The organism is Bradyrhizobium sp. SZCCT0153, assembly GCF_018129995.1.
Classification (GTDB): domain Bacteria; phylum Pseudomonadota; class Alphaproteobacteria; order Rhizobiales; family Xanthobacteraceae; genus Bradyrhizobium; species Bradyrhizobium japonicum_G.
In genome coordinates this window covers 914535-1028335 of the sequence record NZ_JAFCKS010000003.1, presented here as the reverse complement: position 1 = coordinate 1028335, position 113801 = coordinate 914535, and the positions used below count along the sequence as shown (strand labels likewise).

103 protein-coding genes, 1 tRNA gene and 1 pseudogene (2 of these 105 cut by a window edge) are annotated in these 113801 nt (G+C 64.8%); 55 read left to right on the top strand and 50 right to left on the bottom strand.

Going from position 1 to position 113801, the window contains the following annotated elements; all coding sequences use genetic code 11:
• The 7 genes from JQ572_RS18430 to rpsT form a co-directional block, all read right to left on the bottom strand.
• Positions 1-117 carry the beginning of a hypothetical protein gene (locus tag JQ572_RS18430; protein WP_211383937.1) on the bottom strand. 2067 nt of this gene lie to the left of the window's left edge, so the window shows 117 of its 2184 coding nt (coding positions 1-117); its start codon is at positions 115-117; its stop codon lies off the left edge, out of view.
• A 107-nt stretch (positions 118-224) separates the two neighbouring features.
• The gene (locus JQ572_RS18425; RefSeq protein ID WP_211383938.1) at positions 225-968 is read right to left on the bottom strand and encodes a hypothetical protein; all 744 of its coding nucleotides are present in this window, start codon (positions 966-968) and stop codon (positions 225-227) included.
• Between the two features lie 121 nt (positions 969-1089).
• Positions 1090-2226 (bottom strand): DNA replication/repair protein RecF, encoded by a 1137-nt coding sequence (gene recF, locus JQ572_RS18420; protein WP_211383939.1) that lies wholly within the window; start codon positions 2224-2226, stop codon positions 1090-1092.
• 87 nt (positions 2227-2313) lie between these two features.
• On the bottom strand, positions 2314-2679 hold the full coding sequence (locus JQ572_RS18415; protein ID WP_211383940.1) for an endonuclease domain-containing protein: 366 nt from the start codon (positions 2677-2679) through the stop codon (positions 2314-2316).
• Between the two features lie 130 nt (positions 2680-2809).
• The gene (dnaN, locus tag JQ572_RS18410) at positions 2810-3928 is read right to left on the bottom strand and encodes a DNA polymerase III subunit beta (protein ID WP_211383941.1); all 1119 of its coding nucleotides are present in this window, start codon (positions 3926-3928) and stop codon (positions 2810-2812) included.
• Between the two features lie 285 nt (positions 3929-4213).
• A complete protein-coding gene (gene dnaA / locus JQ572_RS18405; RefSeq protein ID WP_249129102.1) occupies positions 4214-5626 on the bottom strand; it encodes a chromosomal replication initiator protein DnaA in 1413 nt (470 codons plus the stop codon).
• Positions 5627-6885: 1259 nt separating this feature from the next.
• A complete protein-coding gene (rpsT, locus tag JQ572_RS18400; protein ID WP_211383943.1) occupies positions 6886-7152 on the bottom strand; it encodes a 30S ribosomal protein S20 in 267 nt (88 codons plus the stop codon).
• 402 nt (positions 7153-7554) lie between these two features.
• Here rpsT and JQ572_RS18395 point away from each other — a divergent pair, with 402 nt between their 5' ends.
• From JQ572_RS18395 to JQ572_RS18385, 3 genes are all read left to right on the top strand, one after another.
• Positions 7555-7872, top strand: a complete 318-nt coding sequence (locus tag JQ572_RS18395) for a hypothetical protein (RefSeq protein ID WP_211383944.1) — start codon at positions 7555-7557, stop codon at positions 7870-7872.
• Between the two features lie 188 nt (positions 7873-8060).
• Positions 8061-8717, top strand: a complete 657-nt coding sequence (msrA, locus tag JQ572_RS18390) for a peptide-methionine (S)-S-oxide reductase MsrA (RefSeq protein WP_211383945.1) — start codon at positions 8061-8063, stop codon at positions 8715-8717.
• A 262-nt stretch (positions 8718-8979) separates the two neighbouring features.
• Positions 8980-9726 carry a polysaccharide biosynthesis/export family protein gene (locus tag JQ572_RS18385; RefSeq protein WP_211383946.1) on the top strand — a complete coding sequence of 249 codons (747 nt, stop codon included), beginning with the start codon at positions 8980-8982 and terminating at the stop codon, positions 9724-9726.
• Position 9727: 1 nt separating this feature from the next.
• On the opposite strand, the gene JQ572_RS18380 is transcribed toward JQ572_RS18385, so the two are convergent.
• The 4 genes from JQ572_RS18380 to JQ572_RS18365 all read right to left on the bottom strand — a co-directional run bounded on the left by JQ572_RS18380 (position 9728) and on the right by JQ572_RS18365 (position 12388).
• Positions 9728-10210: a hypothetical protein gene (locus JQ572_RS18380; protein WP_211383947.1), complete on the bottom strand. Its 483-nt coding sequence runs from the start codon at positions 10208-10210 to the stop codon at positions 9728-9730.
• Positions 10211-10387: 177 nt separating this feature from the next.
• A complete protein-coding gene (locus tag JQ572_RS18375) occupies positions 10388-11059 on the bottom strand; it encodes a dienelactone hydrolase family protein (RefSeq protein ID WP_211383948.1) in 672 nt (223 codons plus the stop codon).
• Positions 11060-11236: 177 nt separating this feature from the next.
• On the bottom strand, positions 11237-11572 hold the full coding sequence (locus JQ572_RS18370) for a hypothetical protein (RefSeq protein ID WP_211383949.1): 336 nt from the start codon (positions 11570-11572) through the stop codon (positions 11237-11239).
• 42 nt (positions 11573-11614) lie between these two features.
• Positions 11615-12388 carry an alpha/beta fold hydrolase gene (locus tag JQ572_RS18365; protein ID WP_211383950.1) on the bottom strand — a complete coding sequence of 258 codons (774 nt, stop codon included), beginning with the start codon at positions 12386-12388 and terminating at the stop codon, positions 11615-11617.
• Between the two features lie 381 nt (positions 12389-12769).
• Between JQ572_RS18365 and JQ572_RS18360 the strand changes: the two genes are divergently transcribed.
• The 3 genes from JQ572_RS18360 to JQ572_RS18350 all read left to right on the top strand — a co-directional run bounded on the left by JQ572_RS18360 (position 12770) and on the right by JQ572_RS18350 (position 16904).
• Complete coding sequence (locus tag JQ572_RS18360) at positions 12770-13261, top strand: (2Fe-2S)-binding protein (protein WP_027514647.1); 492 nt, start codon at positions 12770-12772, stop codon at positions 13259-13261.
• Positions 13258-15540: a xanthine dehydrogenase family protein molybdopterin-binding subunit gene (locus tag JQ572_RS18355; RefSeq protein WP_211383951.1), complete on the top strand. Its 2283-nt coding sequence runs from the start codon at positions 13258-13260 to the stop codon at positions 15538-15540. Before JQ572_RS18360 ends, JQ572_RS18355 begins: the two co-directional genes overlap by 4 nt.
• A 269-nt stretch (positions 15541-15809) precedes the next feature.
• Positions 15810-16904, top strand: coding sequence for an HD-GYP domain-containing protein (locus JQ572_RS18350; protein ID WP_211383952.1), 1095 nt, complete (start codon positions 15810-15812; stop codon positions 16902-16904).
• A 54-nt stretch (positions 16905-16958) separates the two neighbouring features.
• Here JQ572_RS18350 and JQ572_RS18345 read toward each other — a convergent pair whose 3' ends face one another.
• Both JQ572_RS18345 and JQ572_RS18340 read right to left on the bottom strand, forming a co-directional pair.
• Complete coding sequence (locus JQ572_RS18345; protein ID WP_211383953.1) at positions 16959-18539, bottom strand: ATP-dependent acyl-CoA ligase; 1581 nt, start codon at positions 18537-18539, stop codon at positions 16959-16961.
• A 224-nt stretch (positions 18540-18763) separates the two neighbouring features.
• On the bottom strand, positions 18764-19174 hold the full coding sequence (locus JQ572_RS18340; RefSeq protein ID WP_211383954.1) for a VOC family protein: 411 nt from the start codon (positions 19172-19174) through the stop codon (positions 18764-18766).
• Between the two features lie 125 nt (positions 19175-19299).
• On the opposite strand from JQ572_RS18340, the gene JQ572_RS18335 reads away from it, so the two are divergent.
• Positions 19300-20274, top strand: a complete 975-nt coding sequence (locus JQ572_RS18335; RefSeq protein ID WP_211383955.1) for a Bug family tripartite tricarboxylate transporter substrate binding protein — start codon at positions 19300-19302, stop codon at positions 20272-20274.
• A 130-nt stretch (positions 20275-20404) separates the two neighbouring features.
• Here the strand turns inward: JQ572_RS18335 and JQ572_RS18330 are convergent, their stop codons facing one another.
• Positions 20405-21652: a S1C family serine protease gene (locus JQ572_RS18330; RefSeq protein WP_211384215.1), complete on the bottom strand. Its 1248-nt coding sequence runs from the start codon at positions 21650-21652 to the stop codon at positions 20405-20407.
• Between the two features lie 202 nt (positions 21653-21854).
• Between JQ572_RS18330 and JQ572_RS18325 the strand changes: the two genes are divergently transcribed.
• The 5 genes from JQ572_RS18325 to JQ572_RS18305 all read left to right on the top strand — a co-directional run bounded on the left by JQ572_RS18325 (position 21855) and on the right by JQ572_RS18305 (position 24879).
• Positions 21855-22472 (top strand): hypothetical protein, encoded by a 618-nt coding sequence (locus JQ572_RS18325; RefSeq protein WP_211383956.1) that lies wholly within the window; start codon positions 21855-21857, stop codon positions 22470-22472.
• Positions 22459-22833 (top strand): winged helix-turn-helix domain-containing protein, encoded by a 375-nt coding sequence (locus JQ572_RS18320; RefSeq protein WP_211383957.1) that lies wholly within the window; start codon positions 22459-22461, stop codon positions 22831-22833. Before JQ572_RS18325 ends, JQ572_RS18320 begins: the two co-directional genes overlap by 14 nt.
• Positions 22834-22862: 29 nt before the next feature.
• Positions 22863-23603, top strand: a complete 741-nt coding sequence (locus tag JQ572_RS18315; RefSeq protein ID WP_211383958.1) for a di-trans,poly-cis-decaprenylcistransferase — start codon at positions 22863-22865, stop codon at positions 23601-23603.
• 165 nt (positions 23604-23768) lie between these two features.
• Positions 23769-24302: a GNAT family N-acetyltransferase gene (locus JQ572_RS18310; protein WP_211383959.1), complete on the top strand. Its 534-nt coding sequence runs from the start codon at positions 23769-23771 to the stop codon at positions 24300-24302.
• A gap of 88 nt (positions 24303-24390) precedes the next feature.
• Positions 24391-24879 (top strand): Crp/Fnr family transcriptional regulator, encoded by a 489-nt coding sequence (locus JQ572_RS18305; RefSeq protein WP_211383960.1) that lies wholly within the window; start codon positions 24391-24393, stop codon positions 24877-24879.
• Here JQ572_RS18305 and JQ572_RS18300 read toward each other — a convergent pair.
• Entirely contained in the window at positions 24818-25645 is an 828-nt protein-coding gene (locus JQ572_RS18300; RefSeq protein ID WP_211383961.1) for a metallophosphoesterase family protein, read from the bottom strand. The genes JQ572_RS18305 and JQ572_RS18300 overlap by 62 nt on opposite strands.
• Positions 25646-25813: 168 nt before the next feature.
• Between JQ572_RS18300 and JQ572_RS18295 the strand changes: the two genes are divergently transcribed.
• The 4 genes from JQ572_RS18295 (at position 25814) to JQ572_RS18280 (ending at position 27785) form a co-directional block, all read left to right on the top strand.
• Complete coding sequence (locus tag JQ572_RS18295; protein WP_211383962.1) at positions 25814-26500, top strand: DNA-3-methyladenine glycosylase I; 687 nt, start codon at positions 25814-25816, stop codon at positions 26498-26500.
• Between the two features lie 28 nt (positions 26501-26528).
• The gene (locus JQ572_RS18290; RefSeq protein WP_211383963.1) at positions 26529-26822 is read left to right on the top strand and encodes a DUF1330 domain-containing protein; all 294 of its coding nucleotides are present in this window, start codon (positions 26529-26531) and stop codon (positions 26820-26822) included.
• A 206-nt stretch (positions 26823-27028) separates the two neighbouring features.
• Positions 27029-27322, top strand: a complete 294-nt coding sequence (locus JQ572_RS18285; protein ID WP_211383964.1) for a hypothetical protein — start codon at positions 27029-27031, stop codon at positions 27320-27322.
• A gap of 253 nt (positions 27323-27575) precedes the next feature.
• A complete protein-coding gene (locus tag JQ572_RS18280) occupies positions 27576-27785 on the top strand; it encodes a hypothetical protein (protein WP_211383965.1) in 210 nt (69 codons plus the stop codon).
• A 92-nt stretch (positions 27786-27877) separates the two neighbouring features.
• Here the strand turns inward: JQ572_RS18280 and JQ572_RS18275 are convergent.
• From JQ572_RS18275 to JQ572_RS18255, 5 genes are all read right to left on the bottom strand, one after another.
• Positions 27878-27954: transfer RNA gene (locus JQ572_RS18275), tRNA-Arg, on the bottom strand.
• A gap of 59 nt (positions 27955-28013) precedes the next feature.
• Positions 28014-29069 carry a sensor domain-containing diguanylate cyclase gene (locus JQ572_RS18270; protein ID WP_211383966.1) on the bottom strand — a complete coding sequence of 352 codons (1056 nt, stop codon included), beginning with the start codon at positions 29067-29069 and terminating at the stop codon, positions 28014-28016.
• A 1-nt stretch (position 29070) separates the two neighbouring features.
• On the bottom strand, positions 29071-32184 hold the full coding sequence (locus JQ572_RS18265; protein ID WP_211383967.1) for a bifunctional diguanylate cyclase/phosphodiesterase: 3114 nt from the start codon (positions 32182-32184) through the stop codon (positions 29071-29073).
• A gap of 191 nt (positions 32185-32375) precedes the next feature.
• A complete protein-coding gene (locus JQ572_RS18260) occupies positions 32376-34112 on the bottom strand; it encodes a putative bifunctional diguanylate cyclase/phosphodiesterase (protein WP_211383968.1) in 1737 nt (578 codons plus the stop codon).
• Between the two features lie 208 nt (positions 34113-34320).
• Positions 34321-35286, bottom strand: coding sequence for a sensor histidine kinase (locus JQ572_RS18255; RefSeq protein ID WP_211383969.1), 966 nt, complete (start codon positions 35284-35286; stop codon positions 34321-34323).
• A gap of 194 nt (positions 35287-35480) precedes the next feature.
• On the opposite strand from JQ572_RS18255, the gene JQ572_RS18250 reads away from it, so the two are divergent.
• Positions 35481-36323, top strand: coding sequence for an SDR family NAD(P)-dependent oxidoreductase (locus JQ572_RS18250; protein WP_211383970.1), 843 nt, complete (start codon positions 35481-35483; stop codon positions 36321-36323).
• Between the two features lie 150 nt (positions 36324-36473).
• On the opposite strand, the gene JQ572_RS18245 is transcribed toward JQ572_RS18250, so the two are convergent.
• The 3 genes from JQ572_RS18245 to sthA form a co-directional block, all read right to left on the bottom strand.
• The gene (locus JQ572_RS18245) at positions 36474-37850 is read right to left on the bottom strand and encodes a cytochrome P450 (protein WP_211383971.1); all 1377 of its coding nucleotides are present in this window, start codon (positions 37848-37850) and stop codon (positions 36474-36476) included.
• A gap of 138 nt (positions 37851-37988) precedes the next feature.
• The gene (locus JQ572_RS18240; RefSeq protein ID WP_211383972.1) at positions 37989-39224 is read right to left on the bottom strand and encodes an LLM class flavin-dependent oxidoreductase; all 1236 of its coding nucleotides are present in this window, start codon (positions 39222-39224) and stop codon (positions 37989-37991) included.
• A 280-nt stretch (positions 39225-39504) separates the two neighbouring features.
• The gene (sthA, locus tag JQ572_RS18235; protein WP_211383973.1) at positions 39505-40896 is read right to left on the bottom strand and encodes a Si-specific NAD(P)(+) transhydrogenase; all 1392 of its coding nucleotides are present in this window, start codon (positions 40894-40896) and stop codon (positions 39505-39507) included.
• Between the two features lie 170 nt (positions 40897-41066).
• Here sthA and JQ572_RS18230 point away from each other — a divergent pair, with 170 nt between their 5' ends.
• Both JQ572_RS18230 and JQ572_RS18225 read left to right on the top strand, forming a co-directional pair.
• Positions 41067-42479, top strand: coding sequence for an MFS transporter (locus tag JQ572_RS18230; RefSeq protein ID WP_211383974.1), 1413 nt, complete (start codon positions 41067-41069; stop codon positions 42477-42479).
• Between the two features lie 149 nt (positions 42480-42628).
• On the top strand, positions 42629-43798 hold the full coding sequence (locus JQ572_RS18225; protein ID WP_211383975.1) for an extracellular catalytic domain type 1 short-chain-length polyhydroxyalkanoate depolymerase: 1170 nt from the start codon (positions 42629-42631) through the stop codon (positions 43796-43798).
• A gap of 1 nt (position 43799) precedes the next feature.
• Here the strand turns inward: JQ572_RS18225 and JQ572_RS18220 are convergent, their stop codons facing one another.
• Positions 43800-44102, bottom strand: a complete 303-nt coding sequence (locus tag JQ572_RS18220; protein WP_249129072.1) for a hypothetical protein — start codon at positions 44100-44102, stop codon at positions 43800-43802.
• Positions 44103-44269: 167 nt separating this feature from the next.
• Here JQ572_RS18220 and JQ572_RS18215 point away from each other — a divergent pair, with 167 nt between their 5' ends.
• Positions 44270-44644, top strand: coding sequence for a winged helix-turn-helix transcriptional regulator (locus tag JQ572_RS18215; protein WP_211383977.1), 375 nt, complete (start codon positions 44270-44272; stop codon positions 44642-44644).
• A 3-nt stretch (positions 44645-44647) separates the two neighbouring features.
• Here the strand turns inward: JQ572_RS18215 and JQ572_RS18210 are convergent, their stop codons facing one another.
• Complete coding sequence (locus JQ572_RS18210) at positions 44648-45340, bottom strand: MBL fold metallo-hydrolase (RefSeq protein WP_211383978.1); 693 nt, start codon at positions 45338-45340, stop codon at positions 44648-44650.
• Positions 45341-45525: 185 nt separating this feature from the next.
• Between JQ572_RS18210 and JQ572_RS18205 the strand changes: the two genes are divergently transcribed.
• On the top strand, positions 45526-47124 hold the full coding sequence (locus tag JQ572_RS18205) for an alpha-amylase family glycosyl hydrolase (protein WP_211383979.1): 1599 nt from the start codon (positions 45526-45528) through the stop codon (positions 47122-47124).
• Between the two features lie 111 nt (positions 47125-47235).
• On the opposite strand, the gene JQ572_RS18200 is transcribed toward JQ572_RS18205, so the two are convergent.
• Positions 47236-48933: an alpha-amylase family protein gene (locus JQ572_RS18200; protein ID WP_211383980.1), complete on the bottom strand. Its 1698-nt coding sequence runs from the start codon at positions 48931-48933 to the stop codon at positions 47236-47238.
• A 126-nt stretch (positions 48934-49059) separates the two neighbouring features.
• Between JQ572_RS18200 and JQ572_RS18195 the strand changes: the two genes are divergently transcribed.
• Positions 49060-49551 carry an MmcB family DNA repair protein gene (locus JQ572_RS18195; protein WP_211383981.1) on the top strand — a complete coding sequence of 164 codons (492 nt, stop codon included), beginning with the start codon at positions 49060-49062 and terminating at the stop codon, positions 49549-49551.
• A gap of 108 nt (positions 49552-49659) precedes the next feature.
• Here the strand turns inward: JQ572_RS18195 and JQ572_RS18190 are convergent, their stop codons facing one another.
• Positions 49660-50214, bottom strand: a complete 555-nt coding sequence (locus JQ572_RS18190; RefSeq protein ID WP_008141807.1) for an ActR/PrrA/RegA family redox response regulator transcription factor — start codon at positions 50212-50214, stop codon at positions 49660-49662.
• A gap of 103 nt (positions 50215-50317) precedes the next feature.
• Positions 50318-51640 carry an ActS/PrrB/RegB family redox-sensitive histidine kinase gene (locus tag JQ572_RS18185; RefSeq protein WP_211383983.1) on the bottom strand — a complete coding sequence of 441 codons (1323 nt, stop codon included), beginning with the start codon at positions 51638-51640 and terminating at the stop codon, positions 50318-50320.
• A gap of 106 nt (positions 51641-51746) precedes the next feature.
• Here JQ572_RS18185 and JQ572_RS18180 point away from each other — a divergent pair, with 106 nt between their 5' ends.
• The 4 genes from JQ572_RS18180 to JQ572_RS18165 all read left to right on the top strand — a co-directional run bounded on the left by JQ572_RS18180 (position 51747) and on the right by JQ572_RS18165 (position 55965).
• Complete coding sequence (locus JQ572_RS18180; protein ID WP_211383984.1) at positions 51747-52550, top strand: ABC transporter ATP-binding protein; 804 nt, start codon at positions 51747-51749, stop codon at positions 52548-52550.
• A complete protein-coding gene (locus tag JQ572_RS18175) occupies positions 52547-53365 on the top strand; it encodes an ABC transporter permease (RefSeq protein WP_211383985.1) in 819 nt (272 codons plus the stop codon). The genes JQ572_RS18180 and JQ572_RS18175 overlap by 4 nt, the downstream gene beginning before the upstream one ends.
• A 121-nt stretch (positions 53366-53486) precedes the next feature.
• Entirely contained in the window at positions 53487-54815 is a 1329-nt protein-coding gene (locus JQ572_RS18170; RefSeq protein ID WP_211383986.1) for a polyhydroxyalkanoate depolymerase, read from the top strand.
• A gap of 310 nt (positions 54816-55125) precedes the next feature.
• Positions 55126-55965 (top strand): M48 family metallopeptidase, encoded by an 840-nt coding sequence (locus JQ572_RS18165; protein ID WP_211383987.1) that lies wholly within the window; start codon positions 55126-55128, stop codon positions 55963-55965.
• A 197-nt stretch (positions 55966-56162) separates the two neighbouring features.
• Here JQ572_RS18165 and JQ572_RS18160 read toward each other — a convergent pair whose 3' ends face one another.
• Positions 56163-58361: a transglycosylase domain-containing protein gene (locus tag JQ572_RS18160; RefSeq protein WP_211383988.1), complete on the bottom strand. Its 2199-nt coding sequence runs from the start codon at positions 58359-58361 to the stop codon at positions 56163-56165.
• A 169-nt stretch (positions 58362-58530) separates the two neighbouring features.
• Between JQ572_RS18160 and JQ572_RS18155 the strand changes: the two genes are divergently transcribed.
• A complete protein-coding gene (locus JQ572_RS18155) occupies positions 58531-58956 on the top strand; it encodes a DUF1330 domain-containing protein (protein ID WP_211383989.1) in 426 nt (141 codons plus the stop codon).
• A gap of 211 nt (positions 58957-59167) precedes the next feature.
• Here the strand turns inward: JQ572_RS18155 and JQ572_RS18150 are convergent, their stop codons facing one another.
• The 3 genes from JQ572_RS18150 to JQ572_RS18140 all read right to left on the bottom strand — a co-directional run bounded on the left by JQ572_RS18150 (position 59168) and on the right by JQ572_RS18140 (position 62383).
• Positions 59168-60394, bottom strand: a complete 1227-nt coding sequence (locus tag JQ572_RS18150; protein WP_211383990.1) for an ABC transporter substrate-binding protein — start codon at positions 60392-60394, stop codon at positions 59168-59170.
• 195 nt (positions 60395-60589) lie between these two features.
• Positions 60590-61831: an ABC transporter substrate-binding protein gene (locus JQ572_RS18145; RefSeq protein ID WP_211383991.1), complete on the bottom strand. Its 1242-nt coding sequence runs from the start codon at positions 61829-61831 to the stop codon at positions 60590-60592.
• A gap of 135 nt (positions 61832-61966) precedes the next feature.
• Positions 61967-62383: a DUF1304 domain-containing protein gene (locus tag JQ572_RS18140; protein ID WP_249129073.1), complete on the bottom strand. Its 417-nt coding sequence runs from the start codon at positions 62381-62383 to the stop codon at positions 61967-61969.
• A 39-nt stretch (positions 62384-62422) separates the two neighbouring features.
• Here JQ572_RS18140 and JQ572_RS18135 point away from each other — a divergent pair, with 39 nt between their 5' ends.
• On the top strand, positions 62423-62953 hold the full coding sequence (locus JQ572_RS18135; RefSeq protein ID WP_211383993.1) for a methylated-DNA--[protein]-cysteine S-methyltransferase: 531 nt from the start codon (positions 62423-62425) through the stop codon (positions 62951-62953).
• Between the two features lie 12 nt (positions 62954-62965).
• Here the strand turns inward: JQ572_RS18135 and JQ572_RS18130 are convergent, their stop codons facing one another.
• Positions 62966-65755, bottom strand: a complete 2790-nt coding sequence (locus JQ572_RS18130) for a [protein-PII] uridylyltransferase (RefSeq protein WP_211383994.1) — start codon at positions 65753-65755, stop codon at positions 62966-62968.
• Positions 65756-66198: 443 nt separating this feature from the next.
• Between JQ572_RS18130 and JQ572_RS35540 the strand changes: the two are divergent.
• The 3 genes and pseudogenes from JQ572_RS35540 to JQ572_RS18110 all read left to right on the top strand — a co-directional run.
• Positions 66199-66426 (top strand): annotated as a pseudogene (locus JQ572_RS35540) (ABC transporter ATP-binding protein); the annotation flags it as partial.
• Positions 66427-66496: 70 nt separating this feature from the next.
• Positions 66497-67006 (top strand): OsmC family protein, encoded by a 510-nt coding sequence (locus JQ572_RS18115; RefSeq protein ID WP_211383995.1) that lies wholly within the window; start codon positions 66497-66499, stop codon positions 67004-67006.
• Between the two features lie 43 nt (positions 67007-67049).
• Positions 67050-67844 (top strand): hypothetical protein, encoded by a 795-nt coding sequence (locus tag JQ572_RS18110; RefSeq protein WP_211383996.1) that lies wholly within the window; start codon positions 67050-67052, stop codon positions 67842-67844.
• A gap of 44 nt (positions 67845-67888) precedes the next feature.
• Here the strand turns inward: JQ572_RS18110 and mutS are convergent, their stop codons facing one another.
• Positions 67889-70627 (bottom strand): DNA mismatch repair protein MutS, encoded by a 2739-nt coding sequence (mutS, locus tag JQ572_RS18105; protein ID WP_211383997.1) that lies wholly within the window; start codon positions 70625-70627, stop codon positions 67889-67891.
• A gap of 216 nt (positions 70628-70843) precedes the next feature.
• Here mutS and pcaF point away from each other — a divergent pair, with 216 nt between their 5' ends.
• The 4 genes from pcaF to pcaG all read left to right on the top strand — a co-directional run bounded on the left by pcaF (position 70844) and on the right by pcaG (position 74429).
• The gene (pcaF, locus tag JQ572_RS18100; protein ID WP_211383998.1) at positions 70844-72052 is read left to right on the top strand and encodes a 3-oxoadipyl-CoA thiolase; all 1209 of its coding nucleotides are present in this window, start codon (positions 70844-70846) and stop codon (positions 72050-72052) included.
• Positions 72053-72104: 52 nt separating this feature from the next.
• A complete protein-coding gene (locus JQ572_RS18095; RefSeq protein ID WP_211383999.1) occupies positions 72105-72998 on the top strand; it encodes a dioxygenase family protein in 894 nt (297 codons plus the stop codon).
• 126 nt (positions 72999-73124) lie between these two features.
• A complete protein-coding gene (gene pcaH, locus JQ572_RS18090) occupies positions 73125-73826 on the top strand; it encodes a protocatechuate 3,4-dioxygenase subunit beta (protein ID WP_211384000.1) in 702 nt (233 codons plus the stop codon).
• Positions 73827-74429: a protocatechuate 3,4-dioxygenase subunit alpha gene (gene pcaG / locus JQ572_RS18085; RefSeq protein ID WP_211384001.1), complete on the top strand. Its 603-nt coding sequence runs from the start codon at positions 73827-73829 to the stop codon at positions 74427-74429. It begins immediately after the preceding gene.
• A 246-nt stretch (positions 74430-74675) separates the two neighbouring features.
• Here the strand turns inward: pcaG and JQ572_RS35075 are convergent, their stop codons facing one another.
• Positions 74676-74900, bottom strand: a complete 225-nt coding sequence (locus tag JQ572_RS35075; protein WP_249129074.1) for a hypothetical protein — start codon at positions 74898-74900, stop codon at positions 74676-74678.
• Here JQ572_RS35075 and JQ572_RS18080 point away from each other — a divergent pair.
• From JQ572_RS18080 to JQ572_RS18070, 3 genes are all read left to right on the top strand, one after another.
• On the top strand, positions 74871-76646 hold the full coding sequence (locus tag JQ572_RS18080; protein WP_249129075.1) for a methyl-accepting chemotaxis protein: 1776 nt from the start codon (positions 74871-74873) through the stop codon (positions 76644-76646). The two genes, JQ572_RS35075 and JQ572_RS18080, sit on opposite strands and share 30 nt — an antisense overlap.
• A gap of 341 nt (positions 76647-76987) precedes the next feature.
• Positions 76988-78679, top strand: a complete 1692-nt coding sequence (locus JQ572_RS18075; protein ID WP_211384003.1) for a methyl-accepting chemotaxis protein — start codon at positions 76988-76990, stop codon at positions 78677-78679.
• 75 nt (positions 78680-78754) lie between these two features.
• Positions 78755-79819 carry a phosphotransferase gene (locus JQ572_RS18070; protein ID WP_211384004.1) on the top strand — a complete coding sequence of 355 codons (1065 nt, stop codon included), beginning with the start codon at positions 78755-78757 and terminating at the stop codon, positions 79817-79819.
• A 56-nt stretch (positions 79820-79875) separates the two neighbouring features.
• On the opposite strand, the gene JQ572_RS18065 is transcribed toward JQ572_RS18070, so the two are convergent.
• From JQ572_RS18065 to JQ572_RS18055, 3 genes are read right to left on the bottom strand one after another with little or no spacing between them, the layout of a single operon-like run.
• Positions 79876-81432, bottom strand: a complete 1557-nt coding sequence (locus JQ572_RS18065) for an MDR family MFS transporter (RefSeq protein WP_211384005.1) — start codon at positions 81430-81432, stop codon at positions 79876-79878.
• Positions 81433-81436: 4 nt separating this feature from the next.
• Positions 81437-82600: an HlyD family secretion protein gene (locus tag JQ572_RS18060; RefSeq protein ID WP_211384006.1), complete on the bottom strand. Its 1164-nt coding sequence runs from the start codon at positions 82598-82600 to the stop codon at positions 81437-81439.
• Positions 82593-83075 carry a MarR family winged helix-turn-helix transcriptional regulator gene (locus JQ572_RS18055; protein ID WP_211384007.1) on the bottom strand — a complete coding sequence of 161 codons (483 nt, stop codon included), beginning with the start codon at positions 83073-83075 and terminating at the stop codon, positions 82593-82595. Before JQ572_RS18055 ends, JQ572_RS18060 begins: the two co-directional genes overlap by 8 nt.
• Before the next feature lie 157 nt (positions 83076-83232).
• Between JQ572_RS18055 and JQ572_RS18050 the strand changes: the two genes are divergently transcribed.
• The 6 genes from JQ572_RS18050 to JQ572_RS18025 all read left to right on the top strand — a co-directional run bounded on the left by JQ572_RS18050 (position 83233) and on the right by JQ572_RS18025 (position 89380).
• Positions 83233-83727, top strand: coding sequence for a Fur family transcriptional regulator (locus JQ572_RS18050; protein ID WP_211384008.1), 495 nt, complete (start codon positions 83233-83235; stop codon positions 83725-83727).
• Between the two features lie 35 nt (positions 83728-83762).
• Positions 83763-84716 (top strand): DMT family transporter, encoded by a 954-nt coding sequence (locus JQ572_RS18045; protein WP_211384009.1) that lies wholly within the window; start codon positions 83763-83765, stop codon positions 84714-84716.
• Between the two features lie 12 nt (positions 84717-84728).
• Positions 84729-86012: a flavodoxin-dependent (E)-4-hydroxy-3-methylbut-2-enyl-diphosphate synthase gene (gene ispG, locus JQ572_RS18040; protein ID WP_211384010.1), complete on the top strand. Its 1284-nt coding sequence runs from the start codon at positions 84729-84731 to the stop codon at positions 86010-86012.
• A gap of 245 nt (positions 86013-86257) precedes the next feature.
• Positions 86258-87154, top strand: coding sequence for a TauD/TfdA dioxygenase family protein (locus tag JQ572_RS18035; protein WP_211384011.1), 897 nt, complete (start codon positions 86258-86260; stop codon positions 87152-87154).
• 72 nt (positions 87155-87226) lie between these two features.
• Positions 87227-88564 (top strand): Rieske 2Fe-2S domain-containing protein, encoded by a 1338-nt coding sequence (locus JQ572_RS18030; protein WP_211384012.1) that lies wholly within the window; start codon positions 87227-87229, stop codon positions 88562-88564.
• A 3-nt stretch (positions 88565-88567) separates the two neighbouring features.
• On the top strand, positions 88568-89380 hold the full coding sequence (locus JQ572_RS18025) for an N-acetylmuramoyl-L-alanine amidase (RefSeq protein WP_211384013.1): 813 nt from the start codon (positions 88568-88570) through the stop codon (positions 89378-89380).
• Between the two features lie 25 nt (positions 89381-89405).
• Here the strand turns inward: JQ572_RS18025 and JQ572_RS18020 are convergent, their stop codons facing one another.
• The 3 genes from JQ572_RS18020 to JQ572_RS18010 all read right to left on the bottom strand — a co-directional run bounded on the left by JQ572_RS18020 (position 89406) and on the right by JQ572_RS18010 (position 92392).
• Positions 89406-91016: a Na+/H+ antiporter gene (locus tag JQ572_RS18020; protein WP_249129076.1), complete on the bottom strand. Its 1611-nt coding sequence runs from the start codon at positions 91014-91016 to the stop codon at positions 89406-89408.
• A gap of 45 nt (positions 91017-91061) precedes the next feature.
• Entirely contained in the window at positions 91062-91919 is an 858-nt protein-coding gene (gene bla, locus JQ572_RS18015) for a class A beta-lactamase (protein WP_211384014.1), read from the bottom strand.
• Between the two features lie 98 nt (positions 91920-92017).
• On the bottom strand, positions 92018-92392 hold the full coding sequence (locus tag JQ572_RS18010; RefSeq protein WP_211384015.1) for a nuclear transport factor 2 family protein: 375 nt from the start codon (positions 92390-92392) through the stop codon (positions 92018-92020).
• Between the two features lie 93 nt (positions 92393-92485).
• On the opposite strand from JQ572_RS18010, the gene JQ572_RS18005 reads away from it, so the two are divergent.
• Both JQ572_RS18005 and JQ572_RS18000 read left to right on the top strand, forming a co-directional pair.
• Positions 92486-92914 carry a GFA family protein gene (locus JQ572_RS18005; protein WP_211384016.1) on the top strand — a complete coding sequence of 143 codons (429 nt, stop codon included), beginning with the start codon at positions 92486-92488 and terminating at the stop codon, positions 92912-92914.
• A gap of 184 nt (positions 92915-93098) precedes the next feature.
• A complete protein-coding gene (locus JQ572_RS18000) occupies positions 93099-94910 on the top strand; it encodes a caspase family protein (RefSeq protein ID WP_211384017.1) in 1812 nt (603 codons plus the stop codon).
• Positions 94911-94963: 53 nt separating this feature from the next.
• Here the strand turns inward: JQ572_RS18000 and JQ572_RS17995 are convergent, their stop codons facing one another.
• Both JQ572_RS17995 and JQ572_RS17990 read right to left on the bottom strand, forming a co-directional pair.
• Entirely contained in the window at positions 94964-95653 is a 690-nt protein-coding gene (locus tag JQ572_RS17995) for a DUF1345 domain-containing protein (protein ID WP_211384018.1), read from the bottom strand.
• Between the two features lie 7 nt (positions 95654-95660).
• The gene (locus JQ572_RS17990; protein WP_211384019.1) at positions 95661-96584 is read right to left on the bottom strand and encodes a polyprenyl synthetase family protein; all 924 of its coding nucleotides are present in this window, start codon (positions 96582-96584) and stop codon (positions 95661-95663) included.
• Positions 96585-96745: 161 nt separating this feature from the next.
• Between JQ572_RS17990 and mtgA the strand changes: the two genes are divergently transcribed.
• From mtgA to JQ572_RS17975, 3 genes are all read left to right on the top strand, one after another.
• Positions 96746-97420: a monofunctional biosynthetic peptidoglycan transglycosylase gene (gene mtgA, locus JQ572_RS17985; protein ID WP_211384020.1), complete on the top strand. Its 675-nt coding sequence runs from the start codon at positions 96746-96748 to the stop codon at positions 97418-97420.
• A 163-nt stretch (positions 97421-97583) separates the two neighbouring features.
• Positions 97584-97766: a 50S ribosomal protein L32 gene (gene rpmF, locus JQ572_RS17980; protein WP_007598106.1), complete on the top strand. Its 183-nt coding sequence runs from the start codon at positions 97584-97586 to the stop codon at positions 97764-97766.
• Between the two features lie 143 nt (positions 97767-97909).
• Positions 97910-98548 carry a hypothetical protein gene (locus tag JQ572_RS17975; RefSeq protein WP_211384021.1) on the top strand — a complete coding sequence of 213 codons (639 nt, stop codon included), beginning with the start codon at positions 97910-97912 and terminating at the stop codon, positions 98546-98548.
• Positions 98549-98554: 6 nt separating this feature from the next.
• On the opposite strand, the gene JQ572_RS17970 is transcribed toward JQ572_RS17975, so the two are convergent.
• Entirely contained in the window at positions 98555-98815 is a 261-nt protein-coding gene (locus tag JQ572_RS17970) for a hypothetical protein (protein ID WP_211384022.1), read from the bottom strand.
• Positions 98816-99035: 220 nt separating this feature from the next.
• Here JQ572_RS17970 and JQ572_RS17965 point away from each other — a divergent pair, with 220 nt between their 5' ends.
• Entirely contained in the window at positions 99036-100730 is a 1695-nt protein-coding gene (locus JQ572_RS17965) for a GGDEF domain-containing phosphodiesterase (RefSeq protein WP_211384023.1), read from the top strand.
• 47 nt (positions 100731-100777) lie between these two features.
• Here JQ572_RS17965 and JQ572_RS17960 read toward each other — a convergent pair whose 3' ends face one another.
• The 4 genes from JQ572_RS17960 to JQ572_RS17945 all read right to left on the bottom strand — a co-directional run bounded on the left by JQ572_RS17960 (position 100778) and on the right by JQ572_RS17945 (position 107014).
• Positions 100778-103645 carry a PAS-domain containing protein gene (locus JQ572_RS17960; protein ID WP_211384024.1) on the bottom strand — a complete coding sequence of 956 codons (2868 nt, stop codon included), beginning with the start codon at positions 103643-103645 and terminating at the stop codon, positions 100778-100780.
• A 174-nt stretch (positions 103646-103819) separates the two neighbouring features.
• On the bottom strand, positions 103820-104695 hold the full coding sequence (locus JQ572_RS17955; RefSeq protein ID WP_211384025.1) for an acyl-CoA acyltransferase: 876 nt from the start codon (positions 104693-104695) through the stop codon (positions 103820-103822).
• A gap of 37 nt (positions 104696-104732) precedes the next feature.
• A complete protein-coding gene (locus JQ572_RS17950; RefSeq protein WP_211384026.1) occupies positions 104733-105713 on the bottom strand; it encodes an amino acid--[acyl-carrier-protein] ligase in 981 nt (326 codons plus the stop codon).
• An 83-nt stretch (positions 105714-105796) separates the two neighbouring features.
• The gene (locus tag JQ572_RS17945) at positions 105797-107014 is read right to left on the bottom strand and encodes an acyl-CoA dehydrogenase family protein (protein ID WP_211384027.1); all 1218 of its coding nucleotides are present in this window, start codon (positions 107012-107014) and stop codon (positions 105797-105799) included.
• Between the two features lie 360 nt (positions 107015-107374).
• On the opposite strand from JQ572_RS17945, the gene JQ572_RS17940 reads away from it, so the two are divergent.
• The 3 genes from JQ572_RS17940 (at position 107375) to mtnA (ending at position 109759) form a co-directional block, all read left to right on the top strand.
• Positions 107375-107647, top strand: coding sequence for a phosphopantetheine-binding protein (locus tag JQ572_RS17940; RefSeq protein WP_211384028.1), 273 nt, complete (start codon positions 107375-107377; stop codon positions 107645-107647).
• A 111-nt stretch (positions 107648-107758) separates the two neighbouring features.
• Entirely contained in the window at positions 107759-108634 is an 876-nt protein-coding gene (locus tag JQ572_RS17935; protein WP_211384029.1) for an S-methyl-5'-thioadenosine phosphorylase, read from the top strand.
• 18 nt (positions 108635-108652) lie between these two features.
• Complete coding sequence (gene mtnA / locus JQ572_RS17930) at positions 108653-109759, top strand: S-methyl-5-thioribose-1-phosphate isomerase (protein ID WP_211384030.1); 1107 nt, start codon at positions 108653-108655, stop codon at positions 109757-109759.
• Positions 109760-109880: 121 nt separating this feature from the next.
• On the opposite strand, the gene JQ572_RS17925 is transcribed toward mtnA, so the two are convergent.
• Entirely contained in the window at positions 109881-110516 is a 636-nt protein-coding gene (locus tag JQ572_RS17925) for an HAD-IA family hydrolase (protein WP_211384031.1), read from the bottom strand.
• A gap of 110 nt (positions 110517-110626) precedes the next feature.
• On the opposite strand from JQ572_RS17925, the gene JQ572_RS17920 reads away from it, so the two are divergent.
• Together JQ572_RS17920 and JQ572_RS17915 are read left to right on the top strand one after the other, a co-directional pair.
• Entirely contained in the window at positions 110627-111385 is a 759-nt protein-coding gene (locus tag JQ572_RS17920; protein WP_211384032.1) for a S1 family peptidase, read from the top strand.
• Positions 111386-111510: 125 nt separating this feature from the next.
• Entirely contained in the window at positions 111511-113013 is a 1503-nt protein-coding gene (locus tag JQ572_RS17915) for a flavin-containing monooxygenase (RefSeq protein WP_211384033.1), read from the top strand.
• A gap of 242 nt (positions 113014-113255) precedes the next feature.
• On the opposite strand, the gene JQ572_RS17910 is transcribed toward JQ572_RS17915, so the two are convergent.
• Positions 113256-113801, bottom strand: partial view of a response regulator gene (locus tag JQ572_RS17910; RefSeq protein WP_211384034.1) — the 3' portion only. 381 nt of this gene lie beyond the right edge of the window; only the last 546 of its 927 coding nucleotides appear in the window; its start codon lies off the right edge, out of view; its stop codon occupies positions 113256-113258.

The following is a 113801-nucleotide window of genomic DNA, read 5'->3' as shown; positions in this document are numbered from 1 at the left end:
GTCGACGATACCTGCATCGGCGGCGGCCGCGATCGAGCAACTCGCCATCAGGAAGAGGCCGCACGCAAGCAGCCGCCAGCGTACCGGGACTTGCGTCCCGCGCGGGATCGTCGACATTGTCAAGACTCCTGGATTTCGCGCGGTCTTCATCCCTCGCGCAATTGCAGGCTGCGACACCGTCGGCGCGGCCTCAGACGACTAGTCGCGGCAGGAACCCGTGAGGTTCAATACAGCAGGAGCGGCGACCATGCCTCTCCGTCGCGCCCGACCGTGAGCTCCCAGGTATCGCCGGCCGTGAAGCTGAGGATCTGCGTGGTGGCTGGATGGCCCGGCACGTTCACCTCGTAGGAATATTTGCCGGGCCGCAGATCCAGCGACATCGCGCGGGCGCCGGCGGCGTGCTTGATGGTGCGGTCGTTGATCGTGAGCGTGGCGTCCGTATCGCTGATATTGGAGAACACCAGCATCGCCTGGCCGGGCTCGGGCATGACGTTCGCATCGGTCGCAACGGATGCGTTCTTCTGCACGAGGTTGACCCTGGTGCTGCTGTCCTTGCGGTCGAGCGCGAGCATGCCGGGTCCGAGCGGCGAGGCGAAGGCGAGCTGGACGTGATCGGCGGAGACCACCGCGCCATCGTGCTGCTCCTGCCAGCCGAGCTTGCCGAGCTCGGTGCGGTAGAAGGCGAGGACGTCGCCGAGTTCGGCGGGCACGGTCGCCTCCAGCCTGGTACGGAGCGGCGTTTCAACGCCCCTGACGACGGTGGTGTGAATTCCCCGGTAGCTGTAACGGGTCGGCGCGGGCAGCTTGGTATCGGGATCCGGCGTCAGCTCGGCCGAGAACAGCGGCGACAGACGCGGCACCCAGGCGCCGGCGCTTGCCGCGATCATGCAGATCGCGAGCAGGACAAGGCCGCACGCAAACGCCTGCCATCGTCCCGAGGCCCGAGCCCCGGTCCTTGCCGTCCGCATCTCACGCTCCAGGGGTATCGCGCGTGATGTCATCGCGCGATGGCAAAATGGGCTGCGACACCGTCGGCGCGGCCTCAGACAGCTAGTCGCCGACGCAACCGCGTGGGTTCAATGCGGCGGCTCACGGGCGTGCGCTGACCTGTCCGCTCTCGACGTCAAACACCTCGCCGCCGGCGCCAATCTCGGCGAAGGCGGCCGGGTCCGCGCCGGTCAGCCAGACCTGCGCGCCGAGCTTGCGCAGCTCGTCGAACAGCGCCGCGCGCCGGTTCGGATCGAGATGGGCGACGATCTCGTCGAGCAGCAGCAGCGGCACGATGCCGGTCATCTCGGCGACTAGCGTCGCATGCGCCAGCACCAGCCCGATCAGCAGCGCCTTCTGCTCGCCGGTCGAGGCGTCGCGTGCCGGCATGCCTTTCGGCGCATAGATCACCTGCAGATCGGTGAGATGCGGACCATCCGTGGTGCGGCCGGCGATGGCGTCGCGCGGGCGGTTGTCGCGCAGGATCTGCCGGTAGCGGTCCTCGACCGACGTTGCGGTCTCGCTCAGCAGCGCATTCTCCATCCAGCCGTCGAGCGCGATGTGCGCCGAGGGAAAGGCCGAGGCCTGCGCGCGCGCATTCAGCATGCCGGTGAGCCGCGCCGCGGTCTGGCCGCGGGTTGCGGCGACGGCGACCGCAAGCTCCGCGGTCTCGCGCTCGATCGCGTCGCACCAATGGTCGTCGTAATTGCGCGTCTCGAGCAGGCGGTTGCGCGAGCGCAGCGAGCGTTCGAGCGCGGAGATGCGGCTGGAATGCTCGCTGTCGATTGCCAGCACCAGGCGGTCGAAGAAGCGCCGCCGCTCGGAGGCCGCGCCCATGAACAGCCCGTCCATCGCCGGCGTCAGCCACACCATGCGGATATGGTCGCCGAAGGCCGTGGCGGAATTGACCGGCTCGCGGTCGATGCGGCAGCGCCGGCTCACGGAGCTGTCGGCGCGCGGCGCATCGATGCCGGTGCCGAGTGTGGCGAGCCCCAGCGCGCCCTCGACCTGGGCCGAGACCGCCCAGGAGCCGTCGCCCTGGTTGTCGGCGACGTCTTCCAGCGTGGCGCGCCGCAAGCCGCGTCCCGGCGACAGGAACGAGATCGCCTCGATGCAATTGGTCTTGCCTGCCCCGTTCGGCCCGACCAGCGCCACCATGTCAGCCGCCGTCGCGAGCCCCGCCGCCCGATAATTGCGAAAATGCGTCAGCGTCAGGCGATGAATGCGGGAGGGGGTCATGTTGGAACAGTGGCACGCTCTGCTCACCCTCTCCCCTTGTGGGAGAGGGTGGCGCCTCACGAAGTGAGGCGACGGGTGAGGGGTATCTTACCGCCCGGCAAGCTTTGCAAGGAGATCCTCCAATACAGAAGCTGGCTGCTGCAGCACGTCATTGTTCCAGTAACGCGCTATCGAGAAACCTTCCGCCGAGAGAGCCGCATCACGCGCTGCATCGGTTCGTGATACTGCGTGCTGACCGCCGTCGATCTCGATCACAAGGCGTTTCTCGAAGCAGACGAAGTCGAGAATGTAGCTTTTGAACGGAACCTGTCGGCGAAGCTTGAAGGCGGACAATCGACGATCCCTGAGCAGGCGCCACATCGCGGCCTCTGCATCCGTCGGCTCGTGCCGCATGTTCTTCGCGAATTGGCGGAGACGCTTGGGGACCGGCCGATGGGATGGTTCCTGCGGCACTAACCCCTCACCCGACTGAGTGTGTATCCGCCAGCGGAGTAGCCCTCTCCCACAAGGGGAGAGGGCGCAGCAACGTGCATCGCGCTAGGCTCTGAAAGAAGGGCCTGTCGGCGAGGGAGGAGCACCTCCCTCACACCCGCATCGGCATCAGCACGTACAACGCGCTCTTGTCGTCGCGGTCCTGCACCAGCGTCGGCGAGCCGGGATCGGCGAGCCTCAGGGTTGCAACGTCGCCTTCGATCTGGGCGGCGATGTCGAGCAGGTAGCGCGAGTTGAAGCCGATATCGAGGGCGTCGGAGGCGTATTCGACCTCGAGCTCTTCTGTCGCGCTGCCGGAATCCGGATTGGTCACCGACAGCACCAGCTTGCCCGGCGACAGCGACAGTTTCACCGCGCGCCCGCGCTCGCTCGAGATCGTCGAGACGCGATCGACCGCGTTCTCGAAATCCTTCTTGTCGACGACGAGCTCCTTGTCGTTGCCCTGCGGGATGACGCGGCCATAATCGGGGAAGGTGCCGTCGATCAGCTTCGAGGTCAGCACCACGTTGCCGATGGTGAAGCGGATCTTGGCCTGCGACAGCTCGATTGTCATCTCGGCGTCGGCGTCCTCGATCAGGCGCTGCACCTCGCCGACGGTCTTGCGCGGCACGATCACGCCGGGCATGCCGTCGGCGCCCTTGGGCTGCACCAGGTCGAGCTGGGCGAGGCGGTGGCCGTCGGTGGCGACGCCGCGCAGGGTTGCGGCCTTCGCGGAGCCTGCGGCATGCAGATAGATGCCGTTGAGATAATAGCGCGTCTCCTCGGTGGAGATCGCGAACTGGGTGCGGTCGATCAGCCGCTTGACGTCCTTGGCGGCGAGCGAGAACGAGTGCGACATGTCGCCGGCGGCCAGATCCGGGAAATCGTTCTCCGGCAGGGTCTGCAGCGTGAAGCGCGAGCGGCCGGCGCGGATCGCAAGCACGGCGCGGTCGCCGTCGGCCTCCAGCACGATCTGCGACCCGTCCGGCAGCTTGCGCACGATGTCGTAGAACATGTGCGCCGGCACGGTGGTGGAGCCCGCGGTCGCGGTTTCCGCGGGCAGCGTTTCCGTCACCTCGAGGTCGAGGTCGGTCGCCTTCAGCGACAATTTCGCATTCTCGGCCCGGACCAGCACGTTGCCGAGGATCGGGATCGTGTTGCGGCGCTCGACCACGCGGTGGACATGGCCCAGCGACTTCAGGAGTTGCGCGCGTTCGACCGTAACCTTCATTGCACTACTCGCCCGATCCCCAAGGAAACCAAATCTGGAAAAGCCGGGCGGCGGGACGCGCGCCACGGCACCGAAGACCCCGGAAAGCCGGATCATCCAGCCGATATGACCAAAGCCGTCAGGGTCGCGCAAGGTGGCGCGGATGGCCCCCGGATTCAAGGGATTGCGAGGTAGTTCCCCACGATTTACAGGCAAAAACGAGGGCCCGCCGCCCAGGCAAGACGAAGACCGCCGCCCCGGCATGGCCGAGGCGGCGGCAGGTTGGAAGGGGCAGGGCCTAGGCGTTTATTCCTGAAGCTGGCGCTTGAGCGATTCGACCTCGTCCGATAGCGCCGTGTCCTTGGACACCAGGGCCTCGATCTTGCGCACCGCGTGCAATACCGTGGTGTGGTCGCGCCCGCCGAAGCGGCGGCCGATTTCCGGCAGCGAGCGCAAGGTCAGCGTCTTGGCGAGGTACATCGCCACCTGGCGCGGACGGACCACGTTGGCGGTCCGGCGCGAGGACAGGAGGTCGGAGCGGCTGACATTATACTGCCGCGCCACCACGCGCTGAATGTCCTCGATCTTGATCCGCTTGGGTTCCTGCGGCCGGATCAGGTCGCGCACTTCGTGCTCCGCCATCTCCAGCGTCACCGGCCGGTTGTTGAGTTTCGAGTGCGCGAGCAGACGGTTGATCGCGCCTTCGAGATCCCTGCCGTTATGGGTTATGGCGCGGGCCAGATAGGTCAGCACCTCCTCGGGCACCTCGAAAGTCGCATGATGGGCGCGGGCGGCGGCGACGCGCGACTTGAGAATGCCGTGCCGCAGCTCCTCGCCGAGCGAGCCCATCTCGACCACGAGGCCGCCGGCCAGCCGCGAGCGCACGCGGTCATCGAGGCTTTCGAGATCGGACGGCGGCCGGTCGGCTGCGATCACGACCTGGCGGCCGGCGTCGATCAGCGCGTTCAGCGTGTGACAGAATTCGGCCTGGGTCGACTTGCCCTGCAGGAACTGGAGATCGTCGATCACGAGCACGTCGATGCCGCGCAGCGCTTCCTTGAAGGCGAGCGCCGTCTGCGTCTTCAGCGCGGCGACGAAGCCGTACATGAACTTTTCAGCCGTGAGATACAGCACCTTGCGCTCGTTGCCGGAATTACCGGCCCAGGTCACAGCCTGCAGCAGATGCGTCTTGCCGAGGCCGACACCGGCATGGATGTAGAGCGGGTTGAACATCACGGGGTCGCCTCTGCGACCTTCCGCGACCTGGCGCGCCGCCGCATGCGCCAGCGTGTTGGAGCGGCCGACGACGAAGCTTGCGAAGGTCAGGCGCGGATCGAGCGGCGAGCCGCCGAGCGCATCGTGATTGGCCGAGACCGGCGCGGTCGCGGTCGAGCGCAGCTCCGGCGCAGGCGTGCGGCGTGTTTCGACCGGCGCGGGCGCTTCCTTCTGCTGAACGACCGGACGCACGGCCGAGCGAACGGTGAGATCGATGCGATGCACTTCCGGCATCTCGGCCTGCCAGCACGACAACACGCGCTCGGCATAATGGGCCTGGATCCAGCTCTTCAGGAAGCGGGTCGGCACCGACAGACGCACGCTCTCGTCCTGCACGCCTTCCAGATCCATCCGCGCAAACCAGCTGGTGTAGACGTCCTCGCCGACGTTCGAGCGCAGCCGACTCTTCACGCGCGACCAGCGATCCTGTTCCGGTGTTGTCATCATGTGAGAACTTTTCTTGAGAGATAAGGTTGCGTGGTGAGCGCCATGCAGAGTTCCTGCCATCAGGGTTTCTGCCATGGCGCGACCTCAAGCGATTTCACCTGCAGACATGGCTCGACCGTTCGGCGGAAACGCCGCGTCCGATCAGCAATGTCAGAGATGGAGGGGTCGCGAGGTCAGCGCGTACTCGGCGCTCCGTTGCACGCGGGAGGCTTGATGTCCGACGAATCTAAAACGGCATAGTTGAAAGTCGAGGTGTGTTTCAATACCGCGTTGAGTCCGTAAGACATGATACCTCCCCGTCCTGCCGTGATTGCTCACGACAAGGTCCTGCGTGTCTAAACGGCAACCGCGTTGTACTCCTGCCGCGGATGCCTGCCCGTGTCCTAGTCGTCCGCTCGGCTTCGCCATCATGCCTGTCGAGGCAGCTTTCACGACGTCTCTCATATGCGAGCGAAAAAATCCCGCTTGGAGACATTCAGACAAAGAGCTACCGTTCCCACATTGCTGTGGGTTTTGAACCGACAATCGCTTGTTGAAGCGTCGCCTACGTGCACACCGCCGCCGATTTGCACGCTCGCCCCGTTTTCCGATACCGCGCTGGTCTCAAGATCGTGGGCGCCGCTGACGTCTTAAGGAATACACTATGCGGAAAGACTCGCAACGGAATTGATTCACACTTTAGGCATCAAAAAACTTGACCTCGGTTAACGCCGCGCGCGACTTGTGCACAGGCTCCAGAGCAAGTTTTTGGATTCGTGCACAGAATCGAAGATGCCGCGCCTCATGTGACAATTCTCGGTCACCGCCAAAAAATTTTTACAAAAGCGTCACGCGCGCGACGCGCGGGCGAATTTTCCAAACGCTTGAGGTCACTATGTCGATAAGTGATTAGCGAGACATCGTTTTTTGAGTCTCGTTTCACAGGGTAACTCCAGCGGTAGATTCGATCCGGTGAATCTACGGTGTGCAGAACTCGCAGGCACGCGAATTCAACTTGAGCCCGCCTCGCAGGGACTTTTTGCACCGCGGTGGAAGTTTCCACTGTTGCAAAATCACCCGCAGGTAAAACTACGGACCGCATCATGGTGCGACGATGGAGGTCTTCCAGTCGAAGATCGGTCGTCGCGTGACGGCTTGCTTGTTCATGGCAGGCAACAAAAAAGCCCGGCGCGATGCCGGGCTGTTTGACGCGTGCGATGTGCGATCTGATCGCCCGATCGAACTCGACCGGACGGTCTGTCGGATCGCCTGCCGGATTACTTGGCGAGCTTGGCGATCTGCGCGGTGAGCCGCGAGACTTTGCGGCTGGCATTGTTCTTGTGAATGATGTTGCGCTGGGCGGCGCGCATCAGAGCCGGTTCGGCATTCGCCAGCGCCTGCACGGCAGCGGCGCGATCGCCGGTCGCGATGGCTTCTTCGACGTTTCGCACGGCGCCGCGCATCTGGGTGCGGCGCGACTTGTTGACGGCGGTGCGGCGGGCGATCTTGCGCGTCGCTTTCTTGGCGGAAGTGGTATTGGCCATGGTCTCAATATCCTTTGCGGGTACCGGTCGCGTCTTGGTCGGGTAGCGCCGGCTTGCTTGACCGCGTAATCGACGCTCGGATTTAGGGTGTTCGGTTGCTGGCTGTTCCCGGAACATGAGCGACGGCCTTGCGGCTGTCTCTGAGGCCCAAAGAGCCTGTAAGCTCAAGGAGCCTTCAACTGCTCAAAGAACAGCGGCGGCAGGATTGCGCCCGCCGCCAGTTGGCGCCCTTATAGAGAGGGTCTTTGGCACCGTCAACGCTTTCCCGGACCGGAAAACCGGCCCCATGCGGCCCGAATGGGTGCCGTAACGCCCTGAAGTGGTTGAATTTCTGCCGTCTCCCTTGTATTGGCTGGCGGCGTTCAGGGGGTCGTCCGATCGGACGACCATATAAGGTGAGGCATGATCCGCGGCTTTTTCCGACTGATTGGGCTGTTGCTGCTCGCCGGCGGGTTCATCTTCATGGTCTATGACGGCGCCCGCTGGGTCGCCGACCAGACCCTCAAGTTCACCCGCTTCGGCCAGTTCTGGAACGACATCAATCAGGCCAGCCAGACGGCGTTCCGGACCTGGGTCGAGGCCAAGGCGCCGTGGCTCTGGACCTCGGTGATCCGCCTGGTGCTGGATCAGCCGGTGTTCGCCGTCCTCGGCATTTCGGGCATCCTCCTGATGATCCTGTTCCGCCCGCGCAAGCCGCTGATCGGCTATTCCCGGGATTGAACTTTCAATTCCCGGGATTGAGGGCTTTCAATTCCCGCGATTGAGCCTCGCGCTGGCGGCCGCGTAACAAGGCTGCCCCTTGCTGCGTAGATGCCTATATTCCCAACTGATCGCGAGCACGCCGCCTGAGCACTCGACCTCTCGAGCTGGCCCAGGCGACGGACAGCTCGTTTCCAGGAGATCCGTCCATGCTGTTCACGCGCAAGACCACCGCATTGCCGAGCGCCAAGGAAGCGCTGCCGGGCCGTGCGCAAGCCATTCCGACCGCGACCACCCATTTCGTCAACGGTGCCAAGCTCGCGCCGCCTTATCCCGCGGGCCTCGAACAGGCGGTGTTCGGGCTCGGCTGCTTCTGGGGCGCAGAGCGCAAGTTCTGGGAGCTCGGCGAGGGCGTCTACGCCACCGCCGTCGGCTATGCCGGCGGCCACACGCCGAACCCGACCTATGAGGAGACCTGCTCGGGCCGCACCGGCCACACCGAAGTGGTGCTGGTCGTGTTCGATCCGAAGAAGATCTCCTACGAGAAATTGTTGAAGACGTTCTGGGAGAGCCACAACCCGACGCAGGGCATGCGTCAGGGCAACGACGTCGGCACGCAATACCGAAGCGCGATCTACACCTATTCAGGCGCGCAGAAGACAGCGGCCGACCAATCGAAGGCGCTCTATCAGAAGGCGCTCGCCGCAAAGGGTCTCGGGGCCATCACCACCGAGATCGCACCGGCCGGCGAGTTCTATTTCGCCGAGGATTATCATCAGCAATATCTGGCGAAGAATCCCGCCGGCTATTGCGGCCTCGGCGGCACCGGCGTGTCCTGCCCGATCGGCGTGGGTGTGAGCGCGTAAGCGTAAACGTTGAAGCGGTGATGTGCTTACCCTCCCCTGGAGGGAGAGGGTCGGCTCACATTGAGCGCAGCGAAGATGTGAGACGGGGTTGGGTGAAGATCTCTCCACGTCCACACTGCCCGAGCGGAGAGATCACCCCACCCCGCTCGCGCTTCGCGCGATCGACCCTCCCCCTCCAGGGGAGGGTTGAAGCCCCGCTCAACGCTTTATTAACCATAACCGGTGCATCAGTGGAGCTGTCTCGTTTCGAGGGATAGGTCCGGTGCCAGTTGCACGCGCGTTTCGATGGTCGATCTCGGCAGCGTCCTTGGTAGCGTTCGCCGCGCTTGCGCTTGGCGGCTGCATGCAGACCGCCGGTCCCGTCGCGGTGATGCAGCCGCGCGCCGATCTCGACTCCATGGCCTATGGCCAGCCCTACGGCACGCCGCAGCCGGTCGTCGTCGCCGATGGCGGCGGCGCCATCGGCGCGCTGCGCACGTCCTTTGCCTCTTCGCCCGCGGCCATGCCGGTCGGCTATGCCGCACCGATGGCGGCGCCGGTCCGCTACGACGCCTCCTACCATCTCGACGCCGGCGACAAGCTGCGCGTCGTGGTGTACGGCCAGGAAGGCCTCACCAACAGCTACGCCATCGACGCCGGCGGCTCCATCACCATGCCGCTGATCGGCGGAGTGCCCGCACGCGGTCGCACTCCGGCAGGACTCGCCGGTGAAATCGCCGCGCGGCTGCGCAACGGCTATATCCGCGAGCCCTCGGTCGCCGTCGAGGTCGAATCCTATCGGCCGTTCTTCATCCTCGGCGAAGTCTCCGCGCCCGGACAATATCCCTACGTGCCGAACATGACGGTCGAAAGCGCGGTCGCGATTGCCGGCGGCTTCTCGCCGCGCGCCAAGCGCGACGTGGTCACCGTCACCCACACCGAAGCCGGCGGCTCGATGCGCGCCGTGGTTCCGCTCGGCACGCCATTGGCACCGGGCGACACCGTGTTCGTCGGCGAGCGCTGGTTCTAGCTCACCGCCTGAAATCCAGTCGCCCGTTCGGGAAACATCCATCGATCCTGACGGCATCGACCACGAGCCCGACCCATGGCCGCATGATGGCCGGGTTGGTCAGGTTGATATATTTCCCGACGAGACGATCCGCGCCCTGGCGGGCCGCATCGATCAGCCCGTGCCGGCGGCCATGGTCCCAGTCGAAGCGAAGATAGATGCGCTCGCCTGCGACCCGCACCTCCGCGCGCCCCACTTTCCACTGCTCCGGCGTATCGCCGGCAATGGTCGGATCGGCGCCGCCATTCCAGCGGCTCGCCCAGACCCCCTCGAGCTGATCGGAGGACGTCGGCATCGATGCCCAATGCGCCGCGTTGCCGTCGGCGGCATCGCCGGCGAGCATGGCGATGGAGGCATAGTCCATGACCTCACGATCGTTCGGCTCGGGCACGTCCATAGTGCCGAACGGATTGCGGATGACGACGTTCGTATTGGCCTGTTGCATGGTGATCTCCCGGCGATAGAGCTGGCTTGATCAGCCAGCTCTATCGCCGCGCGCCATGATGCAGCCACCCGTTTCCTGCTTGAGGTGTCATTGCCGGGCTCGACCCGGCAATCCATCGACCTGACGAAAAAGCTTCGCTTGATGGATGCGCGGGTCAAGCCCGCGCATGACGGGCGGCTATTTCAAATGCTTGGCGAAAAACGCCATGCTGCGCGGCCAGGCGATGTCGGCGCTGGCCTTGTCGTAGCTCGCCCGCTCGTCGCAATGGAAGCCGTGCTGCGCGCCAGGATAGATGAAGACCTCCACGTCGGGCCGCTTCGCCTTGACGGTCTCGACGTCGGTCAGGGGAATGCCGGCATCCTTCTCGCCGAAATGCAGCTGCGTCGGCACTTTCGGCGTCTCGTCGGCAAAGCGCACGACGGCGCCGCCATAGTAACCGATCGCGGCCTTCAGGCCCGACAGCCGCGTCGCCGCGACGAAGGCGATGCTACCGCCCAGGCAGAAGCCGATGATGCCGACCGGCCCGACGCTCCTCACAGCATCGATTGCTGCCTGCGTATCGCGCAGCATCGCGGCCCAGTCCGGATTGGCGACGAACTTGCGCGCTTCCGCGATCTCGTCGGGCGAATAGCCCGACTGGAAGTTCGGGGACGTCCGGTCGAAGATCGACGGCGCGATCGCGGCATAGCCTTCACCGGCGAGGCGGTCGCAGACCGAGCGGATGTGATGATTGACGCCGAAAATCTCCTGAATCACCACCACCGCGCCCTTAGGCGTGCCTGAGGGATCAGCGCGATAGGCGCCGAGCTGAAAATTGTCGGAGGCCGTCAGCTTGATGTCTTGTCCCACGCGGGTTGTCCTTCTTGGTTATTACGAACTCTAGTCTCTCCCCTCATCCTGAGGAACGCGCCCTTCGCGCGCGTCTCGAAGGATGAAAGGCCCGTGACGCTTCAGCGGGGCCTTCATCCTGCGAGACGCCTGCTTCGCAAGCTCCTCGGGATGAGGGGAGGCAGTCGCGCGCGCACCTCACTCCCACATCCAGTTCACGCCGTAATCTTCCTTCCATCCCGCCAGCCGTCCATGACGGAACTGCAGGAACAGGCGGTGACGGTAGGGGATCAGTCCGCTGCCACCGATGTTGCGAAGGGCGAGATAGATCTCGTTGCCGGGGCGTCCCCGCACGTATTGCAGGGGTTGCCCGAGCGCGCGTGCGGTCTCTCCGGCATCCATGCCGAAGGCGAGCGGCGTGTTGTTCGACAGGGTCGCGACGAAAGGCAGGCGGGGCGGTGGCCCGCCGAATGGCTCGGCCTGCGCGGATAACGATAGCAACACCGCGCCCGCAGCCAACATCGCTCGCTTCATGGCCTCGCGTCCTCGTCCAGCCGTCCTGGGCCTGCAAGTTCTTCAGGCAAGTTCTTGAGGCAAGTTCTTCAGGAAAGCCAGCACGGCGTCAACAAAAGCCTGTGGCTGATCGATGTTGACGGCGTGTCCGGCCGCGGGGATCACGACTTTTTGTGCGCCGGGAATTTTTGCCGCCATGTAATCGGACGCGGCGAGGAACGGCGTGTCGTCGGCGCCGACCACGATCAGCGACGGCACGTTGATGTCGGGCAACGATTCGATCACGCGCGCATCGCGCTGGGTCAGCATGCCGCGCGCGGCGAGCGCCAATCCCCTGGCGTTGCGGTGGCTCGCGGTGGCGCGCTCGCGCGTCGCCGATTTGAGCACGTCGAGACCTTCGCGATCGAGCCTGTCGGCGGTGCCGAACGCCCGGGCGTTCCAGGCCTCGCGCGCGTCGTCCTTCTTGAAGCCGGGACCGGTGTCGATGATCAGCAATGCGCAGGCGGCTTGCGGATGTGCGCGATGGAAAGCGAGCGACATGTAGCCGCCGAGCGAGAGCCCGCCGATGATGGCGCGTTCAGTCCCGGTCGCATCGAGGATCGCAGCCATGTCGCCGACGGTGAGCGCTTCGCTGTAAGCGCCGGGATCATCCGGATAATCCGACTGGCCGTGGCCGCGCATGTCCCACAGGATCAGCCTGTGGTCCTTCGCAAGCGCATCGACCTGTCCATGCCACATCGCCGAGGTCGAGGAATAGCCGTGGGTGAGCAGCAGCGGCGCCCCTTCGCCATGAACCTCGTAGTAGATTCCGACGCCGTCCCGTTCGATCCTTGGCATTGCTTCCATCCTTTCTCGCTTCTTGTTCATTGCAGCCGCGACCACGCTGCGCCCTCTCCCACGAGGGACATCCAATTCGGCGATTAGCTCAAACTCGCTTCGTCATACCCTAGCCTGCCAAGTTACCTGGAAGAAACCGCCAATGCCGCGACAGCTTTCATGCCTTACGCGCACTCTGTTGCGTTCAGGCGCTGCATCGGCGCCGTTGTCGCGACGCACAACGCGCAAACGCCGGCTTTGCTTCGATCGATTCCAAATTGCATTTGCTTCGGCACGCGAACCCGATCATTCTTGCGTCAAGGCTGGCGCCGGCCCGGTGGGCGTCCGCCATTTCAAGTTGCCGCCGTAAGCGGCTTCATGCACCGGCAGGGGAAGACGCCTATGCCAACTCTCACCATCAACGGGCGGAGTATGTCCGTGGATGCGGCGAACGACACGCCGCTCCTCTGGGCGATCCGCGAGCAATTGCAGATGACCGGCACCAAGTTCGGCTGCGGTGCCGGCCTGTGCGGTGCCTGCACCGTGCACGTCAACGGCGAAGCGGTGCGCTCGTGCCAGACCATGGTCGGCGATGTCGCCGGCAAGAAGATCACCACGATCGAAGGCCTTGCCGCCAAGGGCGATCATCCCTTGCAGAAGGCGTGGATCGCCGAACAGGTTCCGCAGTGCGGCTACTGCCAGTCCGGGCAGATCATGCAGGCGGCCTCGCTGCTCGCGAAGAATCCCAATCCGACCAAGGAAGAGGTCGTGGCGCACATGGACGGCAATCTCTGCCGTTGCATGACCTATTCGCGGATCCAGAAGGCGATCATGCGGGCTGCCACCGAGATGCGCACCGCGTCCGCCTCCGGCAACGAACGGAGGCCCACATGAATAAGCACATCAAGGCGGTCACACCCGAGACGACCGATCTCAGCCGCCGCTCGTTCCTCGTCGGCACCGCCGCGACCGGCCTCGTGCTCGGCTATGCCGGCGTGCCCGGCATCGGTGAGGCGCTCGCTGCGCCGTCGACCTTCGAGCCGAGCGTCTGGTACGCGATCGCGCCCGATGGTCTGGTCACCGTGACTTGCGGCAAGGCCGATATGGGCCAGCACATCGCCTCCACCATGGCGCAGATCGTGGCCGAAGAGCTGGGCGCGAAGTGGAGCGACATGCGGGTCAACCTCGCCTCCAACGATCCAAAATTCAACGACCCCGTGCTGGGGGCGCAGATCACCGGCGGAAGCTGGTCGACCATGATGAACTTCGAAGCCATGAGCCGCGCCGGTGCGGCCGGTCGCATGGCGCTGACGGAAGGGGCGGCAGCTTCCATGGGCGTGCCTGCTTCGGAGCTCGTGGTACGCGATTCCGTGATCTCGCATCCGAAGTCGAAGAAGCAGATGTCGTTCGCCGATGTCGTCAAGAGCGGCAAGGCGACAAAAACCTTCACGCCGGACGAGCTCAAGGCGATCAAGCTGAAGACACCGGATCAGTACACCATGATAGGCGTGTCGGTGCCGCAGCTCGACATTCCCTCCAAGACCAACGGCACGGCCAAGTACGGCATCGACGTGATGCTGCCGGGCATGGCCTATGGCGCGGTGGTGACACCGCCGGTGCGCTTCGGCGCCACGGTCAAATCGGTCGACGACTCGGCTGCGAAGAAGGTGCCGGGCTTCATCAAGGCCGTCACCCTCGACGACAAGACCGGAACGACCTCGGGCTGGGTCGTCGCGGTCGCCGCCACCTATGCCAACGCCAAGAAGGCGGCGCAGGCGCTCAAGATCGCCTATGACGGCGGTCCGAATGCGAAGGTCTCGAGCCAGTCGCTGCTCGACGAGGCGATGCGGCTTCAGAAGCAGGAGGATTCCGGGCAATTCTTCGTCAAGGACGGCGATCCCGCAGCTGCCTTCGGCTCGGCGGCCAAGGTGCTGGAGGCGGAGTACACCACCAGCATCAACATCCACGCGCCGATGGAGCCGATGAACGCCACCGCGGAGTTCAAGGGCGACATCCTGCACATCTATTCGGGCAACCAGTTCGCGACGCGCTCCGGTGCGATCGCGGCGGGTGCCGCCGGAATCGATCCGAAGTTCGTCGTCATGCACCAGATGTGGCTCGGCGGCGGCTTTGGCCGCAGGCTCGATGCCGACATGATGGTGCCGGCGGTGCAGGCGGCGAAGGCCATCGGCAAGCCGGTGAAGGTGATCTATACGCGCGAGAACGACATGACGATGGATTTCTCGCGTCCGCTCACCTACCAGAAAGTGAAGGCCGGCGTGGACGGCGACGGCAAGCTCGTCGCGCTCAGCCACGACGTGGTCTCGGCCTGGCCGACCGAGCGCTGGGGAATCCCCGATTTCCTGACGCCCTCGGTCGACAAGAAGGGCCCGCTTGACAGCTTCACGGTGAACGGCGCCGATTTCTTCTACACGGTGCCGAACCATCATGTGCGCGCGATCAAGAACGAGCTCGCGCACAACGCCACGCCGTCCGGCCAGCTCCGCTCGGTGGCGCCGGGCTGGACCTTCTGGGCGGTCGAAAGCATGATCGACGAGATCGCGGCCGCCACCGGCAAGGATCCGGCGCAGTTCCGCATCGCGCTGCTCGACGGCAAGGGCAAGAACGACGGCGGCGCGCAGCGGCTGCGCAACACGCTGCTCGCCGCGATGGGGCTGTCCGGCTACGGCACGAGGCAACTGCCGAAAGGCGAGGGGATGGGCGTCGCCTGCGTGTCGTCGCAGGAACGCGCAACCGCGAGCTGGACGGCCTGTGTCGCCCACGTCGCGGTGGCGCCGTCGGGCGAGGTGACCGTGAAGAAGCTCACGGTCGCAACCGACGTCGGCACCCAGGTGCATCCCGACAACATCCGCGCCCAGGTCGAGGGCGCGGCGCTGTGGGGCCTGTCGCTGGCGATGTACGAGAAGGCGACGCTCAAGGACGGTGGCATCGAGCAGACCAATTTCGATAGCTACACGCCCTTGCGCATGAGCCAGATGCCCGAGGTCGCGGTCGCCGTGATCGCCAATGGCGAGAAGGCCACCGGCGTCGGCGAGCCCGCGGTGACGGTGGTGGCTCCCGCCATCGGCAACGCCATCTTCAACGCCTCCGGAGCCCGGGTCCGGGCCCTGCCGATCACGGCCGAGGCCGTGAAGGGTGCGATGAAGGCGTAAGGCGGGCCTGCAATTTTGTAACGCGAGATGATCCGCCGGGGGGCACCTCCCGGCGGGTTTTTCGTGAAAGGAAACCCCAGTCATTCCAAGGAGAAGGCTACTGTGCATGGGGTTGTTTTCCGTCATTTTCGATGGGCCCCCTTGCGGAACCGGATCCGTAAAATTGCGTGCAATTCCGGAAGGCTCCATTGAGCACGCCTCTTAAGGGCCGGAGAACCTGATCCGGCTTAGGCTGACGCCAAATCCAGTCCCGTGCTTTTGGGGAAGCCATGAACGCGCCAGCCAAATCCGCCGCCAAACGCCGGCTTCTGCTCGCCTCCGACCGGAGCGACGAGAGCACCGAGCTCGCCAGCATCCTGAAGGCGGTCGGCGAGGTCTCGACGGTGACGACGCAGGAGATTCCCGAGCAGCCCTCGCGCGATCTCTCCGGCCTCGTGGTCGACATCAACCTGCGCTCTCCCGAAAGCGTGCAGCGGGTGCGCAACAAGCTGCGCGGCGATGCCTATCGTTCGATGCCGCGGCTGTTCGTGCTCGCCGATGCCCTGCATCACGGCACCATGCAGGCCTGGGCGCTGGGCGCCACCGACACGATCTCGCGGCCGCTTCAGCCCGACGCTATCCTGCAGCGCATCCGCGCCGCCTTCCCCGACACCGCCGTCTACGACGCGACCGATCGCGGCAAGACGCTCAACCGCGGCGTCGAGGCGGCGCATGCGGTGCTGAAGAAGATGTTCGATAAGCTACCGCTCGGCGTGCCCCTGACCTTCGACGACGTCATCGCCGCCGAGACCAAGATCCTGAAGGCGATCAAGCACTCCTCGCTGCGCGAGTGGCTCACCACGGTGGGCTGCCACCACGTCGGCAGCTACCGGCACTGCCTGTTCGTGACCGGCTTTGCGGTCTCCTTCGCGCAGCACCTCGGCATGCGCGAGGACGACCAGCGCCGGCTGACCCGCGCCGCGCTGCTGCACGACGTCGGCAAGGCCTTCGTTCCCTCCGCGCTGCTCGACAAGCCCGGCAAGCTCACCGACGAGGAGATGACCGAAGTCCGCCAGCATCCGCGCCGCGGCTATGACGCGCTCGCCGCCCAGGGCGGCTTTCCGCCGGAGATGCTCGACGTCGTGCTGCATCACCACGAATTCCTCGACGGCTCCGGCTATCCCAACGGCCTGTCGTCGAACCAGATCAGCGATATCGTGCGGGTCACTACCATCGTCGACATCTACGCCGCGCTGGTGGAAAAGCGCGCCTACCGCATGCCATTCACCCATTCGCGTGCGTTCGCGATGATGGAAGGCATGGGCGGCAAGCTGGATCAGCAGCTGTTGCAGGCGTTTCGTCCGGTGGCGCTGGGGTCGTTCTGAGTTTTGTCGTCCCGGCCCTCGTGCGCAATTGCGCACCAGGCCGGGATGACATCCTCACCCCACCATCTTCCTCAGCTCCGCCTTCGCGACCTTCTCCAGCGTCGAGCGCGGCATGTCGTCGACCAGCCTGATCTCGCGCGGCACCTTGAAGTCGGCAAGGCCGGTGCGGCAGGCCGCCATCACGCGATCATGCAGATCGGGGGCTGCGCCCGCGACGCCGCCCTGCGGGATGATGAAGACGACCGGCACCTCGTCCAGCATCGGATGCGTCTTCGCCACCACGGCGGCCTCGCGCACGCCGGGGACGAGTGCGATCACCTGCTCGATCTCGGATGCCGCCACGTTCTCGCCGCCGACCTTGAGCATGTCCTTGCTGCGGTCCCCGAAGCGGATGTAGCCGTTCTCAAGCCGCACCACGCGATCGCCGGTGAGAAAGAAGCCGTGCTCGTCGAAGCTTTCGCGCGTCGCCTTCTCGTTGTGCAGATATTCGGCGAACAGCGACAGGCCGGCGATGCCCTTGATCGAAAGATTGCCGGTGTCGCCGACCTCGGTCGGCCGCCCGTCATCGTCGGTGATGCGGATCTGGTATTCGCTCGCGGCGCGGCCGATCGACATCGGGATGTTGGGCTGATCGACCTCGCCGACGATGCCGTGGGTGATGGTCTCGGTCATGCCCCACCAGCCGATGATCTTGACGCCGAAGGCGGCGAAGGCCGGCGGCTCGTTGATCGCCGAGCCCCACAGCCGGAATTTGTGGTCCGTCGGGATCTCCTGCTCGAGCAGCGCCTTCATGCAGAACGGAATCGTCGAGGTCCAAGTCGAGCCGTGCTCGCGCGCGGCGCGCCAGAACCGGCTGGCGGAGAAGCGGGGCTGGATCACGCAAGTCGCGCCGACCCACAGCGTCGCCAGCATCGAATAGGCCAGCGCATTGGTGTGGAACAGCGGCAGGTAGGCCTGGTGCACGTCGCCGGCGTGCAAATCCTCGTGCGCGGCGTTGACCTTGGCGCCCCACAATGCGTTGGCGTGGGTCCACAGCACTGCCTTGGGGCGCGATGTCGTGCCCGAAGTATATTGCACGCTGCACGGCGCGAAAGGATCGGTCGCGCGCCTGGGACGGTCGGCGCTGTCGGCGAACAGCGATTCGAAACTGTCGCCGCGCGAGATCGCCTGCGCCGGTGCCGTGCCCGCATCGTGCGAGGTCACCGCCATCCAGCGGATGTTGCGGCAGTTCTGCGCGACGATCTCCGCATAGGCCGGCTGCGTGATCGCGGCGACCGCGCCGCAATGATCGGCGAAATAGTCGATCTCGGCCGGTGCCGAGCGGGTATTGGTGGTGACCGCGATGGCGCCAAGTTCGACGCAGGCGAACCAGGCCAGCAACGCCTCGATGCAATTGTCCAGGTGAATGAGCACGTATTCACCTGGCCTGATGCCGCGCCTGGCAAGCCCCGCCGCGAGCGCGCCGACCCGCTCGTGAAACTCGCCATAGCTCCAGTGCCGCGCGGGCGCGTCGAACGGCGCCCAGATCAGGAACGGATGTGAGCTGCGCACCTCGGCCCGCAGCTTCAGCAGCCAGGGCACGTCGAGCCCGTCGAACGGACCGACGATTCCGGCCGTGGCTTGTTGAATTGGCATGGTTCCTCCCGTGCAGCCTGCATCTTGATGGCGGCTGCCCTTTGATGATTGCGTCTTCCTGCCATCGGATGGCGCGGGGAGCAAATCGGGGCAGTCTCTCCGCCGACATTGCGAGGAGCCCTTGCGACGAAGCAGTCCAGTCTGCCGCTGCGGGGGCATTTCTGGATTGCTTTGCTTCGCTCGCAATGAAGGTACTTGGGACGCCAGCGAACGCCCCGAACGCGCTAATCCGCGTACGACGAAATCTCGATCAGGCTCCCATCGGGGTCCCGGCAATAGACCGAGCGCAGCGTGCCGCGGGCGCCCTGCTTGGGAGCCGGGCCCTCCTCGATCGCGACGCCATGTGCCTGCAAATGCGCCACCACCTCGTCGGGCGTGGCGGAGGTGAGAAAGCACAGATCCTCGCTGCCGGCGGTCGGGTGGTCGGCGGTGAACCACTCCACCTTGTCGGCGTCACGCGGCCGGACGTTGATCTTCTGGTTACCGAATTGCAGCGAAGTCCGCGGCGCTTTGCCGCCGCCGGGGTCGAACAGCTTGACTTCCATCCCGAGAATCCTGCCGTACCACGCAGCGGTCGCTGCGACGTCGGCGACGTTGATCACGAGATGATCGAGGGCTTCGACCTTGACCGGCATGGCTTATCCTTTCGTCGTGATATGCCCCGTGCACTTTCCGCCTGCGGCAAGCTTTGTTACAACTGCCTCGACGCCTCTTTCAAGCTATCCGGCTTTCAAGAACAACACGTGGGAGAACCCTTGAGATGATCACTCGCCGTACCGCGCTGAGCCTGCTCGCCGCCAGTCCGCTTGCAGCCAGCCCGCTGTCGAAGGCTCTTGCCGCCGATTATCCGGCCCGGCCGGTGAAATGGGTGGTCGGCTATCCGCCGGGCGGGGCCACCGACATCCTGGCGCGGCTGATCGGCCAGCGGCTGTCGGAGAAGCTCGGCCAGCAATTCGTGATCGAGAACAAGCCGGGCGCCGGCAACAATATCGGCACCGAATCGGTGATCAATGCCGAGCCCGACGGCTACACGCTGCAGCTGGTCAATCCGGCCAACTACATCAACGCCTCGCTCTATACCAATCTGAAATTCAATTTCGTGCGCGACATCGCGCCGGTCGCCTCGTTCCAGCGCGTGCCGAACGTGATGACCGTCAACAAGGACGTGCCGGCCAAGACCGTCGCCGAGTTCATCGAATACGTGAAGGCCAATCCCGGCAAGGTCAACATGGCCTCGTCCGGCAACGGCACTTCGGTGCATCTGTCCGGCGAGATGTTCATGGCGATGACCGGCTGCAAGATGCAGCACGTGCCCTATCGCGGTGCGGCACCTGCGATCACCGACATGCTCGGCGGCCAGGTCCAGGTGATCTTCGACAACATGCCCTCGATCATCCAGCACATCCGCTCCGGCAGCTTGCGCGCCATCGCCGTCACCACCGCGGAGCGCTCGCCACAACTGCCCGACGTGCCGACGATCGGCGAGACCGTGAAGGGCTATGAGGCGAGCGCGCTGTTCGGCATGGGTGCGCCGAAGAACACGCCCAAGGAGATCATCGCCAAGCTGAACAGCGAGGTCAACGCGCTGATGAAGGAGCCGGACATGACCAAGCGCCTGGTCGAGCTCGGCGGTGAGCCGCGGGTGCAGACGCCCGAGGCGTTCGGCGAGGAGATCAAGGCCGAGACCGAGAAGTGGAAAAAGGTGGTCGAGTTCGCCGGCTTGAAAGTCGATTAGCGATGTTGCGATGACCGGGAATGGAGCCCTGCCGCAAGGCAGGGCTTTTTTCTTGCGTGCCTTGCCGCCTTGATCCGGAATGAAACGGTGCGGCGAAACGCGCAGCTGTATGGCGCGCATGAACCCGGCCTTACCGCTTCGCCTCGGCCTGCTCGGTCCCGTTGCACGAGATCAGCACCGTATATGACCGCGCATTGCCGGCGATGTCGGTGGTCTTGAATTCGCCCTTCGGCTCCGCGGTCTGGTAGGGCACCACGGAGTTGTCGAGGAAGTCGCGCAGCGCACCGGTCTTGATTGCGAAGTTGATGTTTTCAGGGATGTTGCCGGTCGCAGCGGCGATCCGTAATCCGTCGAGCTTGCCCGTGACCACGCCCACGATCTGTCCGCTGGTATCGAACAGCGGGCCGCCGCTATTGCCGGGCTGCACGGGCGCGCTGATTTGCAGGAAACGCGAATCGTTGCGCAGGCCGCTGAGCGAGCTGACGATCCCGGTCGTCACGGTGAAATCCGACGTCAGCAGCCCGTGGAAGGGAAAGCCGATCGCGACGATGGAATCGCCGGAGCGGATCGAACGGTCGCGAATCCGGGCGAAGTCCTTGAACGCCGTCGCCGACGGCGCCTGCAGCAGAGCGAGATCGTTGTTGGCATCGCTCGACACCACGCGCAGCACCATCGCCGCTTCGCCGGTGAGATTGCCCTTGATGTCGCCAACGCAGCCGTCAATCACATGATTGTTGGTGACGACGTGCCCGTTGGAGCTGACGACAAAGCCTGTGCCGCTCTTGGTTCGAGCAGACTTGCTGCCGGTTGCCGGTGATGCCTGCTTGTCCGGCGCGGCCTGCGGCTTGGCGGCAATCCTTGTAAAGTCGCCGGCCTTGTCCAGTCCGTCGACTTTAACTCTGGTGACACAATTGGTCACCGCGGCCACCAAAGGCGCCGTTGATGTCAGGCTGAATTGAAAGGGTGTGCCCCTCGCCACGGCTACCATCAGGCTCGCCTTCTGGAGGGCGCGAGCGACGTTGGCGGGCAGAACTGCGGAGACCATGACCTCGGAAAACGCCGTCCCGAAGAGCCTCGCCTCGGTCTGGCCATCGAAGGTTACGTCGATCGTCAGGTTCTCGCCCTTCTTGAAGCGAAATGCTGGATTGGCAAAGCCGAGCAGCCAGGAGTTGTTTGCATCCTGGCCAACAAGCAAAGTGACGCCGTTGGCGTAAGGTGTGCTTGCAGCGCAGTGTGAGAATGCGCCGGTCGAATCATTGGAAAAGGCGCCGCCGTTCCAGTTGCCGACGTGGATGGAGCCGAACGGCCCCGCCGCATGCGCCAAGCTGACGACGGCCAATTGCAACGAAGACGCGACGACGAATGACTTGAGCCACATACCAGCCCCCCGGAAATGCTTTTGCCTCCATCTTATCCGTGGGAGGTGGTGCCACGCAACCGCCAGTTGTCTGTTCGGGCGCAGTCTCCTTGCCGCGAGTTTCGGGCTTGCATTTACTTTGCCTTGCCGTATACTTTGCAATACAAAGTGAGGGGATCAGCGGTCCCGAAAAGCGTGGGCGGAGTGGGGCTTGGCGTTGCCAATGCGCGATCTCGACAAGGCACTGGCCGACATCGTGGCGATCCGCAGCCAGATCGCGGCGGGCACGGCGTTCCGCGGCTACGGCCCGGCGACGATGGCCGCGACCGGCGCGGTCGCGCTTCTCACCGCGATCCTGCAATTCTGGCTGCTCGGCGATCCCACCGGCGAGCCGCTCGGCTTCTTTCTCGGCTGGTTCATTGCCGCCGTGCTCTCCGTCCTGGTGATCGGCATCGAGATGCGCGCGCGCTCCCGCCGGCATCATTCCGGCCTTGCCGATGCCATGATCCACCAGGCGGTCGAGCAGTTCCTGCCCGCAGGCGTTGCCGGCGTGCTGCTTGCGGTGGTGGTGTGGAAGTTCGCAGGCGAGACGCTGTGGCTGCTGCCGGGCCTGTGGCAGATCCTGGTGTCGCTCGGCATCTTCGCTTCCGTCCGCTCGCTGCCGCGCACCGTCGCGCTGGCCGGCGCCTGGTATTTCGTATCAGGCTTTGTGGTGGTGGTGCTGGCGAGCCGAACCCATACGCTGTCACCATGGACCATGGGACTGCCCTTCGTGATCGGGCAGTCGATGATGGCGGGCATTCTGTATTTCGCGTCCGGAGACCATGATGTCGAAGATTGACAGCGCACCCTTCTCTTACGAGGGACTGGATCGCGTGATCCACGAGAAGGCGAGGCTCGGCCTTCTGACCTCGCTGATGGCGCATCCTAAGGGTCTGGCGTTCGCCGACCTCAAGCAGCTCTGCGGCCTCACCGACGGCAATCTCAGCCGGCATCTCGGCGTGCTCCAGGAAGCCGGCCTCGTCGAGGTGACCAAGGGTTATGAGGGCAATCGTCCGCACACGACCTGCCGCCTCACCAAGGCCGGCCGCCGCCGCTTCCTCGACTATCTCGCCGTGCTCGAGCGCCTGGTGCGCGACGCGGCGAAAGCCGCCGGCCGCGAGGCGCCGCCGCTCGGCCGTCTCGGCATCATTTCGACCTGATCCCCCTTTTTTTGACCGGAGACTTTGCGATGCAAAGTGGCGCTATGTCCTGCGACGAAAAGCTTCACGTCGGTATCATCATGGACGGCAACGGACGATGGGCGACACGCCGCAACCTGTCGCGCGTACGCGGCCACGAGGCCGGCGTCGAGACGATCCGCCGCATCGTCGAGGCCGCGCCCAAGCAGGGCATCGGCACGCTGACGCTCTATGCGTTCTCCACCGACAATTGGCGCCGGCCGAAGGCCGAAGTCGCCGCGCTGATGACGCTCTTGCGCTTCTATCTCGCCAACGAGGTGCAGAGTCTGGTGAAGAACGGCGTGCGTCTCACGGTGATCGGCCGCCGCGACCGCCTGCCCGACGGCATCGCCAATGCGATCGCACGCGCGGAAGACGCCACTGTGCAAGGCAGCACGCTGCACTTGCGCATCGCGGTCGACTATTCCGCGCGCGACGCCATCCTCGCCGCGGCGGCGAAGGCGGCGGCGCTGACGAGCCTCACCCGCGAAGCCTTCTCGCAGCTCGTCACCGGCGAGGCGGGTTTGCGCGACGTCGATCTCATCATCCGCACCTCGGGCGAGAAACGGCTGTCGGACTTCCTGCTCTGGGAAGGCGCCTATGCCGAGCTGCACTTCACCGAGCGGATGTGGCCCGAATTCGACGCGGCCGATCTCGCCGCGGCCCTGGCCTCCTTCCATGGCCGCGAACGCCGCTTCGGCGGCCTCCAGGCGATCATGCCGGAAGAGGTGCCTTCACTCTCTCGGGCGTGACGCAGCGCGGGGCGCGAGGCCGCGTGAGCGCGGCCCGTATGTGACGCACGGCCCAGGGCGACGTATTGTTCGTTTTCGGCCGCAAGATTGGCAGCACCGTCCAAGCGGCAATTGCGCGGTCTCGGCTAGGTGTGCATTCGACGCAACCTGCCGAGAGCCTCGCGCATGTCACAGCTATCTCTGGATGCCGCTGTCGAGCCGAATGAGACGAGAGATGCACTCTGCATCAGGGTCGCCAATGCCTCCGATGTTGAAAGCCTCTCGATCTATTTCACGGGCCTTTCCGCGACAACGCGCAACAGGCGCTTCATGGGCGCGCGGGCGGACTTTGCCGTGGTCGCGGCCGAGTGCCTGACAAAGACCAGCGGTCCCGATCATTTTACGCTGCTCGCCGAGCTCACGCAGGAGGGGCAGAGCGCAATCATCGGCGAAGCGCTCTACGCCTACGATGCGACCGCGCGGCACGGCGAGTTTGCCATCTCGATCGCCGACGCCTTCCAGCGCAAGGGCCTTGGCTTCCAGATGATGACCGCAATGGAGCGGCGCGCGAGCGATCTCGGTCACGAGATGATTGCGGCCGAGACTGCGCGGGCCAATACCGAAATGCGGGGTCTTGCGAAGAAAGCGGGCTTCGCCGATACCGGCCTCGGTGACTGGCAGTCGGTCCATCTCGCCAAGCGCCTGTCGCGGGTGCCGTAGCCGCGTTGATTTGCCGCGTGGCACGGATCGTGCTCTAGTATGTGCTCTGGTATCGCCGGGTATCCCCGGCGATGGGAGCTTTCGCAAGATGCGCGCAGTTCTGGATCATTGCACCGGCGGAACGGAGCGGCCGGTCGCGGCCGGCACGCTCGTCGTCACCGAGGGCGGCACCAGCAGCGGTCACCTCTACGTGCTCGTGGAAGGCAGGCTCGAAGTGCTCAAGGGCGACACGGTGGTCGCGACCATCGTCGAGCCCGGCGCGGTGTTCGGCGAAATGTCCGTGCTGCTCGGGCTGCCGCATACCGCAACGGTGCGCGCCGCCAAGGATTCGGTCATCTACGAGTTTGAGGACGCGGCGTCATTCCTCATAGAGAAGCCGGAGGTGGCGCTGCTGCTCGCGCGCACGCTGGCCCAGCGGCTCAACGTCGCCAACACCTATCTTGCCGATCTGAAGCGGCAATATGCCGGTCATGGCACTCACCTCGCGATGGTCAGCGAGGTGCTTCAGAGCATGATCAACCTGCCGCCGCTTGAGGTCTCGCCAGGCTCGGATCGACAATCCGATCCAAGGATGTGAGCCAGTCCGGCGGCTCCTCGACATGGCAAGCCGGTCGCTTCAGCGGCGCGGCGAGATCGATCCACTGCGCTTCGCCCGCCGCCAGCCAGAATGCCTTGTTCGCATCGAGGTCCAGCACGATATGCGTCGGCGGCCGGCCCGGTTGCAGGCCGGTATTGAACACCCAGGTCTGGCCCAGCCGGTCGAACCACGAACCGTCGGGGATGAAGGGCGACTGATGCACGTGGCCCGAGATCACCATCGAGGGCTGGTACTGCATGATCCATTGCACCAGCTCGACATCGCCGAAGAAACGCTTGCCGCCCCAGCTCGTCGGTGAATTCGCCGGCGGCGCATGATGCACCCAGATCCAGCGCTGCGGCCGGCTGACGGCGGCGTCGCGCAACTGGTCGGCGAGGCGCTGCTTGACCATCGGCCCATCCCACCACGGGCACACCGTGAACAGCGTGTCGCCGAGGGTGAGGTCGTCGCCGTCGCAGGCAATGCCCAGCTCGCGCACCTCCGAGATCCAGCGCGAGATCTTCTCGCCCTCCGCATTGCGCTCGTCGAGGTCGTGATTGCCGGAGCAGAGGATGACGCGGGTGGTGTCGGCAAGAAGCGTCAGGTACTTCTTCACCACCACGATCTGCGCGCGGAAATCCACCATCGAGCCGATGTCGAGCGCATCGCCGGCGAAGATCACGAGGTCGAATTGCGGAGCCGCGCTGACCAGCCAGTCGAGCTGCGGCAGTGAATAGTGCAGGTCGGCCACGACCAGGCAGCGCATTGAAAATCCGTTTGCGAGATTGAAAATGTCTGGGAATTGCAAAATGTCGTAAGGCAAGAAGCAGACCAGCACGGCCGCCGCCTCCCGTCAATCGCGGGGCTGGACCGGTTCGTCGAATTCTGATGTCGTGTCTGAAGTCTTGGCGCACCCTCACCCGCTCGTGTCCGCATGACCTCTTTCAAGACCATCCGTGCCCGCGCCGAGAAGCGCAAGGGCGGACCCAAGGCGCTGGACAGGCTGATGCCCGACAAGCCCGACCTGAAGAGGCTGGCGAAGCTTGGCGACGACCGCATCCTCGCCGAGATGACGAGGCGCGTGTTTTGCGCGGGCTTTGCCTGGAGCGTGATCGAGACGAAATGGGACGGCTTTGAGGACGCGTTCCTGCGCTTCCAGCCGGCCGAGCTCACCTTCCAGCCCGAGGATTATTGGGAGGGCCTGCTGCGCGACGCGCGCATCGTGCGCAACGGCGCCAAGATCATGTCGGTGCGCGACAATGCCGCCTTCGTGCAGGCGATCGCGAAAGAGCACGGCAGCTTCGGCAGATTTCTGGCGAAATGGCCGCCGTCCGACGAGATCGGCCTGCTCGATCTCCTCACCAGGCGCGGCAGCCGTCTCGGCGGCAACACCGGCCAGATGCTGCTGCGCTTCGTCGGCTGGGACGGGTTCGTCACCTCGAAGGACGTGGTGGCCTGCCTGCGCGATGCGGGTCTCGACATTGCCGAAGAGGTGAAATCGAAGGGCGATCTAGCCAAGGTCCAGGCGCAGTTCAACGCCTGGGCCGAGGAGACCGGTCTGTCCTACACATATCTGTCACGTATCTGCGCGCTGTCGGTGGGCGAGAACCGAAGCGAGTAGCGGGTCACTGGAAATCAGGAGAACAGGAATGGCCAAAGCCTATTGGATCGCCGCCTACCGTGCGATCAAGAACCCCGACGCCATGGCGGCCTATGCCAAATTGTCGCGTCCGGCGATCGAGGCGGCCGGCGGCCGTGTGCTGGCACGCGGGATGCCGGCCGCGGCCTTCGAGCTCGGTCAGATGGAACGCGTCGTTCTCATCGAGTTCGACAGCGTCGAGAGCGCCAGGGCTGCCTATGCGAGTCCGGCCTATCAGGCCGCTCACGACCTGCTCGGAGACGGTGCCGACCGCGACATCCGGATCGTAGAAGCCGTCGACTAGCGCTGTCCCCGCGCAGATCTTGTGTATCCTGTGGCGATCTCGTGCCGCGCGCGCGGCAGATGCGGCGCGCGATCACGAAATGCATTTCTGTCGGAACATTTGTGCGCAGCACCCGTTCGGGAGCTTGAGCCAGGCGAACATCGGCGCAGGGAACACCCGCTCTGGCTCGGCTCAATGAAACCGACATGACAGAAACGGAGCAGCTCATGAAGCTCACATCCGAACAGGTGAAGCAGACCGTCAACCAGCTCGGCGCTCAGGTGCTGCCCGACGAGCATCCCGCCATGCCGCAGCTCAACAGCATGTTCGGCGAGCACACCTTCTTCGTCGACGAGATGGGACTGAAGGTCCTCGAGCCCGCGGCGTCGCCCGGTGCCGACCGCGAGAGCGGCGAAGTCGTCAGCCTTGCCGACTGGGGCGATTCCGACCTGACGCGCCTGATGGCGCACGAACCCGAGCCGACCGGCGTGATCGTCGTGTTCGGGCACATGAGACATTGATCGGCTCGGCGGATCGACCTTCGGTGGCGAGTCTGAAAATCCCGCCACCGTCCCTTCGCACAGCGAGCGCGCTGTGCGGCTTTCTGCATTCGCCGAGAGTCCCGTCGGTTCGGCCCAGATGCCGAACGTCGGCTGCGGCTCCGTTGAATTGAGGTTCCCGACCATCCATGTTGGATGCATCAAAGAGCAATCTCAGGCTTGTGAGTGGCAAGCATGGGCACGCGATCTAATATGAATCTGCGGAGGACAGCCAATGCAATACAGCTCCGAGTTCATTCAGACCATGCGTCGGGCGCTAGAGGCCGTGATGGCGAGCGTGCCCTCTGATCAATCGGTCTTCGGCCTGAAAGCGGCCGTAGCCGAATGCATCCTGAAGGCGGCCGCACACGGTCAGACGTCGTACGACGGACTGGTGACGTCGGCTTCCGACCAGATCCAGGCGATCATCTCGATGCTGACCTGAGCGTGTCCTCGGCTGAGCAGACGATGCCTCCAACGCGAGCTATCACAAGGACAACTCGGGTGAGGGTGCCTCCAGCGCGCAACGGAAGAGACTGGCGCACCCGACACGATTCGAACGTGTGACCTTTGCCTTCGGAGGGCAACGCTCTATCCAGCTGAGCTACGGGTGCAACGAGGCTTCATGTAGCCGATTGGCGAGGGGCGGGCAACCGCTTCCCGCTGCACCCCGCTAGGCCGTTTTGCGCCGGAAAGGCGCCGGAACCGCCGCGGGATCCCGCCCGAGGCCGGCGAATTCGGCGAGCACGCGTTCGGCGCAGATGACACGGTTGCGCCCGAGCCGTTTGGCCGCATAGAGCGCCTCGTCGGCCGCGCCCAGCAGTCGGTCGGGGCCGCCGTCGGATTCGCCCGGAATGTGGCTGGCGACGCCGACGCTGAGGGTGACGTGGTCGGCGGCCCCCTCGGCGCCGTGGGCGATCCGCAAGGCCATGACGGCGCTTCGGATCTCGTCGGCGATGGTGCAGGCGGCGTCGCAATCCATGTCCGGCAGGATCAGCGCGAATTCCTCCCCGCCATAGCGGCTGGCGAGGTCGAGCGGGCGCACGGCATGGCGGCTGACGACGGCGGCGACCGCGCGCAGGCATTCGTCGCCGCTCTGGTGGCCGTGCCGGTCGTTGAACAGCTTGAAATGATCGACATCGACGAACAGCAGCGCCATCGGCTTCCGCGTCCGCTGGGCGCGGGCCCATTCGCTCATCAGCATCTGGTCGAACGAGCGGCGGTTCGACAGGCCGGTCAGCCCGTCCTTGGTGGCAAGCTCCTTCAACGTCATCTCGGCGCGCTTCTGGTCGGTGAGGTCGCGCAGCGTCTCCACCACGGCGATCAGGTGGCCGGCCTCGTCGTGGATCGGGCCGGCGTCGATGGCGAGATAGAGCTGGCTGCCGAGCTTGGGCATCACGCACCAGTTCTCGGCGCTGAAGCCGAGTCCGTTATGGCCGCGCGCCGCATATTCCGAATAGAACTCGGGAAGTTGTTCGGGACGGTCGAGCGCGACGAGATCGGCGAGGCAAGGGCGCCTGGTCTCGTAGAAGGCCTGCCAGTGTTTCGTCGTGCCGATCACCTCGGAGGCGGCGACCCCGGTCAGCCGCTCGCAGGCCCGGTTCCAGATCACGACGCGACGCTTCGGATCGATCACGAAAGTCGGCACCACCAGATGCTGCATCAGCCGCACGGCATAGGAATCCGCAACGTCGACGGTCTGGGCTGAAGTTTTGCTCGGCTTCGCCATCTCAGGCCACCGCCGCCACGGGCAAAGCATCGCCCGGGCCGAACAGTTTTCGCACCTCGTTGGCCGGCTTCGGTTTGCTGAACAGATAGCCCTGCATCTGGGTGCAGCCGAGCGCGCGCAGAATCTCGCGCTGGGCCTCGGTCTCGACGCCCTCGGCGACCGTGGTCATGTTGCTGGCGGCGGCGATGTTCACCACCGCCTGCACGATCACGGGCGCGCCGCTCGTCTCCGCGATGTCGGCGACGAAGCAGCGGTCGATCTTGATCTTGTCGAACGGGAAACGCTTCAAATAGCTCAGCGAGGAGTAACCGGTGCCGAAATCGTCGAGCGCGATGCGCACGCCGATCGCGCGGAGCTGGTGCAGGATCGAAAGCGCCGCCTCGTCGTCGCGGATCAGCACGGCTTCGGTGATTTCGAGCTCGAGCCGGGACGGGGCGAGCCCCGAGGCGGCGAGCGCGCCGGCGATCCGCAGCGCCAGCGTGTCGCATTTGAGCTGTACCGGCGAGACGTTGACCGCGACGCGCACATGCCCCGGCCAGGTCGCGGCCTCGTTGCAGGCCATGCGCAGCACCCAGTCGCCGAGCTCGTTGATCAGGCCGGTGTCCTCGGCGATCGGAATGAACTCCGCCGGCGATACCATGCCGCGCTCGGGATGCCGCCAGCGCAGCAGCGCCTCGCAGCCGGCGACTTCGCCCGAGCGCAGGTCGACCAGCGGCTGGTAGTGGATCTCGAAACCGCCGTCGACCAGGGCCTGGCGCAAATCCTGCTCCAGGGAGAGGCGCGCCTTGGCGCACGCATCCATCTCCGGCTCGAAGAAACGGTGGGTGCGGCGTCCTTCGGCCTTGGCGCCGTACATCGCGAGGTCGGCATTCTTGATGAGCTGGTCGAGATCGTTGCCATCCTGCGGCGCCAGCGCGATGCCGATGCTGGCATCGGTGGAGAGCTGATGGCCGAAGCAATGATAGGGCCGGCGGATCGCCTCGTAGATCCGCGTCACGAACGACAGCACATCGGCAGACGATTCGATCCCGGTCTGGATCACCGCGAATTCGTCGCCGCCGAGCCGTGCGATCAGGTCGCCCCTCTTGAGGCAGCCGCGGAGGCGGCCCGCGATCGCCTTCAACAGCTCGTCGCCGACGTGATGGCCGAGCGAATCGTTGATGCCCTTGAACTCGTCGACGTCGATATAGAGCAGCGCGAACTGTCCGCCGCCGGGGACCTTCGCCAGCTCGCGCTCGATCTGCTCGCGGAACAGCGTGCGGTTGGGCAGGTCGGTCAGCGCATCGTAATGCGCCATATGCGCGATCTTCTCGTCGGCGCGACGGCGCTCGGTGACGTCGTCGACGACGCTGATGAGATACTGCGGCTCGCCGGACCCATCGCGGATGCTGATCCGCGTCGAGGTGATATAGCGCATCCCCTTGGTCAGGCTCGGCCAGGGATGCTCGTCCTTGAACAATCCAGTGTCGGTGGCTTGCAACGCGTCGCTGTCGTCATCGGTGACGCGTCTTGCCGTCTCCTCCGGGTAGACGTCGAAGGGCGTCTTGCCGACCACGGTTTCCCGCGACTGGCCGAATTGCTCTTCGGCGGTCCGGTTGATCAGGAGATATTGCCGCGTCCGGGCGTCCTTCACCGTGATCTGTGAGGGGATATGGTCGACGATCTCGCGCAGGAACGTGTAGTTGCGGTCGCGTTCCTGCTCCAGATTGCGCCGCTCGGTGATCTCCTCGATCGTCGCGACCCATCCGCCCTGCGCAAGCGGGGTGTTGATGACCTGGAAGGCGCGGCCGTTGGGCAATTGATGGGTCCGGGTGGCGACCTTGCCTTCGGCGACGCCGCTCATGACCTCGGCGCAAAATTCCTCGACGTTGCCGCTGAACGCATTGCACTCCTTGCGGTGGTGCATCGCTTCGTGGATGTGGCAGCCGGGTTTGATGACGTCGTGGGAGAGGCCGAACATGTCGGCATAGCGGCGATTGCAGGTGACGATGTACCCATCGGCATCGTACAGGATCAGCCCCTGGGACATATTGTTCAGCGCAGTGTCGAGCCGCTGCCGCTCCGCCTCCAGCCGCCGCTGGGCCTCGCGGTTCTGCCGGTTGATCTGACGGATGATCAGGAACAGGATCAGCGCGATCGCGGCCGCCGAAAGCGTCGCTGTGGTGATCATGAAGCCGGTCTGCTGCCGCCAGTCGGCCAACGCGGCGCTCGTGGTGCTGGTCGCGACGATGACCAGCGGGAAATGCGAAAGCGACGCCCCCGAGCCGAGGCGATCCTCGCCGTCGATCGGACCCTTGACGCGCAGCGTGTGCCGGCCGCCTTCGGCCAGCATCTTGCGCATCAACGGCGCGTCCTTGAAGTTCCTGCCGATCAGCTCCTCGACATGCGGGTAGCGCGCCAGCATCTTGCCTTCGCGGTCGAACAGCGAGATCGCCGTGCCTTCGGCAAGCGCCACGGATGCGAAGTAGTTCTGGTAGCTGTCCGGATCGATCCGTCTGACCATCGCGCCGAAGAAGGTGCCGTCCGCGCCGTTCAGCCGGCGCGCGACGACCGTGGTCCATTTGCCGATGATGAAGCTGCGGACCGACTCCAGCACCACCGGTTCGGCCATCGGATTCGATTTGAACGTCTGAAAATAGGCGCGCGAGGAGATGTTGATCTTGGGCAGCGGCTGGGCCCGCGACCAGTTGATCAGCTCGCCGTCGGCATCGTAGATCGCGATGTCGCCGAGATAGGACACGGAGCTGATCTTGCTGCGCAGCATCTGGTTCGTCACCGGTCCGGACATGCGCTCACGGAACATCCCGGGCGAGGTGATCTCCGGCAGGTTCATCTGCCCGATCACATCGGCGGCGACGACGTCGGAATCTTCGAATTGCTGATCAAAGTGCCGCGCGATCAGCTGCACGGTGTTTTCCAGCTCGCGCTCGCGGTTGGCGAGGGTTCGTTCGCGAAATTCGCCGACCGCCATGGCGGTCACGGCGAAGATCCCCGCGACCAGCAACACGCCGCACAGGGTCAGCCACAGCACCGGTCCGCGCCGAATGACGGCCTCCCAGCCGTTCCTCGCGGCTAGGAATATTCCGGCTGCAATGCCTGCAATGACCTGGAGCATTCCCCCCTCCCTGGAGGGACAGGAATACACCGCACAAATGGCGCAAACCTTAGCAAAACCAGTTACCTAAGCATTAATCTCGTTGCGCGATCACGGTCTTATCCAGCGCGCCGCTGCATTGCATCATCAACAGCGGTTTAAAATGAATAGCGCCGCTCTTGTCGGCGCCGCAACGGTGAAGGCCCGGGAGGTTACCGCCGATACCCGCTCGCCCGCGAATAGCCCTGGCGGTTGTGCTGGTGCGGCCGGCTTGCGACGCTCGCGCGCGCCTCGCTCGAGACGGGCGTTGCGAGCTTCAACTCCTCCAGGAAGATCGGCCGGGCGAAGTAATAGCCCTGGGCGTAGCGGATCTTGGTTGCGGCCTGGAGATAGGCGAGTTCCTCGTAGGATTCGATGCCTTCGGCGATCACGGTCATCCCGAGCGCTTCGCTCAGGGATTCGATCGCGCGCAAGATGCCCTGGCTGCGCGGGCGTTGATGGATGTCGGTGATGAAGGAGCGGTCGATCTTGATCTCGTCGGCGGTGATGTCGGCGAGCGCCGAGAGCGACGAATAGCCGGTGCCGAAATCGTCGATCGAGATGCCGACGCCGAGCTTGCGGAACATCGGCAGGATCTCGGCCTGGAAATGATTCTTGGCGACGAAGGCATCTTCCGTCACCTCGATCATGAAGCGTTGCGGAAAGCCGGTGTCGTCCAGCGCCTGCGCAAAGCTGCGCATGAATTCGGGGTTGCCGGCCTGCTTGGCCGCGACGTTGATGCTGATGGTCGCTTCCGCGCCGAAGCTCTCGTTGATCAGGTCGACCGATTTGACGATCTCGGCGAGCACGAGATGGGTCAGCTCGTCGATCAGCCCGAGCTCGCCCGCAAGATTGATGAACGAGCCGGGCGCCTGGATCACGCCCTCGTCGTCGCGCAGCCGCACCAGGGCCTCGATGCCCTTCACGGCCTGGGTGCGGATGTCGACCTTGGTCTGGAAGGCGCAGCAGAAGCGCTTCTCGAGGATCGCGAGCCGCAGCGACTGCTCGATCTTCGTTCGCGCCAGCGCCTCGCGCTCCATGCCGGAATCGAAGAAGGCCGCCGTTCCCTTGCCGTTGTTCTTGATGCGGTACATCGCGATGTCCGCATTCTGGCGCAGCGTCTCGAAGCTGCGTCCGTGATCGGGATACAGGCTGACGCCGACGGAGGTGGAGGCGAAGACTTCCGAATTGTCGATGAAGAACGGCGCCGTCAGCCGCTCCAGCGTCGACTGCATGAATTCGGCGACTTCCTCCTGGCTCTGGATCGGGGAGAGCAGCAGCAGGAATTCGTCGCCGGAGATGCGCGACAGCATATCCGAATCGCGCAAGTCGCGCCCGAGCCGCTTCGACAGCTCGACCAGCAGCGCGTCGCCGACGGCATGGCCGTAATAGTCGTTGATGTGCTTGAAATTGTCGACGTCGAGGAAGGCGAGCGCAAAGCGTTCGCCGCCGCGACTCTGCGCGAGCAGGCTGGCGGCGCGATGTTCGATCACGCGCCGCGAGGGCAGGCCGGTCAGCTCGTCGAAATAGGCCGAGCGGAACAGCTGGTCCTCGAAATTCTTCTGCTCGGTGATGTCGGAGGAGGCCGAGATCAAGAGCTCGCGTCCGTCGAGGCGGACCGGACGATGGGTGGTCAGCAGCACCTGGCGTGCGGTCCCGTCGTGGAGCGCTTCCTCGGAGACGACCGGCCGGCCGGAGTTCAGGGCCTGGCGGCAGGCCTCCCGGCGCGGCGCGAGGTCGGGTGAGGGACGGCTGCCGTCCATGCCGAGCTGGGCGGCGGCGACATCGTTGACCAGGAGAAGTTCGCCTTGCGCGTCCTGCACGGTCAGGCCGGCAGGCAGCATTCTAACGATTTCCTTGAGAAATCCGAGTTCGGCTTCGCTCGCGCCGGAAGATCTGTTGTCGTTCATAGAAGTCATGAATCTTGTTGTTTCAGCGCGCCTTTGCAATGAGCGCGATCTTGCGCGGTTCCCTCTTAGGTTTGGTTAAGGGGTCCGGAGAAATACGGGGGTGTTTTGCGGCGATGCGACGCGCGCAGTCCATCGTCATTAACAGAGCGTCAACGGCGCGTGCGAAACCGCGAGCAGACCGCGCGATCGGTTTTCGCCCGCGCTGTGTCTAGCCGCCCTGGGGGATACGGCATTGCATGATGCAATGAAGCCCTGTCCTGAGATACGACACCTCGGCCTTGCCGTCGAAGGCTGACAGCGCCGACTTCAGCAGCTTGGTGCCGAAACCCGGCTCGGAGACCTTGTCGACGCTCGGGCCCTCGGTTTCATCCCAGGTGACGGTCAGGCGGTCGTCGCTGACGGTCCATGACACCTGCAACAATCCGCGCGGCGCGGAGAACGCGCCGTACTTGCCGGCGTTGGTGGCGAGCTCGTGAAACATCAGTGACAGCGTGACCGCAAGCTTCGGCGGCAGGAACAGCCGGTCGCCGTTGAGGGTGAAACGGACATGCCCGTACGGTCCGAGCTCGGAGATTAGGAGATCGCGGATGTCGCAGCCGGCCTTGTCGATCCGCGAGATCAGATCGTCGGTGGCAGCCAGCGACCGCAGCCGCGGATCGATCCGGGCCCAGACTTGCGGCTGGTCGTGCAGCACCTGATGCAGCACGGCATGGACCGTCGACAGCTTGTTCTTCAGCCGGTGCTGCAGCTCGTCGACCAGTAGCTTGCGATAGTCTTCTTCCTCGATAAGGCGTCTGGAGATCCGGCGTTGCTCGACGAGGAGCGAGCGATAATGCTCGACGCCCCAGATGGTGAGCGCGCAGACCGCCCAATAGAGCGCCAGCAGGGCAAAGCGCGCGCGATCGGCGAAGGCATCGCCGAAATTCACGACGACGCCGAGCATGCCGCCGGCCAGCGCCGTGATGACGCCGATGCGAAAGCCGCCGAACGCGGCCGCAAAGAACACGGCCGGGAAATATGGCGTGAAGTAGACGTCGGGCCGCACATGGGCGAGGGCCCAGCGCGCCAGCGTCGCAACCAGCAGGCAGGCGACCGCAAACGCAAGGCTCAGACCGAGCGATGGCGGGGCCACGCCCTGCCAGCCTTTGCGGAATTCGTCGATCAGCTTCCCCATGCACAGCCCGGTTGCGATATGCGTTCGAAAATCGAGCGGTCGCCATGAATGTTACGCATGTGGCCGGCGCAAGCAAAGCTTGCCATGTCGGAAGCCGGCAGGAATAGTGGCTGCTGCGGCGCCGACTGTCGCGGCGCCGTCATCGATCGGTGTCCGCCATTTGGCGTCAAATGGTTCGAAAACAGGAACATTCCATGGGCAGGCTGGATGGCAAGGTCGCGGTGATCACGGGCGCGACGAGCGGGATCGGATTGCGCACCGCAGAAGTCTTCGTTGCCGAAGGTGCCAAAATTGTGATCGCGGGGCGGCGTATACCGGAGGGCGAGGCGCTGGCGAAGCAACTCGGGGCGACTTGCGTCTTCCGCCAGACCGATGTGACGGTCGAAGCGCAGATGCAGGCGCTGATCGCGCTCGCGGTGGAGAAGTTCGGCCGGATCGACTGCCTGTTCAACAATGCCGGCGGTCCGGCGCAGACCGGCGGCGTCGAAGCCCTCGAGGTCGAGCGCTTCGACGCGGCGATGGCGACGCTGGTGCGCAGCGTCATGCTTGGCATGAAGCACGCTGCGCCCATCATGAAGAAGCAGGGGTCCGGCAGCATCATCAACAATGGCAGCATCGCCGGCCGCCTCGCCGGCTTCTCGTCCTCGATGGTCTATGGTGCGGCCAAGGCGGCGGTGATCCATCTCACCAAATGCGTGGCAATGGAGCTCGGCGAGTCCAATGTCCGCGTCAACTCGATCTCGCCCGGTGCGATCGCGACCGGCATCTTTGGCAAGGCGCTCGGCCTGTCGACGGAGGCTGCCGAGAAGACGCCGGCGGTGATGCGCGATGTCTACAAGACCGCGCAGCCGATCCCGCGTGCGGGCCTGCCGGACGATATCGCCCATGCCGCGGTGTTCCTGGCCAGCGACGAGTCCAGCTTCATCAACGGCCACGACCTCGTCATCGACGGCGCAATGACCGGCGGCCGCAACTGGAGCCAGCAGCAGCAGGGCTACGTGGCCTTGCGCAAGGCGTTCGATCAGGGGGCGGGGTAGGTCTCGTACCCCGGACGCAGCGCCGCAGGATGGGCAAAGGCGCGCTCTTCGCGCGCCGTCATTGCGAGGAGCCCTTGCGACGAAGCAATCCAGAATCCCTCAGCGGAAAGATTCTGGATTGCTTCGCTTCGCTCGCAATGGCGGCTGTGGCTAAACCGCCTTCATCCGCACCCGCAAGCCATCCCGGGGCTTCGGGATCGGCCACATCTGCCAGTCCGGCTTGTAACCGGGCTCCAGTGACACCTCGATGTTCTGCAAGAAGTGCCGCGCGAAGCACTTGGCCTGCATGTAGGCGAAGTGCAGGCCGAGGCACATATGCGCGCCGCCGCCGAACGGCACGAAGGCGAAGCGGTGGCGGTTGCGCTGGGCTTCTTCGCCGAAGCGCAGTGGATCGAAGCGATCCGGCTCCGGCCAGATGTCCTTCATGTGGTGCGTGTAGAGCGGATTGACGCCGATTGCGGTGCCGGCGGGAATGGTGAAGCCCTTGAAGGTGAAATCGCGCATGGCGCGGCGCGGCATCGAGGGCACCGGCGGCTTGATCCGCAGCGCTTCCTTGAACGCCATCTCCGACAGCGGCATTTTTTCGAGGTCGTCGAAGCTGCTCGGCGCATCGGGCGCGAGCCCCAGCGCCAGGACTTCCGCGCGCAGTCGGTCCTGCCAGTCGGGATTTGCGGCGAGCTCGCCGATGAAAGACGTCAGCGACGAGGTCAGCGTGTCGTGCGCGGCCATCATCAAGAAGCTCATGTGGTCGATGATGTCCTGCTCCGAGAGCAGCGCGCCGTCTTCATGGGTGGCGCGGCAGAGCTGCGAGAACAGATCATCGCCGCCCTGATTGCCGCGTCGCAGCGGAATCTGCTCGCGGAAATAGGCGACGATGCGCTTGCGTCCCCTCACGCCGGCCGCCATCTGGGTGCCGGGCAGAGGGCGGCGGATCGGGGCGACTGCGGCGGCGACCATGTCGACGAAGGCGCGGTTGATCTCGTCGACCTCCGGCCCGATGTCGGCGCCGAGGAACGAGGCCGCGGCGAGATCGAGCGTGAGCTGCTTCATGGCCGGATAAAGCTGCATCTCGCCCGGCTGGCCCTTCCACTGCGCGACCCGCGCCGCAATGCCGCGGTCGAGATCGCCGAGATAGGACTTCATCGGTCCGGACTTGAACGCGACCGAGAGCGCCTTGCGATGCAGCCGGTGCTCGTCGAAATCGAGCAGCATCAATCCGCGCGGAAACAACAGGCCCAGCACCTTGTTCCAGCCATGCGTCGACGAGAACAGCTTTTGCTGGTCGAACATCACGAGCTCGTTGGCTTCCGGCCCGAGCAGCACGACATTGGTCTCGCCGAAAAAATGCGTGCGGTAGACCAGGCCATATCTGGCGGCGTTCGCCTCGATATGGCCCTTGGGATCGGCCAGCACCTGGAAAGTCTTGCCGATGATCGGCCAGCCTTCGTCGCCGGGGATGTGCGTCAGCTCGTTGCGCTTGGGCGCGGTGAAGCCGAGCGCGGGCGAAGCGACATTCTGCATCGACATGACGATTGCTCCGGTTGGCTGACCGAACGGACATCGCGCGACCGCGGCATTATGGCGGCCCGCGCCGCGTTGACCGCATCAACCTATCACAGGCCGGCATCTCCTGCTCGTGATCGTTGCGTGTCAGTTCGACGAGGCTTACCGCTTGGCGGCTTCCTTCTGCAGATCCGGGGCGTTGACGGCGGGAATGGCGACGCGGCCGGGGCCGGTCACCTTCAGTGCCTCGGCGGCCTTCTCGTTCTCCATGATCTTGGCCATCACCGCCTGGCCCGCGCGCTCGAAGATCGCGCGGTTCTCGATCACGAATTTTTGCGACCGGCGCAGGCCGTCGATATAGCCGTTGATCTCCGGAACCACATAGCGCGCCACCATGTCCCAGCTCCGGCGGGTGGCTTCCGGATTGGCCCAGTCGTGCACGAAGCCGATGATTGCGCCGACGCCGCCCGAGACCTGCATCACGTTCTTGATGGTTTTGACGAGATCGTCGGGCGTTCCGATGGTGGAGGCTGCGCCCTCGACGAAAGCGGTCTTGTCCACGGCCTCGTCGGGCGAGGCGAAGGCGGTGAGGCCCGGTCGCTGCAGCGTGCCGACATTATATTCGTTGTGCCAGCGCATCAGCCCGGCCCCGGCCTCCTTGCGCGCCTGCTCGCGGGTCTCGGCGATGTGAAAGGTCAGGAGCACGCGCCAGTCGGCGCGGTTGACACGGGTGCCGTGCTTTTTCGCCGCGTCCTCGGCAAACTGCCATTGCTGCTGCAGCGACATCAGCCCCTGCGTCGTCATCGAGCCCAGCGAGATGATGCCGATGCCGTATTTGCCGGCGAGTGTCATGCCCGAGGGCGATATCTGCGAGGCCACGACGAACGGCATCTCTTCCTGTAGCGGCAGGATTTGCAGAGCGGCGTCGTTCATGGTGAACCAGTCGCTCTTGGCGGTGACGCGCTCGCCGTTGAAGAGCCGACGGATCACGCCGATCGCCTCGTCCTGGCGATCGCGCTGCGTCATCGGATCGATGCCGAGCGTATGCGCGTCGGAGGCGAGCGCGCCGGGACCGGAGCCGAAGATGGCGCGGCCGCCGGTCATGTGGTCGAGCTGCACCATGCGCTGCGCGACGTTGTAGGGATGGTGGTAGGGCAGCGACACCACGCCGGTGCCGAGCTTGATCCGCTTGGTGCGCTCGCCGGCCGCGGCCAGAAACATCTCGGGCGAGGCGATCATCTCCCAGCCCGAGGAATGATGCTCGCCGCACCAGAACTCGTCATAGCCGAGGCTATCCAGCTGCTCGACCAGGTCGAGATCGCGCCGGAACTGCAGCATCGGATGCTCCCCGATCGGGTGATGCGGGGCAAGAAAGGCTCCGAACTTCAGGCGCGCCATGGCGTTCTCTCCGGCTGGATTTTTTGTTTGTTGAGACGGTGAGGCTAATTGCTGAAGACAGCGAAGGCAATCGCACGATGTCCCGCATGGCGGAATGCAGGCATGCAATGACGAGGCGAGGTGCCTCGTCTCCCTCTCCCCGTTCTTACGGGGAGAGGGTTGGGGTGAGGGGCTCTCTCCGCAGATGAGATCGTCGTGAGACCTGTACCCCCTCACCCGGAATTCAAACTGCGTTTGAATTTCGACCTCTCCCCCCAGGGCGGGGAGAGGTGAAGGAAGATCACCTTGTCATCCTGTTCCAGGCGTCCAGCCCGGCGATCTTGTACGCCTCCGCCAGCGTCGGATAGTTGAACGTGTTCTGGATGAAATAGTCGATCGTGCCTTTGAGGTTGAGCACGGCCTGGCCGATATGGATCAGCTCGGTGGCGCCTTCGCCGAGAATGTGCACGCCGAGCAGGCGGCGCGTCTTGGTCGAGAAGATCATCTTCATCATGCCGCTGTTCAGCCCCATGATGTGGCCGCGCGAGGTCTCGCGGAAGCGCGCGATGCCCACCTCGTAAGGAATGCCGCGGGTGCGCACCTCTTCCTCGGTGAGGCCTGCGGTCGAGATCTCCGGCACCGAATAGATGCCGTAAGGGAAGAACTCCGGCGGTGCCATCGGCTCCATGCCGAGTGCGTGGCAGGCGGCGACGCGGCCCTGCTCCATCGAGGTCGAGGCCAGGCTCGGAAAGCCGATCACGTCGCCGGCGGCGTAGATATGCGGCACGCTGGTCTGCAACGTCACGGGATCGACCGAGATGCGGCCGCGATGGTCGACCACGATGCCGGCGGCTTCCAGATTGAGCTGGTCGGTGGCACCGACGCGCCCCGCCGCGAACAGCAGCATGTCGGTGGTGACATGCCGCCCGTCGGACAAATGCGTGACGATGCTCCCCTGCGCGTTCTTCTCGATCGAGTTGACCTTCGAGCCGAGCCGCAGCGCGACGTTGCGGTCGCGCAATTCGTGCATGAACTCGTCGATCAATTCCTTGTCGATGAAATCGAGGAAGGTCGGCCGCGGCTCGATCAGGGTCACGGGCACGTCGAGCGCGCTGAAGATGGTGGCGTATTCGACACCGATCACGCCGGCGCCTATCACGGCGAGGCTGCGCGGCAGCTTCGGCAGCTCGATGATCTCGTCGCTGTCGAGCACCGTCGTGCCGTCGAAAGGTACATAGTCCGGCCGGAACGGACGCGTGCCGCAGGCGAGCAGGATGAAGGCGGCCGACACCGTCTTGGTCTCGCCGATGGCGCTGGTGATCTCTACCTCGTGCGGCGAGACCAGCCGCGCCTCGCCATTGGCGGTGCGGACGAGATTGCGGCTGAACTGATGCTCGAGGACCTCGACCTCGTGGTCGAGCGTCTTCTGGAGCCGGGTCATCAGATCGCTCGCCGCGATGTCCTGCTTCACGCGGTAGGAGCGGCCGTAGAAGCCGCGCTCGCGCCAGCCGGACAGGTTCAGCACGGTTTCGCGCAGTGTCTTCGAGGGGATGGTGCCGGTGTGAACGGAGACACCGCCGACGCGCCGGCCCTTCTCCACCACCAGCACGGCCTTGCCGAGCTTGGCACATTGCACCGCGGCCCGGCGCCCTGACGGGCCCGAGCCGATCACCACCATGTCGTAGTCGTACATCGGAAGACTTCCGAACCCCGCGAGACCAGCGGAAACCGACATGCAGCAATCGGGCCAAGGGAGCAAGGGCGCGGCAAGAGGACAGCAAGGCCTACCTCGGAGGTAATCGCGCGGACGACGTCGATCTGGGAGCATCGCGCGCAAATAAATCCCGAGAGGTTTGCGCGCCGATGCATCAAATCGTCACAAAGCAGATCGATTCGTCGCGCCGCTGGTGGGTGCTGGCAATCGTCGTCGCCGCCCAGTTCATGTTCGGTGTCGACGCCTTCGTGGTCAACGTCGCCATCCCCACCATCGCGGTCGAGCTGCAAGCGACGCCGGCGCAGATCGAATCCGTCATCGCGATCTATCTGATCGCCTATGCCACGCTGGTGGTCACCGGCGGCCGCCTCGGCGACATCCACGGCACCAGGAACGTCTTTCTGGCCGGCGTGCTCGGATTCACCCTGACCTCGCTCTGGTGCGGTCTCGCGCGGTCAGGCGCGGAGCTGATCGTCGCGCGGCTGGCGCAGGGCGCGACGGCGGCGCTGATGGTGCCGCAGGTGCTGGCGACGCTGCATCTGTTGTTCACGGATGAGCAGCGCGGCCGCGCCTTCGCCATCTATGGCATCGTGCTCGGGCTCGCAGGCGCCGCCGGCTTCCTGCTCGGCGGCCTCCTGATCACGATCGATCTCGCCGGTACCGGCTGGCGCTCGGTGTTTTTCGTCAACGTGCCCTGCGGCCTCGTCATCGCGTCCGCTGCCTGGCGCATCATGCCGTCGGTGCCGCGTCGCGCCGGCACAAAGCTCGATATCAAGGGCAGCGTCGTGCTGTTCGCAGGCCTGTTGTGCCTGATCGGGCCGTTGCTGTTCGGCCACGATGTCGGCTGGGCGCCGTGGCTGTGGGCGGTGATGGGAAGCGGCGGCGCCATCCTCGCAGCATTCCCAAGGCTCGAGCGCGCGGTGGCGCGCGGCGGCGGCATGCCGCTGATCGATCTCACGCTGCTGGCGGATGCGGCCTTTCTGCGCGGGCTTGGCGCGGCCTTCTTCTTCTTCGCCGCCAACCTCTCGTTCTATCTCGTCATGACTCTGTTCATGCAGCGGGGGCTGAAGATCCCGCCGCTCGCAGCCGGCATGGCGTTCATTCCGCTCGCGCTCGCTTTCGTCGTGGCCTCGCGTCACAGCGGCGCGCGAGCGCGCCATCGCGGTACCAAGGTCCTGATCGAAGGCTGCGCGCTTCAGCTCGCGGGTCTCGCTGGGCTGGCGCTTGTCGCGTTCTCTGTCGATGCGCCGTCTGCGCTCCTGCTCGCGCTCACCATGATCATTTTCGGCTACGGCCAGGGGCTCGTCATGGCGCCGCTCTCCGGCGCGGTGCTTTCGACAGTCAAACCCGTCGCCGCAGGCTCAGCCTCCGGCATGTACGGCACGACGGCGCAGATCGGAAATGCGGCCGGAGTGGCCGCAATCGGCGCCGTCTTCTTCACGATCGAAGCCTTGCAATCGCCGCGCGCAGGCTTTCTCGTCTCGCTCGCGTTGTTTGCGGCATTAATCATGATCTGCGCCGCATTTCTGGCGTGGATGCGCCGCGCATCTGCACGAAGTTGAGGCACTGCTGTTAATGCGTGCGGATTCCTGCAGTTTTTCCGCGGATTTCCCTCGATTTTCACCGGATTGACAGCGCACGGTCTTTTTATTTTGCAACGCAGCAACTATCTGGTTTGGCTGACGTTGTACGTCGCCTGCCAGGAGTTGCCGTGTCGCTCGCCAGAAATGTCGATCTCTTGAAACGTCTGCCAAGGCTGGACGGACTGCGCTTTGCCGATTTCGGCCGGAGCGCGGATGCGCCCAGTCCTTTGGTAGAGGTCACCAATTTTGGCGACAATCCCGGGGCCTTGCGCATGTTCGCGTTCGTGCCGGCGCAGCTGCAGAAGCCGCGCGCGCTCGTCGTCGTGCTGCACGGCTGCGGCCAGACCGCAGCAAGTTACGACCTCGGCGCGGGATGGTCGACGCTGGCGGAGCACTACGGCTTCGCGCTGCTGATGCCCGAGCAGCAGCGGGTCAACAACGGCAACACCTGCTTCAACTGGTTCAGTCCGGAAGACACCGCGCGCGACAGCGGCGAGCCGCGTTCGATTCGCGAGATGATCGCGCATATGGTTCAGGCGCATCGCATCGATCCCGGGCGCATCTTCATCACGGGCCTCTCCGCCGGCGGCGGCATGACGTCGGTGATGCTCGCGACCTATCCTGAGGTCTTTTCGGCCGGGGCCGTCATTGCCGGGCTGCCCTACGGCATCGCCTCGAACCTGCGCGAAGCGCTGGACGGCATGTTCCATTCCCCGGCGCGTCCCGCGCGCGAGCTCGGCGATCTCGTGCGCGGCGCCTCGCAGCATAGCGGGCCCTGGCCGAAGATTTCGGTGTGGCACGGCAGCGCCGACCGCACCGTCAATCCCGGCAATGCCAACGAGATCGTCAAGCAATGGCTCGATCTGCACGATCTGCCTGACATGCCGATGGCGGAAACCGATGTCGACGGCTATCCGCGCCAGACCTGGTGGAACAAGGACGGCGAGACGCTGGTCGAGTCCTACGCCATCACCGACATGGCGCACGGCACGCCGCTCGGCCTCGCCGACAACGACCAGCGCTATGGCATCGAAGGCGCCTTCCTGATCGAGGCCGGCATTTCCTCGTCCTACCACATCGCAAAATTCTTCGGCCTGACCGGCTGGATTCCCGACGCGTCCAAGACGAAGGCGGAGCCAAAGCCGACGCCGGTCCGCTCGCCCGCGCCGCACCTCGCCCGCTCGATCCGCGCGGCGGTCGCCGAAGCACCGGCCGAGCCGAAGCGCGAGCAGGCTCGCGGTCTCGATCTCGGCCAGATCATCACGCGCGCGCTTACCGCCGCGGGATTGATGAAGTAATCTACGCCGTCGCGTCGATCATCTCGATCGGCGTTGCCGTCACCTCGCCGCGGGCGACCTTCCGCGTCATCTCCTGATAGGCCTTGAAGAAGTCGCGCGATTGCAGCGTTTTTTGCGCGGCATCGTCGGCGACGCTGGCGAGGTGGAAATAGCTGTTATCGTCGCGATTCTTCAGGACGCGATAGCCGATCCGCCCCTTGAGCTCCGGATCGGCGTCGATCGCCTTGATGAAGCGGCCGATCTGCTGGTGCCAGGCCTCCGTCGTACCATCCTTGAACTCGTATCTGATCATGAAGTGCTTCATGTGACGCTCCCTGTTCGCATTGTGCGTCATCATCTGCGCGCTGGATGCGATCCTGCAAGTATGGACAAAATTGATAGTATGGACTTTTTCGGCGTCGCTCCTATCCTCGGCGGCAAGGCTGCAAGGGCAAGGCTGCAAGGGCAAGGCTGGCGCAGGGAGGAGACGACATGGCGAAGGCGAGAGCGGCTCCGGCGCGCAGCTGTCCGGTCGCGGCGTTTCAAAAAATGATCAGCGGCAAGTACAAGCTGCGCATCGTCTGGGACCTCAAGGACGGCCCGCGCCGCTACGGCGAGATCAGAAGCGGCCTGCTGCGTGGCATGGAAGGCAGCGCCGAGATTACCCCGCGCGTGCTCAGCCGCGAATTGAAGGCGCTGACCGAGAGCGGCCTGATCGACCGCAAGGATTTTGGCGAAGTGCCGCCGAAGGTCGAGTATCGCCTCACGCGCAAGGGCAAGAGTTTCGTCCCGGTCGTCGCCGCGATCCGGCAATGGGGCGATCGTAACCTCGGCGAATCCGCCGCGCTCGTGGACGCCGCCGAGTAACGCTTACATCTCGCCGGTGATGAACGGATTTGTCATCCGCTCCTGGCCGATGCTCGAGCCGGCGCCGTGGCCGCAGATGAAGCCGACGTCGTCGCCGAGCGGCAACAGCTTGGTCAGAATCGAGTTGATCAGCGTGGCGTGACTGCCGCCCGGCAGATCGGTGCGGCCGACCGAGCCTGCGAACAGGACGTCGCCGACGTGGGCGAAACGCAAGTCCTTGTTGAAGAACACCACGCTGCCGGGAGAGTGGCCGGGGCAGTGAAAAATGTCGAACGTCAGGCCGCCGATCGCCACGCTGTCGCCTTCCGCCAGCCAGCGGTCCGGCGCGAAATTGCGCACACCGGTCATGCCGAAGCGCGCGCCGCTCTCGACCACGTTGTCGAGCAGGAACTTGTCCGCTTCATGCGGGCCCTCGATCGGCACCTTCAGCGCGTCGCGCAATTCGGCTGCACCGCCGACATGGTCGATATGGCCGTGGGTCAGCCAGATCTTCTCCACGGTGACGCCGGTCTGCTTGATCGCCTCCAGAATCTTCGGCACGTCCCCGCCGGGATCGATCACCACGGCCTTCTTGGAAGGCTCGTCCCAGATGATGGTGCAGTTCTGCTCGAACAGCGTCACGGGGACGATGATCGCGCCGGCCTTGGCTTGCGAGGACTCTTGCGAGGATTTTTGGGTGTCATTTTGCTCGGTCATGGCGCCACAATGCCGATTTTTGGCCTATGGCCAAGCAAAAGATTCGTGGCCCGGACCGGGAACAGCCGCCCCGGCCGTCACACGGCCGTCCCAATTCGCCCGCTGGTTTGAACCCGCGGCGCTGCTCACGCGTTCTCTCGCGCAGGCAAGATGATCAAGTCAGATTTTCGGGTGGGTTTTCCGGCATGGCTCAGGGCGATGACAATTGGTGGCGCGACGGCATTTTCTATCAGGTCTATCCGCGCTCGTTTCAGGACTCGAATGGTGACGGCGTCGGCGATCTCGCCGGCATCCTCCAGCGGCTGCCTTATGTGAAGTCTCTCGGCGTCGATGCGATCTGGCTGTCGCCGATCTTTCCCTCGCCGATGGCCGATTTCGGCTACGACATCTCCGACTATACCGGCATCGAGCCGCTGTTCGGCACGATGGCGGATTTCGATGCGCTGCTCGGCGCCGTGCACGACAGCGGCCTGAAGCTGATCCTCGATCTCGTGCCGAACCACACCTCGGACCAGCATCCCTGGTTCGTCGAGAGCCGCTCCTCGCGCGACAACCCCAAGCGCGACTGGTACGTGTGGCGCGACCCGGCGCCGGGCGGCGGTGCGCCCAACAACTGGGTGTCCGAGTTCGGCGGCAGCGCGTGGCAGCTCGACGAGACGACGGGTCAATATTACTACCACGCCTTCCTCGCCCAGCAGCCGGACCTCAACTGGCGCAATCCGGACGTCCGCGCCGCGATCTACGATGTGATGCGGTTCTGGCTGGAAAAGGGCGTCGACGGCTTTCGCGTCGACGTGATCTGGCACCTGATCAAGGACGCCGAATTCCGCGACAATCCGCCAAACCCGCATTACGTCGAGGGCCGGCCGCCGAACGAAAGGATCCTGACGCAATATTCCACCGACCAGGCGGAGGTGCATGATGTGATCGCGCAGATGCGGCGCGTCACCGACGCGTATCGCGCCCGCGTGCTGATCGGCGAGATCTATCTGCCGCTGCACCGGCTGGTGGCCTATTACGGCAACGACCTCACCGGCGCGCAGATGCCGTTCAATTTCGCGCTGCTCTCGACGTTCTGGAGCGCGCGCTCGATCGAGAAGATCATCGAGGATTACGAGAAGGCGCTGCCGAGAGGCGCCTGGCCGAACTGGGTGCTCGGCAATCACGACCGGCCGCGCGTCGCCAGCCGCGTCGGCCCGGAGCAGGCCCGCGTCGCCGCCATGCTGTTGCTGACGTTGCGCGGCACGCCGACGCTCTATTACGGCGACGAGATCGGCATGCACCAGCTCGCACTCGCGCCTGCGGACGTGCGCGATCCCTTCGAGAAGAACGTCCCCGGCATCGGCGTCGGGCGCGACGGCTGCCGCACGCCGATGCAGTGGGATTCCTCCAACTTCGCCGGCTTCTCGGAGGTCAGGCCGTGGCTGCCGCTGCCCGAGGATCATATCCGCGAGAACGTCGTCAATTTCGAAGCCGATGCGCGCTCGCTCCTCGGCCTGTACAAGCGCCTGATCGCGCTGCGAAAGGCCTCTCCGCCGCTGGTTTCGGGCGACTATCATCCGATCGCGGCGCAAGGCGATCTCCTGGTCTATCGCCGCGAGGCCGCGGGCAGGGCGGTCATCGTGGCGCTCAATCTCGGCCCCGAACCGATCGCGGTGACTACCAGCGCGATCCGTTTCGGCAGCGAGATCCTGCTGTCGACGTTTCTGGACCGCGAAGGCGAGAAGCTCGAAGGCGTACTGGATCTGCGCGGCAATGAGGGTGTGATCGTGGCGCCGCCCTAGCGGTCGTCCCGCAAAATCAGAGCGGTAGCCGCCGCCATCTCCCCGTCATTGCTTCGCTGCGCTCGCAATGACGATCGTGGAAGCAGCGGAGCAAACTCCAGCATCTCGAAATTATCCCGGATGCTTGTTGCCCGCACTATTCTCGTCGATATCACTCCGCTTCAGCAGATAATCCAGCCCGCCGACGCGATACCAGCGATAGCCGTAAGGCTCCAGCACGACGCGATGCTGGCCGCGCTTGTCGGCGTGGCTGTGGTCCTCCGCGAGCAGGTTGATGAGGTGCGCGCCGGCATCACCAGGCAGCCCTGCCGAGAACGCGATCTCGCGCGGCTTGTCGCCGAGATTGTGCACGAACAGCACGGAGTTGTTGCGCCAGTCGTAGCGCATGATGAACACGGCGGGATCGCGCGTCGCGATGATCGCGAAATCGCCCCAGCCGATCTCCGGTACCTCCTTGCGCATACGGACGATGCGCTCGGTCCAGTTCAGCATGGAATTGGGATCGCGACGCTGCTTGGCGACATTGACGTGCTGGTAGCCGTAGGGGCCCTTGTCGATGACGGGGCATGCCGGCTTGTCGCTCTTGGTGAAGCCGCCGTGGGGCTCGGTCGACCATTGCATCGGCGTGCGCGCGCAATTGCGTTCGGGCAGCGACAGATCATCGCCCATCGCGATCTCGTCGCCGTAGCGGATCACGGGCGTTCCCGGCAGCGTGCACATCAGGCTGTAGGCGAGCTCGAGCCGCCTGCGGTCCCCGCCGATCATCGGCGCGAAGCGGCGGCGAATGCCGCGGTCGTAGAGCTGCATGTCCTTGTCGGGGCCGAAGCGCTTGAAGACGAGATCGCGCTGCGCCTTGGTCAACCGCCCGAGATCGAGCTCGTCATGATTGCGCAGGAACAGGCCCCATTGCGCGGCGGCCGGCCGCGGCTTGGTCGCCTTCAGCGCCTTCGCCAGCGGTCGCGCGTCGCCGGACGCCAACGCATAGAACAGATGCTGGTTGACGTGGAAGTTGAACATCATGTGCATGCGGTCGCCATCGCGGCCGAAATATTCCATGTCGGTTTCCGGCAGCACGTTGGCCTCGGCGAGGATGATGGCGTCGCCCTTCCGCCATTGCAGGAATTCGCGGAACGCGCGCAGCATGTCGTATTGCTCGACCGGCTTCTTCACCTTGGCGCCCTTGGTCGCGATCACGAACGGCACGGCGTCCATGCGGAAGCCGGAGACGCCGAGCTGGATCCAGAAGCCCATGATCTTGAGGATCTCGGCCTGCACGTGCGGGTTCGAGGTGTTGAGGTCGGGCTGGAAGTCGTAGAAGCGGTGAAAATAATACGCACCCGCTTCCTTGTCGCGCGTCCAGGTCGATTTCTGCACGCCGGGAAACACCATGCCCTTGTTGGCATTGGCCGGCTTCTTGTCCGACCATACATACCAGTCGCGATAGGGCGAGTTCCTGTCGCGCCGCGCCTCCTTGAACCAGTGATGCTGGTCGGAGGTGTGGTTGACGACGAGATCGATGATGATTCGGATGCCGCGCTGCTTGCAGCCGTGGGCGAACTCGACGAAATCGCCGAGCGTGCCGTAGCGGGGATCGACGCTGTAATAGTCGGCGATGTCGTAGCCGTCGTCGCGGCCCGGCGAATTCTGGAACGGCATCAGCCAGATCGTGGTGATGCCGAGCCCGTGCAGATAGTCGAGCCGGCGCAGCAACCCCTTGAAGTCACCGACGCCGTCGCCGTCGGCATCCATGTAGGTGCCGACGGACAGGCAATAGATCACGCCGTTCTTGTACCAGAGATCGTCGATCATGCGCCGCAGCCTCGATGGTCCCCGCCGAGGTGCGGCGGCTGCGTGATAAGTGCGAGGAAGGAGGGAGGTTCCCGCCCCGGCGAGGGCCGGGACGACACGGTGGATGGAATCGGCTAAACTTGCCCCATGGACAACCCCGCCCGTAACATCGCCCTGGTGCCGCCGCCGGATCGCCGTCAGTCCGAGACGGCGCTGGCGATCGCGCGCGGCACGGCACGGTTGCTGCGCTCGCTCGGCTTCTCCTGCATCAGCGAATTGCCGCTGCCCTCGGGCCGGCGCGCCGATCTCGTGGCGCTCAACGAGCGCGGCGAGATCTGGATCGTCGAGATCAAGTCGTCGGTCGAGGATCTGCGCGCGGACCAGAAATGGCACGAGTACCGCGCCCATTGCGATCGGCTGTTCTTTGCCTTCACGCAGGACCTGCCGTGCGAGATCTTTCCTGAAGGCACCGGCCTGATCATCGCCGACCCCTATGGCGCGCACATGCAGTGCGAGGCGCCCGAGCACAAGATCGCTGCGGCCACGCGCAAGCGGATGACGGTGCGTTTCGCGATGGCGGCAGCGTTGCGGATCAACCGCCTGGTCGATCCGCAAGGGCATGCGGATTTTTGGGAATGAAGTCGCAGGGTGGGCAAAGCGAAAGCGCGCCCACCATTCAAGCCGCTCGAGATGGAAGCAGAGGTGGTGGGCACGGCGCTACGCGCCTTTGCCCGCCCTGCGAGACCGTTACCGCGGTGCGCGCTTCGCCAGAATCCGCTGCAGCGTCCGGCGGTGCATGTTGAGCCGGCGTGCCGTTTCCGAGACGTTGCGGTTGCACATCTCGTAGATGCGCTGAATGTGCTCCCAGCGGACGCGGTCGGCGGACATCGGATTGGTCGGCAGCTCGGATTTCTCCGCGCTCGTCGACAGCAGCGCGGCGACGACGTCGTCGGCGTCCGCGGGCTTGGAGAGATAATCGATCGCGCCCATCTTCACCGCCGTGACGGCGGTGGCGATGTTGCCGTAACCGGTCAGCACGATCGCGCGGGCGTCGGGACGCTTCTTCTTCAGCGCCGAGACCACGTCGAGGCCGTTGCCGTCGCCGAGCCGCAGATCCACCACGGCGAATGCGGGCGCGGCCTTGCCGATTTGCGCAAGACCATCGGAAACCGTGTCGCACGACGTCACCGCAAAGCCGCGCGTCTCCATGGCACGCGACAGCCGCTCAAGGAACGGCTTGTCGTCCTCCACGATGAGAAGCGAGCGGTCGGTCTGTTCGTTCAGTTCGGCGATGGCGTTCAAGGTGTTGTCCTTTGTCCTGCACATCTACATATGGCGTCGCAATCGGGCGGTGCCAAGGCCGCCAATAGTCGATCGGCCCGCCCGTGCGACGCAAGGTCGCGGCCTATCCTATTGTTTCCTCGAAGGTCTCGATAGCCTCAAAACGCTCTCGCGGCCAACTGATCTGGACCACGGCGCCGTGTTCCGGAAAGGTCCGGTTGGTAAACGAGACCTTGGCGCCGGTGCGTTCGAGCAAGGTGCGTGCGATGAACACGCCAAGCCCGAGGCCGCGCCGCTCGCCGCCGCCGTCGTCCAGGTTGCGCCGCCGCGACAGATAGGGCTCGCCGATCCGGTTAAGGATATCCGGCGGAATGCCGGGGCCGTCGTCGGAGATCACGAGCTCGATCGTGTCCTTGTTCCACCATGCATTCACCTCGACGGTGGTGCGGGCGAAATCGACCGCGTTCTCGACGATGTTGCCGACGCCGTAGAGGATCGCCGGATTGCGCGAGCCGACCGGCTCGGCCACGATCGCGACCGCGATCCGCACCTTGATGTCGACGCCGAAATCGCGATGCGGCGCCACCACTTCCTCGATCAGCTCCGACAGCTTCATGCGGTCGAACGGCGCGCCGGTGGAGGAAAGCTGGGTGATCTTGCTCAAGATGTCGCGGCAGCGCTGCGTCTGCTCGCGCAAGGTTTTCAGGTCGGCGGCAAAGACCGGGTCCTTCACCGTGTTTTGCAGCTCGCGCGAGATCAGGAAGATGGTCGCGAGCGGCGTGCCGAGCTCGTGCGCGGCCGCCGCGGCCAGGCCGTCGAGCTGGGTCAGATGCTGCTCGCGCGTCAGCACCAGCTCGGTCGCCGCCAGCGCGTCCGCAAGCTTGCGCGCCTCCTCGGTCACCTGGAACGAATAAAGGCTGGTGACGCCGATCGCGAGCACGATCGAGAGCCAGACGCCGACGAGATAGATCGGCGGCAGCACCAGCGGATCGTCGGAATCCCAGGGCAGCGGCAGATGGAAGAAGAACAGGGCGGAAGCGCAGGCCACGGCGAGCACGCCGAGGCCGAAGGTGAAGCGGGCCGGCAGCGCGGTGGCCGAGATCAGCACGGGTGCGAGAAACAGGAACGAGAACGGGTTCTGCAGCCCGCCGGTGAAGAACAGCAGGCCGGCCAGCTCCACGATGTTCAGCGCGAGCAGTCCGGCCGCCTGCATCGGCTCCAGCCGCTGCATCGGATTGGAAACGGTTTGCAGTGCCAGATTGAGCGCGGCCGACAGGGCGATGATGCTGACGCAGGGGACGATCTCGACGTTGAACTCCAGCCCCTGCGCCACGATGAAGATCGCGGCGAGCTGCCCGAGCACCGCCAGCCAGCGCAACCGCAGGATCGTGTCCAGGCGGATATGCCTCTGCGAAGGGCGAAAGTCGGAGGCGGCAATTTCGGTCATGTCGGCCAATGTGGCGGTGCCTTCTCGGTCACAAACGCGGGGCTCGCGGAACCACCCGGATTACAAGCCTTGCGCTATCAGCTGCAATAGCAGAAGAACGCCCAGCATGACCGGGAACGACAAAGCTTCAAGTCCGCCGACTGTCGCGGAGCGCAGCTCCTCTGCGGCCATTGCGGTCGATCACCTCGTCAAGGTCTACAAGCAGACGCGCGCCGTCGACGATATCTCGTTTTCGCTTCCGCGCGGCAGCATCACCGGGCTTTTGGGCGGCAACGGCGCCGGCAAGACCACGACCATCGCGATGATCATGGGCCTGGTGCTGCCGACCTCCGGCCGCGTGCAGGTGCTGGGGCATCGCATGCCCGAGGAGAGCGCGGCCGTGCTGGGGCGGATGAATTTCGAGAGCCCCTATGTCGACATGCCGATGCGGCTCACGGTGCGGCAGAACCTCACCGTGTTCGGCAATCTCTATGCGGTGAAGAACCTGTCCGACCGCATCGCGACGCTCGCCGCCGATCTCGACCTCACCGATTTCATCGACCGCGCCAACGGCAAGCTCTCCGCAGGGCAAAAGACCCGCGTCGCGCTCGCCAAGGCGCTGATCAACCAGCCCGAGCTGCTGTTGCTGGACGAGCCGACCGCCTCGCTCGATCCCGACACGGCCGATTGGGTCCGCAGCCATCTGGAGCGCTACCGCAAGGCTAACAACGCCACCATCCTGCTGGCCTCGCACAACATGCTCGAGGTCGAGCGGCTCTGCGACCGCGTCATCATCATGAAGCGCGGCCGCATCGAGGACGATGACACGCCCGAAGCCATCATGGCCCGCTACAATCGCACCACGCTGGAGGAGGTGTTCCTCGACGTCGCGCGCGGCCGGGTGAACGGGGTTCAGGAGACGGCGCGATGAACCAGGCCTCCCTCCATCGCGGCATCTCCTTGCAGCGCATCGGTGCGATGATCCTGCGCTATTGGTACCTCCTGCTGTCATCGTGGCCGCGGCTGCTGGAACTGCTGTACTGGCCGGCGCTGCAGGTGATTACCTGGGGCTTCCTCCAGCTCTACATCGCCCAGAACGCCAATTTCTTCGCGCGCGCCGGCGGCACCCTGATCGGCGCCGTCATCCTCTGGGACATCCTGTTCCGCGGCCAGCTCGGCTTCTCGATCTCGTTCCTGGAGGAGATGTGGGCGCGCAACCTCGGCAATCTCATGATGAGCCCGCTCAAGCCCATCGAGTTTCTGCTGTCGCTGATGATCATGAGCCTGATCCGGCTCGCGATCGGCGTCATCCCGATGACGCTGCTCGCGCTGTTCCTGTTTCATTTCAACGTTTATGCGCTCGGCCTGCCGCTGATCGCGTTATTCTGCAATCTGATCTTCACGAGCTGGTCGGTCGGCATCTTCGTATCCGGCCTGGTGCTGCGAAACGGCCTCGGCGCCGAGAGCATCGTCTGGACCTTGATGTTCGGGATCATGCCGCTCGCTTGCGTCTACTATCCCGTCAGCGTGCTGCCGGTCTGGCTGCAATATGTCGCCTGGACGCTGCCGCCGACCTACGTGTTCGAAGGCATGCGCGCGTTGCTGATCGAAAACGCCTTCAGGACCGATCTGATGTTGAGTGCGTTGGCCATCAACGCGGTGCTGCTGGTTGCATCTTTTGGGGCATTCCTTGCCCTTTTGCGTAGCGCCAGGAAGCAAGGGTCGCTGCTGTCAGGCGGCGAATAACGTCACTTTCTCGTGGATTCAGGCTGGTTTAACTGTCATCACCACGTAAATGTACGGAACCATGCATTGACGCAATATTACGCATTCGGCAGTATGCTGCGATGCGAAGAAGGATATAGCGATGCCTATTGGTGAGTTTGGCGGCGCCCCGCCCCTGGCTGCAGAGGGCAGTCCGATCCTGACGACGCCGATGTACTGGATGTACGAGATGGCGCACGCCTCTCTCAATCCGGCCCGTGCAGTCACCGACGCGACCAAGCTGCTGTTTCAGAATCCGCTGAATCCGTGGGCGCGCACCGAGGTCGGCAAATCGGTTGCCGCGGCCTGCGAATTGTTCGAACGCACCACGCGCCGCTACGGCAAGCCGGAATGGGGTCTCAACGACACCGAGGTCAACGGCATCCGCGTTCCCGTCGAGGTCCGCTCGGTCTGGGAAAAGCCGTTCTGCCGGCTGCTCTATTTCGATCGCAAGTTCACCCGTCCCTTGCGCAGCCCGCAGCCGCGCGTGCTGATCGTCGCGCCGATGTCCGGCCATTATGCGACGCTCTTGCGCGGCACGGTCGAGGCTTTCCTGCCGGCGCATGAGGTCTACATCACCGATTGGGCCGATGCCCGCATGGTGCCGCTCAGCGACGGCCGCTTCGATCTCGACGACTACATCGACTACGTCATCGAGATGCTGCACGTCCTCGGCGGCAATACGCATGTGCTGGCGGTGTGCCAGCCTTCCGTGCCCGTCGTCGCTGCCGTCTCGATCATGGAAGCGCAGCGCGATCCGTTCGTGCCGACGTCGATGACGTTGATGGGCGGGCCGATCGACACCCGCCGCAATCCGACCGGGGTGAACGACCTCGCCCAGGAGCGCGGCATCGACTGGTTCCGCAATCACGTCATCACCAAGGTGCCGTTCCCGCATCCTGGCATGATGCGCGACGTCTATCCGGGATTCCTGCAGCTGAACGGCTTCATCAGCATGAATCTCGACCGCCATATGGACGCCCACAAGCAGCTCTTCGCCCATCTGGTGAAAGGCGACGGCGACCTCGCCGACAAGCATCGCGACTTCTACGACGAGTATCTCGCGGTGATGGACCTCTCCGCCGAGTATTACCTGCAGACGGTCGACACCGTGTTCGTGAAGCACTCGCTGCCGAAGGGCGAGATGACCCATCGTGGAACACGCGTCGATCCCTCGAAGGTCACGCGCGTGGCTCTGATGACGGTCGAAGGCGAGAACGACGACATCTCCGGGCTCGGTCAGACCGAAGCGACGCACACATTGTGCAGCTCGATCCCCGATCACCGCCGCGTTCATTACGTGCAGAAGGGCGTCGGACATTACGGCGTGTTCAACGGCTCGCGTTTCAAGTCGGAAATCGTGCCGCGCATCCATGACTTCATGGTCTCGGCTGCGAATCCGAGCTCGTTGCAGGCTCTCGCGGCCGAATAGAGCGTTTTCGAGCGAAGTGGCGTCCGGTTCGCGTAAAGAAAACGCGTCAAGATAGGAATCCAGAGCCGTTCCGATTCCATCGGAGCGGCTCTGGGCGCGTTTTTCGGCTTTCCCGCTGAAAATCGTCGCCCTGTCGGAGGTTCCGACAGGCCAGGTTCCCGCCAGATTCGCGGTATTTAGGTAGCTTTATAGGAGTGAGTCCTCCCTCACCTCTTGGGGGTGCCGCATGCGTCCGGAGGGGGCGAAAAAAGCTGGTTCCAACCCCAGTCTGTAGGGTCTCCCGGACGCCAGACCCCTGTATATTGGGCAAATGATTTGTTTTTGCGCCGAGCGCTTTCCCTGGCGGCGGTTATGGCAGAATCCGGGCGCACTCCTGCCCCCCGGACTGACAGACATGGCCACTCGCGCGCTCCTCTATCGGCGGCCCCACGAACCCAAGACCCTCCTCATCCCCCATGGATCGCAATATTTCGCGATCAGGCTGCGGCGGCATCGCCGCGCGCGCCGTTATACGCTCAGAATTCATCCGAGCGATCGCGAAGCCATCCTCACCATGCCGCCGCGCGGCACGCTGGCCGAAGCCAAGGATTTCGCGCAGCGTCACGGCGCGTGGATCGCGGCGCGTCTCGGCCGTTTGCCGAAGGCCGCGCCGTTTCAGCCTGGCACGGTGATACCGCTTCGCGGTGTTTCCCACCGGATCGTGCATCGCGCCGGTACCCGCGGCACGGTGTGGACCGAGGTGCGCGATAGCGGCGAACGCATTCTCTGCGTTGCCGGCGGCGTCGAACATGTCGATCGCCGCGTCAGCGACTTCCTCAAGCGCGAGGCGCGCCGCGATCTCCAGCGCTCGGCGGAAGCCTATGCCGCGGAACTCGGCGTCAAGGTGAAGCGGCTCTCGATCCGCGATCAGTCCAGCCGCTGGGGCTCCTGCACCTCGGCCGGCTCGCTGTCGTTCTCCTGGCGCCTGATCCTCGCGCCGCCCTTCGTGCTCGACTATCTCGCCGCCCACGAGGTCGCCCATCTCGTCGAGATGAACCACTCGGCGCGGTTCTGGCGCGTGTGCGGCAAGGTGTGTCCGTCGATGGAGCGCGCCAAGAAGTGGCTCGACACCCACGGCAACGACCTGCACCGCTACGGGGCCGAGGATTAGGCTTCCGCTGCCAGCCTCACGGGCGAAGACAACGGAAAATGCGGCGATGCCAGCGCTTTGCGTCACGGCGCCTGATTGATCCGCCGCATCAAACCCTTCGATGGATTCAGCGCGCATCACGCCGGCAATCACCGGCTACTGTGCATGGGGTTGTTTTCGCGGTTTTGTCTTGAGGCCACCAAGGCCTCAGGCGGAAGCTATCTGTTGCCGCCGAACAGCCGGTCCATCAGCCAGCCATCAAGTCCTGCCGACGCCTCCGGCCGCACATTGGCGCGCGTGGGCGGCGGGCGATAGCCGCCATTGCTTGCCGGAGCTGTTGCGGCCGCTGTTGGCGGCGACACCTGCGAGGCGGCCTGCGCGAGGTTCGACAGGCCCCAGCCACCGGGTGAGCTCGGCAAGTTCGCTACCGGCACACCCTCGTGCGCCGCTTTCATGAAGCGCGACCAGACTTCGACCGGCAGGCCGCCGCCGGTTGCCTTCTTGGTCGGCGAATTGTCGTCATTGCCGAGCCAGACGCCGGTGACGAGGTTGGCGGTGTAGCCGATGAACCAGGCGTCGCGGTAATCCTGGCTGGTGCCGGTCTTGCCGGCGGCCGGCCAGCCGGGGATCTCGGCCTTCTTGGCGGTGCCGCTGATCAAGGTCTCGCGCATCATCGCGTTCATCATGCCGACATAGCGCGGCTCGATCACCTGGTTGCGCTCATCGGGCTGGCGCATGTAGAGCAGCTTGCCGCCGAGCGTCCTGATCCGCGTGACGACATGCGGCGCCACCGCGAGGCCGCCATTGGCGAACGGCGCATAGGCGCCGACCAGTTCGACCACGGAGACCTCGGAGGTGCCGAGCGCGATCGAGGCGTTGGGCTCGAGTTTCGAGGAGATGCCGAGCCGGTGCGCGGTGCGCACCACGTTCTTCGGCCCGACCTCGAGGCCGAGGCGGATGGCGACCGTGTTGAGCGACATCGCCAGCGCCTGCGTCAGCGTCACCGCGCCGAAATATTCATGGGTGTAGTTCTCGGGCTTCCAGCCCTTGACCTCGATCGGGGCGTCCTGGCGAACCGTGTCCGGCGTCAGACCTTGCTCGAGCGCGGTCAGATAGACGAACGGCTTGAACGAGGAGCCCGGCTGGCGCTTGGCCGTCACCGCGCGATTGTACTGGCTCTCGGAATAGTTCCGCCCGCCGACCATGGCGCGCACCGCACCGTCGGGCGTCATCGCCACCAGGGCACCCTGGCTGACATTGAACTTGACGCTCTTGGCCGCGAGTTCGTCGATGATGGCGGCTTCCGCCACGCTTTGCAGCTTCGGATCGATCGTGGTCTCGACCTTGATGCTCTCGTCGATCTGGCCGACGAGATCGTCCAGCACCTCGCCGATCCAGTCGGCGACGTAGTTGATCGTGCCGGCGCCGACCGGCTTCACGTTGTAGGAGGGCTGGCCGATCGAGGCCTGCGCCTGTGCTTCGGTGATGAACTTGGCGTCCGCCATCGCCGCGAGCACGATCTGCGCGCGCGCTTCGGCGCCCTCCGGATTGCGGTTCGGCGCGAGCCGCGAGGGCGACTTGACGAGCCCGGCCAGCATCGCGGCCTCGGCAATCGTGACATTCTTGGCCGGCTTGCCGAAATAGCGCTGCGCGGCGGCCTCGACGCCATAGGCGCCGGAGCCGAAATAGACGCGGTTGAGGTAGAGCTCGAGAATCTCGTTCTTGGAATGCTTGCGCTCCAGCCAGATCGCAAGCTCCGCCTCCTGCAGCTTGCGCGCCATGGTGCGTTCCTGGGTCAGGAACAGATTCTTGGCGAGCTGCTGCGTCAGCGTCGAGCCGCCCTGCGACACGCCGCGATGGAGCACGTTGGTGACCAGCGCGCGCAGGATGCCGACCGGGTCGATGCCGAAATGCGAGTAGAAGCGGCGATCCTCGATGGCGATGAAGGCCTTCGGCAGATAGGGCGGCAGGTCCTTCAGCGAGACGTTGGCGCCGGCCATCTCGCCGCGCTGCGCCAGCAGGCTGCCGTCCATGCCGACGATCTGGATCGTCGGCGGCCGTTTGGGGATTTCGAGCGACTGGATCGGCGGCAGATGGGCGCCGACATAGATCACGACACCGATCACGGCGATCACGCCCCACAGGCTCAGCACCGCGCCCCAATAGACCAGGCGGCCGAGACCGGCGCCGATGCGCGATTTGGATCGCCGCTTGGCGCCGCTGCGGGCCGGGGCCTTCCGCGGCGGCTCGTCGCCGGAATCCTCGCTCTTGCGCTTGGCGGACGATTTGGCTGATTTCTTCGGCTTGTCGTCGCCGCCGGGGATGCGGTCCGCCGCGCTCAGGCGCAGATCGGAGAGCGCCGCGGGCAAGCCGAACAGCGGCTCCTTCCGCCCACCCTTTTTCTTTCCCAACCCCATACGCAAACGCCCGGTCAGCCCGCCCTGCCGCACGCTAGCGGTCGCTGTTTAAGGCCCGGTTACCCGGACGTTAACGCGCGATTAGGAGGTGCGGCATTCGCTGGCCGCAGTTCCGCCTCTTCGAGGCTGGAGCTAGGATCGCCGTCATAAAACAAGAGGGAACACCGGCATGGGCCACATCGATCCGACCAAGGAAATCTTCGCGCAGTTCCGGGACAACGACCGCCCCGGTCCGATCCACATGCTCAATCTGGTGCGCCTGCGCAGCGAGGCGGCCTATCCCGACGGTCGCAAGGCGAGCGGCGCGGAAGCCTATGCGGCCTATGGCCGCGAGAGCGGCCCGGTGTTCGAGCGCCTCGGCGGCCGCATCGTCTGGCAGGGCAAATTCGAGCTGATGCTGATCGGCCCGCAAGAGGAGCGCTGGGACCATTGCTTCATCGCCGAATACCCAAGCGTCAGTGCGTTCGTCGAAATGATCCGCGATCCCGTCTATCGCGAAGCAGTGAAGCACAGGCAGGCGGCCGTGGAGGACTCGCGCCTGATCCGGCACGCGGTGCTGCCGGTGGGGAAGAATTTTGGGGAAATACCGGAGTAGACGTCGCCCAAAGCGACGATCTCTCCCAGTCATCCTGAGATGCGAGCTCTTGCGAGCCTTGAAGGATGCACGGCCAAGCTGCCAGCCGGGCCGTCGCCCTTCGAGGGCCGCTGAAGAAGCGGCCACCTCAGGCTGACGGTGATGGACTGGGCGACGCCAAAAAATCGGCGGCCCGCAGGCCGCCGATCGCAATTCAGAATTCGCACAACCGCTAACCTGCCGGGCCTGCGTCCTCCATGATCGGGCCGAACAGCTCCCAGCGCTCGCCGTTGAACTTCATCATCTGAAGCTGCTTGTTGACGCGGTAGTCGGTCGGCGAGGTGTTGGCCTTGATGCCGGGCAGGGACAGGTCGAGCTCCACGTCCTTCAGGCTGGTGGCGACCTTCATGACGTTTTCGCGGGTTAGGTCGTCGCCGCATTTCTGGAGCACGTAAGCCATCAACTGCGAGGTCGAGTAGCCGTAGCTGTTGAAGCTCGAGTCCTTGTCGCCGTCCGGATAGTACTTGGCCATGAACTCGAAATATTTCTTCATGCCCGGATCGTTCTTCCAGCTTGGATCGAGCGGATCCTTGCCATAGTTGACGCTGATCACTCCCTTGGAGGCTTCAAGTCCTGCGGGCTTCATCACGGCGCCGACCGAAGTGGCGTTGATGTCGAGAATGTGCACGGGATGCCAGTCGAGCTCGGCGATCTTCTTGATCGCCTGCGCGGCCTGTTTCGGCGTCGTGGCGCTGAAGAACAAATCGGCACCCGCCGACTTGATCTTGAGGATCTGCGAATCGACGGTGGGATCGGAGACCTCGTATGAGGCTTCCGCAACGATCATGCTGGAGGCCTTGTCACCAAGCCCGGCCTTGATGCCGTTCAGATAGTCTTTTCCAAGATCGTCATTCTGGTAGAGAACGCCGACTTTGGCGTTCGGATGGTTCTTGATGATATACTGGCCGTAGATGCGGCCTTCGACGAAGTAGTTGGGATTGAAGCCCATCGTCCATGGGAAGTTCTTTGGGTCCGTGAACTTCGAGGCGCCGGTGGCCGCGAAGAGTTGCGGTACCTTCTTGGCGTTGAGATATTTCTGCACGGCAGCGTTCGACGGGGTGCCGAGAAGCTGGAAGGTGAGCAGCACCTCGTCGCTCTCGACGAGCTTGCGCACCTGTTCCACGGCCTTCGGTGGCGAATAGGCGTCGTCGTACTGGATCAGGTTGATCTTGCGGCCGTTGATGCCGCCCTGATCGTTGATCATCTTGAAGTAGGCGGCCTGCGTCTTGCCGATCGTGGCGTAAGCGGAGGCGGGGCCGCTGAACGGGTTGGTCTGACCGATCTTGATTTCGGTGTCGCTCGCGCCCGGATCATATTTCTTCTGGGCATTGGCCGCTGAGACCGACAGCGCCAGGGTCAGCGCCGTTGCCGTGGCCAGATGCAGAATACCGTTCCTCATTCGCAATTTCCTCAATTTGTTATCGCCGATGATCGATCCGAGCACTCCTGCGCACCTGATGTCATCGCTGAGGGCGATTGTGGAGGAGGCGTTGCTGCAACGCAAGGCGGGGACGCGCCCGCAGTTCGTAGGGTGGGTGCGCCCGCGGCTACGCGAGGGGTAGTCCGCCGGTGCAACCCACCCCGCCAAGGGAGGCTAACCCGAGGGTCCCGCATCCTCGATGATCGGTCCGAACAGCTCCCAGCGTTCGCCGTTGAACTTCATCATCTGCATCTGCTTGTTGACGCGGTAGTCGTTCGGTCCGGTGTTGATCTTGATGCCGGGGAGCGCAAAGCTCGGGGTGAAGTCCTTGATGTTGGCGACCTGCTTCATCACGTTTTCACGCGACAGGTCGTCGCCGCATTGCTTCAGAACCTGCGTCAGCAGCTCGGCGACCGAATAGGCATAGGTATTGACCGTGTTGAGCTTGTCGCCTTCGGGGAAATACTTGTCCATGAAGGCGAAGAAGGCCTTCACGCCCGGATCGTCCTTCCACTGGGGATCGCCTGGCTCCTTGCCGTACTGGGTCGAGATGATGCCCTTGGAGATGTCGAGGCCGGCCGGCTTCAGCGTCGCCGAGATCGGGCTCGCATTGATGTCGAGGATATGCACCGGGTTCCAGCCGAGCTCGGCGACCTTCTTGATGGCCTGCGCCGCGAATTTCGGCGTCGAGGCATCGTAGAAAAGATCAGCCCCCAGCGACTTCAGCTTGACCACCTGCGAGTCTACCGTCGGATCGGTGACCTCGTAGGAGACTTCGCCGACGATCATGCTGGCGGCCTTGTCGCCGAGGCCGCTCTTGAGGCCAGCGAGATAATCGCGGCCCATGTCGTCGTTCTGGTAGAGCACGCCGATCTTGGCGTTCGGATGCTCCTTGAGAATGTACTTGGCGTAGATGCGTCCCTCGGACACGTAGTTGGGATTATAGGCAATGGTCCAGGGATAGTTCTGGGGATCGTTGAAGCGCGCGGCGCCGGTCGAGGCCAGCAGCTGCGGGACCTTCTTGCCGTTGAGATATTTTTGCACGGCGGCGTTGGCCGCGGTGCCGATGATCTGGAAGGTGAAGAGGACCTCGTCGCCTTCGACGAGCTTGCGCACCTGCTCGACGGTCTTCGGCGGCGAATAGGCATCGTCATACTGGATCAGATTGATCTTGCGGCCGTTGATGCCGCCCTGATCGTTGATCATCTTGAAGTAGGCCGCCTGGGTCTTGCCGATATTGGCGTAGACGGAGTAGGCGCCGGAGAACGGCACGGTCTGGCCGATCTTGATCTCGGTGTCGCTCGCGCCGGTGTCGTATTTCTTCTGGGCGAGGGCCTGGCTTACGAAGCCTTGGCTGGCGGTGAACGCGAAGGCGAGCGCCGCCGTCGTAGCTATAAAAGCTGTGCGATTGCTCATGTGGGGTTGTTCCTCCTGACGGAATTTTCCGGTCGATGGTCTTTTCCCGTTGATTGCAACGGTCGCCATCGCTGCCGAAGAGTGTGGAGGAACGTTCGCCGCCGCGCAAGGATCGCGGCACTGCGCCGTAGCGTCTCAGGCGAGAAACAATGCAACCAGGGCGACCGCCGCCGGCAGCGCCTGCACCATCAGGATGCGCGTGCTGACGGTCGCCGCGCCGTAAGCGCCGGCCACGATCACGCAGAGCAGGAAGAATGCCTTGATCTGGAATGCGAAGGCCGGATTGCCGTGGACGAGGCCAAAGATCAGGCCGGCGGCCAGGAAGCCGTTATAGAGCCCCTGGTTGGCGGCCAGCACTTTCGTGATCTCGGCCTTCTCCGGCGTGTTGCGAAAGACCTTCAGGCCCAGCGGCTGGTCCCAGAGAAACATCTCCAGGATCAGGAAGAAGATGTGCAGTGCGGCGACCAGCGCCACCAAAACATTGGCGATCCAGATCAAGTTGAGCTCCCCCAAAAGCGTCAGCTTTCGGGTGGACGTTAGCACGGCCGGCATGGCAAGTGCGATGGCATGTTCCGATGCAATGGTGCCGCAATGGCCGCGCGATCAAGCAAACTGTCTGCAAGCTTCGGCATCGATCGCCTGCCGACGCCGATCGGGATCGCGCTGCTCGTCACCGATACTGACGGCTCCTTGCGCGCGCTCGACTGGGAGGATTACGAGCACCGCATGCGCGAGCTTTTGCGCCTGCACTACGGCACGGTGGATCTGAGTGACCGGTCCGCGCCGGCGGCCATGCGGACTGCGCTGTCGCGCTATTTCGACGGCGATCTCGACCAGCTCTCAGGCATCGCATGGCGCATTGCCGGCACGCCGTTCCAGCAGAAGGTCTGGACCGCGCTGACGAAAATACCTGCCGGCACAACGATGAGCTACGGTGCGCTCGCCGCAGAGATCGACATGCCCAAGGCCATACGTGCCGTTGGCCATGCCAACGGCTCCAACCCGATCAGCGTGGTGCTGCCCTGTCACCGCCTGATCGGCGCGGACGGTTCGCTGGTGAAATACGGCGGCGGCCTCGCACGCAAGCGCTGGCTGCTGCGGCATGAAGGGGTGGAGGTTTAGGTCTCGGCGTGCTCACGCCGCCGGCTGAACCGGCTTCTCGCCCGCCATCACATGGGTCAGCGCGCTCTTGATCGCGGCCTGGCGGGTCGGCGCGTTGATCTGCGCGCCGAGGAGGTCGGTGACGTAGAACACGTCGCGGGCACGCTCGCCGAAGGTGGCGACATGGGCCGAGGCAATGTTGAGGTTCAGCTTGGAGATCGCCGTGGTCAGCTCGTAGAGCAGGCCGGGGCGATCGAGCCCGGAGACCTCGATCACGGTGTAGCGGTCGGACCATTGGTTGTTGATGGTCACTTCCGGCTCGATCACGAACGGCCGCGCCTTGCTGCGCACGGTGCGCCGTGCCACCACCTCGGGCAGGCGCAGCTTGCCTTCCAGCACGTCCTCGATCATCTCGCCGATGCGGGTGGCGCGCCGTCCCTCGTCCTCGTCGCGGTCGTATTCCCGGGAGATCGAGATCGTGTCGAGCGCGCGGCCGTCGGTCGTGGTGTAGATCTGGGCGTCGACGATGTTGGCGCCGGCCGAGGCGCAGGCGCCCGCGATGATCGACAGCAGCCAGGGATGGTCGGCGGCGAAGATGGTCAGCTCGGTGACGCCGCGGACCTCGTCGAAGCCGACATTGATCGCGAGCTTGTGGCCGGCCTGCTCGCTGGAGCGGACGAAGCGGGCGTGGCGGATCTTGCGCGGCAGCTCGACCTTGAGCCAGTAGGCCGGATAATGGCGGCCGATATAGGCATCGAGCTCCTCCGGCGGCCACTCGGCAAAGGCCATGCGGAATTCGGCGTGCGCGGCTGTCAGCCGCTTGCCGCGGTCGACTTCCGAGAAACCGCCAGTCAACACCGGCTCGGTCTCGTAATAGAGTGAGCGCAGCAGCTGCGCCTTCCAGCCGTTCCATACGCCGGGACCGACGCCGCGGATGTCGGCGGTGGTCAGGATCGTCAGCAGCTTCATCTGCTCGACCGACTGCACCACGGCGGCGAAATTCTCGATGGTCTTGCGGTCGGAGAGGTCGCGCGACTGGGCGACCGTGGACATCGTCAGATGCTCCTCGATGAGCCAGGCCACGAGCTCGGTGTCGGCCGGACTGAAGCCGAGCCGGGGGCACAGCCGCCGCGCCACCTTGGCGCCGGCGATCGAGTGATCCTCGGGCCGTCCCTTGGCGACGTCGTGCAGCAGCGTCGCGATGTAGATCACCGACCGGTGCTCGGGCCGGCTCTTGCGCATGAGGTCGCTGGCGAGCGTGAACTCCTCGATGCCGCCGCGCTCGATGTCCTGGAGGAAGCCGATGCAGCGGATCAGATGCTCGTCGACGGTGTAGTGATGATACATGTTGAACTGCATCATCGAGACGATCTTGCCGAAGGCGCGGATGAAATGGCCGAGCACGCCGGTCTCGTTCATCCGCCGCAGCACGATCTCGGCGTTATCGGAGGTCAGGATCTCCATGAACAGCCGGTTCGCTTCCGGGTTTTCGCGCATCTGCGCGTTGATCAGGCCGAGCGAGCGCGTCACGTCACGCATCGCGTCCGGGTGGAAGGCGAGGTTGTTCTTCTGCGCCAGGCGGAAGATGCGGATCAGGTTGACCGGGTCGTGCTTGAACACGTCGGGCGCGGCGACATTGATGCGGTTGTTGTCGACGATGAAGTCGTCGCTGTCCGGGACGCGCCGTTTCACGGGGGTGGGGCGCAGCCGCGCCATCATCCGGCTCAGCACCGGCGCGGGCTTGGCCTGCTGGTCCTCGAGCTTGGCGCAGAGGATGGCGGTGAGGTTGCCGACTTCCTTGGCGACCAGGAAGTAGTGCTTCATGAAGCGCTCGACGTCCTGCATGCCGGGATGCGAGGTGTAGCCGAGCCGGACCGCGATCTCGCGCTGGAGGTCGAAGGAGAGGCGCTCTTCGGCGCGGCCGGAGTAGAAGTGCAGGTTGCAGCGCACCGACCAGAGGAAGTCGGCGCAGCGGCGGAAGGTGCGGTATTCCTGCGCGTCGAACACGCCGCGTTCGACCAGCTCGTCGGTGTCGCGGACGCGATAGACGTATTTGGCGATCCAGAACAGCGTGTGCAGGTCGCGCAAGGCACCCTTGCCGTCCTTGACGTTGGGTTCGACCAGATAGCGCGACTGGCCGCCGCGGCGGTGACGTTCTTCGCGCTCGGCGAGCTTTGCCGTGACGAATTCGGACGCGGTGCCCTGGACCACTTCCTTGTCGAAACGCTCGACCAGTTCGTCATAGAGCGGCTGGTCGCCGGTCAGGAAGCGCGTCTCCAGGATCGCGGTGCGGATGGTCATGTCGCCGCGCGCCTGGCGGATCGATTCGTCGACCGAACGCGTGGCGTGCCCGACCTTCAGCCCCATGTCCCAGAGGCAATAGAGGATGGCTTCGGCGACCTGCTCGCCCCAGGCGGTCTGCTTGTAGGGCAGGATGAACAGCAGGTCGATGTCGGACTCGGGAGCCATCAGGCCGCGGCCATAGCCGCCGGTCGCGACCACCGCCATGCGCTCCGCGCCGCTGGGGATCGGCGAGCGGTAGAGATGGCGGGTCGCGGCCGAATACAGGATGCGGATGATCTCGTCCTGCACGTGGCAGAGCCGCTCTGCGCAGCGGCGGCCGTGGCGGTCCTTCAGCAGGATCGCCTGTGCTGCGGCACGCGCAGCGATCAGCTCGGCCTTGAGCAATTGTGCCATGGCGGTGCGGAACGCGTCCTCGCGTCCCTGGTGCCTTTCGGCAAGCGCATCGACCGCGGCGGTGATCCGCGCGGTGTCGAAGCGATCATCCACCTCGGCCTTCTGCTCAGTCGCGACGCTGTCCATGCTTCACCGGATATAAGAGGCGGCAGGCGCTGTCACCCGCCATTCTCTGGCTATAGTCGTTCCATGCTTGAAAAGGCCGGCATCGGGCAAAGTTGTTCCCAGGCGACCCGGTTTCAAGGGCGGGATTTTCTCGTTGATCTCTAGGTATAACTCCTTGAAAAACAATGAAGTTTCGGAGGGGTTGGGCAGGACAAACATTATACGACGCATTCTGCTGGCGGGAGCGGTGGCTCTTGCTGTGACCCAAGCGGCGAAGGCGGCGGATCCGCTCAAGGAAATCCGCAAGCGTCGCCGATCTGAAGGGCGAGCGCGTCGCGGTGACGCGCGGCGCCGATCCGTACATCTTCCTGGTGCGCGCGCTGCTGGGCGCAGGCCTGAGCGAGAAGGACATCGCGCCGGAGCTGCTTCAGCACGCGGACGGCAAGACCGCGCTGATCCGCTGCGACATCGACGAGGCTGTGGTGCTGGCCGACCGCGTGCTGGTGATGAGGCCCCGCCCGGGCCGGCTGTTCGACCGGATCGAGATCAATCTGGGCCGGCCGCGCGACTGCAATTCGCCGCTGTTCGAGAATTTCAAGCGAAGTGTGCTGACGTCACTCGACCGTTCGCTCGACCGCAGCGTGCCCGACCTTGACGCAACCCAGGGTCCCGGTCAGGCCATGTGGTGGTGACATTTTCTCTCTGGGCCGGTACATCGCAAGCCGGTACTTCGTAGAGACGAATTTTCCGGGAGAGAACAAGATGGACGCCGCCGAACTGCGCCAGATGCAGGCTCCGATCAAGGAACGCTACAAGACCGATCCCAAGACCGCGATGATCACGCTGAAGGCAAAGGGGTCGACTGACAGCGAAGGCATCGCCTGCAAGGTCGAGACCGGCCGCGCCATCGCGATGGCCGGATTGCATCCGGGCACCGGCGGCTCCGGCCTCGAGCTCTGCTCCGGCGACATGCTGCTCGAGGCGCTGGTTGCCTGCGCCGGCGTCACGCTGAAATCGGTTGCGACTGCGATCGAGGTGCCGCTCAAGACCGGCAACGTCTATGCCGAGGGCGATCTCGACTTTCGCGGCACGCTCGGCATCGACAAGGAGACCCCGGTCGGCTTCGCCGAGATCCGCCTGCGCTTCGAGGTTGATACCGACGCTCCGCAGGACAAGCTCGATCTGCTGCTCAAGCTCACCGAACGCTATTGCGTGGTCTACCAGACCATCAAGAACGGCCCGAAGGTCTCGGTGTCGATGCAGCGGATGTGACTTCTTACCCTCCCCCTCCAGGGGAGGGTGTTCACGGCCACCCATGTCCCCCGACCCCCACTTCATCCTCTTCCTTCTACTGCGCATGGCGATCGCGGCCGCGTTCGTCGTGACGGCGTCTGTCATCACCGAGCGTTCGGGCCCGGTGATCGGCGCGCTGGTGGCGACCCTGCCGATCTCGGCCGGCCCGTCCTATGTCTTCCTCGCGCTCGACCATGACGCCGCCTTCATCGCGCAGGGCGCGCTGTCGAGCCTGCCGGTCAATGCGGCGACGATCTTCATGTGCCTCACCTATGTCGTGCTGGCGCAGCGGCACAGTGTCGTGGTGAGTTGCGGAAGCGCGTTCGCGGTCTGGATCGTGCTGGCCTCAATCATCCGCCAGTTCGACTGGTCGCTCATCGCCGGGCTGGTCGTGAACTTCATCGCGTTCGGCATCTGCATTCCACTGCTGGCGGGCTATCGCCACGTGAAGATGCCGCTGGTGACGCGCCGCTGGTATGACGTGCCGATGCGCGCTGCGCTGGTTGCAACCCTTGTCGCCATCGTGGTCTCGACGTCGGGCTGGGTCGGCCCCAGGATCAGCGGCATCATCGCGCTGTATCCGGTGGTGTTCTCCAGCATCATGGTGATCCTGCATCCGCGCATCGGCGGTCCGCCGACGGCGGCTGTGCTGGCCAATTCGGCCTGGGGTCTGCTCGGATTCGGCATGGCGATCGCCGTGGTGCATGTCGGCGCGGCCAATTTCGGCTCCGCGATCGGCCTCAGCCTCGCGCTTACGACCTGCATCGCGTGGAATCTGACGCTGTGGTGGTACGGGCGCAGGAAGCGGCTGGCGTGAGCTTCGGTGTGTGGGTTAGCCGAAGGCGTAACCGACCGCGTCTGTCACTGCTTCGGCAGTTTCGCCTTCAACGCATACAACGCATCGAGCGCTTCGCGCGGCGACATCTCGTCGGGGTGCAGCGCCTTCACCGCGTCCATCAGCAGTTCGGCTTCGCTCGGCGGTGCTGCTTCGGCCGCGGCGCGCGAGGGCACCGCGAACAGGGGAAGGTCGTCGGCGAGGGCGCGCGCGGTCTGGCCGCGATCCTGGGCTTCGAGTTTTGCCAGCACCGATTTGGCGCGCGAGATGACCGCAGGCGGCAGGCCGGCGAGTTTGGCCACCTGGATGCCGTAGGAGCGGTCGGCCGAGCCCGGCAGCACCTCGTGCAGGAAAACGACATTGCCCTGCCACTCCTTGACGCGCACGGTGGCGTTGAACATCCGCGGCAGTTTTGCCGAGAGCGCCGTCAGCTCGTGATAATGCGTCGCGAACAGCGTGCGGCAGCGATTGCTCTCGTGCAGATGCTCGATCGCGGCCCAGGCGATCGAGAGGCCGTCGAAGGTCGCGGTGCCGCGGCCGATCTCGTCGAGGATCACGAGTGAACGCTCGCCGGCCTGGTTCAGGATCGCGGCGGTCTCGACCATCTCCACCATGAAAGTGGAACGGCCGCGGGCAAGATCGTCGGCGGCGCCGACGCGAGAGAACAGGCGGTCGATGATGCCGATCCGCGCGCGCGTCGCCGGCACGAAGCTGCCGACCTGGGCGAGCAGCGCAATCAGCGCGTTCTGGCGCAGGAAGGTCGATTTACCGGCCATGTTGGGACCGGTCAGCAGCCAAAGCTGGCCGGATTTTTGCGCAGGTCCCGGCGACAGGTCGCAGGCATTGGCGATGAACGGCTCGCCGTTGCGCTTGAGCGCCTGCTCCACCACGGGATGGCGGCCGGCCTCGATGGCGAAGCCGAGGGACTCGTCGACCTCGGGCCGCACGTAATTGTCGTCGATTGCGAGCTTGGCCAGCGAGGTCGCGACGTCGAGCAATGCGAAGGCATGGGCGGCGGCGCGCAGGTCATCGCTGATATCCAGTGCTCTGGCGCAGAGCCGTTCAAAGATCTCGAGCTCGAGCCCGAGCGCACGGTCGCCGGCGTTGGCGATCTTGGCTTCGATCTCCCCGAGTTCGGAGGTGGTGAAGCGAACCTGTCCCGCCAGCGTCTGGCGGTGAATGAAAGTGGCGTTCAAGGGCGCCGACATCAGCTTGTCGCCGTGCTGCGCGGTGACCTCGACGAAATAGCCGAGCACATTGTTGTGCCGGATCTTGAGACCCTTGACGCCCGTGTGGTCGGCGTAGCGCGCCTGCATCGAAGCGACCACCAGGCGCGAGGCGTCGCGCAGGCTTCGCGTTTCGTCCAGCGCGGGCTCGTAGCCCTGACGAACGAAGCCGCCGTCGCGCTTGATCAGTGGCAATTGATCGTCGAGCGCGCAGGCAAGTTCGGATGCCAATTCGCGCGACGGACGTTGCAGGGCTGCCATGACCGCGGCGATCTCCTGCGGCGGCTGGTCGATCTCGCCGAGCCGCGACAGCACCTGGTCGGCGGCGACGATGCCGTCGCGCAAGCCGGCAAGGTCGCGCGGTCCGCCGCGGCCGACCGAGAGGCGGGCCAGCGCCCGCGACATGTCGGGCGCGCCGCGCAGGATGCTGCGGATGTCCTCGCGCGCGGCCGAATCCGCAACGAAGGCGCTGACGGCATCGAGCCGCCTTGCAATTGCCGGAGCGTCGGTCAGGGGCGCTGCTAACCGCTGCGCCAGCAAACGCGAGCCGGCCGAGGTCACCGTGCAGTCGATCGCGTCGAGCAGCGAGCCGCGGCGCTCGCCGGCGAGCGTTCGCGTCAATTCGAGATTGGCACGCGTCGCCGGATCGATCGCCATTGTGGCGCCAGAGGCTTCGCGGGCTGGCGGCGACAGCGGCGGATGCTTGCCGACCTGGGTGCGGTCGACATAGGTGACGGCGGCCGCCGCGGCGGTGGCCTCCAACCGCGTCAGCTGCGCCAGCCCGTCCATGGTCGCGACGGCAAAATAGCCGCAGAGCCGCTTCTCGGCGGTGGCGCCGTCGAAGACGTCGCGGGTCAGCGGCGTCACTGCCGGCAATTCGCGCAAGGTCTGCCCGAGCTCGCTGTCGTTATAGAGCGCGTCGGTGACGATGGCCTCGTTCGGGTTGATGCGCGCCAGTGTCGCGGCGAGCTCGCCGCCCGAACATTCCATCACGGTGAATTCGGCGGTCGAGATGTCGATCCAGGCGAGGCCGAAGCGGTCGCCGCCGCCGGAGGAGCGGGCGCGCGCAATCGCCAGCAGGTAATTGTTGGCGCGTGCGTCGAGCAGCGTGTCCTCGGTCAGCGTGCCCGGCGTCACCAGCCGTACCACGCCGCGGCGCACCACGCTCTTGTTGCCGCGCGCTTTCGCGGCGGCGGGATCCTCGGTCTGCTCGCACACCGCGACCCGGTGGCCGGCGGTGATCAGGCGGTGCAGATAATCCTCGGAGCGCTCGACCGGCACGCCGCACATCGGAATGTCCGCGCCCTGATGCTTGCCGCGCTTGGTCAGCACGATGCCGAGCGTCTTCGAGGCGATCTCGGCGTCCTCGAAGAACAATTCGTAGAAATCGCCCATCCGGTAGAACAGCAAGAGGCCCTGATGCGCCGCCTTGATTTCAAGGTATTGCTCCATCATCGGCGTGACGCGCGCGGCGGCTTCTACCTGCGGCGCGGGCGTCGGTTCAGGTTCTGGCGCGGGAATGGGCTGCTGTAGTGTCATGAGCGGCGGAAACTACCCAATTTCGTCCAGCCAAACTATCGCTTTGGCCCGGGACGGGAGGTTTTCCACGTTGTCCGCACCGCGGCATGCGTGGCCGGCGTGCGCCCCCCACGGAACAAGCGCGTATCAGTCAATTGACCTGCCGCGGGCGCCCTCCTAAAACTCCGCCGTCATTGAAGAATTCTGGCCGAACCGCGGCATTCAGGGAGAACAGCGATGCGTGACGTCTTTATCTGCGATGCCGTGCGGACCCCGATCGGTCGTTTCGGCGGCTCGCTCGCCAAGGTTCGCGCCGACGACCTGGCGGCAGCCCCGATCAAGGCGCTGATGGCAAAACATCCCAATCTCGACTGGGCGCAGGTGGACGAAGTCTTTTTCGGCTGCGCCAACCAGGCCGGCGAGGACAACCGCAACGTCGCGCGCATGGCGCTGCTGCTCGCAGGGCTCCCGGATTCGGTTCCCGGCCAGACGCTCAATCGCCTTTGCGCCTCCGGCCTCGATGCGGTCGGCGCCGCTGGCCGCGCCATCCGCTCTGGCGAGATCGAGCTTGCGATTGCGGGCGGCGTCGAATCCATGACGCGCGCACCGTTCGTGATGGGCAAGGCGCAGGAAGCGTTCTCCCGCTCCGCCGAGATCTTTGACACCACCATCGGCTGGCGCTTCATCAATCCGCTGCTGAAGGCGCAGTATGGTGTCGACGCCATGCCCGAGACCGGCGAGAACGTCGCCGAGGAATTCCAGGTCTCGCGCGCCGACCAGGACGCCTTCGCGATCCGCTCGCAGCAGCGTGCCGGTGCGGCGATCGCCGCCGGCTATTTCGCCGAAGAGATCATTCCGATCACCATTCCCGGCGGCAAGGCGGGCCCGATAACGGTCGACAAGGACGAGCATCCGCGTCCCGAGACCACGCTGGAGGGCCTCGCCAAGCTGAAGCCGATCGTGCGCAATCCCGGCACGGTGACCGCCGGCAATGCCTCTGGCGTCAATGACGGCGCCGCCGCGATGATCCTCGCCTCGGAGGCGGCCGTGAAGAGGCACGGCCTGACGCCGCGCGCGCGTATCCTCGGCCTCGCCTCGGCCGGCGTGCCGCCGCGCATCATGGGCATCGGCCCGGTGCCAGCAACGCGCAAGCTGATGGAACGGCTCGGCAAGAAGATCAGCGATTTCGACCTGATCGAGCTCAACGAGGCCTTCGCCTCGCAGGGCATCGCCTGCATGCGCCAGCTCGGCGTTGCCGACGATGCGGATTTCGTCAACCCGCACGGCGGCGCCATTGCGCTCGGCCATCCCCTCGGCATGAGCGGCGCGCGGCTGGCGCTCACCGCCGTGCACGGCATGGAAAAGCGCGGCGGCAAGCTGGCGCTGGCCACCATGTGCGTCGGTGTCGGCCAGGGTGTTGCCGTCGCGATCGAGAAGTTGAATTGAGCTCTCTCCTCCCTCTCCCCGCTTGCGGGGAGAGGGTTTCAGGGATCGTGCCATGATCATCGCGCGCGAGCAGGACGTCACGGCCGCCGCCTTGGCGGTGATGGAGCGAACCTCCGATCCGCGGATGCGCCAGATCATGGTCTCGCTGGTCAAGCACCTGCATGGCTTCGTCCGCGATGTGCGCCTGACCGAGAAGGAATTCCGCGACGCCACCGCGATCGTGGCCGAGCTCGGCAAGCTGACCACCGACACGCATAATGAAGTCGTGTTGATGGCGGGCTCGCTCGGGGTCTCCCCGCTCGTCTGCCTGCTGAACAACGGCGATCAGGGCAATACGGAGACGGATCAGTCGCTGCTCGGACCCTTCTGGCGGTTGAACTCGCCGCGGGTAGAGAACGGCGGATCGATCGTGCGCTCCGAGACGCCGGGGGCGTCGCTGTTCGTCAACGGCCGCGTCGTGGACAAGGCCGGCCGGCCGATCGCCGGCGCCGAGGTCGATGTCTGGCACGCCTCACCGGTCGGGCTCTATGAGAACCAGGATCCCGAGCAGGCCGACATGAACCTGCGCGGCAAGTTCACGACCGATGAGGATGGGCGCTTCGCTTTCCGTTCGGTGATGATGATCGGTTATCCCATCCCGACCGATGGCGTGGTAGGCCGCCTGCTCAAGGCGCAGACCCGGCACCCCTATCGTCCCGCACACCTGCACGCTTTGGTCTTCAAGCCCGGATTCAAGGTGCTGATCTCGCAGGTCTACGACCCCGCCGATCCGCATATCGACAGCGACGTGCAGTTCGGTGTGACACAAGCGCTGATCGGCCATTTCCTGCGCCATGATTCGCCGCATCCGACCGAGCGCGATGTCGCGACGCCCTGGTATTCGCTCGACCACACCTACCGGCTCGAGGCCGGCGAAGCCGTGCTGCCGCGTCCGCCGATCAAATAGGCCGCTTGTGCCAGGCACCGGGCGCAGGGGGACTGCCAAACTCGCTTCCCCAAATTAGTTATATCCTATAATGATTGACGGAAGCGTTGACCGGCCGATCCGAAATGGCCGGGGAGGAGTTCGCCCATGACATTCATCTATCCCGTCGACAGCAACAAGGCGCATCCGTTGCCGCTGTCGCCCGAGTACAAGAGTTCGATCAAGCGCGCGCCGAACAAGCCCTTGATCCCGATGCGCCACACGCTGTCGGAATTGACCGGCCCCGTCTACGGCCACGAGACCTTGCGCGAGGGCGACAGCGATCTCACCACCCAGCATACGGGCGAGCCGATTGGCGAGCGCATCATCGTGCACGGCCATGTGCGCGACGAGGACGGCCGCGGCGTGCCGAACTCGCTGGTCGAGATCTGGCAGGCCAATTCCTGCGGCCGCTACGTTCACGTCCGCGACCAGCACCCGGCCCCGCTCGATCCGAATTTCACCGGCGCGGGCCGCACCGTCAGCGATGCCTCCGGGTACTATCGTTTCGTCACCATCAAGCCCGGCGCGTATCCCTGGGGCAATCATCACAACGCTTGGCGCCCGGCCCACATCCATCTCTCGGTGTTCGGTCATTCCTTCGTCACGCGGCTCGTGACGCAAATGTATTTCCCGAACGATCCCCTGTTTCCGTTCGATCCGATCTTCAACTCGGTGCCGGACGAGAAGGCGCGGGCGCGGATGGTCTCCGCGTTCGACCTCGAGAACACCCAGCCCGAATGGGCGCTGTGCTACCGCTTTGACATCGTGCTGCGCGGCAAGAACGCCACGCCTATGGAGAACCATTAAGTGCAGGACAATGTGAAGGACAACGGGATCACGCCATCGCAGACGGTCGGCCCGTTCTTCAAATACGGCCTGACGCCGACCGGCGAATACGCCTGGAACGACGCGTTCACCAGCTCCACGCTCACGCCTGACGTTACCGGCGACCGCGTCCGGATCGAGGGCCGCGTGTTCGATGGCGACGGCGTCGTCGTGCCTGACGTCATGCTCGAGATCTGGCAGGCAGACGCGCAGGGCCGCTTTGCCGACCCGCAGGACAAGCGCGCGTTGCCGAATGCGAGCTTCCGCGGTTTTGCGCGCTGCGGCACCGACAAGGATGGCAACTACGCTTTCGAGACCATCAAGCCGGGCGTGGTGCCGGATCCCGACGGCAAGCCGCAGGCGCCGCACATTCTTCTTGCGGTGTTCGGGCGCGGCATGCTGCGGCATCTCTATACCCGGATCTATTTCAGCGACGAGGCCGGCAATGCCGCCGACCCGGTGCTCGCGCTGGTACCCGCCGACCGCCGCGCCACGCTGACGGCGGTGCGCGAAGCCGGCAAGGCGGTCTATCGCCTCGACCTGCGGCTTCAGGGCGACAACGAGACGGTGTTCTTCGACGTGTGAAACGACGGAGTTTGTTGGCCGTCCATGTTGAGATGCCCGGGGCCGCCCGGGCATTCGCGTTTTGGCTCACAAGTTATTGGTATCTCGATATGGGCCTTCACCCGCGAGCCCGCGACCTCCGGTATCGTACGTAGCTCTCGCTGCCAGTTTCCGACAGCTTCATTCAATGTCCGTTGAGGACAACGGGCTACGAATAGGACAACTCATACTGCGGGTCCTTTCATGAAGCTTCGTTTGTCGATCTCCTCAGCGATCATTCTCTTCGGCGTTCTGCTCGTCCTCGGCTTTGTGGCTGTCGTCGCCAGCAGTGCTTACGCGCTTCGCGAGCTCAAGGTTGGTGGGCCGCTCTATTCCGACATCAAGCTCGGCAATGACCTCGTCGCCGATATCCTGCCGCCACCCGCCTATGTGCTCGAGGCCTATTTGGAAGCGACGTTGGCGATGCGCGAGCCGGATCAGCTTGCTGTTCATGGCGAGCGGCTCGTTCAGCTGCGCAAGGACTATGAAGATCGCAAGGCGTTCTGGAGCACTTCCCCGCTGGCTCAGGATCTGAAGACCGTGCTTGTCACGCGATCGGACACCGAAGTGCAGAAGTTCTGGAAACTCGTCATCGACCAGCTTCTGCCGGCACTGAAGAGCAAGGACGAGGCCGCTGCCCAGCGTATCTATGCCCAATTGAAAGACGTCTACAGCGCTCACCGCACCATCATCGATGGCATCGTGGCGGGCGCCAATAAGCAGAACGCAGATATGGAGAAGCTCGCGGCCGATCGCGACTCGTCAATCTCATATGTCGTGCAAGGCGTGTCCGCCGCCGTTCTCGCGCTGATCGCTGGAGGCCTCGCGTTCGTCGTCCTCGGGGTTGTCCGCCCGATTGTCAACATGACCGGCGCGATGCAGAAGTTGGCGACGGGAGACTTGACGGCGGAAGTACCCTACGCCGCCCGTCGCGACGAGGTCGGTTCCATGGCGAGTGCGCTTGCGGTATTCAAGCAGAGCGCGCTGGACAATGCCCGGCTGCGTGACGAACAGGTACGGACAGAAAAGCAGGCGGCCATAGCCAAGCGTGAAGCGCTCTTGGGCATGGCGGAGACAGTCGAGCGGGAAACCGGCGCGTCGGTCGAGATGGCTGCTGCGGCAACGCAAGGCGTGGAGCGGACCGCTTCCAACCTTTCGGGGATCGCCTGCGAGCTGTCGACGGAATCGCAAGCCGTCGCCGCTGCATCCGAGCAGGCGCTGGCCAGTGCGGAAACCGTATCGTCGGCGGCCGAGGAGCTGACCGCGTCAATTCGCGAGATTTCGAGCCAGCTCGCGCGCGCAAGCCAGGTGACGAAATCAGCCGTCGCGGGCCGCGAGCAGGCGCGCACGACCATCCAGGCCCTGTCGGGTTCGGTGAAGAAGATCGCGGAGGTCACCGATCTCATCGGCGGCATCGCCGGCCAGACCAACCTGCTGGCGCTGAACGCCACGATCGAGGCGGCGCGTGCGGGTGATGCCGGACGCGGATTTGCCGTGGTCGCCGCCGAGGTCAAGTCGTTGTCCAACCAGACGGCCAAATCGACCGAGGAGATCGCGCGCCTGATCGCCGAGATCCAGGCATCGACTCAGGCGGCCGTTGCCGCCGTCGAGGATATGGGCAGCCATATCATCGAGATTGATGGCGTTGCGACTTCTGTCGCGGCCGCGATGGAAGAGCAGGACGCCGCGACGCGCGAGATCGCTCGCTCGATCTCGGAGTCGGCGTCCGCGGCCAAGGAGGTCTCCACCAAGATCGTCCATGTCAGCCACAATGCCGATTCGGTCAACGAGCGTGCCAGCGAGATGCGTGAGGCAATCTCCAGCGTGTCGGCGAACCTGGCGTCGCTCAAATCCGTCCTGGTCCGCACGGTCCGCAGCTCGACGGCAGAGGTCGATCGTCGTTCGGCGCGGCGCTATCCGACCGATCTGCAGGTGTCGGTGACCGACGCCAGGCAGGCCGTGCACGCGACGACGCTGGTCGACCTTTCGGAAGGCGGCGCCTGGGTTCGTTGCGCGCCGCAAATCCATGTCGGGGAAACCGGCCTGCTGCAAATCAGGGGCTTGGCGTCGGCGCTGCCATTTACCGTTCGAACTCACGATGGCGAGGCCGCACATGTTGCGTTCAGGCTGGACGCCGCTCAGAGTGCCGATCTCGCTGGCTGGCTCGCCCGCAATTTCGGCGAGGCCGTTGCGGCCTGATCGCGACGCACGAGGTAGACAGCCGGTCCATCGGCTTGACCTGCCTTCGCAGGCGACGGCGAGACGGGACTTCGACGTTCGGGATGAGGCGCTCCGGCGGTGTCAGTCGCCGGCAGGCTTTCTCATCCGGCGCAAGCGAGGCCGGTGTGTGGCGAATCACACCTGAGATCGTTCTCTTTCGCGCTTATGTGTCAGTCTCGCTGACTCAAACCTGATCGCTTGAGGGCCTACTTCCCGTAGTTTTGCGGAGCATTTCTCTTGCTGTCGCTCCCGCGGGCAAGTCCGTATTTACCGTAACGATCTAGGATCACCGAATCTGATGCGGGGCTCCGGATCCTTCCATGAACATTCGCTTGTCATTGTCCTCCGCGATCATCGCGTTCGGAATCGCGCTCGCCATCGGCTTTGCCGCCGTGGTTTCGACCAGCCTGTACGCCTTGAAAGAACTGAAGGTCGGCGGGCCGCTCTATTCCGACATCAAGCTGGGCAACGACCTCATCGCGGACATCCTGCCGCCGCCGGAATACGTCATCGAGGCCTATCTCGAGGCCACCCTCGCCATGCGCGAGCCGGACCAGCTGGCGGCCCATGGCGAGCGCCTGGTCCAGCTCCGCAAGGACTACGACGATCGCAAGGCATTCTGGGTCGGCTCCAGCCTTTCTGCCGACCTGAAGACGGCGCTGGTGTCGAAGTCCGATGCCGAGGTGCAGAAGTTCTGGAAGCTGTTGTCCGACCAGCTACTGCCGGCCCTCAAGGCCAAGGACATGGCTGCCGCCGAGCGCGCCTATGCGCAGCTGAAGGATGCCTACACCGCGCATCGCGCCGTCATCGACAGCATCGTCGAGAGCGCCAACAAGCAGAATGCCGACATCGAGAAGCTGGCCGCGGAGCGCGACAGCTCGATGCTCTATGTCCTCCTCGGCGTCTCGGCCGCCGTGCTCACCTTCATCGCCGCCGGCCTGCTCGGGGTTGCCCTCGGCGTGGTGCGCCCGATCGTCCGCATGACGGGCACGATGCAGAAGCTCGCGACCGGCGATCTGGCCGCCGACATTCCGTTCGCGCACCGCCAGGACGAAGTCGGCTCGATGGCGGCCGCCCTGCTGGTGTTCAAGCAGGCCGCGGTCGAGAATTCCCGCCTGCGCGAGGAGCAATTGCAAAAGGAGCAGGACGCGGCGCTTGCCAAGCGCGGAGCCCTGCACCAGATGGCCGAAATCGTCGAGCGCGAGACCGGCCGATCGGTCGACACCGCGAGCGCGGCGACAAAAGGCGTGGAGCACGCCGCTACCGGCCTATCCGAGATCGCGAGGTCGCTCTCCGCGCAGTCGCAGGCGGTCGCCGCGGCCTCCACCCAGGCCCTTGGCAGCTCGCAGACCGTCTCGGCCGCGGCGGAAGAGCTCAGTGCCTCGATCCGCGAGATCGCGACCCAGGTCGCGCGGACCAGCACGGTCACCAAATCGGCGGTCGCCGGTCGGGAGCAGGCGCGTTCGACCATCCAGGCGCTGGCGGGCGCGGTGAAGAAGATCGCCGAGGTCTCCGACCTCATCGGCGGCATCGCGGGGCAGACCAACCTGCTGGCGCTCAACGCCACGATCGAGGCGGCGCGCGCTGGCGAGGCCGGCCGCGGCTTCGCGGTGGTCGCCGCGGAAGTGAAATCCCTGTCCGACCAGACCGCCAAATCCACCGAGGAGATCGGGCGGCTGATTGCCGAGGTCCAGGCCTCGACGCAGGCCGCGGTGGACGCCGTCGAAACCATGGGAGGCCATATCGTCGAGATCGACGGCGTTGCCACCTCGGTTGCCGCGGCGATGGAAGAGCAGGACGCCGCGACGCGCGAGATCACGCGGTCGATCTCCGAATCGGCGTCCGCCGCGAAAGAGGTCTCGGCCAAGATCGGCAATGTCAGCCGCGACGCCGCCTCCGTGAACGAGCGGGCCGCGGAGGTCAGGCAGGCGATCGCCGGCATGGCGGCCAATCTCGAAGCGCTGCGGTCGGTCGTGGTCCGGACGGTGCGCGCCTCGACAGCGGCGGCTTGAGCCGGCGGCTGCGGCCGCTGGCGCCCGGCAGCGCGGTTGTGCAGAATGGAGCAACGCGACGGGGGTCGGGCGCTCATGACAGATTCACGATTGCCGGAGGCGGCGGACGCCGCACATCTCACCGCGGCACTGCGCAAGGCCGGCGCGCTGGACGCAGGTGCCGTGCGCGAGGTCAAGGTGCTGCATGAGCGCGACACGGTCGTGTCGCATATCACCCGGCTCGGCCTGCGCTATGTCGGGGAATCCGCCGGCTCGCCGCAGTCTCTGATTCTCAAGACGCCGCATGCCGCGTTCGCCAAGCCGCTGGCGAATGCCGGTCGCCACGAGGTGGCCTACTACACACAGCTTGCGCCCAGAATGCCGGCGCAGCTGGTGCCGCGCTGCTTCGACGGGAATTTCGACGAGGAGAGCCTCGCCTGGCATCTCCTGCTGGAGGATCTCACCGACAGCCACGAGATCGCGAGCCAATGGCCGCTGCCGCCATCGCGCGGTCAGGCGCTGGCCATCGTCACCGCGCTCGCGCGCTGGCACGCGGCGTGGTGGGACCATGCCGGTCTCGGCGAGACCGCCGGGACCTGGGCGAGCACGGACGATACAGCCGCAGATTTGGAGACGTTCGCATCCCATTACGACCGGTTCGCCGATCAGCTCGGCGATCGTCTCAGTGAAGAGCGCCGCACGCTCTACCGCCGCTTCATCGATCAGTCCGACCGGCTGTTGCGGCGCTATCATTCGCACCGCCACCTCACCATCACCCATGGCGACGCCCATATCTGGAATTTTCTGCTGCCGCGTGCCGGCGTGACGGACACCGTCCGTATCTTCGATTTCGACCAGTGGCGGATCGGCGTGCCGACCCGCGACCTCGCCTATATGATGGCGCTGCATTGGTATCCGGAACGCCGGCAGGCGCTCGAGCGCCTTCTGCTCAACCATTACCACGACACGCTGATCGCGCACGGCGTCAGCGGCTATACGCGCGGCGCGCTCGATCAGGACTATCGCTGGTCGGTGCTCTGGCACATCACCAAGCCGGTCTGGCAATGGAGCATCAATATCCCCCCGGTGATCTGGTGGAATAATCTGGAGCGCGTGATGCTCGCTGTCGACGATCTCGGCTGCGAAGAGTTTTTGGGGTAGGGGTGCTGAACCTGCGCTTCGCTTGTCCAGGACGACGGCGGAAGTTGTGACCCCCCTTACTCCATCACCGCATGCTCCGGCCCCGCGGCCTGCTTGCGCAGAGTGGCCTTGGTCGAACCGATCAAAAGAGCGAGCGGGATGGTGCAGAGGATGAAGACCATCACCAGCTGGTAGTCGTGTGCGAAGGCGATGATCTGCGCCTGCACGCTGACCATTCTGTCTGCCATGGCGCGGCCGGCGTCGGTGGAGAGGTTGATCATGCCGCTGACGTTGGGCATCTGCAACGCGTGGTTGAACGGGTTTATGTCCTCGGAGAGGATCGCATAGGTCCGCCGCGTGCCCTGGGTCAGCTGGGCGATGACCACGGATATGCCGACCGAACTCGCGACGTTGCGCATCAGGGTCAGCATCGCGGTGCCGTCGGTGCGCAGATTGTTCGACAGCGTCAGGAACGCCACTGTCGAGAGTGGCACGAAGACGAGGCCGAAGCCAAAGCCCTGGATGACGCTCACGGTCACGATCTCCGGTACCTGGGTCAAATCGGTCCAGCCGGTCATCTGGTAGAGCGAGCCGGCGGTCAGCGTCAGGCCGGAGATGATCAGCGTGCGCGCCTCGAAATAACGCATCATGCGGCCGACCAGCATCATGGCGAAGAAGGTGCCGAAACCGCGGCTCGCCAGCAGCAGGCCCGCGGTGATGATGGGATAGCCGATCACGTTCTGCATGTAGGGCGAAGCCAGCGCCATGGTCGAGAACAGCACGAGCCCCATCACGACCATGAACATGCAGCCGGTGACGAAGTTGCGATCCCGGAATAGCGCGAAGCGGATGAACGGCGTCGAGGTCGTGAAGGAGTGCGCGAGGAAGTAGTAGAAGGCGACGGCCGAGATGATGAACTCCGCGAGAATCTCATTGGATTCCAACCAGCCCAGCTGCTCGCCGCGGTCGAGCGCAAGCTGCAGCGAGCCGATCGCCACCGCCAGCGCGGCGAAGCCGAACCAGTCGAATTTGAGGCTGAGATTCCTGTCTGTCTCGTCCATGAAGACGATCAGTCCGAGCACGGTGATGAAGCCGAACGGCAAGTTGACGAAGAACACCCAGTGCCACGAATAGGTCTCGGTCAGCCAGGCGCCGAGTGAGGGGCCCATGATCGGGCCCATCATCACGCCCATGCCCCAGATCGACATCGCCTTGGCGCGCTCCTGCAGCGTGTAATAATCGAGCATCACCGATTGCGACAGCGGCACCAGGGCCGCGCCGAACACGCCCTGCAGCAGCCGGAACAGCACCATCTGGTTGATGTCTTGCGCGAGGCCGCACAGCACCGAGGCCATGGTGAAGCCGGCTGCGCAGATGATGAAGATGCGCTTGCGGCCGAAGCGGTTGGCGATCCAGCCCACCGGCGCCGTCATGATCGCGGCGGCGACGATGTAGGAGGTCAGCACCCAGTTGATCTGGTCCTGCGAGGCCGACAGCGTGCCCTGCATGTAGGGCAGGGCGACATTGGCGATGGTGGTATCCAGCGCCTGCATGATGGTCGCGGTCATGGCGCAGATCGTCACCATGTTCCGGCGCAGGCCGGGGACCATCAAATGGGCATTGGGGCCGGACACCGGATCAGTCCTTGTCCTGGTTCGCCGTTGCCGACAGGCCTAACAGGCCGGCAAGCGAGCGCTGATGGCCGGTGTCGATGGTGGCATAGACGCTCATGCCGGCCTTCAGCTTCCGCACGTATTTGTCGGTTTCGTCGAAATAGATCCGGATCGGCACGCGCTGCACCACCTTGACGAAATTGCCGGTGGCGTTCTGCGGCGGCAGGATCGCGAATTGCGCGCCGGTGCCGGGCGAGAGCGAGCCGATCTTGCCCTTGAAGACGTGGTTCGGGAACGCGTCGACCTCGAGCGTGACGGCCTGCCCTTCGGTAACGTGGGTGAGGTCGCTCTCCTTCGGATTGGCGTCGACCCAGGGATGGGCGACGTCGATGATGGAGAAGACGGGCGTGCCGGCTGTGACGAAGCGGCCGAGCTGGATCTGCTCGACCTGTGTCGCCACGCCGTCCATCGGAGCGCGCAGCACGGTGTGGTCGAGGTTGCGCTGGGCATCGTCCAGCTTGGCTTTCGCCTGTGCGTAGGGCGGGAATTGCTCCAGCGGCAAGGCGGGGTCGCCGAGCAGCTGCGTCTTGGCGTTGGAGAGTTGCTGCTTGATGTATTGCGCCTGTGCGCCGGCGGTGACCAGAGCATTCGAAGCGTTGTCGAGATCAAGCTGCGAGCCGAAATTGTTCTTCACCAGCGCCTGCTTGCGCTCGACGTCGCGCTGCTTCAGATCGATGCCTTGCTGGGCAAGGTTGAGCATGTCGCCATAGATCTTGATGTTGGCAACGAGATTGTCATAGGTCGACTGCGCCTGCATCAGCTGCGCCCTGGCCTCGTCCACCGCGAGGCGGAACGGCACGGGGTCGATCTCGAACAGCTCGTCGCCGCGCTTGACCGACTGGCCTTCCTTCACGACCACCTTCAGGATCTTGCCGGAGATGTCGGGCGTCACCAGCACTTTCTGGGCGCCGACATAGGCGTCGTCGGTGCCGACATAGCGGCCGCCGTTGAGATAGAAGGTGATGCCGCCGATGGCGACGACGATCGGCAGCACGACCAGGAGGAGGACGCGGCGATAGCGGCGCAGACCCGCCATCAGCCGGCGGCGCGGATCGGTGCCGGCCTTCTTGGTCGGCTTGCCGCTGTCGCTCTTCTGCTCAGGCTGGAATTTGAGAACCTGGTCAGCCATAGCGCTGCTCCTTACGCGCTTGTTCCGCTCCGCTGGTCTGGATCGCGTTACGCACGTTTTCCTTGATGGATTCGAGTTGGGTGAGAAGACGGTGAGCGTCCGCCGGATTGATGCCGTCGAGCGCGTTGGCCGTAAGCTCGGACTTGAGGCCGCTCATCTTGCCGAGCAAGGTCCGGCCGGCCTTCTTCAAGTAGAGCCGTTTGACGCGGCGGTCCGAGGCGTCGTTGCGGCGCTCGATCCAGTCGCTGTCGCAGAGCTTGTCGATCAGCCGCGTCAGCGTGATCGGCTGCATTTCCAGAAGCTCGGCGAGTTCCGATTGTTTCATGCCCTCGCTGCGCTCGACCTTGGACAGCACCGCCCATTGCGCGCGGGTGATGCCGAAGCGCGAGGCCTCCTTGTCGGCGTAGACGCGCAACAGGCGGTAGAGCTCACCGAGCGTGAACAGGAAGTTCTGGTCGACCGACCCGCGGGTCATAAGCTTTGTCTCCTATAAGCTCGCATATGATAAGCAAGCTTATGATTATTTCACGGCGGGTTAGCGGGACGCTGTCCCGCCGCGAAAGCATGGCTGGTGGCCAAGACCCCCGGTCGCGCTTTGGGTTCCATCGGCGAAATGCTAGAAGTCAGGCCACATGACCCTCGCAAAGCCGGCATTTCCGACGCCCGACCACGATCACGGCCGCTGCACCGCGGACGCGCTGTCGCATGCCGAGGCCGTTTGCGAGCAACGCGCGCAGAAATTCACGCCGATCAGGCGCCAGGTGCTGGGAGCGCTGCTCTCCAGCCATCGTCCGCTCGGCGCCTACGAGGTGATCGACGAACTGGCTAAATCGATGCCGCGGCCGGCGCCGATTACGATCTATCGTGCTCTCGATTTCTTGATGGCCAACGGCCTCGTGCACCGCATCGAAAGCCGAAATGCCTATCTGGCCTGCGCCGCCCACGATCATGACGCGACGTCGGCGGTGACGTTCCTGATCTGCGAGCGCTGCGGCCTCGTCGGCGAGATTCCGTCGGCCTCCTTCGCCAGGGACCTCAACTCCGCCGCGCGCAGCTCAGGCTTCGCCCCCAAATTGTCCGTGGTGGAAATCACGGGCGTCTGCGCCCATTGTCAGAAAGCTGCATAAGCAACAACGGCGCAAAGCCGGTTTTTCGGGAAGACATGTCCTCACCACAAGCCATACCGTCCACCGGGCGCCCTCTCAGTGCCGGCGCCATCGCGCTGATGCTCATGCTGTGCCTGACCTGGGGGTTCAACCAGATCGCGGTGAAGCTGGTGCTGCCGGACATCCCGCCGATGCTTCAGGCGATGATCCGCTCGATGGGCGCGTTGCCGGTGCTGTTCATCATAGGCAGCTTGCGCGGCGTCAAATTCTTCGAGCGCGACGGCACCTGGAAACCGGGCCTCATCGCCGGATTGATGTTCGGCATCGAATTCGTGCTGATCTTCCAGGGGCTGCGCCTCACCCCTGCGTCCCGCGCGGTGGTGTTTCTCTACACCGCTCCGTTTTTCGTCGCGCTTGGCTCCTATCAGGTGCTCGGCGAGCGGCTCGGCGGCACGCAATGGCTGGGGCTCGCCATCAGCTTTGCCGGCGTCGCGCTCGCCATCGGCGTGCCGCAGCCCAATGTCGATTCCCACGTTCTGCTCGGCGACCTCATGATCGTCGGCGGCGCGGCGCTGTGGGCTGCGACCACACTGGTCGCCAAGAGCACGCGGCTGCGCTTCGCCGCGCCCGAGAAGGCGCTGGGCTATCAGGTCGCGACCTCGATCCCGATCCTGGGGCTGGCAGCCTGGCTGTTCGGCGAATCCATAACCCACACGCCGTCCCCGCTGTCGCTCGGCCTGATGGCCTTTCAGGCGATCTGGGTGGTGGGAACCACGTTCACGCTTTGGTTCGCGTTGGTGAAGACCTATTCGGCCAGCAAATTGTCGGCTTTTACCTTCATCACCCCTTTGTTTGGCGTGGTGGGTAGCTATTTCATCATGCACGACACCTTGAGCCTGACTTTCGGGGCGGCGGCCGTCCTTGTAATTGCTGGGCTTTTTCTGGTTAACCGTCCCAGCCGAACGGCTGTGGCGCCGCCTGATGCATTGCTGAACGTCACCAAAACCTGATATTTGGACGCCATGAACAAGCTCGAAAACCCCATCGATTCCGACGTCGCTGGCCCCGCGCCCCGGCACAGGACCACCCAGGTCAAGGTCGGCGACGTCGCCGTCGGCGGCGGTGCGCCGATCGTCGTGCAGTCGATGACCAACACCGACACCGCCGATATCGACGGCACCATCGCCCAGGTCGCAGCGCTCGCGCGCGCCGGATCCGAAATGGTCCGCATCACGGTCGACCGCGAGGAGGCCGCTGCCGCCGTTCCGCACATCCGCGACGGCCTGCTCAAGCGAGGCATCACCACGCCTCTGATCGGCGACTTCCATTATATCGGCCACAAGCTGCTCGCCGCCTATCCGGCCTGCGCCGAGGCGCTCGCCAAATATCGCATCAATCCCGGCAATGTCGGCTTCAAGGACAAGCGCGACACCCAGTTCGCCGACATCATCGAGATCGCGAACAAGAACAGCAAGCCGGTGCGCATCGGCGCCAATTGGGGCTCGCTCGACCAGGAACTGCTGACCAAGCTGATGGACGAGAACGCCGCGTCCGCCAACCCGCGCGACGTGCGCGCGGTGACGCGCGAGGCCATGGTGCAGTCCGCGCTGCTCTCGGCCGCGCGTGCCGAAGAGCTCGGCATGCCGAAGGACCGCATCATTCTGTCCGCAAAGGTCTCGGCGGTGCAGGATCTCATCGCGGTCTATCAGGATCTTGCCAGCCGCTCCGACTATGCGATTCATCTCGGTCTGACCGAAGCCGGCATGGGCACCAAGGGCATCGTGGCGTCCTCGGCCGCGCTCGGCATCCTGCTGCAGCAGGGCATCGGCGACACCATCCGCATCTCGCTGACCCCGGAGCCGGGCGGCGATCGCACCCGCGAGGTGCAGGTCGGCCAGGAGCTCTTGCAGACCATGGGTTTTCGCACCTTCGTGCCGCTGGTCGCGGCCTGCCCCGGTTGCGGCCGCACCACCTCGACCACGTTCCAGGAGCTGGCGCGCTCGATCCAGGATTTCATCCGCGACGAGATGCCGGCCTGGAAGACGAAATATCCCGGCGTGGAAGAACTCAACGTCGCGGTGATGGGTTGCATCGTCAACGGCCCCGGCGAATCCAAGCATGCCAATATCGGCATCTCGCTTCCGGGCACGGGCGAAGCGCCGGCCGCCCCGGTGTTCGTCGACGGCAAGAAGTTCCGCACGCTGCGCGGCCCGACCATCTCCGCCGACTTCAAGGCGCTCGTGATCGATTACATCGACCAGCGCTACGGCCAGGGCGCCAAGGTGCCGGTGACCGCGGCGGAGTGATTTCACTCAGCTGTAGCCCGCGCTCTGCTCGTCGCCCCCGCGAAGGCGGGGGCTCGTAACCACAGGCCGTTGTGGTTATGGTGAACTGTCACTCCGAATCATCGTCAAACCCAATTCTGCGGTTATGGGTCCCGGGCTCGCGCTTTGCGCGCCCCGGGACGACGGCTGTGCTTGCAGCGCAGATTGCGTATCTGTCACCGCGCGCTACGATGGCTCTCAATCAACAATGATTGGGAGCAACACCCATGAGCTCACTCGCCGGCAAGCAGGGCCCGCGCTACCGCCACACGGCGGAAGACGGCACGCCTTACGAAACCATCGCGGTCGAAAAGCTGACCCCGATCATCGGCGCGGAAATATCCGGCGTAGACATCGGCAAGCTCGTCTCGGACGATGCCCGCTCCAACCGGCAGATGGACGAGATCCACCGCGCGCTGGCCGAAAACCTCGTCATCTTCTTGCGCGACCAGCACATCACGCCGCAGCAGCATCTCGCCTTCGGCCGCAAGTTCGGCGAGCTGCATTTCCATCCCGCCGCCCCGCACGAGGACGAAGACCCGGCGCTGATGAAGATCTATGCCGATGCGAACTCGCCGCGTGCCAATGGCGAGGGCTGGCATTCCGACGTGTCCTGCGATCTCGAGCCGCCGATGGGATCGATCCTCTACATCAAGCAATGCCCGCCGCGCGGCGGCGACACGCTGTTCGCCAACATGTATGCGGCCTATGAGGCGCTGTCGGATCGGATGAAGGCCTATCTCGACGGGCTGACTGCGCTGCACGACGGCGAGCCGATCTATCGCGGGCTCTACGCCAATTACGGCGTCGCCGACCGTCCATCCTATCCGAGTGCCGAGCATCCCGTGGTGCGCACGCATCCGGTCACGGCTAAGAAGGCGCTCTACGTCAATCGCGGCTTCACCCGCCACATCAACGGCGTCCCGCGCGACGAGAGCGATGCGATGCTTGCCTACCTCTATCAGCACGCGGAAAACCCGCTATTCCAGTGCCGCTTCCGCTGGACCGAGAACGCCATCGCGTTCTGGGACAACCGCTGCACCCAGCACCGCGCAATGTGGGACTATTGGCCCCATACGCGGTCCGGCACGCGGGTGACGGTGAAGGGCGAGAGGCCGGTGTAGACGCCGCTTCTTGCGTTGACGTCCTCCTGCTCCCGCGCCAATCTTCCCAAAAACAAATCGGGGGGATCAGCCATGCTCCGAGCCGAGGACAACAAGTTCCTGACCGAGTCCGGCCCTGGAACGGGCATGGGCGAATTGTTGCGCCGCTTCTGGATTCCCGTGCTCCTGTCGAAGGAGCTTCCCGAACCCGATAGCGAGCCGAAGAAGATCATCGTCCTCGGCGAGGAGCTGCTCGCCTTCCGCGACTCACGCGGCGTCGTCGGAATCATCGATCAGTACTGCCCGCATCGCGGCGCCAATCTCTGGCTCGGGCGCAATGAAGAATGCGGCATCCGCTGCGTCTATCACGGCTGGAAGTTCGATACCGAAGGTCGCTGCGTCGACATGCCGACCTCCTATCCCGATCTCAACGCCAAGGATCTCATCCGCATCAAGTCCTATCCGGTGCGCGAATGGGGCGAGATGATCTGGGCCTATATGGGCCCCGCGAATGCGATGCCCGAGCTGCCCGATCTGGAGATGGCGCTGCTGCCGGCCTCGCACCGCTACGTCAGCAAGAAATGGCAGGATTGCAACTGGGTGCAGGCGCTGGAAGGCTCGATCGACACCGCGCACTTCACCTTCGCGCATCTCTCCTTCGACAAGGAGGAGAACGAGATTCTGGACATCAAGAAGCATTTCGTGAACCCGATCGCGCGGATGTCGAGCGATCACATGCGCTGGATCGCGGAGGACCCGCGGCCGGTGATCAAGATCGCCCCGCACGACGCCGGCCTCACCATCGCAGGCGGCCGGCTCACCGGCGGCGACAACATCTACTGGCGCATCGCGCAGTTCCTGATGCCGTTCCACGCCTATGCGCCGAGCGCGATGCCGGGCGAGAACATCTTTGGCCAGACCTTCGTTCCGGTCACGGACACCAATTGCTGGATCTACACTTATGCCTGGAATCCGGATCGTCCACTGACGCAAGCCGAGCGCGACGCCTTCGACCGAGGCAATGGCGTGATCGCGGAAGTCGACGACAATTACGTTCCACTGCGTCACAAGGGCAACGACTATCTGATCGACCGCAAGCTGCAGAAGACCAGGAGCTATACCGGCATCAAGGGCGTCTCCGAACAGGACGCCGCCGTGCAGGATAGTCAGGGCCCGATTGCCGACCGCACCCGTGAGCATCTCGGCCCGACCGATCTCGGCATCATGCATTTCCGCAAGACAGTGATGGAGCTGGCGCGTGCGCTCCAGCAGGGCGTGCCGCCGCCGCAGGCTGCGCATCAGGATCGCTACGCCGTGCGCTCCGGCGCCTGCGTCACCAGCAAGGCCAAGGACCTGCCCGCGGTGATGCTGGAACGCTTTGGCGACGTCGCGGGATTCGTCGGCCACCCCAGGATTGCGGCAGCGGAGTAGGACTTGAGGCGATCGCGGAGCATCATCGCAATTCTCGTCTCGCCGCTCGTCGCGTCGATCGTGCTGTCGCCGCTCGGCAGCGGTCAAGCCGTTGCGCTGCGAAAAATGGTAAAACCGAAGCCGACGCAATCCGCGGCCAAATGCGAGATGTCGAAATTCCGGATCGTCGTGGATGTCGGGCACACGCCGGACTCCTACGGCGCGTTGAGCGCGCGCAACGACACGGAGTTCGGCTTCAATTTCCGGCTTGCAAGGTTGATCACGGGCAAGCTCAAGTCCGAAGGCTTTGGCGCAACCCGCCTGCTCGTCACGGACGGCAAGGCGCGGCCGAGCCTGTTCAAGCGCGTCAGTGCCGCGAATGACGGCCGGGCCGATCTCTTCCTGTCGATCCATCACGATTCGGTGCCGGACAAGCTGCTCGAGACGTGGGAGTTCGATGGCGCGAACAGCTATTTCAGCGACCGGTTTTCAGGCCATTCGCTGTTCGTGTCGGAGCGGAATCCGCACTTCGCCACCAGCCTGATGCTGGCCCGGATGATCGGCAGGCAGTTGAAGGAGCAGGGACTGCATTATGCCAGCCAATACACCCTGCCGGTGATGGGCCGCTACCGGCGTCAGCTGCTCGACAAGGATGTCGGCGTCTACCGTTACGACGGGCTCGTCGTGCTGTCGCAAACCCGCAGCGCCGCCGTGCTGCTGGAGGCCGGCTCGATCATCAACCGCGACGAGGAAATGACGATGAACTCGCAGGAGCGACAGGACCAGATTGCGGACGCCGTGGCGGTAGCGGCGCGGGAGTTTTGCGGGAAGCGGTAGTCGGTTTTGCTTGCGATGACAGAAGCTACAGCGGTGTCCCCCGATACTCCCGGTTCGCCAAACTCGCTTCCTCCAGATCCAGATCGCGCTCGATCCGCCGACGCGTCTCGTCGGTGATCTGGCCGTCGCGCAGCAGGTCGTGGATGAATTTGCGCTCGGCGGCGATCAGGTCGCGGGTCAGCGCGGTGCCGGCGGTGGAAACGTCATGGTGGGTGGGATCGAGCGAATCGGGAAGCTGGTTGACGCGGATCTCGTGGCGCGCGCGCAGGAGCCGCATCACCTCGTCCGACACGTCCTTTTCCCCGGTCAGCGCGTCGAGCGACTTCAGCGCCGCGTCGAGGGCCTGGCGCCGGGCCGCGATTTCGGCCTCGTGCTCGGCGACATGCTCGTTGCGGCCGGCGTCCGCGACGCCGAGCCAGCCCACCACCGGTGGCAGCGTCAAGCCGACCCCGATCAGCGTGACGAAAATGACGCCGAAGGCGACGAACAGGATCAGGTCGCGAAACGGAAACGCCTCGCCGCCCGGCAGCGTGAACGGCAGCGCCAGCGCTGCCGCCAGCGACACGGCGCCGCGCACGCCGGTGAACGCGAGCACGAACGGCCATTGCCATGGCGGCGACGGGTCGCGCGCGCGCAGCGACTTGCTGAGCATCCGCGGCAGATAGGTCGCGGGATAGAGCCAGGCGAAGCGTGCGATCACGACGACCGCCAGCACCACGGCGGTCGCGATCATGATGTCGTCGAGCGGAAACGCCTTCGACTTCTCGTAGAGCGCGCGCATCTGGAATCCGGTGAGCAGGAACAGCAAGCCCTCGATGAGATAGATCACGAGGTCCCAGAAGAAGATGCCTTGCAGCCGGGTCGATGCCGAGATCAGCAGCGGGCCGTTCCAGCTCACATAGAGGCCGCAGGCGACCGTGGCGATCACGCCGGAGCCGCCGAGATGCTCGGGCAGCCAGTAGGAGACGTAGGGCGTGATCAGCGACAGTGTCAGCTCGACCTGTGGATCCCCCGACCATTTGCGGAAGCGCAAGGAGAGCCAGCCGACGCCGATGCCGAAGGCGATCTCGCCGGCGATAATGAGCAGAAACTCGCCGCCCGCCAGAGGCAGCGAGAAATTCCCGACCATGATCGCGGCGAGCGCGAAGCGGTAGAGGATCAGCGCGGTGGCGTCGTTGGCGAGCCCTTCGCCTTCGAGGATGACCATGAGCCTGCGCGGCAGGTGCAGTCGCCGCGCGATTGCGAGCGGCGCCACCACGTCCGGCGGCGCGACGATGGCCCCCAGCAGGAATCCGACCGTCCAGGGCAGCCCGATCATATAATGAGTGGCGGCCGCCACCAGTGCTGCGGTGAAGATCACCGCGCCGACCGCGAGCAGCACGATCGGGCGCAGATTGTTCCTGAACTCGCGCCAGCTCATGGCGACGCTGGCCGAGTAGATCAGCGGCGGCAGCACCATCAGCAGCACCAGTTCCGGCGGCAGTTCGACCGGCGGCATGCCCGGCACGAAGGCGAGGCCGACGCCGGAGAGCATCAGGAGAATGGCGGGCGCAATGTTGAAGCGGCGCGCGACAAGTGCCGTGCCCGCCAGCACGGCGAGCAGGATGAGAAAGGTCTGAAATTTAGCGGCGATCATGGCCTGTCTTGGCCCGGAAGCAACCGCAAGGTCAATGCGCGCGGCTCACGCCAGCCGCTCGGCCACCATGCGGCCGATGCGGGCGAACACGGCTTCGATCCGTGCCGCACTCGGCGTGCCGCCCTGGGTATAGGCCACGATCAGGACCGGTGTATCCGGCTTGGGCCAGACCACCGCGATATCGCCCGAGGCGTCCTTGCCGTTGTTGCCGGTCTTGTCGCCGATCTTCCAGCTCGCGGGGAGCCCGCCGCGCAGCCGGTTCGCGCCGGTCTTGCAGCCCACCATCCATTCGGTGAGTTGAGCACGCGAGGCCGGCGACAGCGCCTCGCCCGTCACCAGCCGGCGCAGATTGCCGGCCATCGCCACCGGCGTCGTCGTGTCATGGGGATCGCCCGGCGGGGAACGGTTGAGCTCGGGCTCGTTGTGGTCGAGCCGCGAGGTGGCGTCGCCAAGCGACCGCCAGAACGCGGTGAGTGCGGCCGGACCGCCGATCCGCGCCAGCAGCAAATTGGCACAGGTGTTGTCGCTGAGCTCGATGATCGCCTTGCACATGTCGGCGACCGACATCGCACGGGCCGCGAGATTCTGCTTGGCGACCGGCGCGTAGTCCAGAAGATCGGCCTGGCCGTAAGGGATCATGGCCGCAAGCTGCTCCTCGCCGCGATCGACCCGCGCCAGCACGCAGGCCGCGAGCGAGGCCTTGAAGGTCGAGCACATGACGAACCGCTCGTCGGCGCGCCAGGCGATCGTCGCGCCGGTCGCAAGGTTCTCCGCATAGACCCCGATCCGGCCGCCGCTGTCGCGCTCATAGGCCTCGAGTTCCGGCAGCGTCTCCGCGGCGAGCGCGGGAGAGGCGGCAAACCAGCACAGCGAGGCGAGCAGAGAACGGCGGTCGAGAGGCATGGGGGGCCTTTTGAGAGAGACGGGCAGGTGGAGATGCGGTGTGCACGCCATCCGTGCAACGAGTGCGCCCGATTTCGGGCAACGAAAGATCAGGCCCCTCATTCCCTCAGGTCATACCGATAAGACTTGGACACGATCTGCCAGCCGTCGGCGAGCTTCATCGCCACCAGATAGTCGGTGAAAAACCGCGGCGGCAACTGGCACCGGACCTTGATGAAGGCGGTCTTGTCGTCCGAACGGTCGATGGTGACGATGAAATCCTCGCGCGGCTTGCCTTCGGCCTTGCCGGAGGGACGCTTGCGGACGCGGTCGAGCCAGTCGGGCACGGTCAGCACCTGGAGCTCGCCCTTCTCGACCCAGCGTAAATCGGCGGAGGGATGAAAGATGGCGCCGAGCTTTTCGGCGTCGCCTTCGTAAAGTCCGTCGAAATAGGATTGCACGACGGCTTCGACGCCCGAACGGTTCTGGCTCATGGGTCATCCCTTTGAATGATGGCTCGGGGTGAACTTAGTCGTACATGTCAAAATGCGCTATGGTGTCCGTACCATTTGCGCAAGGACGCTGTGATGACCGGATCAGAGAATGCGAACGCTCCCATCCTGACCGGCGAATGCTATTGCCGCGCGGTGCGCTACGAGGTGGCTGACGCGTTCTCCTATGCGATGAACTGCCACTGCTCGAATTGCCGCCGCACCACCGGCGCCGCCTTCAAGCCGTTCGCCGGGATCGAGCGGAGCAAGCTGCGCATCGTCAGGGGTGAGGACCAGCGCACCATCTATGGTGACGACACCACCCATGACGCCCACTGTGCTCGCTGCGGCTCGCTGCTTTATTCCCGGGTGCGCGAGGGAAAATGGGTCCATGTCGCCATGGGAACCCTGGTCGATGCCCCCTCGATCCGGCCGGGCGCCCACATTTTCGTGGGCTCGAAGGCGCCCTGGCACGAAATTACAGACGAGCTACCGCAATATCGGGGGCATATTGGAGATGGCTGAGGGAACCCGGCCCGCGCGTGCGCCCGTCAGCGAACCCCGGCAGGGCTGGCACGACAAACAAAAGGGGCCTTTTGCGGCACCCCGCGGGCGCGGCCTTCGTGACCTCCATCACAAGCACCCGCGCCGGAACTTGCTAAAGCGATCCCAAGGGGGCCCGTACGGCCCTGAACTCGGAAGTCGTGTCATGCGCCATTTGCTCAGACTTGGTCCGCTTCTCCTCGCTCTCACGCTGCTGTTCGGCGCCGGGCCTGCGTTCGCCGGAAAGCGCGTGGCGCTGGTGATCGCCAACTCGGCCTATCAGCACGCGCCGTCGCTCGCCAATCCCGTCAACGACGGCACGGTGATGGCCAGGACGCTGAAGGAGGCCGGCTTCGACATCGTGGATTCCCGGCATGACCTGTCGGCGCTGGAGACGAGGCGTGTGTTGCGCGAATTCGCCGACGCAACCCGCGATGCCGATATCGCCGTGGTCTACTATGCCGGCCACGGCATCGAGGTCGAAGGCTCGAACTATCTGATCCCCGTCGACGCCAAGCTCGAGCGCGACACCGACGTGTTTGACGAGGCGCTGTCGCTCGACCGCGTTCTGGTCGCGGTCGAACCCGCAAAACAGCTTCGCCTCGTGATCCTGGACGCCTGCCGCGACAATCCGTTCGGCAAGACCATGAAGCGCACGATTGCCTCGCGCGGTATCGGCCGCGGCCTCGCCCAGGTCGAGCCGACCAGCTCCAACACGCTGATCGCCTATTCGGCCAAGGCCGGTTTCACGGCGCAGGACGGCGACGGCGCCAACAGCCCCTTTACCGTGGCGCTGTCGAAGCACCTGACGACGCCCGGCCTCGACGTCCGCCGCGCCTTCGGCTTCGTGCGCGACGACGTGCTCAAGTCGACGGGTAACAAGCAGGAACCGTTCGTCTACGGCTCGCTCGGTGGCGACGACGTGCCGCTGGTGCCGGTCAAGGTGACGGCTGCCGCTGCGCCCGCGCCGAATCCTCAGGCCGACATCCGCCGCGATTACGAGCTCGCGCTCCAGGTCGGCAACAGGCCGGCATGGGACGCGTTTCTCGCCCAGCACCCCGACGGCTTCTATGCCAGCCTCGCCAAGCTTCAGCTCGAGAAAATCAGCGCCGAGCAGGTCCATGCGGCGGCGACGGAAAAGGCCAAGCAGGCCGAGGCTGAACGAGATCGTCTTGCCGCGCTTGGCGCGCAGAAGGATGCGCAGGCCAAGGCTGCGGCCGATGCAAAGGCCGCGGAGCAGGTGCAACTCGCCGCGCAGAAAGCCAAGGAACAGGCACAGCAGCAGGCGGCCGCCGCCGAGCAGCAGCGCGTCAATCTCGCCGCAACGGCGCCGAGTGCTGCGCCAGCCAGCACGGCGAGCCCCTCAGGCACCAACGTTGCTTCGCTGACACCGGCCACTGCGCCGGCCGATCTCAACCGTTCCGTGCAGACTGAGCTCGGCCGCGTCGGCTGCTTCTCCGGCGCCGCCGACGGCAACTGGAACACGTCCGCGCAGCGGTCGCTGTCGCAGTTCAACCGCTATGCTGGCACCAAGCTCGACGTGAAGGTGGCAAGCACCGATGCGCTCGACACCGTCAAGTCAAAACCGTCGCGCGTCTGCCCGCTGGTGTGCGAGCACGGCTTCAAGGTCGACGGCGACAAGTGCACCAGGATCGTTTGCGGCGATGGCTTCGCGCTGAACGACGACAACGAATGCGAGAAGAAGCGTGCCGCAAAGCCGACGACTTCCAAGCCCGCGACCTCGCGACGTGACGACAGCGAGGATCGTCAGGCAAAGAAGCGCGTGCAGACGGGCTCCGCCGGAGGGTATGGCTCAGGCATCGCGGGCGCCGCGGCCGGCGCTGGTCGCGCCTCGGGCGGCAGTGGTCAGATTTATTGCAACGATCTTCTCTGCCGTCCGGTCCAGCGCGGCTGCCACCTCGTATATCGCGGTGGCGGCGGCCCTCACGTTGATGCCAATGCCGAGGTCTGCAACTGAGGGCACTGCGTCCCTCGACATTGTCCGGCGAAGCCGTGACAATGTCGCTGGGATCAGGTCGCGATCGCGCTCGCCGCGATGTTTACCGTCAGCGCCAGCAGCGCCGTGTTGTAGATGAAGGATACGATGCCGTGCGCCGTGGCGGTGCGGCGGATGGTCTTGTCGGTGATGCCGACGTCGGAGACCTGTGCGGTCATTCCGATCACGAACGAAAAATAGACGAAGTCCCAATAATCGGCGTGATCTTCCTTGTCGCCGCTCGGAAACTGAAGACCGCCCGGCTCGGCGTGGCGGTAGTAATCATGCGCGTAATGCAGCGCGAAAGTCGTGTGCACGGCGGCCCAGGACAGCGCGATGGTGGTGATCGCGATGGTCAGCTCCGCCGCGCCGCGATGGGTGCCAAGTTCGACCACGATCGCTGCGATGCTGGCGAACGCGCCGATTGCCGTCACCAGCAGGATCACGAAGCGGCCGTCGTCCTGCATCGCGGCGCTACGGCGGATGTGCTCGTGGTCGTTGCACAGCATCATCGCATAGACCAGCACGAGATAAACCGCGATCAGCGCATCCCAGCCGAGCACGAGCCGCGTCGTCAGCCGGGGTGAGCCCGGCGCGAGCAGGCAGACGAGGACGCCGATACCGAGCGAGATGAACGTCCGCGGCCGGGCGTAAATCAGCCGCATCGGCCGCGACATCTGGCGGAAGCGGACGAGGGCGGGATCCTCTTTGTTGCCGCCCGTCATCGCGTGGCTAGTTCTTCCGCTCGGCCACGAAGCGCGCCGCGGCTTGCAGCACTGCGGCGCGGTCGCCGAAGATTGACACGGCGCTGTCGGCTCGCGCGAGCAGGTCGCGCACGCGCTGCTTGGCGCCCTCGATGCCGAGCTGGGTGACGAAGGTGGTCTTGCCGAGCGCGGCGTCCTGGCCCGACGGCTTGCCCAGCGCAGCCGCGTCGCCTTCCACGTCGAGCAGGTCGTCGGCGATCTGGAAGGCCTCGCCAAGTGCGCGGCCGTAATCGTCGAGCGCCTGATATTCCTTTTGCGAGGCCTGGCCGAGGATCGCTCCGGCGATGCAGCCATAGCGCAGCAATGCGCCGGTCTTCATCTGCTGGAGACGGGCGACATCGACCGGCTCGCGGTCGCCGAAACGGCCTTCCCCGGCAAGATCGAGGATCTGGCCGCCGACCATGCCGCCGATGCCGGCGCAGCGCGCCAGCGCGCGCGTCAGCAGCAGCCGCACATTGGCGTCGCGGTGGATCTCGTCGCGGGTGATGATGTCGAAGGCGAGCGTCAACAGGCCGTCGCCCGCGAGGATCGCGGTCGCGTCATCGGTCTTCTTGTGCAGGGTGGGGCGGCCGCGGCGCAGGTCCGAATTGTCCATCGCCGGCAGATCGTCATGGATCAGTGAGTAGCAGTGGATGCATTCGAGCGCGGCACCGGCGAGCAGCGCCGCCTCGCGCGGCACGCCGAACACGGCCGCGCTCTCGACCACAAGGAACGGTCGCAGGCGCTTGCCGCCGTTCAGGCTCGAATAGCGCATTGCGTCCATCAGTCGCTTGGGCCGGGCGATCTCATCGGGCAGGATGTCGTCCGCCAACAGGCGCCCGAGCAGGGCCTCGGTGTCATCAGCGGTCTTGTCCAGACGTTTGGCGAAATCGGACGGGGACGTGCCGGTCATCAAGAAGGGCTCCAGAACCAAAATTCGGCGGGACAATCCTTTATGCGCCCGCTTCAGTCAATCGTTTGGAAGGGCTAAAAAGCGCTGGAAAAGGCCCGAATTATCACAGACTTAATGGCGAGAGCCGTGGCCGCGTTTCATTTTGCGCCGGGAAGGTCGATTTGCGCATCGTCAAAATCCTGCTGGTAGCGCTCGCGGTCGTGGCTCTCGCGCCCTATGTGATTGCGCCGTTCTACCGCACCGGCCATCCGGTTTCGACGCTGATGGCCTGGCGAAGCTTGCGGGGCGCGCCGATGCATCGGGAATGGATCGATCTGGCGGCGATGTCGGCCTCACTGCCGCGATCGGCGGTGGCGGCCGAGGATGCCCATTTCTGCAAGCATCACGGCATCGATTGGGGCGCGCTGCGCGAGGCGATCGACGACGCGAACGAAGACGGTACGCCGTTCCGGGGCGCCTCGACGATCACCCAGCAGGTCGCAAAAAACCTGTTCCTGTGGCAGGGGCGGGACTTCGTCCGCAAGGCGCTGGAATTCCCGTTGGCGCTGTGGATCGACTTCGTCCTGCCCAAGGCGCGGATCCTGGAGATCTACCTCAACATCGCCGAGCTGGGACCGCAGGGCCAGTTCGGGGTGGAGACCGCCAGCGCCTATGCCTTCGGCAAGTCGGCGGCCAACCTGTCCCCCCGGGAAGCCGCCCTTCTGGCCTCGATCCTGCCGAATCCGGTCAAACGCAGCGCCAGGACCCCTGGACCGGGTGTCAGGCGCCTGGCCGGGACCTATGTTGCCAGGGCGCAGGCCAGCTCGCTTTCGACCTGTTGGCGGGAAAATCGCTGATTTCTGGCCCTTTCCGGACGTATTTTCCGGTCCAAGAGCCTAGCTTTAGGGCCAGCCTTCCTCTATAAGCGCGGCCTTGATCGGCATTCCGCTCGCCCCGTTTGGGTGCTGAGCCGTCCTGTGGACGATGCCCTGATGACACCAATCCCTAGAGGATATTGAAATGGCCGTTCCGAGAAGAAAAACCTCGCCGTCGCGCCGTGGCATGCGCCGCTCGGCAGACGCCATCAAGAAGCCGACCTATGTGGAAGACAAGGACTCCGGCGAGCTCCGTCGTCCGCATCATCTCGACCTCAAGACCGGCATGTACAAGGGCCGTCAGGTCCTGAAGAAGAAAGAGTCCTGAGTTAAGGATCTTTCTCCGGGCGGGATCATTTCGCCTGCCTGATTTCGGCCAACCCATGAGATATGACGGTGACGGCGGCGGAGCGAATGCTTCGCCGCCGCATTGTCCTGTCTGGATATCTTGATCGAGAAGGCATTTCGCCGATGGTCGGTTTCCCGCTGCTCCTGATCCCGCTCGCGGTCTACAATATCATCGCCTTCCTGATGCCGAGCGTGTCCTTTACGGACGTGCTGTTCAAGGTGCCCATGATCACGGGCGAGGCCTGGCCGGTCACGCTCGCCGACGTGATGCTCGCGCTCGGAATCGTGCTGCTGCTGCTCGAGGTGGTGAAGGGCGCGCGGCCGGGCGCGAGATTCCTGATGGATCATTTGCTGTCGCTGATCGTGTTTGGCGCGGCTGCGGCCGAATTCGTGATGTGGCCGAAATTCGGCAACTCCACCTATTTCCTGCTGGTGCTGCTCGCGATGGCCGATTTCCTCGGCGGCATCGCCCAGCGCACGCGCCGCCGCGTCGCCTATGCCGGCGAGACGACAGCGCCCGCTTCGCGCAAGGCCAGGCGTCAGGCCGAAGCGCCGGCCGATGAAGCCGTCGCCGAGCCCAAGTTCGAGCCGCTGATTGCGCCGCAACCGGCACCGGTGGCGCCGCCCGCGCCCACTGCGCAGTCGGTCGCCGAATCCGTGCTGATGGACCACCCGGCGCCGAAGCCCGTCCAGAGCATGCCTTCGCCGGATTTGCAGCCGGGCAACGGCACGCCGCCGTCTCCCGACGCGCCGCCGCGCTGATCGGCCTCAAGCCACCTGTCGCGTCCGCGCGCTGACGCTTCCCAGCGGATGCTTGCTGCCATAGGCCATCTGCGCGTCTTCGGAAGACGCGCAGCGGAGCCGGTTCGTCTGCGGCAGGTGCTCGGCATTGGCGATCAGCTGGGTGACGAAGCTCGAATCGGGGCGCGACAGCGGCGCCTTGTTGGCCAAGCGCAGAAGCGGCAGCAGCGGCACCAGGGCCGTGCCCGTGCCGTTGTCCGCCTGGACCGATCGATCAGTACTGAACATCGCAATCACCGTTGGTCCGGCGAGCCTGTCGCGTTTCGGAACGCTGGCGCCGGTGCGTGTCACGTACTCGCAAGGCCTATGCCGGCCGGGCCGGTTTGGTTCCGCAGGCCTGCAGAACGTGGTTTCCAAATTGTTTATGAACTTTGCCTAGGGTCAAAGGCGAATCTGGCTCTATCCTGTGCCGACCCAGGACTCTCCGCTGTCCCGAAACGAGGCGATTTTGACCCCCGCATTGCCGCAAGCCTCCGACATCCTGGCTGCTCTCGGCCAGGCCGTGTTCGCCTGGGACGTCGCCAGCGATGCCATCGTCTGGGGTGATCAGGCCAGTGCCATCTTCCCCGGCATTCCCGCCGAGCGGCTGGCCACCGGCGCCGAGTTCGCCAAGCTGATCGAGCCCGCGCAATCGCTGCGGACCGCGGCGCTGGCGCAAACCTCCGCCGTACATGGCGCCGACGGCACGCCCTACCGGGTCGAATATGGCGTACGCTTGAGCGCCGCCGATCCCGTGGTCTGGATCGAGGAGACCGGGCGCTGGTTCGCCGGGCCCGACGGCCGCCCGGTGCGTGCGATCGGCTCCGTCCGCATCAACAATGAGCGCCACGCCCGCGACGAGGAATTGACGAAGCTGGCCCGGCTCGATCCGCTGACCGGCGAGCTCAATCGTTCGCATCTGATCGCGGCGCTGGCCGAGGCGATCGAGGAGACGACCCGCTTCCGCTCGACCGCGGCCTTCATGCTGGTCGGCATCGATCATCTCGCCCGCGTCAACGACGCCTTCGGCTTCGACGTTGCCGACGCCGTGATCCTCGACGTCGCCAAGCGCATTCGCGCGCGCCTGCGCGGCGGCGACGTGCTCGGGCGCTTCTCCGGCAACAAGTTCGGCCTGATCCTCAAGAACTGCACCGTCGACGACATGAACGTCGCCGCCGAGCGCTTCCTCGCCGGCATCCGCGACGAGGTTGTGCCGACCAAATCCGGCCCAGTCTCGGTCACCGCCTCGATCGGCGCGGTCAGCGTGCCGCGCTATGCCCGCAACACCGACGAGGCCGTCAATCGCGCCCACGAGACCCTGGACGCCGCGAAGCGGCGCCGCGTCGGCTCGTTCGCGGCCTGGCGCCCGGATGCCGCGCGCGACGCCCAGCGCCGCGTCAACATCCGCGTCACCGACGAGATCGTCACCGCGCTGAACGAGCGCCGGATCAAGCTTGCCTATGAGCCGGTGGTTGCTGCCGCCTCGCGCGAGCGCGCGTTCCATGAATGCCTGGTGCGGATGGACCAGGGCGACGGCCAGGTGCTGCTGGCGCCCGACATCGTGCCGGTCGCCGAACGACTCGGCCTCATCCGCCTCGTCGATCATCGCGTGCTCGAGCTGGTGGTCGCCGAGCTCGCGGCCGCGCCCGACATCTGCCTCAGCCTCAACATCTCGCCGGATACCACGATGGATCCGGACTGGTGGGCGGGCATCGAGTCTCTGATGCTGGCCCATCCCGGCGTTGCCGAACGGCTGATCGTCGAGATCACCGAGACGGTCGCGATCCAGGACATCGACGACGTGCGCGGCTTCGTCACCCGGCTGAAGAATTTCGGCAGCCGCATCGCCATCGACGATTTCGGCGCCGGCTACACCTCGTTCCGGAATTTGCGCAAGCTCGGCGTCGATATCGTCAAGATCGACGGCGCCTTCGTGCAGAACATCACCCATTCGGCCGACGACCGCGCCTTCGTGCAGACCCTGATCGATCTCGCCCGCCGCCTCGACATCAAGACGGTCGCCGAATGGGTGCAGGACGAAGAAGCCGCAAACATGCTTCGCGACTGGGGCTGCGACTACATCCAGGGTCGCCTGATCGGGCTGGCGTCGGCCGAGCGGCCGTGGGGCACGCCGCCGGATAGCGCGCTGCCTGCGGCGGGGTAGGGACCGCGCTTCGCGCGGCTGCGAGCTAACCCACCCAACGCAGATCCTTACGCCACGCGTCGAACCGCGTTCAGCGTCTCGATGGCGCGTCCGACCTCGGACGCCGGACACGGCCTGCCGAAATAATAGCCCTGCACGGCGGTGCAGCCGCATTCACGGACGAAGTCGAGCTGCTCGATCGTTTCGACACCCTCGGCCGTGGTCTCGACGCCGAGCACTGAGCCGAGGCTGGCGATGGTGCGGACGATGGCAATGCTCTCCGGGCTTTCGCCGAGCGTGCCGACGAAGGAGCGATCGATCTTGATGCGGTCGAACGGAAACTTGCGCAGATAGCTCAGCGAGGAATAGCCGACGCCGAAATCGTCGAGGCTGACGCGCACCCCTAACGCGCGAAGCTGGTGCAGGATCTCGATCGTCGCCTCGCTGTCGTCGAGCAGCGCCGTCTCGGTGACCTCGAGCTCGAGCCGCTGCGGCGGCAGGCCGGCTTCCGCAAGTGCGCTCGTGACCATCGCCACCAGCCCGCGCGAGCGGAACTGCACCGGCGACAGGTTCACCGCGACGGTGACATCGGGCCAGGACACGGCGGTCGCGCAGGCGGTGCGCAGCACCCATTCGCCGATCGGGACGATCAGTCCGTTCTCTTCCGCGATCGGAATGAATTCGGCTGGCGAGACGAAACCGCGCGACGGATGCTTCCAGCGCAGCAACGCCTCGAAGCCGGTCAGCTCGGTGGTGTCGAGCCGCACCTGCGGCTGGAATGCCAGGTCGAACTCACGTGCCTCGAGCGCGCCGCGCAGATCGTGCTCCAGCGCGTGCCGGCTGCGCGCCTCTTCCTCCATCTCGGGCTCGAACAGCTGAAAGGCGCCGCGCCCCTTGGCCTTGGCCTGGTACAGCGCGAGGTCGGCGCATTTCATCAGCTCGTCGGCATCGAGCCCGTGATCGGGCGCGATGGCGATGCCGACGGAGACGCCGACATGGATCGACTGGTTCTCCAGCGGCGGCGGGTGACCGATGATCTCCACCAGGCGGCGTGCGAGCTTTTCCGCCGATTGCGGCTGCGGTCCGCGCTGGAGGACGGCGAATTCGTCGCCGCCGAGCCGCGCGACGGTGTCGTGCTCGCCGACATTCTCCTTCAGCCGCGCCGCGACCCAGCGCAACAGCCGGTCGCCGGCCGCGTGGCCGAGGCGGTCGTTGACGGTCTTGAAATTATCGAGGTCGAAGCACAGCACGGCCATCGCGCCGCCGGCGATCGCGACCTGGTTCAGTCCCTCGCCCATCTTCTCGCGGAACAGCGTGCGGTTGGGCAGGTCGGTGAGCGAATCGTGCCGCGCCATGTGCGCCACGCGAGCCTGGGCCTTGTGGCGCTCGGTGACGTCCTCGTAGGTGACGACCCAGCCGCCGTGCTCCATTCGCTTGTGATTGAGCTTGATGATCCGGCCGTCGCTCAAATGGCGGTGCAGCGTGTGCTCGCCCTCGCGCAGCCTCTCGACATAATCGGCATAGAGCCGCGCGGCGGTGGTGTTCGGATGGGTGCCGAGCTCGCAGCTGTGCTCCATGATCTCGCGCATCGAGACACCTGGCTTCACGACGTCCGGCGACAGGCCGTACATCTCGATGTAGCGGCGGTTGCAGACGATCACGTGCAGGCTCGAATCCAGCATGCAGAGGCCCTGGCTCATGTTGTTCAAGGCCGCGTCGAAGCGCCGATACTGCTCGCTCAACTCCTCGATTGCGTGCTCGCGCTCGGTGATGTCCTCATAGGTGGCGACGAAGCCGCCCTCGGCCAGCGCGCAGTAGCGCACCGAGATCATGGTGTCGTTCGACATGCGCCGGCGCATCGGCGAGGAATCGCGGTTGGCGATCCTCGCGCTGGCGGCTTCCAGGAGCTGCTGCGGACTATATTCGGAGGAGAACGCACCTTTCGCCATCGAGCGCTCGATCAACTCGGCGAGATGCGTCCCCGGTTTGGTCTCCTCCGGCGACAGCCGATAGATCTTCCGGTAGGTGGTGTTGCAGACACGCAGGCGCATCCCGCTGTCGTAGAAGGCGAGCCCGTGCGCCATGTTCTCCAGCGCCGCATCGAGAATGAAGTTCTGCTGCCGCAGCGTCTCCTCGTATTGCAGCCGCTCCGTGACGTCTTCATGCACCGTCACCCAGCCGCCGTCCGGCAGGAAGCGGGAGACCGCCTGCACCATCCGCCCGTCATAGCGCATCACCAGCAGGGTTTTCGCCTTCCTGGCGCGCACGTCCTCCAGCCTGGCGTCATGGAACTCGTCGGCCGACATCCCCGGCAAATTGCCGCGCGACAGCCAGTGATCGATGGCCGTGCCGTGCGTGGCGCCCGGCTTCACGATTTCGGGGTCGAGATTGTAGAGCTTCAGGAAACGTTCGTTGCAGACGACGACGCGACTGTCGGAATCATACATGATGAGACCGTGCGACATGTTGGCAAGCGCGTGTTGGCTGCGCTCGGTCTGCACGCGCAGCTCCGCCTCGAGCCGTGCGAGGCGGCTGACGTCGTCACAGATCGTCATCCAGCCGCCGCCGGGGAGCGGCTTCAGCTCGAGCGCCATGACGAGGCCGCTCGCGAGCGTCTGTTCAGTCCGGAACGGCTGGCCGGCCGCGATCCGCGCCATGCGCGCTGCATAGAGCGCATCGACTTCCCCTGCGGGGATGTTGCCGAGCGTCGCGCTGTGGGCGAGCACGTCGCGGTAGCTCGTGCCGACCCGGACGGTCTCGGCCGACATGTTGAACAGGCTGAGATAGCGCTGGTTGACCAGCACGATCCGGTTGGCGGCGTCGTAGACGCAGACGCCCTGCTCCATGTGATCGAGCGCAAGCTGGCTCAGCCCGACCAGGGCCTGCGGGCCCTCTTCGCGGCGTGCACCAAGCTCGTTGTCGCGGGTCGACGTCATGGGATCGGCAGGTCTCGGCGGGCAATAGACTTAACGCAGCGTAATTCAGCCGCCGAGGGTAGCGAAGAGGCGGGAAAATTCCCTTAAGCGCAGTAGTTTACGGAGGGTGACCAGCAAGGCGGAGAGTGGGCCGTACAGACTACGCTCATGCGGGCTACAGGAGGGCGCGACCTCCTACGGTCCGTACAGCACGAGTTCCGTATCCGTGAGGTCGGCGAGCTGCGGCCGGTGCGGACCCTTGAAATATTTGCGGCCGCGCCGCTCGGTGTAGATGCCGACGAGGCCGGGAACCGGGCCATTGGAGTCGACGGCGACCGAGATCTTGCCGAGCCGCAGCAGCAGCCGGCCGATGCGCCCTGCGCATTCGACGTACTCGGCAGCGTTGCGGCAATAGATCAGCTTCATCGCGGGCGGCGCAATGAAGCCGCGGCGGATGCGCACCGGTTGCAGGATGAAGGGGAACGTTCCCTTCGGGGTACGGCAGACGAGGCTGAGGCAATTGTAGCGCGCGTGCCGCGTCAGGAGCTCGGTTTCGACTTCGGAAAGTCCATCGATCGTCTTGGCGTGCTGCGAGATGACCTCGATCTTGCTCCAGCGCGGGACGCGTGCCAGCGCGGGTACGGAGAAGAATATGCCACGGCAATAGGCGCGAAAGCCTTGCGTCTCGATGATCGGCCAGGTCCAAGGCGCCGGGCTGATGTTGAGATAGGTGACGTCCTTGTGCCGCTGGGCGATCTTGGTCAGGAGCGGCGCATAGTTGCGGTAAGCCGGATCGACGTACCAGCTCGACAAATTGCACTGGATGGCTACCTCGTCGCCGGCCTTCCGCGTCGTGTAGATCAGCAGCAGCACGCCGACCGGCGTGCCGTCATTGTCGAGCATGTAGCCGAAGCGCGGGTAGCCTTCCGGCACCGGCCGGAAGGCCTGCCGGCGCAGGCCCTGGATCCAATAGTCGCGCGAGCGGCCCACGAAGCCGCGCGTCAAAAGGTCTGCGACCGCCTCGACGTCGGCCTCGGTGATCTCGCGGCATCGGACCTTGGTGTGGATCACGCTCGTCTTTCCCGTGGAAATGACAGGCCTCGTTCCGTTAGCGCCAGCCTTCGCCATGAGCATCGGCCGCGACGTGCGGCTGCATGCCCATGAGCTCGCGCACCTTGGCGGGCCAGGCGGAAAGATCAGTGCCGTGGGTGTGGAACATCGCGACGGCCAGGCGGTCCATGCCGAAGGCGACGCAGCCCGTGTGGGCCGGCTCGCCATCGGCGTCCTGGATGCCCCAGGTCGTGCCGAAATGCTCGCGGTGATAGTTGAAGCTCATGCAGGCGGTCGGCTGCTCCTCCGAGCGCAGCGGGATCAGCAGCTCGAACTTGAGCTGCTGCTGCTTCTGGCTCACCGCCTTCATCTGGCCGACGCGGCCGAAGAAGGGATCGCTGGCATAATCGACGCGGAAGGTGAGACCGAGATCGGCCGCGATCGCCTGCGCGCGCACCATCCAGCGCTCGCGGAAATCGGCGACGTCGTCGGGGCTTCCGATGCAGACATATTCGCGCATCCGGAACGATTGCAGCCGGTCGAGGTGCTTCGACGGCTCACGGCGGAAGCAGTCGGCGGCGACGTCGAAGCGCAGGCCGCCCTTCGGCAACTGGCCGCGGCTCGCCGCGATCGGATAGACCGGATAGCAGGCGGCGGGCGACAGCACGAGGTCGGCGGGCGACAGCGAACTGGTCCAGTCGCCACCGGCATCGAAGCGGCTCACCGCGGCGTTGATCTCGCGCTCGGTGCCGTGCAGGCCGCAGACGCAGCCGAGCAGGTTCGGAAAGCTCTTGAGATAGCCGGATTTTTCCAGCTGGGCCCGGCTCATCACCGGCGGGAAGCGCATCACCTCGGTGCCGGCCTCGCGATGGCTCGTGATCAGTGCGGCGAGCTTTTCGACAACGCCCTCATAAAGCGCGGTGCGGGCGTAGACGCCGTCCGAACCCATGGGGTGAAACAGCTTGTCGGCGAGATGATCGAGCGGATCGATGGCTTGCGGGGCGGTCTCGGGTGAATCGGGAAGAACAGCAATGTTCATATTCGACTTCCTGCTATTTGAAATTATTGTTGTTGGTCGAGAAGATTTGTCGGTCCGTAAGGCACGTCAGTCCCGAAAGCTTTTCAATCGCGAAGGCTGGTTGGCACGCCGCTCATCAACGTCGAGGTCGCAGCATTGGCCAGAATGCGGTCATTGTTGATCATGATCGGCGACGACAGCACGTCGCGCAGGTGGCGGCCCATGGTGAACTCACCGTCGTTGCGGTAGCCCGAAAGACCGGCCGTGCGCATCGCATGCATCACGGTCTCGACTGCGAGCTCGGAGGCCTGCACCTTCAACAGAGTGATCGAAGACTGGAAGTCGAGTGAACTCAGGGCGCGTTCGTCATGCTCGGCGTTGGCGAAGGCGTCGATATTGGCCGAGATCAGCGCGCGCAGCTTGGCCAGCGACATCTTCGCGGCGGTGAAATGCGCCGCGGCCGGGGGCATCTGGCCGCCGGAGCCGCGCGCCGCCTTGCGGACGAAGGCCTGCGCGCGCGTGACCGCGGCAGCGGCGATGCCGGCCCAGGCGGATGACCAGCACAGATGCGCGAAGGGCGTCATGGTCTGGGCGTGGATCTTGTCGTAGGATTCAGGGAAGACGCGGTCGGCGGGGCAGTCGACCCTCAGCTCGAAACCGGTCGAGCAGGTGCCGCGCATGCCGAGCGTTTCCCATCCCTGCGTCTGCTTCAGCGAATAATCGTCCCTGGCGAGCGCCAGCAGCACCTGGTCCGAGGCGGCGGCCTCGGTGGCGCGGCGGGCGATGGTGACGAGGCCGTCGGCCTCGGCGCCGTAGGAGATGACGGTGGCGTCGCGCACGAGCGAGACGGTGTCGCCGGCGTGATCGACGGCAGCCGCGCTGGCGCGGATGTTGCCGCCGTTCTGGCCTTCGGTGGTGGAGGAGGCGAGCAGCCACTGGTCGCGTGCGACGCGCCGCATCATGGTTTCCATCCAGGGAATGCCGTGGCCGTGCCTGACGACACAGGCGACCTTGGTCGTGTGCATCGCATAGACCATCGCGGTCGAGGCGCAGGCGCGTCCCAGCGTATAGCAGATGTCGGTGACGTCGTGGATCGAGGCACCAAGCCCGCCGAACTCGACCGGGACCATGACGCCGAGCAGCTTTTGCTCGCGCGCGATCTCGAAAGCCTTGTGCGGGAATCGGGCGTCGCGATCGACCCCGTCTGCGTCGGCCGCCGCCGCGGCGGCGGTTCGGGCGGCGCGCTCGATGAGGGAAGGACCCTGCTCGAGAAAGCTCGTCTGCGTCTCGTCGACAGTGAGAACTGCTTCACGCACGTTCATGCTCGTCCGCCTCCGGTTTGCCGTTCGAGATCGCCGGCATCATTCGCGATGCCGCTTAAAGCGATCTTCCGACCATCTTTGCTTGTGATTGGAGGCTACGGATTTAATTCAAATTCGTCGATGAAATACAGGGTAAACGATCTGCAATTCCGAATGAACAGTTAAGGTCGGGTTGTTTGCATCACCCAAGTTTCCGCAATCGCGTTAGGAATCTGGAAGAAGCTCGAATTCCAGACAATCTGAGTCATCGTTTACTAAGAAACGCGAAGTAATGGTACCGACCATTGCAGGATCGTCGCGTCGTGCCCATCGTACCCGGCAACCGGTCCGACCTTATGACAGACAAACGGGAATTTGCCGATGCAGGCCTTCGATACTGACGTGCGCAATCGCATCATCAAGCTGGTGAAGGGTATCCTCGAGCAGAACTCGCTCGTCGCCGACGTCACGCCGCAGGCCAAGCTCGTCGACGTCGGCCTGACCTCGATGGACATGGTGAACCTGATGCTCGGCGTCGAAGCCGAGTTCGACTTCACCATTCCCCAGTCCGAGATCACGCCGGAGAACTTCCAGTCGGTCGAGACGCTGGAGCGCATGGTCGCGACCCAGCTGCAGCCGGCGACCGCGGCTTAGTCAAACGCTCGTCTCTTCCGGACTGCAAGACCGCTCCACCCCCGTTCCAAAACCGCCGCAAAACTGGCATAGCTTAACCTTGTCGCAGGTAGCTGACAGAGTGGAGCAGGCATGACGCAGGCGGTATTGGGCATCATCGGCGGCTCCGGCATCTACGATCTGCCGGGGCTTGAGAATGCTCGCGAAGAGGTGATCCAGAGTCCCTGGGGCGAGCCGTCGGCGCCGCTGCGGCGCGGCTCCATTGCCGGCCTGCCGATCGTATTCCTGCCGCGCCATGACAAGGGTCACCGGCTGTCGCCCTCCGACATCAACTATCGCGCCAATATCGACGTCCTCAAGCGCGCCGGCGTCACCGACCTGATCTCGCTGTCGGCCTGCGGTTCCTTCAAGGAGGAGATGCCACCCGGCACCTTCGTCCTCGTCGACCAGTTCGTGGATCGCACCCACAAGCGCGAGAGCTCGTTCTTCGGCCGGGGCTGCGTCGCCCATGTGTCGATGGCGCATCCGGTGTCGCCGCGCTTGCGTATTCACCTCGCCGCGGCCGCCGAAGCCGAGGGCATCGCGTTCGCGCGCGGCGGCATCTATGTCTGCATGGAGGGGCCGCAATTCTCCACCTATGCGGAAAGCATGACCTACAAGACGCTGGGCTATTCGGTGATCGGCATGACCAACATGCCCGAGGCGAAGCTCGCCCGGGAGGCCGAGATTTGCTACGCCACCGTCGCCATGGTGACGGATTTCGACTGCTGGCATCCCGATCATGACGCGGTCACCGTTCAGGACATCATCCGCGTGCTGACCACAAACGCGGACAAGGCGAAGTCGCTGGTGGCGCGGCTCGCCAAGGATTTTCCGCGCGAGCATGAGCCGTGCCCGATTGGCTCGGACCGTGCGCTCGACACCGCGCTGATCACTGCGCCAGAGGCGCGCGATCCCGAGCTCCTGAAGAAGCTCGATGCCGTGGCGGGGCGCATCCTGCGCGGTTGAGACGAAAGGCAGAATGCCATGAAGGTCGACGGCAAGCATTTCCGCAGCATCTGGCGCGAGCATGATGGCTGGTCGGTCGGCGCGATCGACCAGCGCCGGCTGCCGCATGAGTTCGTGGTCGCGCGGCTTACCTCGTGCGAGGACGCGGCGGTCGCGATCCGCGACATGCTGGTGCGCGGCGCGCCGCTGATCGGCGCCACTGCGGCCTATGGCATGGCGCTCGCGATGCGCGAGGATTCCTCCGATGCCGGCCTGAAACGCGCCTACGACAGGCTCGTCGTGGCGCGGCCGACTGCGATCAATCTGAAATGGGCGCTCGACGAGATGCACGCGAGTCTCGCGCCGATTGATCCGCTGGAGCGGGCGGAAGCTGCCTATGCGCGCGCCGATGAGATCGTGGAACAGGATGTCGAGATCAACCGTGCCATCGCCGGCAACGGCCTGAAATTGATCGAAGCGATTGCGGCGAAGAAGCCGGGCGAGACGGTCAATGTGCTGACCCATTGCAACGCAGGCTGGCTCGCCACCGTGGATTGGGGCACGGCGACCGCCCCGATCTATCTCGCGCATGAGCGCGGCATCAAGGTCCATGTCTGGGTCGACGAGACCCGTCCGCGCAACCAGGGCGCCTCGCTCACCGCCTGGGAGCTTGGCCATCACGGCGTGCCGCACACCGTGATCCCCGACAACACCGGCGGGCACCTGATGCAGCATGGCATGGTCGATCTCGCCATCGTCGGCACCGACCGCGTCGCTGCCAACGGCGACGTCTGCAACAAGATCGGGACCTATCTGAAAGCGCTCGCCGCGCACGACAATTGCGTGCCGTTCTACGTCGCGCTGCCGTCGCCGACGATCGATTTCGCCGTTGATGACGGCATCCGCGACATTCCGATCGAGCAGCGCAGTGGCACTGAGGTCACCGATATGACCGGCCGCACTGCGGATGGCAGGCTGGAGACGGTTCGGATCGTGCCGGAGGGCTCGCCGGTCGCGAACTACGCCTTTGACGTCACCCCGGCGCGTCTCGTCACCGGCCTCATCACCGAGCGCGGCGTGCTGAAGCCGGATCGCGCCTCGCTCGCGGCGGCGTTCCCCGAACGGGTCGCCGCTGCGGCGGAGTGAGAAGTTTGGCGATGAGCGTCGATCCAATCTCGTCATTGCGAGCGTAGCGAAGCAATCCAGAGTCTTTCCGCGGAGGCAGTCTGGATTGCTTCGCTGCGCTCGGAATGACCGGGATGATAGACTAACCCAGCGTCAACCCCGTGGCTGCCTCGAGCTCGGCGATCGCCTGCGTGCCGCTGGTGACCTTGATCGTCGTCATTCCCATCTCGCGCGCGGGTTTCAGATTGACGCCGAGATCGTCGAGATAGACGCAATTGTTCGGATCGACCTGCAGCGTCTCGACCATCAGCTTGTAGATGCGCGGATCGGGCTTGCGCAGCCCGATCTTCGCGGACTCGATGACGTGGTCGAACAGCACCATCACCTCAGCGACGTAGAGTGAGCGCCCGGTCATGCTGCCGATCGCGTTCGCGGGCAGATTGTTGGTGATGCAGCCGGTCCTGAATTGCGCCTTGATGCGCTTCAGCGCCTCTACCATCTCGGGGCGCAGATCGCCCTGGAGCAGCGGCAGCACGTCGCGCCCGCGTACCTCCGCGCCAAGCGCGAGCGACTCGGTGGCGAACAGTTGGTCGAAGGTGTCGATATCGACCTCGGCGCGCTCGAACTTCGCCCAGGCGTTTTCCAGGTGATTGGCGGCATTGGTGCGCCGGATGATGTCGACGGGCAGGCCGCGCTCGGCCTCGAATCGCGTGAACGCCTCGAATGGCGAACTCGTCAGCACGCCGCCAAAATCAAAGATCACAGCTTCGATCGTCAAGGTTCCGCCCTCGTCAATTCCTTTCCAAGAGGGCTAGCATGCGATATCGGCAAGGGCCAGTCTGAAGCAATCCTTCGCCGTCACCGATGCCGTCGTCAGAGCGTGTTCCCATGAAAAAGCCGGTCATTCTCATCATAGCCACGCTGCTGCTCGCGGCCCCCGCCCATGCGATCGTCGGCGGCGGCACGCCGCAGGCGGATGGTGTCGCGCGCGCCGTCGTCACCATCGTCGGCTCGCGCGGCAACTTTTGCACCGGGAGCTTGATCGCGCCAAGACTGGTGCTTACCGTCGCCCACTGCGTGCAGCCGGGGGCTGATTACAAGATTATCGACCGCGGCGCCGACGGCCAACCGCAATTGCTGAATGTGCGCACCGTCGCGATCCATCCGAACTTCAACATGCAGGCGATGCAGGCACATCGCGCCACCGCCGACGTGGCGCTGTTGCAACTCGATATTCCACTCAAGGGAAAATCCACGGTGCCGGTCGGCATGCCGAATATTCCGATCCGGATCGGCAGCCGCTTCGTGGTTGCCGGTATCGGTGTCACCGTGCGCGGTGACGGCAAGAGTGGCGGCACGATTCGTGTCGCTGCGCTCGTCGCCACGGGTCAGCCCGGCGCCTTCCAGATCCGGCTGGTCGATCCCGTAACCAACGGTGTTCGCGACGGAATCGGTGCGTGCACGGGTGATTCCGGCGGTCCCGTGTTCGAGGACAAGCCGAACGGTGCCGTGCTGGTCGGCGTCATCAGCTGGTCCACGGGCCCGAACGGCGCTGCCGGTTGCGGCGGGCTGACCGGCGTCACGCCGCTCACGCTCTATCGCGACTGGATCTTGCAGACCGCGCGGAGCTGGGGTGCGGCGCTGTGATTTGACCGCGAATTGATCTATGTCATTTTGTAGCGGAAACGCGACGAGCGATGCTGCCCGTTGCGGAGGAAGCGCGTTGCCCGGACAAGGGCGGCCACAAAAATAAGCAAGGCATAGAAGCAACAATGAATGTCGCTGTTCGCAGTCACGCTACGGCCAAACAGGCTTCTGAACATTTCGACGTGTTGATCGTCGGCGCCGGCATCTCCGGCATCGGCAGCGCCTATCACATGACAAAGCAGCTTCCGGGCGCGAGTTTCGTCATCCTGGAAACGCAGGCGACGTTCGGCGGCACCTGGACCACGCATCGCTATCCCGGCATCCGCTCCGACAGCGACCTCCACACCTTCGGCTACAGCTTCAAGCCCTGGGTCGGCCCGCCGATTGCGACCGCCGAGGAAATCCTCGCCTATATGAACGAGGTGATCGACGACAACGATATCGCCCGGCATATCCGCTACAAGCACAAGATCAATTCCGCGAGTTGGTCGAGCGAGAACAATCTCTGGACCATCGAGGCGGTGACGACCGACACCGGCGAACCGAAAACCTTCACCGCCAATTTCCTCTGGATGTGCCAGGGCTATTATCGCCATTCGGAAGGTTACACGCCGGAATGGAAGGGCACTGATAGCTTCAAGGGCCGCATCGTCCATCCGCAGACCTGGCCTGACGACATCGACCTTGCGGGCAAGAAGGTCGTCGTGATCGGCTCGGGCGCGACCGCAGCGACGCTGGTACCGAACATCGCGGACAAATGCGCGCATGTCACCATGCTGCAGCGCTCGCCGACCTATTTCCGGCTAGGCCGCAATGCCATCGAGATCGCGGAGGAGCTGCGCCGGCTTCAGGTTGACGAGAAATGGATCCACGAGATCGTTCGCCGCAAGATCCTGTTCGAGCAGGACGCGTTCACGAAGCTCTGCATCTCCAAGCCCGAGCAGGTCAAGAAGGAGCTGATCGGCCAGATCAGCGCGGTGCTCGGTCCTGACTACGACGTCGAGACGCACTTCACGCCGAGCTACCGGCCGTGGCGGCAGCGCATCGCCTTCGTGCCGGATGCCGACCTGTTCAAGGGCATCGCCAGCGGCAAGGCCTCCGTGGTCACCGACGAGATCGAATGCTTCGTCGAGAACGGCATCCAGCTCAAATCCGGCGAACTGCTCGAGGCCGACATCATCGTGACCGCGACCGGCTTCAATCTCGCCGCACTCGGCGACATCGCCTTCGAGGTCGACGGCAAGCCGCTCGCCTTCGGCGACACCGTCACCTATCGCGGCATGATGTTCACCGGTGTGCCGAACATGGTGTGGGTGTTCGGCTATTTCCGCGCGAGCTGGACGCTGCGCGTCGATCTCGTCGCCGACTTCGTCTGCCGGCTGCTCGGCCACATGAAGGCGAAGGGCACGAAGAAGGTCGAGGTCAAGCTCCGCGCCGAAGACCACAACATGCCGATCCTGCCCTGGATCGATCCGGAAAACTTCAATCCGGGCTACATCATGCGCGACATGAACCTGTTGCCCAAGCGCGGCGACAAGCCGGAATGGCAGCACAGCCAGGACTACTGGACCGAGAAGGACGAGATTCCGAAGACGGATCTGGACGACAAGGCGTTCGTGTACGGGTGAGGGGGCCGTGCATGTGAGGGCCGGTCGCGATTGCCACAAACTCCGCTGTCGTCCCCGGGGCGCGAAGCGAGCCCGGGACCCATACTCCCAGGGAGTGGTTATAAGACGAGCTGATAACTTCGAGTCTTCGCCAAATTTCTCCCTGTGGCTATGGATCCCGGATCTGCGCTCCGCTTCGCTGCGCTTGTCCGGGACGACACTGTTTTTTGGGTAGGTTGCGTCTCGACTCATTCGCAGTATCGCTACGAATTCCGCCGTGTCGCATTCGCCGCAATCGCCGCGGCCGCCGTCCGGTTCTCCACGCCGAGCTTGGCGTAGATCTGCTCCAGATGCTTGTCGACCGTGCGCGGGCTCAATCCCAAGATCTGTGCGATGTCGCGGTTGGTCTTGCCCTTGCTGAGCCAGGCCAGCACCTCGCCCTCGCGGGTGGTGAGGCCGAGCTCGCTGGTGAATTCGGGCGGCAGCGCAGTGCCGGACTCCCTGGAGAGGCGCAGCAGGAACTCGTTCGGGGCGGTTTCGCCCATGTAGTAGAACCGAAGTTGCGGATTGTCTGGCAGGGAGGCCGTCTGCGACTTCGCGCTGCCCTTGCCCTTCGCCTGCCCCAGCCATTGCAGCAGTGAGGGCGGCAGGACGAAGTCGTCGGCCTGTGTGCCGTGGTGGTCGGACAGCAGCTTCTGCGCCTGCGGCGTCGCCCAGAGCACGTGACCCTGGCGGTTGACCGCGAACAGGAAGCGGCCGGACACGTCGAGCGCAGCGCGCGCGCTCTGGGTCAGCCGGGCATTGCCGAG

Coding starts and splice junctions, on each gene's coding strand:
- JQ572_RS18425 (WP_211383938.1), bottom strand. CDS start 968: ATGCGGACGGCAAGGACCGGGGCTCGGGCCTCGGGACGATGGCAGGCG.
- recF (WP_211383939.1), bottom strand. CDS start 2,226: ATGACCCCCTCCCGCATTCATCGCCTGACGCTGACGCATTTTCGCAAT.
- dnaN (WP_211383941.1), bottom strand. CDS start 3,928: ATGAAGGTTACGGTCGAACGCGCGCAACTCCTGAAGTCGCTGGGCCAT.
- dnaA (WP_249129102.1), bottom strand. CDS start 5,626: ATGACAACACCGGAACAGGATCGCTGGTCGCGCGTGAAGAGTCGGCTG.
- rpsT (WP_211383943.1), bottom strand. CDS start 7,152: ATGGCCAATACCACTTCCGCCAAGAAAGCGACGCGCAAGATCGCCCGC.
- JQ572_RS18395 (WP_211383944.1), top strand. CDS start 7,555: ATGATCCGCGGCTTTTTCCGACTGATTGGGCTGTTGCTGCTCGCCGGC.
- msrA (WP_211383945.1), top strand. CDS start 8,061: ATGCTGTTCACGCGCAAGACCACCGCATTGCCGAGCGCCAAGGAAGCG.
- JQ572_RS18380 (WP_211383947.1), bottom strand. CDS start 10,210: ATGCAACAGGCCAATACGAACGTCGTCATCCGCAATCCGTTCGGCACT.
- JQ572_RS18370 (WP_211383949.1), bottom strand. CDS start 11,572: ATGAAGCGAGCGATGTTGGCTGCGGGCGCGGTGTTGCTATCGTTATCC.
- JQ572_RS18365 (WP_211383950.1), bottom strand. CDS start 12,388: ATGCCAAGGATCGAACGGGACGGCGTCGGAATCTACTACGAGGTTCAT.
- JQ572_RS18360 (WP_027514647.1), top strand. CDS start 12,770: ATGCCAACTCTCACCATCAACGGGCGGAGTATGTCCGTGGATGCGGCG.
- JQ572_RS18355 (WP_211383951.1), top strand. CDS start 13,258: ATGAATAAGCACATCAAGGCGGTCACACCCGAGACGACCGATCTCAGC.
- JQ572_RS18350 (WP_211383952.1), top strand. CDS start 15,810: ATGAACGCGCCAGCCAAATCCGCCGCCAAACGCCGGCTTCTGCTCGCC.
- JQ572_RS18345 (WP_211383953.1), bottom strand. CDS start 18,539: ATGCCAATTCAACAAGCCACGGCCGGAATCGTCGGTCCGTTCGACGGG.
- JQ572_RS18340 (WP_211383954.1), bottom strand. CDS start 19,174: ATGCCGGTCAAGGTCGAAGCCCTCGATCATCTCGTGATCAACGTCGCC.
- JQ572_RS18335 (WP_211383955.1), top strand. CDS start 19,300: ATGATCACTCGCCGTACCGCGCTGAGCCTGCTCGCCGCCAGTCCGCTT.
- JQ572_RS18330 (WP_211384215.1), bottom strand. CDS start 21,652: ATGTGGCTCAAGTCATTCGTCGTCGCGTCTTCGTTGCAATTGGCCGTC.
- JQ572_RS18325 (WP_211383956.1), top strand. CDS start 21,855: ATGCGCGATCTCGACAAGGCACTGGCCGACATCGTGGCGATCCGCAGC.
- JQ572_RS18320 (WP_211383957.1), top strand. CDS start 22,459: ATGTCGAAGATTGACAGCGCACCCTTCTCTTACGAGGGACTGGATCGC.
- JQ572_RS18315 (WP_211383958.1), top strand. CDS start 22,863: ATGCAAAGTGGCGCTATGTCCTGCGACGAAAAGCTTCACGTCGGTATC.
- JQ572_RS18310 (WP_211383959.1), top strand. CDS start 23,769: ATGTCACAGCTATCTCTGGATGCCGCTGTCGAGCCGAATGAGACGAGA.
- JQ572_RS18305 (WP_211383960.1), top strand. CDS start 24,391: ATGCGCGCAGTTCTGGATCATTGCACCGGCGGAACGGAGCGGCCGGTC.
- JQ572_RS18300 (WP_211383961.1), bottom strand. CDS start 25,645: ATGCGCTGCCTGGTCGTGGCCGACCTGCACTATTCACTGCCGCAGCTC.
- JQ572_RS18295 (WP_211383962.1), top strand. CDS start 25,814: ATGACCTCTTTCAAGACCATCCGTGCCCGCGCCGAGAAGCGCAAGGGC.
- JQ572_RS18290 (WP_211383963.1), top strand. CDS start 26,529: ATGGCCAAAGCCTATTGGATCGCCGCCTACCGTGCGATCAAGAACCCC.
- JQ572_RS18285 (WP_211383964.1), top strand. CDS start 27,029: ATGAAGCTCACATCCGAACAGGTGAAGCAGACCGTCAACCAGCTCGGC.
- JQ572_RS18280 (WP_211383965.1), top strand. CDS start 27,576: ATGCAATACAGCTCCGAGTTCATTCAGACCATGCGTCGGGCGCTAGAG.
- JQ572_RS18270 (WP_211383966.1), bottom strand. CDS start 29,069: ATGGCGAAGCCGAGCAAAACTTCAGCCCAGACCGTCGACGTTGCGGAT.
- JQ572_RS18265 (WP_211383967.1), bottom strand. CDS start 32,184: ATGCTCCAGGTCATTGCAGGCATTGCAGCCGGAATATTCCTAGCCGCG.
- JQ572_RS18260 (WP_211383968.1), bottom strand. CDS start 34,112: ATGAACGACAACAGATCTTCCGGCGCGAGCGAAGCCGAACTCGGATTT.
- JQ572_RS18255 (WP_211383969.1), bottom strand. CDS start 35,286: ATGGGGAAGCTGATCGACGAATTCCGCAAAGGCTGGCAGGGCGTGGCC.
- JQ572_RS18250 (WP_211383970.1), top strand. CDS start 35,481: ATGGGCAGGCTGGATGGCAAGGTCGCGGTGATCACGGGCGCGACGAGC.
- JQ572_RS18245 (WP_211383971.1), bottom strand. CDS start 37,850: ATGTCGATGCAGAATGTCGCTTCGCCCGCGCTCGGCTTCACCGCGCCC.
- JQ572_RS18240 (WP_211383972.1), bottom strand. CDS start 39,224: ATGGCGCGCCTGAAGTTCGGAGCCTTTCTTGCCCCGCATCACCCGATC.
- sthA (WP_211383973.1), bottom strand. CDS start 40,896: ATGTACGACTACGACATGGTGGTGATCGGCTCGGGCCCGTCAGGGCGC.
- JQ572_RS18230 (WP_211383974.1), top strand. CDS start 41,067: ATGCATCAAATCGTCACAAAGCAGATCGATTCGTCGCGCCGCTGGTGG.
- JQ572_RS18220 (WP_249129072.1), bottom strand. CDS start 44,102: ATGAAGCACTTCATGATCAGATACGAGTTCAAGGATGGTACGACGGAG.
- JQ572_RS18215 (WP_211383977.1), top strand. CDS start 44,270: ATGGCGAAGGCGAGAGCGGCTCCGGCGCGCAGCTGTCCGGTCGCGGCG.
- JQ572_RS18210 (WP_211383978.1), bottom strand. CDS start 45,340: ATGACCGAGCAAAATGACACCCAAAAATCCTCGCAAGAGTCCTCGCAA.
- JQ572_RS18205 (WP_211383979.1), top strand. CDS start 45,526: ATGGCTCAGGGCGATGACAATTGGTGGCGCGACGGCATTTTCTATCAG.
- JQ572_RS18200 (WP_211383980.1), bottom strand. CDS start 48,933: ATGATCGACGATCTCTGGTACAAGAACGGCGTGATCTATTGCCTGTCC.
- JQ572_RS18195 (WP_211383981.1), top strand. CDS start 49,060: ATGGACAACCCCGCCCGTAACATCGCCCTGGTGCCGCCGCCGGATCGC.
- JQ572_RS18185 (WP_211383983.1), bottom strand. CDS start 51,640: ATGACCGAAATTGCCGCCTCCGACTTTCGCCCTTCGCAGAGGCATATC.
- JQ572_RS18180 (WP_211383984.1), top strand. CDS start 51,747: ATGACCGGGAACGACAAAGCTTCAAGTCCGCCGACTGTCGCGGAGCGC.
- JQ572_RS18175 (WP_211383985.1), top strand. CDS start 52,547: ATGAACCAGGCCTCCCTCCATCGCGGCATCTCCTTGCAGCGCATCGGT.
- JQ572_RS18170 (WP_211383986.1), top strand. CDS start 53,487: ATGCCTATTGGTGAGTTTGGCGGCGCCCCGCCCCTGGCTGCAGAGGGC.
- JQ572_RS18165 (WP_211383987.1), top strand. CDS start 55,126: ATGATTTGTTTTTGCGCCGAGCGCTTTCCCTGGCGGCGGTTATGGCAG.
- JQ572_RS18160 (WP_211383988.1), bottom strand. CDS start 58,361: ATGGGGTTGGGAAAGAAAAAGGGTGGGCGGAAGGAGCCGCTGTTCGGC.
- JQ572_RS18155 (WP_211383989.1), top strand. CDS start 58,531: ATGGGCCACATCGATCCGACCAAGGAAATCTTCGCGCAGTTCCGGGAC.
- JQ572_RS18150 (WP_211383990.1), bottom strand. CDS start 60,394: ATGAGGAACGGTATTCTGCATCTGGCCACGGCAACGGCGCTGACCCTG.
- JQ572_RS18145 (WP_211383991.1), bottom strand. CDS start 61,831: ATGAGCAATCGCACAGCTTTTATAGCTACGACGGCGGCGCTCGCCTTC.
- JQ572_RS18140 (WP_249129073.1), bottom strand. CDS start 62,383: ATGCCGGCCGTGCTAACGTCCACCCGAAAGCTGACGCTTTTGGGGGAG.
- JQ572_RS18135 (WP_211383993.1), top strand. CDS start 62,423: ATGGCCGCGCGATCAAGCAAACTGTCTGCAAGCTTCGGCATCGATCGC.
- JQ572_RS18130 (WP_211383994.1), bottom strand. CDS start 65,755: ATGGACAGCGTCGCGACTGAGCAGAAGGCCGAGGTGGATGATCGCTTC.
- JQ572_RS18115 (WP_211383995.1), top strand. CDS start 66,497: ATGGACGCCGCCGAACTGCGCCAGATGCAGGCTCCGATCAAGGAACGC.
- JQ572_RS18110 (WP_211383996.1), top strand. CDS start 67,050: ATGTCCCCCGACCCCCACTTCATCCTCTTCCTTCTACTGCGCATGGCG.
- mutS (WP_211383997.1), bottom strand. CDS start 70,627: ATGACACTACAGCAGCCCATTCCCGCGCCAGAACCTGAACCGACGCCC.
- pcaF (WP_211383998.1), top strand. CDS start 70,844: ATGCGTGACGTCTTTATCTGCGATGCCGTGCGGACCCCGATCGGTCGT.
- JQ572_RS18095 (WP_211383999.1), top strand. CDS start 72,105: ATGATCATCGCGCGCGAGCAGGACGTCACGGCCGCCGCCTTGGCGGTG.
- pcaH (WP_211384000.1), top strand. CDS start 73,125: ATGACATTCATCTATCCCGTCGACAGCAACAAGGCGCATCCGTTGCCG.
- JQ572_RS18080 (WP_249129075.1), top strand. CDS start 74,871: ATGCGCGAGCCGGATCAGCTTGCTGTTCATGGCGAGCGGCTCGTTCAG.
- JQ572_RS35075 (WP_249129074.1), bottom strand. CDS start 74,900: ATGAACAGCAAGCTGATCCGGCTCGCGCATCGCCAACGTCGCTTCCAA.
- JQ572_RS18075 (WP_211384003.1), top strand. CDS start 76,988: ATGAACATTCGCTTGTCATTGTCCTCCGCGATCATCGCGTTCGGAATC.
- JQ572_RS18070 (WP_211384004.1), top strand. CDS start 78,755: ATGACAGATTCACGATTGCCGGAGGCGGCGGACGCCGCACATCTCACC.
- JQ572_RS18060 (WP_211384006.1), bottom strand. CDS start 82,600: ATGGCTGACCAGGTTCTCAAATTCCAGCCTGAGCAGAAGAGCGACAGC.
- JQ572_RS18055 (WP_211384007.1), bottom strand. CDS start 83,075: ATGACCCGCGGGTCGGTCGACCAGAACTTCCTGTTCACGCTCGGTGAG.
- JQ572_RS18050 (WP_211384008.1), top strand. CDS start 83,233: ATGACCCTCGCAAAGCCGGCATTTCCGACGCCCGACCACGATCACGGC.
- JQ572_RS18045 (WP_211384009.1), top strand. CDS start 83,763: ATGTCCTCACCACAAGCCATACCGTCCACCGGGCGCCCTCTCAGTGCC.
- ispG (WP_211384010.1), top strand. CDS start 84,729: ATGAACAAGCTCGAAAACCCCATCGATTCCGACGTCGCTGGCCCCGCG.
- JQ572_RS18035 (WP_211384011.1), top strand. CDS start 86,258: ATGAGCTCACTCGCCGGCAAGCAGGGCCCGCGCTACCGCCACACGGCG.
- JQ572_RS18030 (WP_211384012.1), top strand. CDS start 87,227: ATGCTCCGAGCCGAGGACAACAAGTTCCTGACCGAGTCCGGCCCTGGA.
- JQ572_RS18020 (WP_249129076.1), bottom strand. CDS start 91,016: ATGATCGCCGCTAAATTTCAGACCTTTCTCATCCTGCTCGCCGTGCTG.
- bla (WP_211384014.1), bottom strand. CDS start 91,919: ATGCCTCTCGACCGCCGTTCTCTGCTCGCCTCGCTGTGCTGGTTTGCC.
- JQ572_RS18010 (WP_211384015.1), bottom strand. CDS start 92,392: ATGAGCCAGAACCGTTCGGGCGTCGAAGCCGTCGTGCAATCCTATTTC.
- JQ572_RS18005 (WP_211384016.1), top strand. CDS start 92,486: ATGACCGGATCAGAGAATGCGAACGCTCCCATCCTGACCGGCGAATGC.
- JQ572_RS18000 (WP_211384017.1), top strand. CDS start 93,099: ATGCGCCATTTGCTCAGACTTGGTCCGCTTCTCCTCGCTCTCACGCTG.
- JQ572_RS17995 (WP_211384018.1), bottom strand. CDS start 95,653: ATGACGGGCGGCAACAAAGAGGATCCCGCCCTCGTCCGCTTCCGCCAG.
- JQ572_RS17990 (WP_211384019.1), bottom strand. CDS start 96,584: ATGACCGGCACGTCCCCGTCCGATTTCGCCAAACGTCTGGACAAGACC.
- rpmF (WP_007598106.1), top strand. CDS start 97,584: ATGGCCGTTCCGAGAAGAAAAACCTCGCCGTCGCGCCGTGGCATGCGC.
- JQ572_RS17975 (WP_211384021.1), top strand. CDS start 97,910: ATGGTCGGTTTCCCGCTGCTCCTGATCCCGCTCGCGGTCTACAATATC.
- JQ572_RS17970 (WP_211384022.1), bottom strand. CDS start 98,815: ATGTTCAGTACTGATCGATCGGTCCAGGCGGACAACGGCACGGGCACG.
- JQ572_RS17960 (WP_211384024.1), bottom strand. CDS start 103,645: ATGACGTCGACCCGCGACAACGAGCTTGGTGCACGCCGCGAAGAGGGC.
- JQ572_RS17950 (WP_211384026.1), bottom strand. CDS start 105,713: ATGAACATTGCTGTTCTTCCCGATTCACCCGAGACCGCCCCGCAAGCC.
- JQ572_RS17945 (WP_211384027.1), bottom strand. CDS start 107,014: ATGAACGTGCGTGAAGCAGTTCTCACTGTCGACGAGACGCAGACGAGC.
- JQ572_RS17940 (WP_211384028.1), top strand. CDS start 107,375: ATGCAGGCCTTCGATACTGACGTGCGCAATCGCATCATCAAGCTGGTG.
- JQ572_RS17935 (WP_211384029.1), top strand. CDS start 107,759: ATGACGCAGGCGGTATTGGGCATCATCGGCGGCTCCGGCATCTACGAT.
- mtnA (WP_211384030.1), top strand. CDS start 108,653: ATGAAGGTCGACGGCAAGCATTTCCGCAGCATCTGGCGCGAGCATGAT.
- JQ572_RS17920 (WP_211384032.1), top strand. CDS start 110,627: ATGAAAAAGCCGGTCATTCTCATCATAGCCACGCTGCTGCTCGCGGCC.
- JQ572_RS17915 (WP_211384033.1), top strand. CDS start 111,511: ATGAATGTCGCTGTTCGCAGTCACGCTACGGCCAAACAGGCTTCTGAA.